At 72.1% G+C, this 112,835-nt stretch carries 112 protein-coding genes (2 of these 112 cut by a window edge); 84 read left to right on the top strand and 28 right to left on the bottom strand.

From position 1 onward, the window contains the following. Positions 1 to 1,020, top strand: partial view of an MFS transporter gene (locus tag ISU07_RS01135; protein ID WP_323742352.1) — the 3' portion only. Its footprint begins 288 nt before the window's first position; the window shows 1,020 of its 1,308 coding nt (coding positions 289-1,308); its start codon lies off the left edge, out of view; it ends in the stop codon at positions 1,018 to 1,020. A 6-nt stretch (positions 1,021 to 1,026) separates the two neighbouring features. Here ISU07_RS01135 and ISU07_RS01130 read toward each other — a convergent pair whose 3' ends face one another. The 3 genes from ISU07_RS01130 to ISU07_RS01120 all read right to left on the bottom strand — a co-directional run bounded on the left by ISU07_RS01130 (position 1,027) and on the right by ISU07_RS01120 (position 2,348). Then, the gene (locus ISU07_RS01130) at positions 1,027 to 1,176 is read right to left on the bottom strand and encodes a hypothetical protein (protein ID WP_194704914.1); all 150 of its coding nucleotides are present in this window, start codon (positions 1,174 to 1,176) and stop codon (positions 1,027 to 1,029) included. Positions 1,177 to 1,422: 246 nt separating this feature from the next. After that, complete coding sequence (locus tag ISU07_RS01125) at positions 1,423 to 2,010, bottom strand: hypothetical protein (protein ID WP_194704913.1); 588 nt, start codon at positions 2,008 to 2,010, stop codon at positions 1,423 to 1,425. Positions 2,011 to 2,018: 8 nt separating this feature from the next. Beyond that, the gene (locus ISU07_RS01120) at positions 2,019 to 2,348 is read right to left on the bottom strand and encodes a hypothetical protein (protein ID WP_194704912.1); all 330 of its coding nucleotides are present in this window, start codon (positions 2,346 to 2,348) and stop codon (positions 2,019 to 2,021) included. 187 nt (positions 2,349 to 2,535) lie between these two features. Between ISU07_RS01120 and ISU07_RS01115 the strand changes: the two genes are divergently transcribed. After that, positions 2,536 to 3,111: a hypothetical protein gene (locus ISU07_RS01115; protein WP_194704911.1), complete on the top strand. Its 576-nt coding sequence runs from the start codon at positions 2,536 to 2,538 to the stop codon at positions 3,109 to 3,111. An 85-nt stretch (positions 3,112 to 3,196) separates the two neighbouring features. Here the strand turns inward: ISU07_RS01115 and ISU07_RS01110 are convergent, their stop codons facing one another. The 3 genes from ISU07_RS01110 to ISU07_RS01100 all read right to left on the bottom strand — a co-directional run bounded on the left by ISU07_RS01110 (position 3,197) and on the right by ISU07_RS01100 (position 8,866). Continuing rightward, positions 3,197 to 4,057 (bottom strand): aldo/keto reductase, encoded by an 861-nt coding sequence (locus ISU07_RS01110; protein WP_194704910.1) that lies wholly within the window; start codon positions 4,055 to 4,057, stop codon positions 3,197 to 3,199. A gap of 242 nt (positions 4,058 to 4,299) precedes the next feature. Then, positions 4,300 to 5,745 carry a glucose-6-phosphate dehydrogenase gene (gene zwf, locus ISU07_RS01105; RefSeq protein WP_194704909.1) on the bottom strand — a complete coding sequence of 482 codons (1,446 nt, stop codon included), beginning with the start codon at positions 5,743 to 5,745 and terminating at the stop codon, positions 4,300 to 4,302. Between the two features lie 151 nt (positions 5,746 to 5,896). Further along, positions 5,897 to 8,866: an alpha-mannosidase gene (locus tag ISU07_RS01100; protein WP_194704908.1), complete on the bottom strand. Its 2,970-nt coding sequence runs from the start codon at positions 8,864 to 8,866 to the stop codon at positions 5,897 to 5,899. A 158-nt stretch (positions 8,867 to 9,024) separates the two neighbouring features. Here ISU07_RS01100 and ISU07_RS01095 point away from each other — a divergent pair, with 158 nt between their 5' ends. After that, positions 9,025 to 9,264: a hypothetical protein gene (locus tag ISU07_RS01095; RefSeq protein WP_194704907.1), complete on the top strand. Its 240-nt coding sequence runs from the start codon at positions 9,025 to 9,027 to the stop codon at positions 9,262 to 9,264. Between the two features lie 19 nt (positions 9,265 to 9,283). Here the strand turns inward: ISU07_RS01095 and ISU07_RS01090 are convergent, their stop codons facing one another. Next, positions 9,284 to 10,297 (bottom strand): NAD-dependent epimerase/dehydratase family protein, encoded by a 1,014-nt coding sequence (locus ISU07_RS01090; RefSeq protein WP_194704906.1) that lies wholly within the window; start codon positions 10,295 to 10,297, stop codon positions 9,284 to 9,286. A 121-nt stretch (positions 10,298 to 10,418) separates the two neighbouring features. On the opposite strand from ISU07_RS01090, the gene ISU07_RS01085 reads away from it, so the two are divergent. Next, on the top strand, positions 10,419 to 10,898 hold the full coding sequence (locus ISU07_RS01085; RefSeq protein WP_323742351.1) for a lamin tail domain-containing protein: 480 nt from the start codon (positions 10,419 to 10,421) through the stop codon (positions 10,896 to 10,898). Here ISU07_RS01085 and ISU07_RS01080 read toward each other — a convergent pair. Next, the gene (locus tag ISU07_RS01080) at positions 10,888 to 11,595 is read right to left on the bottom strand and encodes a glycerophosphodiester phosphodiesterase (RefSeq protein WP_194704905.1); all 708 of its coding nucleotides are present in this window, start codon (positions 11,593 to 11,595) and stop codon (positions 10,888 to 10,890) included. The genes ISU07_RS01085 and ISU07_RS01080 overlap by 11 nt on opposite strands. A gap of 274 nt (positions 11,596 to 11,869) precedes the next feature. On the opposite strand from ISU07_RS01080, the gene dnaK reads away from it, so the two are divergent. From dnaK to ISU07_RS01055, 5 genes are all read left to right on the top strand, one after another. Further along, a complete protein-coding gene (gene dnaK / locus ISU07_RS01075; protein ID WP_194704904.1) occupies positions 11,870 to 13,750 on the top strand; it encodes a molecular chaperone DnaK in 1,881 nt (626 codons plus the stop codon). Next, entirely contained in the window at positions 13,747 to 14,352 is a 606-nt protein-coding gene (gene grpE / locus ISU07_RS01070; RefSeq protein ID WP_323742350.1) for a nucleotide exchange factor GrpE, read from the top strand. Before dnaK ends, grpE begins: the two co-directional genes overlap by 4 nt. Positions 14,353 to 14,396: 44 nt before the next feature. After that, on the top strand, positions 14,397 to 15,584 hold the full coding sequence (gene dnaJ, locus ISU07_RS01065; protein ID WP_194704903.1) for a molecular chaperone DnaJ: 1,188 nt from the start codon (positions 14,397 to 14,399) through the stop codon (positions 15,582 to 15,584). Further along, the gene (locus ISU07_RS01060; RefSeq protein WP_194704902.1) at positions 15,581 to 16,015 is read left to right on the top strand and encodes a heat shock protein transcriptional repressor HspR; all 435 of its coding nucleotides are present in this window, start codon (positions 15,581 to 15,583) and stop codon (positions 16,013 to 16,015) included. Before dnaJ ends, ISU07_RS01060 begins: the two co-directional genes overlap by 4 nt. Positions 16,016 to 16,177: 162 nt before the next feature. Beyond that, positions 16,178 to 17,170 (top strand): CmcI family methyltransferase, encoded by a 993-nt coding sequence (locus tag ISU07_RS01055; RefSeq protein WP_323742349.1) that lies wholly within the window; start codon positions 16,178 to 16,180, stop codon positions 17,168 to 17,170. A 37-nt stretch (positions 17,171 to 17,207) separates the two neighbouring features. Here the strand turns inward: ISU07_RS01055 and ISU07_RS01050 are convergent, their stop codons facing one another. Beyond that, positions 17,208 to 17,924, bottom strand: a complete 717-nt coding sequence (locus ISU07_RS01050) for a hypothetical protein (RefSeq protein WP_194704901.1) — start codon at positions 17,922 to 17,924, stop codon at positions 17,208 to 17,210. A 129-nt stretch (positions 17,925 to 18,053) separates the two neighbouring features. Here ISU07_RS01050 and clpB point away from each other — a divergent pair, with 129 nt between their 5' ends. Genes clpB through ISU07_RS01035 form a run of 3 tightly spaced genes read left to right on the top strand, consistent with a single transcriptional unit; the run spans position 18,054 to position 22,511 of the window. Beyond that, positions 18,054 to 20,651 (top strand): ATP-dependent chaperone ClpB, encoded by a 2,598-nt coding sequence (gene clpB, locus ISU07_RS01045; RefSeq protein ID WP_194704900.1) that lies wholly within the window; start codon positions 18,054 to 18,056, stop codon positions 20,649 to 20,651. Positions 20,652 to 20,664: 13 nt separating this feature from the next. After that, positions 20,665 to 21,711, top strand: a complete 1,047-nt coding sequence (locus ISU07_RS01040) for a hypothetical protein (protein ID WP_194704899.1) — start codon at positions 20,665 to 20,667, stop codon at positions 21,709 to 21,711. 26 nt (positions 21,712 to 21,737) lie between these two features. Further along, positions 21,738 to 22,511 carry a hypothetical protein gene (locus ISU07_RS01035; RefSeq protein ID WP_194704898.1) on the top strand — a complete coding sequence of 258 codons (774 nt, stop codon included), beginning with the start codon at positions 21,738 to 21,740 and terminating at the stop codon, positions 22,509 to 22,511. A gap of 84 nt (positions 22,512 to 22,595) precedes the next feature. On the opposite strand, the gene ISU07_RS01030 is transcribed toward ISU07_RS01035, so the two are convergent. Then, on the bottom strand, positions 22,596 to 23,765 hold the full coding sequence (locus tag ISU07_RS01030; RefSeq protein ID WP_194704897.1) for a pyridoxal phosphate-dependent aminotransferase: 1,170 nt from the start codon (positions 23,763 to 23,765) through the stop codon (positions 22,596 to 22,598). Between the two features lie 36 nt (positions 23,766 to 23,801). Here ISU07_RS01030 and ISU07_RS01025 point away from each other — a divergent pair, with 36 nt between their 5' ends. Both ISU07_RS01025 and pyrE read left to right on the top strand, forming a co-directional pair. Further along, positions 23,802 to 24,863, top strand: coding sequence for an NAD(P)/FAD-dependent oxidoreductase (locus ISU07_RS01025; RefSeq protein ID WP_194704896.1), 1,062 nt, complete (start codon positions 23,802 to 23,804; stop codon positions 24,861 to 24,863). A gap of 4 nt (positions 24,864 to 24,867) precedes the next feature. After that, a complete protein-coding gene (pyrE, locus tag ISU07_RS01020; protein ID WP_194704895.1) occupies positions 24,868 to 25,413 on the top strand; it encodes an orotate phosphoribosyltransferase in 546 nt (181 codons plus the stop codon). On the opposite strand, the gene ISU07_RS01015 is transcribed toward pyrE, so the two are convergent. Next, positions 25,410 to 26,132 carry a DedA family protein gene (locus ISU07_RS01015; RefSeq protein WP_323742348.1) on the bottom strand — a complete coding sequence of 241 codons (723 nt, stop codon included), beginning with the start codon at positions 26,130 to 26,132 and terminating at the stop codon, positions 25,410 to 25,412. The two genes, pyrE and ISU07_RS01015, sit on opposite strands and share 4 nt — an antisense overlap. Before the next feature lie 89 nt (positions 26,133 to 26,221). Here ISU07_RS01015 and ISU07_RS01010 point away from each other — a divergent pair, with 89 nt between their 5' ends. From ISU07_RS01010 to ISU07_RS01000, 3 genes are read left to right on the top strand one after another with little or no spacing between them, the layout of a single operon-like run. After that, positions 26,222 to 26,863, top strand: a complete 642-nt coding sequence (locus tag ISU07_RS01010) for a TrmH family RNA methyltransferase (RefSeq protein WP_194705670.1) — start codon at positions 26,222 to 26,224, stop codon at positions 26,861 to 26,863. 24 nt (positions 26,864 to 26,887) lie between these two features. After that, the gene (locus ISU07_RS01005) at positions 26,888 to 28,135 is read left to right on the top strand and encodes an amidohydrolase family protein (protein ID WP_323742347.1); all 1,248 of its coding nucleotides are present in this window, start codon (positions 26,888 to 26,890) and stop codon (positions 28,133 to 28,135) included. A gap of 40 nt (positions 28,136 to 28,175) precedes the next feature. Beyond that, positions 28,176 to 29,855 (top strand): formate--tetrahydrofolate ligase, encoded by a 1,680-nt coding sequence (locus ISU07_RS01000; protein ID WP_194704894.1) that lies wholly within the window; start codon positions 28,176 to 28,178, stop codon positions 29,853 to 29,855. Here ISU07_RS01000 and ISU07_RS00995 read toward each other — a convergent pair. Together ISU07_RS00995 and ISU07_RS00990 are read right to left on the bottom strand one after the other, a co-directional pair. Beyond that, a complete protein-coding gene (locus ISU07_RS00995; RefSeq protein WP_194704893.1) occupies positions 29,848 to 30,729 on the bottom strand; it encodes a homocysteine S-methyltransferase family protein in 882 nt (293 codons plus the stop codon). The genes ISU07_RS01000 and ISU07_RS00995 overlap by 8 nt on opposite strands. Then, positions 30,726 to 31,025, bottom strand: coding sequence for a virulence factor (locus tag ISU07_RS00990; RefSeq protein WP_194704892.1), 300 nt, complete (start codon positions 31,023 to 31,025; stop codon positions 30,726 to 30,728). Before ISU07_RS00990 ends, ISU07_RS00995 begins: the two co-directional genes overlap by 4 nt. 195 nt (positions 31,026 to 31,220) lie before the next feature. Here ISU07_RS00990 and fbaA point away from each other — a divergent pair, with 195 nt between their 5' ends. Then, the gene (fbaA, locus tag ISU07_RS00985; protein WP_194704891.1) at positions 31,221 to 32,252 is read left to right on the top strand and encodes a class II fructose-bisphosphate aldolase; all 1,032 of its coding nucleotides are present in this window, start codon (positions 31,221 to 31,223) and stop codon (positions 32,250 to 32,252) included. A gap of 146 nt (positions 32,253 to 32,398) precedes the next feature. Beyond that, complete coding sequence (locus tag ISU07_RS00980; RefSeq protein ID WP_194704890.1) at positions 32,399 to 33,277, top strand: LLM class F420-dependent oxidoreductase; 879 nt, start codon at positions 32,399 to 32,401, stop codon at positions 33,275 to 33,277. 7 nt (positions 33,278 to 33,284) lie between these two features. Here ISU07_RS00980 and ISU07_RS00975 read toward each other — a convergent pair whose 3' ends face one another. Further along, the gene (locus tag ISU07_RS00975) at positions 33,285 to 34,826 is read right to left on the bottom strand and encodes a DHA2 family efflux MFS transporter permease subunit (RefSeq protein ID WP_194704889.1); all 1,542 of its coding nucleotides are present in this window, start codon (positions 34,824 to 34,826) and stop codon (positions 33,285 to 33,287) included. A gap of 56 nt (positions 34,827 to 34,882) precedes the next feature. Here ISU07_RS00975 and ISU07_RS00970 point away from each other — a divergent pair, with 56 nt between their 5' ends. Next, entirely contained in the window at positions 34,883 to 35,314 is a 432-nt protein-coding gene (locus tag ISU07_RS00970) for a DUF3151 domain-containing protein (protein ID WP_194704888.1), read from the top strand. Here the strand turns inward: ISU07_RS00970 and lysS are convergent, their stop codons facing one another. Further along, positions 35,315 to 36,973, bottom strand: coding sequence for a lysine--tRNA ligase (lysS, locus tag ISU07_RS00965; RefSeq protein ID WP_194704887.1), 1,659 nt, complete (start codon positions 36,971 to 36,973; stop codon positions 35,315 to 35,317). Positions 36,974 to 37,372: 399 nt separating this feature from the next. On the opposite strand from lysS, the gene ISU07_RS00960 reads away from it, so the two are divergent. Further along, positions 37,373 to 38,374 carry a helix-turn-helix domain-containing protein gene (locus tag ISU07_RS00960; protein ID WP_323742346.1) on the top strand — a complete coding sequence of 334 codons (1,002 nt, stop codon included), beginning with the start codon at positions 37,373 to 37,375 and terminating at the stop codon, positions 38,372 to 38,374. Here the strand turns inward: ISU07_RS00960 and ISU07_RS00955 are convergent. Further along, the gene (locus tag ISU07_RS00955) at positions 38,371 to 39,309 is read right to left on the bottom strand and encodes a diacylglycerol/lipid kinase family protein (RefSeq protein ID WP_194704885.1); all 939 of its coding nucleotides are present in this window, start codon (positions 39,307 to 39,309) and stop codon (positions 38,371 to 38,373) included. The two genes, ISU07_RS00960 and ISU07_RS00955, sit on opposite strands and share 4 nt — an antisense overlap. Positions 39,310 to 39,428: 119 nt before the next feature. Between ISU07_RS00955 and ISU07_RS00950 the strand changes: the two genes are divergently transcribed. The 12 genes from ISU07_RS00950 to purQ all read left to right on the top strand — a co-directional run bounded on the left by ISU07_RS00950 (position 39,429) and on the right by purQ (position 49,409). After that, positions 39,429 to 40,712 (top strand): adenylosuccinate synthase, encoded by a 1,284-nt coding sequence (locus tag ISU07_RS00950; RefSeq protein ID WP_194704884.1) that lies wholly within the window; start codon positions 39,429 to 39,431, stop codon positions 40,710 to 40,712. Positions 40,713 to 40,774: 62 nt separating this feature from the next. Next, positions 40,775 to 41,275, top strand: coding sequence for a hypothetical protein (locus ISU07_RS00945; RefSeq protein WP_194704883.1), 501 nt, complete (start codon positions 40,775 to 40,777; stop codon positions 41,273 to 41,275). A 40-nt stretch (positions 41,276 to 41,315) separates the two neighbouring features. Continuing rightward, on the top strand, positions 41,316 to 42,566 hold the full coding sequence (locus ISU07_RS00940; RefSeq protein ID WP_194704882.1) for an APC family permease: 1,251 nt from the start codon (positions 41,316 to 41,318) through the stop codon (positions 42,564 to 42,566). A 10-nt stretch (positions 42,567 to 42,576) separates the two neighbouring features. After that, a complete protein-coding gene (locus tag ISU07_RS00935; protein ID WP_194704881.1) occupies positions 42,577 to 43,467 on the top strand; it encodes a catalase in 891 nt (296 codons plus the stop codon). Between the two features lie 11 nt (positions 43,468 to 43,478). After that, entirely contained in the window at positions 43,479 to 44,717 is a 1,239-nt protein-coding gene (purD, locus tag ISU07_RS00930; protein ID WP_194704880.1) for a phosphoribosylamine--glycine ligase, read from the top strand. 119 nt (positions 44,718 to 44,836) lie between these two features. Further along, a complete protein-coding gene (gene purB / locus ISU07_RS00925) occupies positions 44,837 to 46,255 on the top strand; it encodes an adenylosuccinate lyase (protein ID WP_194704879.1) in 1,419 nt (472 codons plus the stop codon). Between the two features lie 270 nt (positions 46,256 to 46,525). Further along, on the top strand, positions 46,526 to 46,795 hold the full coding sequence (locus ISU07_RS00920; protein ID WP_194705668.1) for an acylphosphatase: 270 nt from the start codon (positions 46,526 to 46,528) through the stop codon (positions 46,793 to 46,795). 141 nt (positions 46,796 to 46,936) lie between these two features. Beyond that, positions 46,937 to 47,827 (top strand): phosphoribosylaminoimidazolesuccinocarboxamide synthase, encoded by an 891-nt coding sequence (locus tag ISU07_RS00915; RefSeq protein WP_194704878.1) that lies wholly within the window; start codon positions 46,937 to 46,939, stop codon positions 47,825 to 47,827. A gap of 14 nt (positions 47,828 to 47,841) precedes the next feature. After that, a complete protein-coding gene (locus ISU07_RS00910) occupies positions 47,842 to 48,267 on the top strand; it encodes an SRPBCC family protein (protein ID WP_194704877.1) in 426 nt (141 codons plus the stop codon). Further along, positions 48,264 to 48,452, top strand: a complete 189-nt coding sequence (locus tag ISU07_RS00905; protein ID WP_194704876.1) for a hypothetical protein — start codon at positions 48,264 to 48,266, stop codon at positions 48,450 to 48,452. Before ISU07_RS00910 ends, ISU07_RS00905 begins: the two co-directional genes overlap by 4 nt. 43 nt (positions 48,453 to 48,495) lie before the next feature. Further along, positions 48,496 to 48,744, top strand: a complete 249-nt coding sequence (gene purS, locus ISU07_RS00900) for a phosphoribosylformylglycinamidine synthase subunit PurS (protein ID WP_194704875.1) — start codon at positions 48,496 to 48,498, stop codon at positions 48,742 to 48,744. Next, positions 48,741 to 49,409 (top strand): phosphoribosylformylglycinamidine synthase subunit PurQ, encoded by a 669-nt coding sequence (gene purQ, locus ISU07_RS00895; RefSeq protein WP_194704874.1) that lies wholly within the window; start codon positions 48,741 to 48,743, stop codon positions 49,407 to 49,409. The genes purS and purQ overlap by 4 nt, the downstream gene beginning before the upstream one ends. On the opposite strand, the gene ISU07_RS00890 is transcribed toward purQ, so the two are convergent. Then, entirely contained in the window at positions 49,406 to 50,830 is a 1,425-nt protein-coding gene (locus tag ISU07_RS00890) for a glycoside hydrolase domain-containing protein (protein WP_194704873.1), read from the bottom strand. The two genes, purQ and ISU07_RS00890, sit on opposite strands and share 4 nt — an antisense overlap. A gap of 250 nt (positions 50,831 to 51,080) precedes the next feature. Here ISU07_RS00890 and purL point away from each other — a divergent pair, with 250 nt between their 5' ends. Genes purL through ISU07_RS00875 form a run of 3 tightly spaced genes read left to right on the top strand, consistent with a single transcriptional unit; the run spans position 51,081 to position 54,123 of the window. After that, positions 51,081 to 53,351 (top strand): phosphoribosylformylglycinamidine synthase subunit PurL, encoded by a 2,271-nt coding sequence (gene purL, locus ISU07_RS00885; RefSeq protein ID WP_194704872.1) that lies wholly within the window; start codon positions 51,081 to 51,083, stop codon positions 53,349 to 53,351. Next, positions 53,341 to 53,769 carry an alternative ribosome rescue aminoacyl-tRNA hydrolase ArfB gene (gene arfB / locus ISU07_RS00880; RefSeq protein ID WP_194704871.1) on the top strand — a complete coding sequence of 143 codons (429 nt, stop codon included), beginning with the start codon at positions 53,341 to 53,343 and terminating at the stop codon, positions 53,767 to 53,769. Before purL ends, arfB begins: the two co-directional genes overlap by 11 nt. 12 nt (positions 53,770 to 53,781) lie before the next feature. Then, positions 53,782 to 54,123 (top strand): YciI family protein, encoded by a 342-nt coding sequence (locus ISU07_RS00875; protein ID WP_194704870.1) that lies wholly within the window; start codon positions 53,782 to 53,784, stop codon positions 54,121 to 54,123. Between the two features lie 4 nt (positions 54,124 to 54,127). Here ISU07_RS00875 and ISU07_RS00870 read toward each other — a convergent pair whose 3' ends face one another. Further along, positions 54,128 to 54,763 carry a class I SAM-dependent DNA methyltransferase gene (locus ISU07_RS00870; protein ID WP_194704869.1) on the bottom strand — a complete coding sequence of 212 codons (636 nt, stop codon included), beginning with the start codon at positions 54,761 to 54,763 and terminating at the stop codon, positions 54,128 to 54,130. Further along, a complete protein-coding gene (locus ISU07_RS00865) occupies positions 54,760 to 55,398 on the bottom strand; it encodes a TetR/AcrR family transcriptional regulator (protein WP_194704868.1) in 639 nt (212 codons plus the stop codon). Before ISU07_RS00865 ends, ISU07_RS00870 begins: the two co-directional genes overlap by 4 nt. A 141-nt stretch (positions 55,399 to 55,539) precedes the next feature. Between ISU07_RS00865 and ISU07_RS00860 the strand changes: the two genes are divergently transcribed. Genes ISU07_RS00860 through ISU07_RS00850 form a run of 3 tightly spaced genes read left to right on the top strand, consistent with a single transcriptional unit; the run spans position 55,540 to position 59,043 of the window. Continuing rightward, positions 55,540 to 56,334, top strand: a complete 795-nt coding sequence (locus ISU07_RS00860; protein WP_194704867.1) for an SDR family NAD(P)-dependent oxidoreductase — start codon at positions 55,540 to 55,542, stop codon at positions 56,332 to 56,334. A gap of 7 nt (positions 56,335 to 56,341) precedes the next feature. Next, a complete protein-coding gene (locus ISU07_RS00855; RefSeq protein WP_194704866.1) occupies positions 56,342 to 57,469 on the top strand; it encodes a DUF5938 domain-containing protein in 1,128 nt (375 codons plus the stop codon). 11 nt (positions 57,470 to 57,480) lie between these two features. Next, entirely contained in the window at positions 57,481 to 59,043 is a 1,563-nt protein-coding gene (locus tag ISU07_RS00850; protein ID WP_194704865.1) for an AMP-binding protein, read from the top strand. Here the strand turns inward: ISU07_RS00850 and ISU07_RS00845 are convergent. Beyond that, entirely contained in the window at positions 59,026 to 60,291 is a 1,266-nt protein-coding gene (locus tag ISU07_RS00845; protein WP_194704864.1) for an MFS transporter, read from the bottom strand. The two genes, ISU07_RS00850 and ISU07_RS00845, sit on opposite strands and share 18 nt — an antisense overlap. Positions 60,292 to 60,372: 81 nt before the next feature. On the opposite strand from ISU07_RS00845, the gene ISU07_RS00840 reads away from it, so the two are divergent. Continuing rightward, positions 60,373 to 60,972 (top strand): winged helix-turn-helix domain-containing protein, encoded by a 600-nt coding sequence (locus tag ISU07_RS00840; RefSeq protein ID WP_194704863.1) that lies wholly within the window; start codon positions 60,373 to 60,375, stop codon positions 60,970 to 60,972. Between the two features lie 37 nt (positions 60,973 to 61,009). Here ISU07_RS00840 and ISU07_RS00835 read toward each other — a convergent pair whose 3' ends face one another. Both ISU07_RS00835 and ISU07_RS00830 read right to left on the bottom strand, forming a co-directional pair. Next, positions 61,010 to 62,491, bottom strand: a complete 1,482-nt coding sequence (locus ISU07_RS00835) for a TRAP transporter substrate-binding protein (RefSeq protein ID WP_194704862.1) — start codon at positions 62,489 to 62,491, stop codon at positions 61,010 to 61,012. Between the two features lie 71 nt (positions 62,492 to 62,562). Next, the gene (locus tag ISU07_RS00830; RefSeq protein WP_194704861.1) at positions 62,563 to 64,002 is read right to left on the bottom strand and encodes a TRAP transporter substrate-binding protein; all 1,440 of its coding nucleotides are present in this window, start codon (positions 64,000 to 64,002) and stop codon (positions 62,563 to 62,565) included. Positions 64,003 to 64,086: 84 nt separating this feature from the next. Here ISU07_RS00830 and ISU07_RS00825 point away from each other — a divergent pair, with 84 nt between their 5' ends. Genes ISU07_RS00825 through ISU07_RS00810 form a run of 5 tightly spaced genes read left to right on the top strand, consistent with a single transcriptional unit; the run spans position 64,087 to position 67,788 of the window. Beyond that, on the top strand, positions 64,087 to 65,847 hold the full coding sequence (locus ISU07_RS00825) for a sensor histidine kinase (RefSeq protein ID WP_194704860.1): 1,761 nt from the start codon (positions 64,087 to 64,089) through the stop codon (positions 65,845 to 65,847). Next, positions 65,844 to 66,512: a LuxR C-terminal-related transcriptional regulator gene (locus ISU07_RS00820; protein WP_194704859.1), complete on the top strand. Its 669-nt coding sequence runs from the start codon at positions 65,844 to 65,846 to the stop codon at positions 66,510 to 66,512. The genes ISU07_RS00825 and ISU07_RS00820 overlap by 4 nt, the downstream gene beginning before the upstream one ends. Before the next feature lie 9 nt (positions 66,513 to 66,521). After that, positions 66,522 to 66,881 carry a sterol carrier family protein gene (locus ISU07_RS00815; protein ID WP_194704858.1) on the top strand — a complete coding sequence of 120 codons (360 nt, stop codon included), beginning with the start codon at positions 66,522 to 66,524 and terminating at the stop codon, positions 66,879 to 66,881. Next, on the top strand, positions 66,878 to 67,177 hold the full coding sequence (locus ISU07_RS23715) for a Rossmann-fold NAD(P)-binding domain-containing protein (RefSeq protein WP_228521074.1): 300 nt from the start codon (positions 66,878 to 66,880) through the stop codon (positions 67,175 to 67,177). The genes ISU07_RS00815 and ISU07_RS23715 overlap by 4 nt, the downstream gene beginning before the upstream one ends. Continuing rightward, on the top strand, positions 67,120 to 67,788 hold the full coding sequence (locus tag ISU07_RS00810) for an NAD(P)-dependent oxidoreductase (protein WP_228521073.1): 669 nt from the start codon (positions 67,120 to 67,122) through the stop codon (positions 67,786 to 67,788). Before ISU07_RS23715 ends, ISU07_RS00810 begins: the two co-directional genes overlap by 58 nt. A gap of 69 nt (positions 67,789 to 67,857) precedes the next feature. Here the strand turns inward: ISU07_RS00810 and rocD are convergent, their stop codons facing one another. Further along, positions 67,858 to 69,087, bottom strand: a complete 1,230-nt coding sequence (gene rocD, locus ISU07_RS00805; protein WP_194704857.1) for an ornithine--oxo-acid transaminase — start codon at positions 69,085 to 69,087, stop codon at positions 67,858 to 67,860. A 78-nt stretch (positions 69,088 to 69,165) separates the two neighbouring features. Between rocD and ISU07_RS00800 the strand changes: the two genes are divergently transcribed. After that, positions 69,166 to 70,512, top strand: coding sequence for a dipeptidase (locus ISU07_RS00800; RefSeq protein WP_194704856.1), 1,347 nt, complete (start codon positions 69,166 to 69,168; stop codon positions 70,510 to 70,512). 3 nt (positions 70,513 to 70,515) lie between these two features. On the opposite strand, the gene ISU07_RS00795 is transcribed toward ISU07_RS00800, so the two are convergent. Next, positions 70,516 to 70,977, bottom strand: coding sequence for a DUF1203 domain-containing protein (locus tag ISU07_RS00795; protein WP_194704855.1), 462 nt, complete (start codon positions 70,975 to 70,977; stop codon positions 70,516 to 70,518). 135 nt (positions 70,978 to 71,112) lie between these two features. Between ISU07_RS00795 and ISU07_RS00790 the strand changes: the two genes are divergently transcribed. Next, positions 71,113 to 71,484: a cupin domain-containing protein gene (locus tag ISU07_RS00790; RefSeq protein WP_194704854.1), complete on the top strand. Its 372-nt coding sequence runs from the start codon at positions 71,113 to 71,115 to the stop codon at positions 71,482 to 71,484. A 4-nt stretch (positions 71,485 to 71,488) separates the two neighbouring features. After that, a complete protein-coding gene (locus ISU07_RS24610; RefSeq protein WP_194704853.1) occupies positions 71,489 to 71,947 on the top strand; it encodes a MarR family winged helix-turn-helix transcriptional regulator in 459 nt (152 codons plus the stop codon). Positions 71,948 to 72,449: 502 nt separating this feature from the next. Here ISU07_RS24610 and ISU07_RS00780 read toward each other — a convergent pair. Next, positions 72,450 to 73,301, bottom strand: a complete 852-nt coding sequence (locus ISU07_RS00780) for an acyl-CoA thioesterase (RefSeq protein ID WP_194704852.1) — start codon at positions 73,299 to 73,301, stop codon at positions 72,450 to 72,452. Between the two features lie 31 nt (positions 73,302 to 73,332). On the opposite strand from ISU07_RS00780, the gene ISU07_RS00775 reads away from it, so the two are divergent. The 4 genes from ISU07_RS00775 (at position 73,333) to ISU07_RS00760 (ending at position 76,961) form a co-directional block, all read left to right on the top strand. After that, positions 73,333 to 73,785 carry a VOC family protein gene (locus ISU07_RS00775; protein WP_194704851.1) on the top strand — a complete coding sequence of 151 codons (453 nt, stop codon included), beginning with the start codon at positions 73,333 to 73,335 and terminating at the stop codon, positions 73,783 to 73,785. 112 nt (positions 73,786 to 73,897) lie between these two features. Further along, entirely contained in the window at positions 73,898 to 75,433 is a 1,536-nt protein-coding gene (purF, locus tag ISU07_RS00770) for an amidophosphoribosyltransferase (protein WP_194704850.1), read from the top strand. 14 nt (positions 75,434 to 75,447) lie between these two features. Then, positions 75,448 to 76,518 carry a phosphoribosylformylglycinamidine cyclo-ligase gene (gene purM, locus ISU07_RS00765; protein ID WP_194704849.1) on the top strand — a complete coding sequence of 357 codons (1,071 nt, stop codon included), beginning with the start codon at positions 75,448 to 75,450 and terminating at the stop codon, positions 76,516 to 76,518. Positions 76,519 to 76,775: 257 nt separating this feature from the next. Next, positions 76,776 to 76,961 (top strand): DUF3073 domain-containing protein, encoded by a 186-nt coding sequence (locus ISU07_RS00760; RefSeq protein WP_194704848.1) that lies wholly within the window; start codon positions 76,776 to 76,778, stop codon positions 76,959 to 76,961. Between the two features lie 126 nt (positions 76,962 to 77,087). Here ISU07_RS00760 and ISU07_RS00755 read toward each other — a convergent pair whose 3' ends face one another. Both ISU07_RS00755 and ISU07_RS00750 read right to left on the bottom strand, forming a co-directional pair. After that, positions 77,088 to 78,158 carry a Glu/Leu/Phe/Val dehydrogenase dimerization domain-containing protein gene (locus ISU07_RS00755; protein ID WP_194704847.1) on the bottom strand — a complete coding sequence of 357 codons (1,071 nt, stop codon included), beginning with the start codon at positions 78,156 to 78,158 and terminating at the stop codon, positions 77,088 to 77,090. 110 nt (positions 78,159 to 78,268) lie between these two features. Beyond that, a complete protein-coding gene (locus ISU07_RS00750) occupies positions 78,269 to 79,237 on the bottom strand; it encodes a serine/threonine-protein kinase (protein WP_194704846.1) in 969 nt (322 codons plus the stop codon). Between the two features lie 62 nt (positions 79,238 to 79,299). Between ISU07_RS00750 and ISU07_RS00745 the strand changes: the two genes are divergently transcribed. Then, positions 79,300 to 79,866: an RNA polymerase sigma factor gene (locus ISU07_RS00745; protein ID WP_194704845.1), complete on the top strand. Its 567-nt coding sequence runs from the start codon at positions 79,300 to 79,302 to the stop codon at positions 79,864 to 79,866. Here the strand turns inward: ISU07_RS00745 and ISU07_RS00740 are convergent. Further along, a complete protein-coding gene (locus ISU07_RS00740) occupies positions 79,850 to 81,172 on the bottom strand; it encodes a hypothetical protein (RefSeq protein ID WP_228521070.1) in 1,323 nt (440 codons plus the stop codon). The two genes, ISU07_RS00745 and ISU07_RS00740, sit on opposite strands and share 17 nt — an antisense overlap. Before the next feature lie 33 nt (positions 81,173 to 81,205). Here ISU07_RS00740 and ISU07_RS00735 point away from each other — a divergent pair, with 33 nt between their 5' ends. The 31 genes from ISU07_RS00735 to rsfS form a co-directional block, all read left to right on the top strand. Further along, positions 81,206 to 81,709 (top strand): mycothiol transferase, encoded by a 504-nt coding sequence (locus ISU07_RS00735; protein ID WP_194704843.1) that lies wholly within the window; start codon positions 81,206 to 81,208, stop codon positions 81,707 to 81,709. Positions 81,710 to 81,769: 60 nt separating this feature from the next. Next, positions 81,770 to 83,086 carry an NAD-binding protein gene (locus tag ISU07_RS00730; protein WP_194704842.1) on the top strand — a complete coding sequence of 439 codons (1,317 nt, stop codon included), beginning with the start codon at positions 81,770 to 81,772 and terminating at the stop codon, positions 83,084 to 83,086. 92 nt (positions 83,087 to 83,178) lie between these two features. Beyond that, a complete protein-coding gene (locus ISU07_RS00725; RefSeq protein ID WP_323742345.1) occupies positions 83,179 to 84,387 on the top strand; it encodes an MFS transporter in 1,209 nt (402 codons plus the stop codon). Between the two features lie 11 nt (positions 84,388 to 84,398). Further along, positions 84,399 to 84,935, top strand: a complete 537-nt coding sequence (locus ISU07_RS00720; RefSeq protein ID WP_194704840.1) for a TetR/AcrR family transcriptional regulator — start codon at positions 84,399 to 84,401, stop codon at positions 84,933 to 84,935. A 96-nt stretch (positions 84,936 to 85,031) separates the two neighbouring features. Continuing rightward, positions 85,032 to 85,922, top strand: a complete 891-nt coding sequence (locus ISU07_RS00715) for a dihydrodipicolinate synthase family protein (RefSeq protein ID WP_194704839.1) — start codon at positions 85,032 to 85,034, stop codon at positions 85,920 to 85,922. Further along, entirely contained in the window at positions 85,919 to 87,529 is a 1,611-nt protein-coding gene (locus tag ISU07_RS00710; protein ID WP_194704838.1) for a GMC family oxidoreductase, read from the top strand. Before ISU07_RS00715 ends, ISU07_RS00710 begins: the two co-directional genes overlap by 4 nt. Then, entirely contained in the window at positions 87,526 to 87,972 is a 447-nt protein-coding gene (locus ISU07_RS00705) for a hypothetical protein (RefSeq protein ID WP_194704837.1), read from the top strand. Before ISU07_RS00710 ends, ISU07_RS00705 begins: the two co-directional genes overlap by 4 nt. Then, complete coding sequence (locus ISU07_RS00700) at positions 87,969 to 89,348, top strand: NAD(P)/FAD-dependent oxidoreductase (RefSeq protein ID WP_194704836.1); 1,380 nt, start codon at positions 87,969 to 87,971, stop codon at positions 89,346 to 89,348. The genes ISU07_RS00705 and ISU07_RS00700 overlap by 4 nt, the downstream gene beginning before the upstream one ends. Before the next feature lie 83 nt (positions 89,349 to 89,431). Continuing rightward, entirely contained in the window at positions 89,432 to 90,451 is a 1,020-nt protein-coding gene (locus ISU07_RS00695; protein ID WP_194704835.1) for an ABC transporter permease, read from the top strand. Beyond that, positions 90,448 to 91,371 (top strand): ABC transporter permease, encoded by a 924-nt coding sequence (locus ISU07_RS00690; RefSeq protein WP_194704834.1) that lies wholly within the window; start codon positions 90,448 to 90,450, stop codon positions 91,369 to 91,371. Before ISU07_RS00695 ends, ISU07_RS00690 begins: the two co-directional genes overlap by 4 nt. Next, positions 91,368 to 93,182, top strand: a complete 1,815-nt coding sequence (locus ISU07_RS00685) for an ABC transporter ATP-binding protein (protein ID WP_323742344.1) — start codon at positions 91,368 to 91,370, stop codon at positions 93,180 to 93,182. The genes ISU07_RS00690 and ISU07_RS00685 overlap by 4 nt, the downstream gene beginning before the upstream one ends. A gap of 103 nt (positions 93,183 to 93,285) precedes the next feature. Continuing rightward, positions 93,286 to 94,896 carry an ABC transporter substrate-binding protein gene (locus ISU07_RS00680; protein WP_194704833.1) on the top strand — a complete coding sequence of 537 codons (1,611 nt, stop codon included), beginning with the start codon at positions 93,286 to 93,288 and terminating at the stop codon, positions 94,894 to 94,896. Then, positions 94,893 to 96,287: an FAD-dependent oxidoreductase gene (locus tag ISU07_RS00675; RefSeq protein ID WP_194704832.1), complete on the top strand. Its 1,395-nt coding sequence runs from the start codon at positions 94,893 to 94,895 to the stop codon at positions 96,285 to 96,287. The genes ISU07_RS00680 and ISU07_RS00675 overlap by 4 nt, the downstream gene beginning before the upstream one ends. A 112-nt stretch (positions 96,288 to 96,399) precedes the next feature. After that, a complete protein-coding gene (locus tag ISU07_RS00670; protein WP_323742343.1) occupies positions 96,400 to 97,005 on the top strand; it encodes a GntR family transcriptional regulator in 606 nt (201 codons plus the stop codon). 83 nt (positions 97,006 to 97,088) lie between these two features. Then, positions 97,089 to 98,216 carry a mandelate racemase/muconate lactonizing enzyme family protein gene (locus ISU07_RS00665; RefSeq protein WP_194704830.1) on the top strand — a complete coding sequence of 376 codons (1,128 nt, stop codon included), beginning with the start codon at positions 97,089 to 97,091 and terminating at the stop codon, positions 98,214 to 98,216. A 29-nt stretch (positions 98,217 to 98,245) separates the two neighbouring features. Beyond that, positions 98,246 to 99,682, top strand: coding sequence for an aldehyde dehydrogenase family protein (locus tag ISU07_RS00660; protein ID WP_194704829.1), 1,437 nt, complete (start codon positions 98,246 to 98,248; stop codon positions 99,680 to 99,682). Positions 99,683 to 99,720: 38 nt separating this feature from the next. After that, positions 99,721 to 100,617 (top strand): dihydrodipicolinate synthase family protein, encoded by an 897-nt coding sequence (locus tag ISU07_RS00655; protein ID WP_194704828.1) that lies wholly within the window; start codon positions 99,721 to 99,723, stop codon positions 100,615 to 100,617. Positions 100,618 to 100,623: 6 nt separating this feature from the next. After that, positions 100,624 to 102,252, top strand: a complete 1,629-nt coding sequence (locus ISU07_RS00650) for a GMC family oxidoreductase (protein ID WP_194704827.1) — start codon at positions 100,624 to 100,626, stop codon at positions 102,250 to 102,252. Further along, the gene (locus tag ISU07_RS00645; protein WP_194704826.1) at positions 102,249 to 102,713 is read left to right on the top strand and encodes a hypothetical protein; all 465 of its coding nucleotides are present in this window, start codon (positions 102,249 to 102,251) and stop codon (positions 102,711 to 102,713) included. Before ISU07_RS00650 ends, ISU07_RS00645 begins: the two co-directional genes overlap by 4 nt. Further along, positions 102,701 to 103,855 carry a YgeY family selenium metabolism-linked hydrolase gene (locus tag ISU07_RS00640; protein WP_194704825.1) on the top strand — a complete coding sequence of 385 codons (1,155 nt, stop codon included), beginning with the start codon at positions 102,701 to 102,703 and terminating at the stop codon, positions 103,853 to 103,855. The genes ISU07_RS00645 and ISU07_RS00640 overlap by 13 nt, the downstream gene beginning before the upstream one ends. Continuing rightward, positions 103,852 to 104,958 (top strand): diaminopropionate ammonia-lyase, encoded by a 1,107-nt coding sequence (locus ISU07_RS00635; protein ID WP_194704824.1) that lies wholly within the window; start codon positions 103,852 to 103,854, stop codon positions 104,956 to 104,958. The genes ISU07_RS00640 and ISU07_RS00635 overlap by 4 nt, the downstream gene beginning before the upstream one ends. Next, a complete protein-coding gene (locus tag ISU07_RS00630; RefSeq protein ID WP_194704823.1) occupies positions 104,958 to 105,740 on the top strand; it encodes an oxidoreductase in 783 nt (260 codons plus the stop codon). Before ISU07_RS00635 ends, ISU07_RS00630 begins: the two co-directional genes overlap by 1 nt. A gap of 10 nt (positions 105,741 to 105,750) precedes the next feature. Next, positions 105,751 to 107,184, top strand: coding sequence for an aldehyde dehydrogenase family protein (locus tag ISU07_RS00625; protein ID WP_194704822.1), 1,434 nt, complete (start codon positions 105,751 to 105,753; stop codon positions 107,182 to 107,184). Between the two features lie 14 nt (positions 107,185 to 107,198). Continuing rightward, entirely contained in the window at positions 107,199 to 107,984 is a 786-nt protein-coding gene (locus ISU07_RS00620; protein ID WP_323742342.1) for an electron transfer flavoprotein subunit beta/FixA family protein, read from the top strand. A 25-nt stretch (positions 107,985 to 108,009) separates the two neighbouring features. Next, complete coding sequence (locus ISU07_RS00615) at positions 108,010 to 108,963, top strand: electron transfer flavoprotein subunit alpha/FixB family protein (RefSeq protein WP_194704820.1); 954 nt, start codon at positions 108,010 to 108,012, stop codon at positions 108,961 to 108,963. A gap of 49 nt (positions 108,964 to 109,012) precedes the next feature. After that, positions 109,013 to 109,597: a TetR/AcrR family transcriptional regulator gene (locus ISU07_RS00610; protein WP_194704819.1), complete on the top strand. Its 585-nt coding sequence runs from the start codon at positions 109,013 to 109,015 to the stop codon at positions 109,595 to 109,597. Positions 109,598 to 109,668: 71 nt separating this feature from the next. Next, a complete protein-coding gene (locus ISU07_RS00605) occupies positions 109,669 to 110,517 on the top strand; it encodes an alpha/beta fold hydrolase (protein WP_194704818.1) in 849 nt (282 codons plus the stop codon). Between the two features lie 18 nt (positions 110,518 to 110,535). Continuing rightward, positions 110,536 to 111,786 carry a glutamate-5-semialdehyde dehydrogenase gene (locus tag ISU07_RS00600; protein ID WP_194704817.1) on the top strand — a complete coding sequence of 417 codons (1,251 nt, stop codon included), beginning with the start codon at positions 110,536 to 110,538 and terminating at the stop codon, positions 111,784 to 111,786. 30 nt (positions 111,787 to 111,816) lie between these two features. Then, a complete protein-coding gene (locus ISU07_RS00595; RefSeq protein WP_194704816.1) occupies positions 111,817 to 111,963 on the top strand; it encodes a hypothetical protein in 147 nt (48 codons plus the stop codon). Between the two features lie 50 nt (positions 111,964 to 112,013). Next, positions 112,014 to 112,601: a nicotinate-nucleotide adenylyltransferase gene (nadD, locus tag ISU07_RS00590; protein ID WP_194704815.1), complete on the top strand. Its 588-nt coding sequence runs from the start codon at positions 112,014 to 112,016 to the stop codon at positions 112,599 to 112,601. Then, positions 112,598 to 112,835, top strand: the 5' portion of a protein-coding gene (rsfS, locus tag ISU07_RS00585) for a ribosome silencing factor (RefSeq protein ID WP_194704814.1). 140 nt of this gene lie beyond the right edge of the window; 238 of the gene's 378 nt are visible here — the first part of the coding sequence; it begins with the start codon at positions 112,598 to 112,600; its stop codon lies beyond the right edge, outside the window. The genes nadD and rsfS overlap by 4 nt, the downstream gene beginning before the upstream one ends.

Here is a 112,835-nt window from a genome sequence, read left to right as displayed (position 1 = left end):
GGCGTCGGGCAGCTCGCCCTGACCGCGGTGCTGGCGGTCAACGCCTTCCGTGACGACCCGAGCATCTGGGTGATCTTCGTGGTCGCCGGCCTGCTGACCGCGACGGGCGCGTTGCAGCGACCGAGCCGCGAGGCGCTGATGCCGCGAACCGTGCGCCACGACGAGATCCCGGCCGCCAACGCGCTGACCAGCTTCGGCATGCAGATCGGCGTGCTGATCGGCCCGGCGATCGGCGGCCTGCTCGTCGCCTACGTCGGCATCGGCTGGTGCTTCGTCGTCGACGTCCTCGGTCTGGCTCTCGCCTCCTCCCTCTACTTCTGGATGCGGCCGTACCCGCACCAGGTCGAGACCACCCCGCCCAGCCTGCGCGCGATCGGCGAGGGCTGGCGCTACGCGGTGCGCCGCAAGGACCTGCTCGGCACCTACCTCGTCGACATCGTGTGCATGCTGCTGGCCTTCCCGGTCGTGCTGTTCCCGGCGCTGGCCGCCGACATCTTCGAGCACCCGCAGCTGCTCGGCCTGCTGTACACCAGCGAGACCGTCGGCGCGATGCTCGCCACCGTGCTGTCCGGCTGGACCGGTCGGGTGCACCACCACGGGCGCGCGATCGTGCTCGCCGCGGCGGCGTACGGCCTCTTCATGGGCCTGGTCGGCCTGGCCCCGACGATCGGGGTGGCGCTCGGGTTCCTGGTGCTGGCGGGGGCCGCGGACATGATCTCCGGGGTGTTCCGCGGGACCGTGTGGAACCAGACCATCCCCGAGCACATGCGCGGCCGGCTGGCCGGCATCGAGATGCTGTCCTACTCCGTGGGCCCGATCGGCGGGCAGGTGCGCTCGGGCCTGGTCGCCGACCTGTGGTCGGTGCGCGGCTCGATCGCCAGCGGTGGCTTCGCCTGCGTCGCCGGTGTCGCGATCGCCGCGGTCGCGCTGCGGGAGTTCTGGTCCTACGACGCCAGGACCGACGAGCACGCCGTGGCCGAGCGGGAGCTGCGGGCGGCCCGCGGGGAGCAGCCGGCCTGATCGGGCTCATGCCGCCGGGTCGAACGTCTCGGCGACGGACTCGAACACGTCGCAGTACGCGGCGTACTCCTCCGCCGCGACCGTGCCGAGCAGCTGGTGGGCCACGCCGTCGACGACCCACAGCCACTGGTCGCTGAGCGCCCGGACACCGGCCACGGTGTGCCCGAACCGGCGGTAGGCGACCTCGTGGCCGCCCAGCTCGAACCCGTCCTCGTCCTCGAGGTCGAACCCGGAACGCGAGGCGTCGGCCTTGGCGACGAGGTCCTGCCAGGCGGCGAGGCTGCCAGGGGAAGGGCTCGGTGCGGTGCTCCAGGCGGGGGGCGAGGCCCGATCCGTGGCTGCCGGGGGCGACGTACCCGCCGCGCCCCCGCACCCACCTCACCGGCATGGTCACGGGGCAGCTCACGACTGCTCCGCCTCCGGTGGCAGCGGCGGTCGGACGGCGTCGTCGCCCTCGAAGTCGACGGGCCCGTCCGGCGCCGCTCGCTGGAGGCACTGCCACCAGGCCTGGACGGCGGAGTCCTCCAGGGCCCTGGCACGGCGCCACCAGTCGATGGCGGCATGCCAGGCCGCCCACGCCGCGGTGAGCTCGGCGTCGGCGGGGTCGGGCGGGCGGACGGGACTAAAGACCGCTTCGTGGGTGGTGCGGAGGTACGGCGAGGCCGCGGCGACCGACTCGCCCATCAGGCGGTGCACCTCGTCGAGGTCCCGGGCGTAGTCGCCCAGCCCGCCGGCCAGCCTCGCGCAGTTGGCCGCCAGCCGGTCGGCCAGCGCGGCGAGGTCGCGGGTGGACTGCCGGTAGACGATGCCGGACAGGCCGCCGAGCTCCTCCTCCCCGACCGCGGCTTGCTGCGCCAGCCGGGCACCGGCGATCCCGCACGCCTCGCCCAGGCGCGCCAGCTGGGTGGCCGTCGCCTGGCACGATGACGGGTCCACGTCCACGCGCACGTCCAGCAGGCGCCCGGCCGCGAGGACGGGCATGTCGCTCACGTGCTCACTCACAGGGCCAGCACCCCGCTCGTCAGCAGGTCCAGGTCCACCGCCACCTCACCGTCGGTGGCGTGCGCGGCGACCAGCCACCGGTCGAGGGCGTCGGCGAGCCCGGTCATCAGCTCGGCCAGCCGGTGGGCCCGCTCCTCGATCCTCTCGAGCTTGAGGTCGGTCACGGCCCGCACCGGGCCGGAGTCGGGCCGGTCGAGCACCGCCCGCCGCTCGATCTCCAGCGCGTCGCCGAGCAGGCACTCCCGGTGCCGCCCGACGACGTCGAGGTCCACGTAGATCGTCATGCGCAGCAGCGTGAGCCGCCGGCGTACCTCAGGGAATCCCACCCCGATCAACCTGTGGAGGGGAGCGTGGAACACGTGGTGTTTCGAGACGGCGGACTCCCCCGTCGCTCCGCGCCGCCGCGAGTCCGCCTCCTCGACCTCCTCGCTCTCGCCGCCCCGGCTCGCGCGCTCGCCAGAGCGGGCGCTCGGAATTTCGGGTCTGGTAGGCCCGCCCCGTAAGAATGGAGGCGTGCCCCCGCCCCCACCCGAGCCTGCGCCCGAGCGCAAGCAGCACCCGGTCGTCGCCGGTCTGATCGCCCTCGTCGGCGTCGGCCTGGCCATCGGTCTGCTGGCGGGTGGGGCCACGCTCGTCGCCACCCGCGTGATGGGTCTGGGCGCGGAGACAACGGCCACGGACTCGACGGCGCGGCAGAGCATGTACCTGCCGAAGCCCGAGGCCACGACCGCCAGCGCGGCCAGCTCGCTGCCCACGCTGCCGGCCGCGTCCGAGCCGACCGGCCCGGTCCTCACCACGCCGACCAAGGACACGGGCATCACGCTCACCGCCGCCCAGACCACTGTCGGCCAGATGGGCCGCATCGACCTGACGGGCACCTACCCGACGGGCGAGGGCGCGGTCCTCCAGGTGCAGCGGGCGAGCGGACCTGGTGACGACTCCTGGGTCGACTTCCCGGTCTCGGTGACGGTCAGCGGCGGCCAGTTCTCGACGTACGTGCAGACGGGCCGCACCGGGCCCAACCGCTTCCGCGTGATCGACACCGACTCCGACCAGGCGTCGAACGAGGTGACGATCACCGTGCAGTAGGGCTCGCTCCGCTCGCCTGTCCGCCCCGCTGCGCTCCCTCGCTCCTCCGTGCAGACCAAGGGGCGCGGCGAACGGGATGCTGGACTCAGTAGTCGGGAATCCAGTCCATCGTCTTCGGGTCCGCGCCGTGACGGCCGCTGTCGCCCTGGTCGAGCGCGGTGATCGCGGCCATCTGGTCGGCGTCCAGCTCGAAGTCGAACAGCCCGAAGTTCTCGCGCATCCGGTCCGGGTTCACCGACTTGGGGAACACGATGTCGCCGCGCTGCACGTGCCACCGCAGCGTCACCTGCGCCGGCGTCCGGCCGACCTTCTCGGCGACCGCGACGATGGCCGGGTCGTCCAGCACGTCGCCCTGGGCGATCGGCGACCAGGCCTCGGTGGCCACGTCGTAGGACGCGTTGGCGGCGCGGACGGCCTCGTTGCCGAAGTACGGGTGCACCTCGACCTGGTTGACGACCGGCACGCGCCCGGTCTCCTCGACGATCCGCTTCAGGTGGTCGGGCTCGAAGTTCGAGACGCCGACCGAGGTCGCGCGCTTGTCGCCCCACTGACCCGAGAACTCGGTCATGGTCTGCCAGGTGGTGACGTAGTCGCCGTCGTACCTCGTCGGCAGCGGCCAGTGGATGAGGAACAGGTCGACGTGGTCGAGCCCGAGCTTGGTCAGCGAGGTATCGAACGCGCGGCGCGCGTCGTCGGGCAGGTGGTACCCGTTGTTGAGCTTGGTGGTGACGTACAGCTCGTCGCGCGGGATGCCGCTGGCCGCGATCGCGCGGCCGACGCCCTCCTCGTTGCGGTACATCTGCGCGGTGTCGATGTGCCGGTAGCCCACCTCCAGCGCCTGCTCGACCACGCGCTGGGTGTCCTCGGGCTTCACCTGGAAGACGCCGAAGCCGAGCTGGGGGATGGTCGTGCCGTCGTTGAGCTTGATGTCCGGGATCTGGGTCATAGGAGGCATGACAAGCGCCGTACGCCGTGTATTCCGGGCCGTCCCAGGGCGTGGGCCGCACACCCCCGGAGGGGTGGGGGCGGCGTCAGCCGATCGCCGTACTGTCGATGGCCACACACGGAAAGAGGTTCGCCATGCTCTGGACCATCCTCATCATCCTGCTGATCATCGCGCTCGTGCTCTTCATCCTCAGCCGGGTCCGGGGCGGTCGCCGGGGCCTGTGAGGCCGGCACCCTGACGCGCTAGACGCCCGTCTCGTTGGGGTCGCGCCACTGCCGCTCGAACGGCAGCCGCCACGCGAACGGTGCCACCAGCTGGTGGATCTGGTTCGGACCCCACGAGCCGGCGTGGTACGGACGCACGACCGGAGGGTTCTCCAGCAGCGGCTGGGAGATCTCCCACAGGCGCTCGATGCCCTCGGCCGTCGTGAACAGCGTGCGGTCGCCGCGCGCGGCGTCGTAGATGAGGCGTTCGTAGGCCTCGAGCACGGCGCCGGCCCACGACGTGTCGCGCATCGCGAACTGCATGGACAGCTTCTGCAGCTGCATGCCCGGCCCGGGCTTCTTGCCGTAGAACGACAGAGACATCTTCGCCTGGTCCGCCAGGTCGAACGTCAGGTGGTCGGGCCCGTGGTCGCCGACGCCGGACCCCGGCGGGAACATCGACCGTGGCGGCTCGCGGAAGGCGATCGAGATGATCCGCGCACCCTCGGCCATCCGCTTGCCGGTGCGCAGGTAGAACGGAACGCCGGCCCAGCGCCAGTTGTCGACGTAGCACTTGAGCGCGACGAAGGTCTCGGTCTCGGACTCGGGGTGGACGCCATCGATGTCGCGGTACCCGACGTACTGGCCACGCACCACGTCGTGCGGCTCGATCGGCAGCATCGAGCGGAAGACCTTGTTCTTCTCCTCCGAGATCGCGAAGGGCTCCAGCGCGGTCGGCGGCTCCATCGCGGTGAACGCCAGCACCTGGAACAGGTGGGTCACGACCATGTCGCGGTAGGCGCCGGTCGCCTCGTAGAACGACGCGCGCTGCTCCAGGCCGAGCGACTCCGGCACGTCGATCTGGATGTGGTCGATGTGGTTGCGGTGCCAGATCGGCTCGAAGAGCCCGTTGGCGAACCGGAACGCCAGGATGTTCTGCGCCGCCTCCTTGCCGAGGAAGTGGTCGATCCGGAAGATCTGCTCCTCCTTGAACACCCGGTGCAGCTCCTTGTTGAGCGACTGGGAGGTGGCCAGGTCGGTGCCGAACGGCTTCTCCATGATGATCCGGCTGCGCGCGACCAGGTCGGCCTCCTTGAGGATCTGCACCACGTCGAGGGCGGCCTTCGGGGGCACGCTGAGGTAGTGCAGCCGGTCGCGCGGCTTGTCACTGTCCGCGGCCTCGTCGGCGTCGTCCACGGTCTTCTTGAGCCCGTCGGGCCCCAGCTCCCACGGTGCCCACCACAGCCGCTTCTCAAACTCCTTCCAGTCCTCCTCCTTCACGTCGTACCCCGCGAACTCGTCGATGGCCGCCCGGGCGAAGTCGACGAACGAGTCGCGGTCGTGCTGGTCGAGGGAGGTTCCGACGACCTGGAGGTCGCGCAGCAGCCCGGTCTGGAACAGGTGCAGCAGTCCCGGCAGCAGCTTGCGCTTGGACAGGTCGCCCGTGGCCCCGATGAGGACGACCGTGATGGGAGGCGTCGGCATGCGCTCAGGGTGACACCGCCCGTGCTGCACCGTCCACGTGCGTATCGCCGCGCGACCGGGGGCTGAGCGAGTAACGCACCCACAGCAGGACTTCTATCCCGATACATGAGGGGGGAAGCCCCGTCACGGGTGCGTTACTCGTCCCGACGGGTCAGCGCGCGAACCGCAGCGTCACGATCTGGAATGGCCGCATCGAGAGGACCGAGCCGTCCCAGGCGCCGGAGTCGTGGGGGCGCTCCAGGATGTCGACCTCGGTGACCGAGGAGTGCTCGAACGCCGCGGTCACCTGTGTCTCCGAGCGGGCGCCGAGCGGCTCGTACAGCCGCACCACCACGTCGCCGGACCCGTCGGCGGCGAGCTTGACCGCCTCGACGTACGCCGGCCCCTCGACGCGGACCAGCGGCTCGACGGCCGAGCCGGTACGACGCCGCAGCGGGAGGTTCAGCGCGTACCCGGCCTCGGCGGCGTCGGAGACCGACGCGCCGGGGACGAGGGCGTACCGCAGCACGTGCCGGCCCTGGTCGGTCTCGGGATCAGGGAAGAGCGGTGCGCGGAGCAGGCTGAGCCGGACGCGGGAGTACGTGCCGCCGCCGTCGCGCTGGTGACGGGTGACGTCGTGGCCGTACGTCGAGTCGTTGGCCAGCCCCACGCCGTACCCGCCGTCGGCGACCCTCACCCATCGGTGCGCGCACACCTCGAAGCGGGCCGCATCCCACGTGGTGTTCTCGTGGGTCGGCCGGACGACGTGCCCGAACTGGGTCTCGTACGCCGCGTGGTCGGTGTGCACGTCGACATCGAAGGCCGCCTTCAGCACCTTCTCGCGCTCGTGCCAGTCGATGTCGACCTCGCACATGAGGAGTCGCTGGTCGAGCCACATCCGCTGCACGGCCGTCGACCCCCCGAACGTGTGCCGCACCACGATCGCGTCGTCCTCGACGGTCACCTCGCCGGAGGTCAGGTCGGTGGCCGACGCGCGGTAGGAGCGGTCGAGGTCCCAGGCGTCCCACTTCACCGGGTGGTCCGGGTGCAGCTGGAGGAGGTTGGCCGCTCCGCCCGGCGGCAGCACCTCGCGGTCGTTCGCCTGGTCGAGCACGCGCCGGATGACGCCGCCGTCGTCCAGCTCGACGCGGAGGTGCTCGTTCTCGAGCACGCCCGCGCCCGGTGGTCTCGTGACAGGCCTTCGGCCTTCCTCGACCAGCGGGCCGGAGCCCAGCGCCGGCACACCTGCCCGTGCCGCCGGCCCGGCGTTGAAGACGACCTCGTCCGACCCGCCACCCGCCAACGCGTCGAGGGCGCGGTCGACCAGGACCTCCAGCCGAGCCGTCACGTCGGCGTACGTCGCCCGCGCCTCGCGGTGCACCCAGGCGATCGAGGAGCCCGGGAGGATGTCGTGGAACTGGTGCAGCAGCACGACCCGCCACAGCTCGTCGAGCTCCGCCGCCGGATAGGAGAGCAGACCGCGGACCGCGGCCGTCGCGGACCACAGCTCGGCCTCGCGCAGCAGGTGCTCGGAGCGCCGGTTGCCCTGCTTCATCGCGGCCTGCGAGGTGTAGGTGCCGCGGTGGATCTCCAGGTACAGCTCGCCGGTCCACACCGGGGCGTCGGGATACTCGGCGGAAGCCGCTTCGAAGAACGCCGTCGGCGACTCGAGCGTGACGACGGGGGAGCCGGCGAGGGAAGCCGTACGGCGCGCGCGGCCGAGCATCTCGCGCGTCGGACCGCCACCCCCGTCGCCGAACCCGAACGGCACCAGCGACCGGCTCGCCGCGCCCTTGTCGCGGAAGTTGCGCGCGGCGTGGGCGAGCTCGCGTCCGGTGAGCGACGCCTCGTAGGTGTCGACCGGCGGGAAGTGCGTGAACACCCGGGTGCCGTCGATGCCCTCCCACCAGAAGGTGTGGTGCGGGAAGACGTTGGTGGTGTTCCACGAGATCTTCTGCGTCAGGAACCAGCGCGCGCCGGCCAGGCTGACGATCTGGGGGAGCGCGGCGGTGTACCCGAACGAGTCCGGCAGCCACACCTCCTCGCACACGGTACCGAGGTGCTCCTCGAACCACCGCTGCCCCACGAGGAGCTGCCGCGCCATCGCCTCGCCGCCGACCATGTTGGTGTCGGACTCGACCCACATCCCGCCGGCGGGCACGAACCGTCCGGCCGCCGCATGCTTCTTCACGCGCTCGAACAGCTCGGGGTGCTCGGTGCGCACCCACTCCCACTGCTGCGCGCTCGACATCGCGTAGACGAGATCGGGGTCCTCGTCCAGGAGGGCGACCACGTTGGACACCGTGCGGGCCACCTTCCGCACCGTCTCGCGAACCGGCCAGAGCCAGGCCGAGTCGATGTGGGCGTGACCGACGGCCGAGAGGCGGTGGGCGCCGTCGTACGCCGGCCGGCTGAGCACGCCGGCGAGCTCGCCACGCACGGTGCTCGCGGTGCCGGCCACATCGGTGAGGTCGAGGCTGTCGAGCGCCTTCTCCAGCGCCAGCAGGACCTCGACCTGACGGGCGTCGTCCTCGTGGAGCTCGGCGGCCAGCTGGTCGAGCACCTCGATGTCGGCCAGCAGGTCACGTACCTCGGGGTCGACGTCGACCACGGCCGCGGTCACGAGCCGGTAGACCGGCTCGGGTCCGGAGGTGAGCCTGTCGCCGAGCGGAGTCGCGCTCCACCCGGTCAGGACGTGCGGGTTGGCCGCGGCCTCGACGTACAGCTCGACGTCCTCGTCCGCGGACGCGGGAGCCCAGTCGTTGAAGGGATTCAGGGCCTTGACGTGAGTGCCGTCCGGCCGGTGGACCAGGCCCTCGCACTGGAAGCCGGGCATGCCGCCCTGGAAGCCGAGGTCGACCACGAGCTCGGGGTGCGCGACGCCGGCGGGCACCGCCCCGGTCAGCCGGAACCACGTCGTCGCCCACGCCGGTCCCCACGGGTCGCCGATCGCGAACGCGGCGTACTCCTGGGCCTTCGCCTCCGCGAAGGGGACCGGCTCGCCGACCGACCCGTCGGCCGCGGGAGGTACGTGCCAGGCCTCGACCGTCAGGTCCACGACGTGCCGTCGCTCGGCGGGCCGCAGGCGCTGGTCGACGATGCGCCGCAGGCGTCCTCGGATCTCGCCGCGTCGGTCGTGCATGGCGCCGACGCTATCGACCGCTGGTCGAGGAGGTTGCGCTAGCAACCGTCACGAGACGAGCCGCTCCACTTCCAGCGGACGGTGCTGCCTTCCCGGATGGCCATCCCGACGACGCTCGAGCGGAGCGGCCGGCGAGCATCACCCGTCAGGATGGCCGGGTGCCCGGCGACCCCCACGACTTCGAGTACGTCGTGCGGCGCGGCGGCGACGTGGTCATCACCCACCACGGCAAGCGCGCCACCGTGCTGCGCGGCCCGCGGGCGCAGGAGTTCGTGGGCGAGGTCGAGGCCGCCAGTGATGAGGTGAGCGCGCAACAGGTGATGGCGCGGTGGACCGGCAACTACAAGCGCGGCAACGAGCGGGCGGCCAGGCAGCACCCGCGCAACCGCGGCCGATGACGCTGAGCAGAGAAGCGGGCTAGCGCGGGCGGTACCTCTCCGGCAGGTGCCCGGCGTCCACGGCCCACGCGATCTCGTCGCGCACCGACCGGTCGAACGGGACCGGCGTGATGCCGAGGTCGCGCCGCGCGGGCGTGTCGTCGAGGCGGGTGTCGCGGACGGCCATCTCGGCGCCCTCGCTGTCCGCCGGGTAGTGCACCCGGGCCGGCAACCGCGCCTGCACCGTGTCGACCAGCCTGCTGGACCAGAGCCCCAACCGAGCGGGGAGGTCGAGGTGGAACCGGCGCCGGCCGATCGCGCGGGAGACGGCGCCGTACAGGTCGTCGCCGGTCATGTGGATCCCGGGGACGACGTACCGCCGCGGGCCGCGTCCCTTCTCCATCACCGCCGCCACCACGTCGGCGGTGTCACGGACGTCGGTCGCGTGCACGCCGCCCTTCGACCACAGCGGGAACCACCCACGCACGACCCAGAGGAAGCGCTCGGTCTGCGAGCCCACGTACGGGTCGCCGGGGCCGTAGATGGCGCCGGGGTAGACGGTGACGACCGGCCTGCCGCCGTCCTGGTGCTTGCGGGCCTCGATCTCCGACAGCACCTTCGACCGGCTGTAGGCGTGCTCGATGTCGCCGAGCGGGAGATCCGGGCCGCTGCCCCCGTGCCGCATCAGCGCGACCGAGCTGGAGACGTGCACGGCGGGATCGCAGCCCCGGGCCAGCGCCTCGCCCAGCACGATCCGCGTCGCCGTCGCGTTGGTGTCGAGCATCGCCTGGGCCTTGCGGGGGTCGAGGCTGAAGATCGCGGCGGCGTGCACGACCGCGTCGCAGCCGTCGAGGGCCGCCCGGACCGAGTCGGCGTCGAGCACGTCGCCGGTGACGACGTCGTGGGGCCCGAACGTGAGGTCGTAGGGCGCGAACGTCTCGGCGACCTGCTCGGGGCGGCGTACGAGGAGCCGGACGGTGTGCCCCTCACGCACCAGGGCCACGACGATGTGGGACCCGACGTACCCGGTGCCGCCGGTGACGAGGACGCGCATGGGTGATCGTCGCACGGGGCCTAGCCCTTCCGGGCTATACGGGCGCCGCCGACCGGGCAATGATCGGGCTGTGTTGGGCAAACGAGGGACGCGCAGGGCTGGTCGCCCTAGCGTCGGTCGGGTGACATCGTCCGGAGTCCGTGGGTGGGCCATGCTCGTGGCCGCTGTCGGCCTGCTCGCGCCGTCGGCCGCGTACGCCGTCGGCCTCGGCCGCTCGGCAGACGCGTCCGCGCTGCCCCCGGTCCGGCTGAGCAAGATCCAGTACGACCCGCCCGGCGACGACGACGGCACCAACACCTCGCTGAACAAGGAGTGGGTGCAGATCCACAACTACGGCGCGAAGGCGTGGACGCTGACCGGCTGGTCGGTGCGTGACGTGACGGGGTACAAGTTCAGCTTCCCCGAGGGCTTCACCATCCAGCCCGGCACGACGGTGACCGTGCACACCGGCGCCGGCAAGAACCGCCTGCTGCACCTGTACTGGGGCCAGGGCAGCTACATCTGGAACAACACCGGCGACAAGGCGACGTTCAAGAACTCCGCCGGCAAGGTCGTCGACACCTGCGCCTACGACGGCGACGGGTCCTGGGTCAGCTGCTGATCCGCCGGCGCATGGCCAGCGCCGCCTCCGGGTGGTTGGTGGTGAGCATCCACACGCGCGGGTCCTTCAACGCCGCGGCGACGACACGGGGCGCGTCGGCGGTCCACACCAGCACGCGGACGCCGCGCCGCCGGGCCCAGCGCAGCAGCCGCAGCCGTGCGAGCACGTGGTGCGCGACGAGCACGCCGGCGCCGCTGTCGTGCCACTGACGGGTCGGGTACAGCTCACGGATCCGGGTCCGCACCGTGTCGCCGAGCCTGAGGTGTCGCGTGCTCGAGCCGACCGTGAGGCCGACCAGGGCCGGGCTGTCGTGCTCCTCGGTCCAGCGGGACAGTGCGGAGGCCGCCCGGGCGTGACCGGTCGTGTAGACGACCGGCGTCTCGTCGAGCACCTCGGCGCACTGCCGGGCCGCGTCGACGGCCCACGCGTCGACGTCCGGCCCCTTGAGGTCCACGTGCGCGCCGAGTCCCGACTCCGCGACCGCGGCGAGCACGTCGGCGAGCCGCGACGGGGCCTCCGCGGCGTGGGCGACCGGGTCGTGGCTGCACACCAGCGTGCCGTCACCCGCGCGGCGTACGTCGAACTCCACGTAGTCGGCCCCGATCGACGCCGCCCACCGCACCCCCGCCGGGCTGTTGTCGTACGCCGGGTCCGCCTTCCCCCCGCACCGGTGCGCGGAGATCAGGACCTGCGCCACGACGTTCACCGTACCGGCGGGATAGTCCGGTGCGTTCGGGTTGACGGAACCGCCCGAGGACGACCCGAACACACCGGACTATCCAGACCACCGCGGGCAGTCCGCCGAAAATCGGTGGGGCGATCCGGAACATCGGCCACCCTGGGTGCGTTGGGCCGGGTGATAAGACTTGAGTCGAACGTACTCAAGAATTTTGGCCACCGAACGATCAGCCGTCAGGATGGCCGGAAGCCCAGCAACCCCAAGCACACCCCAGCACCGGAGGTAACCCAACATGGCTCGTGCCGTCGGCATCGACCTCGGTACGACGAACAGCGTCGTCGCCGTCCTCGAAGGTGGAGAGCCCACCGTCATCGCCAACGCGGAAGGCGCCCGTACGACGCCCTCGGTCGTGGCCTTCGCCAAGTCCGGCGAGGTCCTGGTCGGCGAGGTCGCCAAGCGCCAGGCCGTCACCAACGTCGAGCGCACCATCCGGTCGGTCAAGCGCCACATGGGCACCGACTGGAGCGTGAAGATCGACGACAAGTCCTTCACGCCGCAGCAGATCAGCGCGTTCGTGCTCCAGAAGCTCAAGCGCGACGCCGAGGCCTACCTCGGCGAGCCGGTCACCGACGCGGTGATCACCGTGCCGGCGTACTTCTCCGACGCCCAGCGCCAGGCCACCAAGGAGGCCGGTGAGATCGCCGGCCTGACCGTGGCCCGCATCGTCAACGAGCCGACCGCGGCCGCGCTGGCCTACGGCCTCGACAAGGGCGACGACCAGACGATCCTCGTCTTCGACCTCGGCGGCGGCACGTTCGACGTGTCGCTGCTCGAGATCGGCGAGGGCGTAGTCGAGGTCAAGGCGACCTCGGGCGACAACCACCTCGGTGGCGACGACTGGGACTCCCGCGTCGTCGACTGGATGGTCACCAAGTTCAAGAACGCCCACGGCGTGGACCTGGCGGCGGACAAGATCGCCAAGCAGCGCCTCCAGGAGGCAGCCGAGAAGGCGAAGATCGAGCTGTCCAGCTCCAGCGAGACGACCGTGCACCTGCCGTACATCACGCACGGCGAGTCCGGCCCTCTCCACTTCGAGGAGAAGCTCACCCGCGCGGAGTTCCAGAAGATGACCTCCGACCTGCTCGACCGCACCAAGGCGCCGTTCCGCTCGGTGCTGAAGGACGGCGGCGTCGCGGTCGACAACATCGACCACGTCGTCCTCGTCGGCGGCTCGACCCGCATGCCCGCGGTGACCGACCTGGTCAAGGAGCTGCTCGGTGGCAAGGAGCCCAACAAGGGCGTCAACCCCGACGAGGTCGTGGCCATCGGTGCCGCGCTCCAGGCCGGCGTCCTCAAGGGCGAGGTCAAGGACGTCCTGCTCCTCGACGTCACCCCGTTGTCCCTCGGCATCGAGACCAAGGGCGGCGTGATGACCACGCTCATCGAGCGCAACACCACGATCCCGACCAAGCGGTCGGAGATCTTCACGACCGCCGACGACAACCAGCCGTCGGTCGAGATCAAGGTCGCCCAGGGCGAGCGCCAGATGTGGGCGCAGAACCAGCCGCTCGGCAACTTCGAGCTGACCGGTCTGCCCCCGGCCCCGCGCGGCATCCCGAAGATCGAGGTCACCTTCGACATCGACGCCAACGGCATCGTCCAGGTGTCCGCCAAGGACCAGGCCTCCGGGCGCGAGCAGTCCATGCGGATCACCGGCGGCTCGGCGCTGTCCAAGGACGAGATCGACCGGATGGTCAAGGAGGCCGAGCAGTACGCCGCGGAGGACGCCAAGCGCCGCGAGGCCGTCGAGACCCGCAACCAGGCCGACTCGCTGGTCTACCAGACCGAGAAGTTCCTGGAGGACAACGGCGACAAGATCCCGGCCGACGTGAAGTCCGAGGTCCAGGCGGACGTCGACGCGCTGAAGGCGACCCTCGAGAACGCCGACGCGTCGCCGGAGGAGATCCAGGCCGGCGTCACCAAGCTCGGCGAGACCAGCCAGAAGATGGGGGCGGCCATGTACGCCGCCGCCGAGGCCGACCAGTCGGCCGCGGGGGGCAGTGACGGCAGCACCGGCGAGTCCGACGACGACGTGGTCGACGCCGAGATCATCGACGAGGACGAGTCGACTGGTGGGTCCGGTCACGCCGGTTCCGAGGACGAGGCCAAGTGACCGACCGTCCCCAGGGCGTGACCGACGAGTCGGTCGAGGTCTCCGAGGAGGAGACCCCGGCCGGCTCGTTCGGGGACGCCGCCGCCGAGATGGCGAACGAATCCGAGGTCGAGGTCGAGCCCGACCAGGACTCCGTCTCCGAGGGCCCGTCGGTCGAGCGGCAGCTCGAGGAGCGCACGGCCGACCTCCAGCGTCTCCAGGCGGAGTACCTCAACTACAAGAGGCGCGTCGACCGGGACCGGGAGCTGGTGCGCGAGAACGCGACGTACCACGCACTCGCCCCGATCATCGACGTGCTCGACAACATCGACCGCGCCCGTGAGCACGGCCCCCTCGAGGACGGGTTCCGTGGCGTGGCCGAGCAGCTCGAGCGCGTGGTGGCGGCGCAGGGCCTCGTGAAGTTCGGCGAGCCGGGGGACGCCTTCGACCCGACGGTCCACGAGGCGCTCTCGCACATCGGCACCGACCCGGACGTCGAGGTGACGACGTGCAAGGTGATCGCCAAGGCGGGCTACCGGATCGGCGAGCGCGTCGTGCGCGCCGCCCAGGTCCTGGTGGTCGACCCCGGCGAGCGTGACGAGGCTCCGGCCAACGAGATGTGACGATCCACAACACGACGAGCGACCCGGGAGGGAGGTGAGGGTGGATGCCGGCGGAGATCCGCGCTGACTGGGCGACCAAGGACTTCTACCAGGTCCTGGGCGTGCCCAAGACGGCGACGCAGGCCGAGATCAAGAAGGCCTACCGCAAGCTGGCGCGCGAGAACCACCCCGACTCCAACCCGGGCGACTCGCGCAAGCACGACACCTTCAAGTCCGTCGCCGAGGCCTACGACGTCGTCGGCGACCCCGAGCGTCGCAAGGCCTACGACGACTACCGCACCCAGGTCGCGACCGGTCCGTTCCCGGGCGGCTTCGGGGGTGGCGGCGGTGGCTTCAGGCCGCCGGGAGGCTTCGACATCTCCGACGTCATCCGCGGGCACGCGGGCGGCTTCGGCGACGTGTTCGGCGACTTCTTCGGGGGTGCCGGGGCCGGCAGCCAGCGGCCGGGGCAGAGCGCCCGCGCGCGTCCGATCCGCGGCTCGGACGTCGAGACGTCGGCCACGATCGGGTTCACCGACTCCGTCGAGGGCGTGACGATCAGCCTGCGGCTCACCTCCGACTCGCCCTGCCCGGAGTGCAAGGGCACCGGCGGCAAGCCGGGCACCAAGCCGCACATCTGCACGACCTGCGAGGGCGCCGGGTTCGTCGTCTCGGGCGTGGGCGGGGCGTTCTCGCTCAACGAGACCTGCCCGACCTGCCACGGCCGCCAGCTGGTGTACGACGAGTCGTGCCCGGTCTGCCACGGCAGCGGCCGCGGTACGTCGGCGCGCTCGATCCAGGCCCGCATCCCGGCCGGCGTGCGCGACGGCCAGCGGATCCGGATCAAGGGCAAGGGTGGGGCCGGCGAGAACGGCGGTCCCGCCGGCGACCTCTTCGTCACCGTCAAGGTCGCCCCGCACCGGCTGTTCGGCCGCAAGGACGACAACCTCACCATCGACGTGCCGATCTCCTTCGACGAGGCCGCTCTCGGCGCCGATGTGAAGATCCCGACCCTCGGCGGCGCGCCGGTCACCCTGAAGATCCCCGCGGGCACGCCCAACGGCCGCACCTTCCGGGTCCGCGGTCGCGGCGCCAAGAAGAAGGACGGCACCAACGGTGACCTGCTCGCCACCGTGCAGGTCCAGGTGCCGGCGGTCCTCAACGAGCGGGCCCGTGAGGCCGTCGCGGCCTACCGCGCCGCCACCGAGGGCAGCACGCTCAGGTCCAACCTCTTCGAGCAGGCGTCGTCGTGAGTCCCCGGACGCCCGAGCCGGAGCAAGCCGTCTACGTCATCTCGGTCGCGGCCGAGCTCACCGGCCTGCACCCGCAGACCCTCCGCAGCTACGAGCGGATGGGACTCATCGCGCCGTCCCGCACGGGTGGCGGCGGGCGTCGGTACTCCGCGCGCGACGTCGAGCTGCTCCGCACGATCGCCGAGCTCACCTCGTCGGGCGCCGGCATCGAGGGCGTGCGCCGCATCCTCGAGCTCGAGCACCAGGTCGACGCGCTGCGGCAGCGCAACGAGGAGCTGGCGGCCGAGCTCGAGGCCACCCGCAACGCGCTGCGCGACGCGCTGCTCGAGGTGGGGCGCACCCGCCGCGGCGACACCCCGCCCAGCCGGCTCCCCGTGCTCCGTCAGCCCGACGCGGCCGGCCAGGTCGTGGTCTGGCGCCGCGGGCGCTAGTGACTGGACCTGACCGGTCTGGTTGCGGCCGCGAGGAGGCGCCCACGAGCTGCGGTGAGTGAGCGCCGGTTTGTGTACGCACGAGGAAGTCCGATCCACCCGGTCAGTAGAGTGGCCGCACCCCTGAGCCCACTGCCGCACCAGAAAGCCTTCATCCGCATCGTGACTGCCAAGGACAACCTGGTCGCGCGCGCCCGCTCGGCCCTGGTACGCCGGGTGGACCCGCTGGCCGCACGCCGCGCCGCGACCCTCGCCGAGCGCCGTACCGCCGGCATCGAGCAGTCGGCGGCGGTGGATGCCGCGCTCGACGCCACGTCGGCGGTCGCGGTCCGCGACCTCGCGCAGAAGATCAGGGACGGCGGCGCCGACCTGCACGACCAGGCTGCCCTGGCGCAGCTGGTCGAGGCGTACCTCACCCACCAGGACCCCGCGTCCATGCCGCACGGTGTGGCCCAGGCGGTCGCCGCGAGCTTCGAGGGGCTGTGGCAGCCGGTGGGGGAGCCGGTGCCCGAGCCGCCGCCGTTCATCCGGGACGTGATCCGCGACCAGTTCCACCGGCTCTACTACCACGTGTCGAAGCGGACCTGGAAGGACACCTGGTACCGCGGCGTGCGCACCTACAAGTGCCCCACGGACATGTGGGTCTACATGGAGCTGATCGACCAGCTCGAGCCCGGCCTGGTGATCGAGACCGGCACCTACCGCGGCGGGTCGGCGCTCTACATCGCCGACCGGCTGGAGACCATCGGGGCCGGCAACGTCGTGACCGTCGACGTCAACGAGCCGCCCAACCCGCCCGAGCACCCGCGCATCACGTACCTGACCGGGTCGTCCACCGATCCCGCGATCGTGGAGAAGATCGCCGGGATGATCCCCGAGGGATCGCCGGTGCTGGTGATCCTCGACTCCGACCACTCGCGCGACCACGTGGCGGGCGAGCTCGCGGCGTACGCCCCGCTCGTGCCGGTCGGGTCCTACCTGATCGTCGAGGACACCAACGTCAACGGGCACCCGGCCGCGCCGGACTTCGGCCCCGGGCCGATGGAAGCCCTGTGGGACTTCATGGCCACCGACCCGGGGTTCGAGGTCGACGCGCACTGCGAGCGGTACTTCCTGACGCAGAACCCGTCGGGGTACCTCAAGCGCGTGCGTTAGCCCGACCTGGCGTGCGTCTTCTGAACCAGCGCAGCCGTCAGCTGACCGACTTGGACAAGGTCGCCTGGCGGCCCAGCGGCGCGACGTAGAGGTCGGTGCCGTCGGTGCGCAGCAGGTTCACCAGCACCGGCTGGTACTGGGTGGTCGACCACTGCTGGTTGTTGCGGGTCATCGTGCAGTCCAGGGCCAGGGAGTCGCCGGCCACGATGGTCAGCGGGCTGGTGCCGTTGAGCGCGGGCGGTGTGCCCACCGACGTGACCTGCGTGTCGGCCAGCACGGCCTTGGTGAAGACGACCGTGCCCGAGAGCCCGCTCTGGATGATCCGGCAGTTGATGACGTTCGGGTTGCCCGGGTCGCCGGCGGCGCCGGTCATCTGGACGTTGAACGTGATCAGGTAGCTGCCCGGCTGCTGCGCCGGGATCGCCTGGGTGAAGCCACCGGTGTGCTGGGCGACGCTCCAGGCGTAGATCGTGTTGCGGTTCTTCTTGTACTCCGCCCCGGTGAGGCCGTCGAGCTTGTCGGCGTTCAGCTTGGCGATCCGCTTGCCGTTGCTGACCTTGAGCGCGGCTCCCTTGGACTTGAGGGTCAGCGCGGCTCCCGACCCGGTGTTCTTCAGTGTGGTGGTGTGGTCCGCCTGGTTCCACGCCCCGAGGATGAACGCACGACCCGTGGCGGCCGAGGCTGCCCAGTCGAGGGCGGTGAGGAGGACGATGCCGACCGTGAGGGCGACGAGTCCGGACTTGATCTTCTGCATGATGGTGCTGCCTCTCTGGCTCCCCCGAGAGCCGTGCAAACTATTCAGAGTTGAGTGGAACAGACTCAACTTCTGCACCGTTGTGCCTGTAGACCCAGAACCTACGAGAACAAAGGGCCAACAGTCGGTATGAGTCAGTTCGCTGCTGAGAAGTTCACGACCCGCAGCCGTGAGGCCATCGAGGTCGCCCAGGTCACCGCCACGACCGGTGGCAACAGTGCGACCGAGCCCGTGCACCTGCTCGCCGCCCTGCTGCGGCAGGAGGACGGCACGACGCGCAGCCTGGTCACCAAGGCCGGGGTGGACGTGGCGGCCCTGGCCGCGGCCGCCGAGGCCGGCGTCCGTGCGCTCCCCAGCGCGACCGGCGCCACCGTCCAGCGCCCCGCCGCGTCCCCAGCGCTGACGCGCGTGCTCGCGGCCGCGGTCGAGCTCGCGTCGGGCATGAAGGACGAGTACGTCGCCACCGACCACCTCCTCGTCGCGCTGGCCACCGTGGAGTCGAGCGCCAAGACCGTGCTCACCGACGCGGGCCTGACCGCCGACGGCCTGCGTGAGGGCATCTCTGCGGTCCGTGGCAGCCGCCGGGTGACCAGCGAGGGTGCCGAGTCCACGTACGAGTCGCTGGAGAAGTTCTCCGTCGACCTCACCCAGGCCGCCGAGGACGGCCGGCTGGACCCGGTCATCGGCCGGGACGCCGAGATCCGCCGCGTGATCCAGGTGCTCAGCCGGCGTACCAAGAACAACCCGGTCCTCATCGGCGAGCCCGGCGTCGGCAAGACCGCCGTCGTCGAGGGGCTCGCCCAGCGCGTCGTCGCCGGCGACGTGCCCGACTCGCTCAAGGGCCGGCGCGTGCTGAGCCTCGACCTGGCCGCGATGGTGGCCGGGGCGAAGTACCGCGGCGAGTTCGAGGAGCGGCTCAAGGCCGTCCTCGAGGAGATCAAGGACGCCGGCGGCCAGATCATCACGTTCATCGACGAGCTGCACACCGTCGTCGGTGCGGGCGCCGGCGGCGACTCCGCCATGGACGCCGGCAACATGCTCAAGCCGATGCTGGCGCGCGGCGAGCTGCACATGATCGGCGCGACGACGCTCGACGAGTACCGCGAGCGCATCGAGAAGGACCCGGCGCTGGAGCGCCGCTTCCAGCAGGTCTTCATCGGCGAGCCCTCGGTCGAGGACACCATCCAGATCCTGCGCGGGATCCAGGAGAAGTACCAGGCGCACCACGGCGTCCGGATCACCGACGCCGCCCTGGTCGCGGCCGCGACGCTCTCCGACCGCTACATCACCGGCCGCCAGCTGCCCGACAAGGCGATCGACCTCGTCGACGAGGCCGCGTCCCGGCTGCGGATGGAGATCGAGTCCTCCCCGGAGGAGATCGACCAGCTCCGGCGCCAGGTCGAGCGGCTGAAGATGGAGGAGTTCGCGCTGGCCAAGGAGTCCGACCCCGCGTCGGTCGAGCGGCTGGCCAAGCTGCGCGCCGACCTCGCGGACCACGAGGAGGAGCTGCGTGGCCTGGAGTCGCGCTGGGAGCGCGAGAAGGCCACGCTCGAGGGTGAGGGCGAGCTGCGTCGCGCGCTCGACCAGCTCCGCGTCGAGGCCGAGAAGCTGCTGCGCGAGGGCAACCTGGAGGGCGCGAGCAAGATCCGCTACGAGTCGATCCCCGAGCTGGAGCGCAAGATCGCGGCGGTCGAGGAGACCGAGAAGTCCGACGTGGAGCCGCTCGTCGGCGAGGAGGTCGGCGCCCAGCAGATCGCCGACGTCGTCGAGGCGTGGACCGGCATCCCGACCGGCAAGATGCTCCAGGGCGAGACCGCCAAGCTGCTCGAGATGGAGCAGGTCATCGGCCACCGGCTGATCGGCCAGGCCGACGCCGTGCGCGCGGTGAGCGACGCCGTACGCCGTTCGCGCGCGGGCATCTCCGACCCGAACCGGCCCACCGGCTCGTTCCTCTTCCTCGGCCCCACGGGCACCGGCAAGACCGAGCTCGCCAAGTCCTTGGCCGACTTCCTGTTCGACGACGAGCGGGCGATCGTGCGCATCGACATGAGCGAGTACGCCGAGAAGCACTCGGTCGCGCGGCTCGTCGGCGCGCCTCCCGGGTACGTCGGGTACGAGGAGGGCGGCCAGCTCACCGAGGCCGTCCGCCGCCGCCCGTACTCCGTCGTGCTCCTCGACGAGGTCGAGAAGGCGCACCCCGAGGTCTTCGACATCCTGCTCCAGGTGCTCGACGACGGCCGGCTGACCGACGGCCAGGGCCGCACCGTCGACTTCCGCAACACGCTGCTGGTCCTCACCAGCAACCTGGGCTCGATGTACCTCGTCGACCCGACGCTGGACCCGGAGAAGAAGCGCGAGTCGGTGCTGGCCATGGTGCGGGCGTCGTTCAAGCCGGAGTTCCTCAACCGGCTCGACGAGATCGTCATCTTCGACGCGCTGTCGAAGGACGACCTGGCCCACATCGTCGGCCTGCAGCTCGGCCTGCTCGAGAAGCGGCTGGCCGCCCGGCGCATCGACATCGAGGTCACCGACGCCGCGCGCCAGTGGCTCGCCGAGACGGGCTACGACCCGGCGTACGGCGCCCGTCCGCTGCGCCGCCTCATCCAGACCGCGATCGGCGACCCGTTGGCCCGGCTGCTGCTGAGCGGCGAGGTCGTCGACGGCAGCACCGTCCGGGTGGACCGCGGGGACGAGTCGTCCGGCGGACTCACCCTGACACCGGCCTGAGACACTGGAGCGCGTGACTCCCGACGCCCCGGCACCCCGCCCGCGTCAGGTGACGCTCGCCGCGTCCCTGGTGATGGCGGGCTCGCTGCTGCTGGTGGCGTCTGTGTTCGAACGGCTCGGTGACCTGCGGTCGGTGGAGAGCCGGTCGGCCATCCAGCGGTTCCTGGAGCAGCCGCCGGGGAGCGACCTGGGCCTGGGCCTGGAGTCGGTGCTGGACCTGCTCCGGGTCGTGGCGATGGTCGGCGCGGCGCTGGCGACGGCGGCCGCGATCCTCGGCTACCACGTGCTGAAGCGCAACCGTGCCGCCCGCATCGGGCTGGCCGTGCTCGCGGTCCCGCTGTTCCTCACCGGCACCACGACCGGCGGTTTCCTGGCGGCGCTGGTGGCCGGCAGCATCGGCATGCTGTGGCTCCAGCCGGCGCGTCTGTGGTTCTCCGGCCAGGCGCCGCCGGCCGAACGGCCGGCGCCGGCACCGCCGCCCGTGACTACGGCTCCGGGTCCGCGGCAGGACGTCTCCGCGGCCCCGCCGCCGTGGACCGGGTACGGCGAGTACGGCGGTGCCCTCCCCGCACCACCGCCCGTGGGTCCGGCCCGGTCCCAGCGGCCCTCGGCCGTCGTGGCGGCGTGCGTGATCACGTGGGTGTGCTGCTCCACCGCGCTGCTGTTCGGGCTGCTGCTCGTCGCCGTGCTGGTGGCGGACGCCGACGGGCTGCTCGAGGAGCTGCACCGCCAGAACCCCCAGCTCGCGCAGGACGCCTCCGACGCGACGATCCGGGCGACCGCCTGGTCGGTGGCCGTCGTCGTGGTGTTCTGGTCGACCCTGTCCGGGATCCTCGCGGTGCTGGCGTTCCGGCGCGTCCGCTGGTCGGCGTACGCCCTCGTCGCCTCGGCCGGGACGGTCGCCGTCGTGTGCCTGGCCGGGTCGCTCGCCTCGCCGGTCCTCGCCGTGCCCGGGGTGCTCGCCACCGCGGCCGGCGTGCTGCTGCTGCAGTCCAGCGCGCACCGTTGGTACGCCCGCCGGGAGGACCCGACGCCGCAGCCGTGGCGTCCCTCCCCCTGAACTGTCGCTCGTGATGTGATGGCGTCGTGAGCGAGAACCCCTACGGCCAGAACCCGCCGCAGCAGCCGCCGCAGCCTCCGCAGAACCCGTACGGCACGGGGTCGCCCGCCGGCGAGAACCCGTACGGCCAGCCGACGCCCCCGCCGTCCAGCCCGACTGCCAGCCCGCCGGCCAACCCGTCGGAGCCGTCCTCGGTCCCGCCCTCGAGCGATGCCCCGGCCCAGCCGCCGGCCGAGAACCCCTACGCCCAGAACCCCTACGGCTCGGCGCCGTACGGCCAGACGCCCTACCCCCAGCAGCCCGGCACCGGCGGGCCGCTCGGCGACGGGCTCGACATGTACGGCCGCCCGCTCGGCACCGACGAGCGCCCCGGCGGGGTCACCGCGGCGGCCTGGATCACCATCGTGCTGTCCGGCATCTCGTTCCTGCTCTACGGCTTCATCACCCTGGCGATGCTGATCGCCAAGGACGACGTGACCCGGGAGATCGACAAGGCGATCCGCGACAGCAACAGCAACAGCAACTTCAGCGCCGAGGACGCCTACGGCGTCGTGGTCGGCATCCTGCTGGTCGTCACCGTCTGGTGCCTGATCTCCTGCGTCCTCGCGGTGTTCGTGCTGCGCCGCTCGAACGCCGCCCGCATCCTGCTCGTCATCTCCGCCGTCGTGGCCGGCCTGCTCAGCCTGCTGGGCATCAAGTCCGTCGTCTCGGCCGTCCCGCTGCTCGGCGCCATCGCCGTCATCGTGCTGCTGTTCATCGGCGGCGCGAACGACTGGTTCGGTCGTCGGCGCAGGTACTGACGGGCCACCGATTCGTCTGCCGTTGGGCAGGAACGCCACTCTGAAAGCGCTTTCACGCGGCGTTTGGTCCCAAACGCCACGTCGTCAGCCGTACGACAAGTCCGCAGCACCGAGCCGGCTGACGGCCTCCTCGATCACCTCGCGACGCTTGCAGAAGGCCCAGCGGACCAGCTGACGACCGGCGTCGGGGTCGTCGTAGAAGACCTGGGTGGGGATGCCGACGACGCCGGCGCGCTCGGGGAGGGCGAGGCAGAACGCCATGGCGTCGGGCCAGCCGAGGTCGGTGATGTCGCTGGTGGCGAAGTACGTGCCCTCGGGCGGGCGGCCGCGCAGGCCGATCTTCTCCAGGCCGTCGCAGAGCAGGTCCCGCTTCTCCCGTAGCTCGGCCGCCAGCGTCGTGGGGAAGTCGGGGTGCTCGTCGAGGGCGGCGGCCACGGCGGGCTGGAGCGGCGCCCCCGAGGTGAACGTCAGCCACTGCTTGGCGGCCAGGACGGCGCCCACGAGCGAGGCCGGCCCGGTCGCCCAGCCGACCTTCCAGCCGGTGAACGAGTAGCTCTTGCCCGCGCTCGACAGCGTGAGCGTGCGTTCGGCCATGCCGGGCAGCGTCGCCATCGGCACGTGGTCGGTGCCGAAGGTCAGGTGCTCGTACACCTCGTCGGTGATCACGACCAGGTCCCGATCGACCGCGAGCTCGGCCACCGCCTCCAGCTCCGCGCGGGTGAGCACGGTGCCGGTCGGGTTGTGCGGGCTGTTCAGCAGCACGAAGCGGGTCCGGGACGTGACCGCGGCCCGCAGCTCGTCGAGGTCCAGCCGGAAGTCCGGGGCGCGGAGGGTGACCGGGCGCCGTACGCCGCCGGCCATCTGGATCATCGCGACGTAGCTGTCGTAGTAGGGCTCGAGGACCACCACCTCGTCGCCGGGGTCCACCAGGCCGAGCAGCGCGGACGCGATGCCCTCGGTGCAGCCCGTGGTCACCACGACCTGGCTGTCCGGGTCCAGCTGCAGGCCGTAGTGCCGCTGCTGGTGCCGGGCGACGGCCTGACGCAGGGCCGGCGTGCCGATCCCCGGCGCGTACTGGTTGGCGCCGGACTGCAGCGCCCGCACGGCCGCCGCGATGACCTCCGGAGGGCCGTCCTCGTCCGGGAAGCCCTGGCCGAGGTTCACCGCGCCGGTGCGCACGGCGAGCGCCGACATGGTCGAGAAGATCGTCGGCGGGATGCCGTCGAGACGGGCGGCGGTGCGCGGCGTCGTCATGGCGCGAGGCTAGCCGTGCGGCTCTATCCTGCGCGGGTGACCTCGGCTCCCGTGGATGTGGTCGTGGTCGGCGGCCGCGTGGCCGGCGCGCTGACCGCGCTGCGTCTGCGGGCCCGCGGGGCGGCCGTGCGGCTGCTCGAGGCTCGGCACTTCCCCTCGGACACGTTGTCGACCCACTTCTTCCGCGGGGACGGGCTGGTCCGCTCGCTGGCCGAGGTCGGCGTGCTCGACGAGGTCCTGGCGGCCGGTGCCCCGCGCCTCGGCTGCGAGTACTTCGCCCTCGACGACGGTCCGGCCGAGCAGGGTCCGCCCCAGGATCCGGGCGAGGCCGGCTTCTGTCTCTCGGTACGGCGCGTGACGCTCGACGCGATCCTGGTGGGCGCCTGCGAGCGCGCGGGCGTCGACGTGCGCACCGACACCAAGGTCACCGACGTCGTCGCGGAGGGAGAGCGCATCGTGGGCGTCGTCGACGAGGCCGGCGAGCGGCACGTGGCCCGGGCCGTGGTGGGTGCCGACGGGCGACGCTCCCGGGTCGCGGCGCTGGTGGGTGCGCCGGAGGACGAACGGCACCCCGCCGCTCGCGCGATGTACTACCGCTACGGAAGGGGCTGGGAGAGCCCGCCGGACGTCGGGCCGGAGTTCTCGCTGGTCGGCGACGAGTTCGCGTACGTGTTCCCCAGTGACGGGGGACTGGCCTGCCTCGCGGTCAGCGTGCCCCTGGCCGCCCACGACGAGCGCGACGAGGACCACGCGGCCGATCTCGAGCGCCGCCTCCAGCGACACGCCACGCTCGCGGACCGGGTCCGTGGGCTGACGTGGCAGGGCGGCGTCTTCACCGGCCTGCCGGCCGACAGCGTGCTGCGTCGTGCGTCCGGGCCGGGCTGGGCGCTCGTCGGCGACGCCGGCACCGGGCAGGACCCGTGGGCGGGCCTGGGCATGGACACCGCAGCGCGGCAGGCGGAGGTGTTCGCGGAGGTGTTCGCCGAGGACCCCTCGGACTTCGAGGCGGCGTACGCCTCACGCCGCCGCGAGCAGACGTTGGCGGGGTACGACTTCGCCACCCGGTTCGCACCCGACATCCGGGCGATGCTGGGATGAGCCCATGACCTCCGACCCGGACCTCGCCCGCGACGTCGACGCCCGCTGCCGGCTGAGCGGGGAGTTCACCCTCCGGTCGGGGCAGGTGTCGCACGAGTACTTCGACAAGTACCTCTTCGAGACCGACCCGGCGCTGCTCGCCCGCGTGGCCGCCCAGATGCAGGGCCTGCTGCCGAGCGACGTCGATCTCCTCGGCGGCCTGGAGATGGGCGGCATCCCGATCGTCACCGCGCTCAGCGCCCGGACCGGGCTGCCCGCGCTGTTCGTGCGCAAGAAGGCCAAGGAGTACGGCACCTGCAAGCTGGCCGAGGGGCCCGACGTGGCCGGCCGCCGGGTGACGCTGGTCGAGGACGTCATCACCACCGGCGGGGCCGTCCGCGACGCGACCAACGCGCTGCGCGAGGCGGGCGCGACGGTCGACCTGGTCGTCTGCGCGATCGACCGGTCGCCGGCGGGGGAGAACCCGCTCTCGGACGTCGGGCTCGAGGTGCGCGCTGTCCTGACGAAGGCCGACCTGGACGCCGTACGCGCCGCGTCCTCGGGGCCCTAGGAGCTCGTGCTCTCGCTCTTCGCGCTGCTGGAGGACTCCTCGTCCTCGTCCTCGTCGTCGTCGTCGTGGTGCCGCCACCACTCGATGACGATCGGGACCACCGACAGGGCCAGCAGGCCGAGGATCAGGTAGTCGACGTTGGTGGCCAGCCACGGGACGCTGGCGCCTACGAAGTACCCGAGCAGCATGATGCTCGCGACCCACGTGATCGCGCCGACCAGGCTCCACACGATGAACTTGCGGCGGTCCATCCGGGTCGCTCCCGCGACCACCGTGATGTAGGTGCGGACGAAGGGCACGAACCGGCCGATGACCAGCGCCTTGCGGCCGTGCTTCTCGAAGAACGCCTCGGTCTTCTTGAAGTACTCGCGCTTGAGGATCCGGCCGTCGTGCTGGTAGAGCGGTGGACCGATCTTGCGGCCGATCTCGTAGCCGGCGACGTTGCCGGCCAGGGCGCCCGCGACCATCACCACCAGCCCGAAGGCCAGGTTGACCATCGGACCGCCGCCGATGATCGAGATGTCCTCGTTGGCGATGAAGATGCCCATGGCCACGAGGAGGGTGTCCCCGGGCAGGAACGGGAAGAACAGCCCGCACTCCACGAAGATGATGACCAGGCTCACCCAGAAGAACGCCGTCCCGAACTGGTCGAGCAGCCAGTTCGGGTCCATCCAGGTGATGCCGAACAGCAGCGGCGCCAGCAGGCCGGTCACTCTCACCGCCTCACCGTACCTGCCGCGGCCTGACCGGGACGTGAACACGTCGTTACGGTCGGCGGGTGGACGAGAGCCGAGCACCGTACGACCCGATGCCGCACGGGCCTGCCGAGGTCGGCGTCGGGCCGTGGGTCGGCCCGTGGCCGGACGGGGAGCAGTACGACGCCCGGCTCCTGGCGGAGGGCGACCGGCGCAACGTCGTCGACCGCTACCGGTACTGGTCGATGGAGGCGATCGTGGCCGACCTGGATTCCCGCCGGCACGGCTTCCACGTCGCGATCGAGAACTGGCAGCACGACTTCAACATCGGCACGATCGTCCGCTCCGCCAACGCCTTCCTCGCCGCCGAGGTGCACATCGTCGGCAACCGCCGGTGGAACCGCCGCGGCGCGATGGTCACCGACCGCTACCAGCACCTCCGGCACCACGCGTCGGTCGACGAGCTGGCGGCGTACGTCCACGAGCGGGACATCGCCCTGCTGGGCATCGACAACCTGCCCGGCTCGGACCACCTGGAGACGATGACGATCCCGCGCTCGGTGTGCTTCCTGTTCGGCCAGGAGGGACCGGGCCTGTCGGAGGCCGCGTGGCGCGCGTGCGACGGCACCTTCTCCATCGCCCAGTTCGGCTCCACCCGCTCGATCAACGCCTCGGCCGCCGCCGCGATCGCCATGCACGCGTGGATCCGCACGTACGCCGACCTGTCGCCGGAGGGTGATGCCTGGCGCGGCTGACATCGGCGTTCCTACGATCGGGCGGTGGATGTCGTCGTGCGCAACGCCCGCCTCCTCGACGGGCGGGTGGTGGACCTCGGGATCGCCGACGGGCTGTACGTCGGCGTCGGCGAGGGCGACGTGCACGTCGAGCCCGGGCTGGCCCTGGACGCCGAGGGCGGGCTGGTCACGCCGTCGTTCGTCAACGGGCACATGCACCTCGACAAGGTCTACACGCTGCCGATGGCCGGCGACGGCGCGCTCGCGGCGTACACCTCCGGCGAGATGGGCGCGGCGATGCGCTCGATCGTGCGGGACGCCAACGCCGTGAAGAAGGCCTACGACCGAACATGGATCGTGCCGAACGTACGCCGCGCGCTGGACCTCGCGGTCGTCAACGGCGTGCTGCACGTGCAGGCCTTCGTCGACGTGGACACCACCGCCGGCCTGGAGGGGATGGCGGCCGTGCTCGAGGTGCGGGAGGAGTACCGCGACCTGGTCGACCTCCAGGTCGTGGCGTTCCCGCAGGACGGGCTGCTGCGCGACCCGGGCGCCGCGGAGCTGTGCGAGGAGGCCGTCCGGCTCGGCGCCGACGTCGTCGGCGGGATCCCGTGGATCGAGCTGACCGACCGCGACGCTGCCGAGCACGTCCGGTGGGCGTGCCGGGTGGCTGCCGCGAACGGCACGAGGGTGGCGATGCTGGTGGACGACGCCGGCGACCCCTCGCTGCGGACCACGGCGATGCTGGCCGAGGCGATGATCGAGCACGGGCTCCAGGGCCGTGGCGTCGCCTGCCACGCCCGCGCGCTCGCGACGTACCCGACCCCCTCGGTCGTCCGGCTGGTCGAGCTGGCGCGGGCCGCCGGGCTGGGCTTCGTCTCGGACCCGCACACCGGGCCGCTGCACCTGCCGGTGCGGGAGTTCCTCGACGAGGACCTCGCCGTCGCGCTCGGGCAGGACGACATCGAGGATGCCTACTACCCGTTCGGCCGCCACAACATGCTCGAGGTCGCGTTCCTCGCCGCGCACCTTCTCGGCTTCCTGTCCGGGCCCGACCAGCTGCGCCTGGTCGACCTCGTGACGACACGGGCGGCGCGGGTGCTCGGGCTGGACGAGCACACGATCGCGGTCGGCCGTCGCGCCGACCTCTGCGTGCACCGTGCCGAGCGCGTGGTCGACCTGCTGCGCGAGCACGCGAAGCCGCGGTGGGTGCTGCGCGGCGGACGCGTCGTGGCGGAGTCGGAGGAGCGCTCGCAGATCCACCGCCGGACGGCTAGCGTGCCCCCGGGGTGACCGGGAGTGACCTGGGTCACGCGACGGAGGGGGACTGGCTTTGCTGTCGGACATCGAGATCGCGAACGCCGCCGAGCTGCGGCCGATCCGCGACGTGGCCGCGGAGACGCTCGGCATCGACGAGCAGCACCTCGTGCCGTACGGCCGCTACAAGGCGAAGGTCGACCTCGGGTACCTGAGCTCGCTGGCGGACCGGCCGCTGGGGCGTCTCGTGCTGATGACCGCGATCTCCCCGACCCCGCCCGGCGAGGGCAAGACCACCACGACGGTCGGGCTCACCGACGCCCTGCACGGGCTCGGCCACCGGGCGATGGCCTGCCTGCGCGAGCCGTCGATGGGCCCGGTGTTCGGCATGAAGGGCGGCGCGGCCGGCGGCGGCTACAGCCAGGTCGTGCCGATGACCGACATCAACCTGCACTTCACCGGTGACTTCGCCGCGATCGCCGCGGCCAACAACCTGCTCGCGGCGCTCATCGACAACCACATCCACCACGGCAACGAGCTCGACATCGACGTGCGCAGCGTGACCTGGAAGCGCGTGGTCGACATGAACGACCGGGCACTGCGCGAGGTGAACGTCGCGCTCGGCGGCCGCGCCAACGGCTTCCCGCGCGAGGACGGCTTCGACATCGTCGTGGCCTCCGAGCTGATGGCGATCTTCTGCCTGACCGAGTCGTGGGCGGACCTCAAGAAGCGGATCGGCGACATCGTCGTCGGCTACACCCGCGCGATGGCGCCGGTGACCGCCCGCGAGCTCAAGGCCGACGGCGCGATGGCGGTGCTGCTCCGCGACGCCCTGGCGCCGAACCTCGTGCAGACGCTGGAAGGGGCGCCGGCCTTCGTGCACGGAGGCCCGTTCGCCAACATCGCCCACGGGTGCAGCTCGGTGACCGCCACCCGCGCGGGCCTCCGGCTGGCCGACTACGTCGTCACCGAGGCGGGCTTCGGCGCGGACCTCGGTGCCGAGAAGTTCGTGGACATCAAGTGCCGCAAGTCCGGCCTCCGCCCCGACGTCGCCGTCGTGGTGGCCACCGTGCGCGCGCTGAAGTACCACGGCGGCGTCGCCCTCGCCGACCTCGGCACCGAGGACCTCGGCGCGCTCGAGGCCGGCATGGCCAACCTGCGCCGGCACCTGAACAACATCCGCCACGTGTACGGCGTTCCCTGCGTCGTCGCGGTCAACCGCTTCCCGACCGACACCGAGGCCGAGGTCGAGAAGGTCGTCGAGCTGGTCGCGGCCGAGGGCGTCCGGGCGTACCCCGCGACGCACTTCGCCGACGGCGGCACCGGTGCCCACGACCTCGCGAAGGGTGTGCTCCAGGCGATCGACGAGCCCTCGCCGTACGAGTTCTCCTACACCTATCCCGACGACCTTCCGCTCGCCGAGAAGGTCGAGGCGATCGCGACCCGCCTGTACGGCGCGGGCCACGTCACCTGGGACGCGAAGGCGCGCCGGCGGCTCCAGCGCATCGAGCGGGACGGCTTCGGCGAGCTGCCCGTGTGCATCGCGAAGACGCAGTACTCGTTCTCGACCGACCCCGGGCTCGTGGGTGCCCCGAGCGGCCACGAGCTGCACGTGCGCGAGGTGCGGCTGTCGGCCGGCGCCGGGTTCGTCGTGGTCGTGTGCGGCGACATGATGACGATGCCCGGGCTGCCCCGGGACCCGTCGGCGGCGCGGATCGACCTCGCCGACGACGGGACGATCCTGGGCCTCAGCTGAGGACGGCCTGCCTCATCGCCGCGATGTGGGCGGGAGTCGACCCGCAGCAGGCGCCGATCAGGTCGACGCCCAGGGCCTGGAGGGCGACGGCGTGCTCGGCAAGGCGCTCCGGCGGTACGTCGTAGGCGAACCGGTCGCCGACGAGCTGCGGCAGCCCGGCGTTGGACTGCGCGACGATCAGCAGCCCCTCCAGACGTGCCTGCGTGAGCTGCTCGGCGATCGCCTCCATCTCCTCGGGGCCGCGACCGCAGTTGGCGCCGACCGCGTCCACCCCGAGCCCGGCCAGCGCCGTCACGGCGTCGGCGGGACGGACGCCCATCATCGTGCGCAGGTTGGTGTCGAAGCTCAGCGTCGCGATGACCGGTGCGTCCGGGACGACCTCGCGAGCCGCCTCGATCGCGGCCTCGACCTCGCCGAGGTCGCTCATCGTCTCGATGAGGACGAGGTCGATCCCGCCCTCGGCCAGCCCCGCCAGCTGCTCGGCGAAGAGCAGTCGCGCGTCGTCGGGCTCCAGGGTGCCGAGCGGGCTGAGCAGCTCACCGGTCGGACCGAGGCCGCCGGCGACCAGCACGCCGTGCCGGCGGGCCACCTCGGTCGCGATCGCCGCCCCGGCCCGGTTGAGCTCGTGGACGCGGTCCTCCAGGCCGTGCATGGCCAGCCGTGGGCGGGTGCCGCCGAAGGTGTTGGTGGTCAGGATGGTGGCCCCGGCCTCGGCGTACGCCGCGTGGATCCCGGAGATCACGTCGCTGCGCTCGACGTTCCAGAGCTCGCCGGACCCGCCGTCGTCCAGGCCGCTCTCCTGCAGCAGGGTTCCCATGCCGCCGTCGAGGAGGACGGTCTCGTCGGTGCCCAGGAGGTCGCGGAGCCGGTTCACTGCGCGGGGCCCAGTCCGTCGAGGTACGCCGTCAGCTTCTCGGCGTCCCACTGCTCCTCGAGCTCTGCCACCACGCGGTCGCAGACCTCGGCCGGGCTGCCGTCGGCGGCGGTCCACTCGCCGCGGGTCCAGCCGTCGAGGTACGCGTCGCTGTCGACGGCCCCCAGCCGCATCGCGGCCTCGTCGATGGCCTCCTGGAACCGGGTCGCCAGCGGGCCCTTGGTCACGGCCTCGCCCTCGCGCGCGACCACCAGCGACGGCAGGTCGCGCCAGTAGGTCACCTGGTACTCGCTCACGCGCCGAGGCTAGTCGCCCGTCGTGCGCGCCTGCGCTTTCTCGAGCGCCGTGAGACCGCGCGGGCCGAAGCCGCTGTCGAACGCTTCTCGGTGGTCGACGTCCATGTCCACCAGACGGAACCACCAGCCCTCCCGGTGGTCACGTCCGCCACTAGGGTGAACGTGCTCGCACGCCCCGTCCCGAGGAGCCTCGTCATGCCCATCGCCACGCCGGAGAAGTACGCCGAGATGCTGGACACCGCGAAGTCCCAGGGCTTCGCCTTCCCGGCCATCAACGTGTCGTCGTCGCAGACGCTGAACGCCGCCCTCAAGGGGTTCGCGGACGCCGGCTCCGACGGCATCGTCCAGGTCTCGACGGGCGGGGCGGAGTACCTGTCCGGCCCGTCGGTCAAGAACATGGTCACCGGGTCGGTCGCCTTCGCGGCGTACGCCGCCGAGGTCGCCAAGTCCTACCCCGTGAACATCGCCCTGCACACCGACCACTGCCCGAAGGACAAGCTCGACGGGTTCGTGCGGCCGCTGCTCGACATCTCCGCTGAACGGGTCGCGCGGGGCGAGGCGCCGCTGTTCCAGTCGCACATGTGGGACGGGTCCGCCGTACCGCTCGACGAGAACCTCCTGATCGCCGAGGAGCTGCTCGCCCGGTGCGCCGCGGCGCAGATCATCCTCGAGATCGAGGTGGGCGTCGTCGGTGGCGAGGAGGACGGCGTCGAGGGCGCGATCGACGAGAAGCTCTACTCGACGCCCGAGGACGCCCTCGCGACCGTCCGCGCGCTGGGTGTCGGCGAGAAGGGTAGGTACCTCACCGCGCTGACGTTCGGCAACGTGCACGGCGTCTACAAGCCCGGCAACGTCAAGCTCCGCCCCGAGGTGCTCCAGAAGGCCCAGGAGGCCGTGGTGGCCGAGCTCGGACTCGCCTCGGGCGACCGCCCCTTCGACCTGGTCTTCCACGGCGGCTCCGGCTCCACCGAGGAGGAGATCTCCGCCGCCGTGGACTTCGGCGTGGTGAAGATGAACGTCGACACCGACACCCAGTACGCCTTCACGCGTCCCGTCGTCGGCCACATGTTCAGCAACTACGACGGCGTCCTCAAGATCGACGGCGAGGTCGGCAACAAGAAGACCTACGACCCCCGCGCCTGGGGCAAGGCGGCCGAGGAGGGCATGGCCGCCCGCGTCCTCGAGGCCTGCGAGAACCTCCGCGCCACCGGCCACTCCATCGGCTGAGGATCATCTCGGGACTCGCGGTTGCTGCGAGTAACCACCCCTTCGCGTGACTACCCACCCGTCATACCGGGTGGCTAGTCCCCACCCGGGGTGGTTACTCAGACCCCCATCCGGAGAGTTTGTCCGGTTGTGCTTGGCTCGGGGGCGTGAAGCTCGGCATCCACTGCGCGAACCTGACGTGGCCGGGAGGACCGGCAGCCCTGGCGACGACGTTGGCCCAGGTGGCAGAAGCCGCGGACCAGGGTGGCGTGACGACCCTGACCGTGATGGACCACTACTTCCAGATGGAGCACCTCGGCGGGCCGGCTGAGCCGATGCTCGAGGGGTACACCACCCTCGGGTACCTCGCCGGCCGCACCGAGCGCCTCGAGCTGGGCGTGCTGGTGACGGGCGTGACCTACCGTCATCCGGGGCTCCTGGCCAAGATCGTGACCACCCTCGACGTGCTCAGCCAGGGCCGGGCGATGCTGGGGCTCGGCGCCGCCTGGTACGAGCGGGAGCACCGTGCGCTCGGCGTGCCCTACCCGAGCACCAAGGAACGTTTCGAGCGGCTGGAGGAGACGATCCTGGTCCTGCGCCAGATGTTCGGGGAGGACGACGGTGCCTTCGACGGCAAGCACTACCGGCTGGCGGAGACCGTCAACAACCCGCAGACGGTCCGGCCCGGCGGGCCGCGGCTGGTCATCGGCGGCGGCGGCGAGCGCAAGACGCTGCGGCTCGTGGCCCAGTACGGCGACGCCACCAACCTCTTCCCGGCGCCGCTCGACGACCTGCGCCACAAGCTGGACGTCTTGAGGAGGCACTGTGACGACCTCGGCCGCGACTACGACGCGATCAGCAAGACCGTCACGGGCACGCTCGTGCGTCCGTTCGACGACCTGGACGCCTGGCTGGGGCTGATGGACCAGTACGCCGCGCTCGGGATCGACCAGATGTGGGTCGGTCCCGACCGTGACGACCCGGTCGGGTGGACCGAGCGGATGTGCGACCAGGTCGTCCCGCGCCTGAGCGCGATCGGCGGCTGAGGGCGCCTCAGGACGTCGGGGCCGGCTCCGGCTCGGCGCCGGCCTGGGTGGGACTCCCGGGTCGCACCATGTGGCGCATCTGCTCGAAACCGAGGCACGCCAGGAAGCCGAGCGCCAGCACGGCGACCGGGAGCAGCAGCGACTGGGACATCGCGGTGCTGAAGGGCTCGAAGACCTGGGCCGGCAGGGCGCCGCCCGCACCCGCGGCCTCGGCGGAGCCACCACCGGAGGCCAGGCCCTCGGCGGCCAGCCGCGAGTCGATCAGCACGGCGATGCCGGCCGCGCCGAGCACGGCGCCCACCTGGCGGGTGGCGTTGTAGACACCCGAGCCCGCGCCCGCGAACTGCGGCGGGAGGTTGCGGGTGGCGGTGGCCGCCAGCGGCGCCCAGACCCCGGCCATGCCGAAGCCCAGCAGCGCCATCGGGGCGAGGATCTGCCACAGCGCGCTGTCGGGGCGCACCTCCAGGGAGACCCACCACACGGCCAGCGCGGTGAACGCGAAGCCGGCACCGGTCAGCAGGCGGGGGTGCACCCGGTCGGTGTAGCGACCCACGATCGGCGCCATCACGATCGAGACGACCGCCATCGGCACGAACGTCAGCGCCGCCGCGGTCGGCGACATGCCGCGGACCAGCTGGAGGTAGAGCATCAGCGGGAAGCCCATGGCGGTCGCGGTGAACGACATGGTGGAGATCGCGAAGTTGGAGACGGAGAAGTTGCGGTCCTTGAACAGGCCGAGCGGGACCAGGGGCTCGCTGCGGTTGCGGGCCTGCCAGAGCACGAAGACCGCGAAGATGACCAGCCCCGCGATGATCAGGCCCCACACGGAGATCGGGCCGGAGATCGTGCCCCAGTCGTACTGGTGGCCCTCCTGGATCCCGAACACCAGCGCGAACATGCCGAGCCCGCTCAGCGCCACGCCCAGCCAGTCGAACTTGTGGGCGTGCGTCGGCAGGTCGGGCACCAGCCGGAAGGCGAGCACCAGACCCACCAGGCCGACCGGGATGTTGATGAAGAAGATCCACTCCCAGCCGAGGGCGTCGACGAGCACCCCGCCCAGGATCGGGCCGACGAGCGTGGCCACGCCGGCCGTCGCGCCCCACAGGGCCATCGCCTTGCCGCGCTCGGTCGCCGGGAAGATCCGGGTGATGACGGCCATCGTCTGCGGCGTCATCAGCGAGGCGCCGACACCCTGCACCACGCGCGCCACGATCAGCATCTCGACCGTCGAGGTCAGGCCGCACCACAGCGACGCCAGCGTGAAGATCGTCAGGCCGACCATGTAGATCTTCTTCGGTCCGACGCGGTCGCCGAGCCGGCCCGTGATGAGCACGGGGACGGCGTACGCCAGCAGGTAGGCGCTGGTGACCCAGACGACCTCGTTCACGTCGGCGTGCAGGTCCTCGATGATCGACGGCGTCGCGACGGTGACGATGGTGGTGTCCACCAGGATCATGAAGAACCCGAGGCACAGGGCGAACAGCGCCGGCCAGGGGCGCACGTCCTCGGGAACCTGGGAGGTGGGCTGCTGGGGCGCGGTCTGGGCCATGACCGGAGTCAACACCCGCCCGCCGACGGCGATTCCCGCGACCTAGGCTTCAGCGCATGAGCTTCCAGGACCTGATGGCCGGACCACCGCCGACCGAGCTGCCCGTCGACCCGGCCGACGCCGAGCTCGCCGGCGGTGCCTCGCCGGGTGAGGTCGTACGCCGCCACCCGGCGTCGCCGGCCGCGTGGGCGGCCCTGGCGCTGGCTGCCAAGGAGGCCCACGACGCCGATGCCGGCAGCGCTGATGGCGACCTGACGGTGTACGCCTACGCGCGCGTCGGGTACCACCGCAGCTTGGACATGCTGCGCCGCAACGGCTGGAAGGGGCACGGCCCGGTGCCGTGGGAGCACGAGCCGAACCGTGGCTTCCTCAGGTCACTCGCCCTGCTCGCCCTGGCCGCGCGCGCCATCGGCGAGCAGGAGGAGTGGGAGCGGTGCTCGACGTTCCTGCGCGACTCCAGCCCGGCGGCGGCCGACGAGCTGCTGTAGTCAGCCGCCCAGCAGCGACCGCACCCGATCGGCGCCGAGCGCCATCACCAGCGTGGGCAGGCGCGGGCCGCGCTCGGCGTCGACGAGCAGCCGGTAGAGCAGCCCGAAGAACTGCTTCTGGTCGGCCTTCACCTCGTCGGTCGGCTTGTCGTCGAGCGCCATGCCGCGCGCGAGCTTGGGCACGCCGTACACCAGCGACGTCACGTGGTCGAGGCTGAGCGGCTCGGTGAGCCCGTCACGCAGCAGCCGCAGCCACTCGCGCTCCTCCTCCGACAGCGAGGCCAGCGTCGCCGCGTCGGGCGTCTCCCGGACGTTCGTGCGGTCCTCGGGTGCGACGTACTCCAGCGTCCACGCCATCGCCCGGTCCAGCCGAGGCTGGATGTCCTCCACGGACTCCCCGACGATCCGGCTGATCTGCTCGGCGGACCCGGCGGTCACGTCCGCGACCGAGGACAGGAGGCGGAAGGGTACGACGACGCGCGGCGCGGGCAGCGGCCCGGCGGCGGTCGCCGCGGCGCGCTCCCAGGCGAGCACCTGGACGTCGCGCTTCCCGGGATCGGCGGCCTTGCGGGACAGGGAGTCCCACTCGTCGTAGAGCCGCACGACCTCGGGTCCGAAGTCGATGTCGAAGGTCTGCTTGGGGTTCCGGCGGACGTAGAGCCAGCGCAGGATCGGCGCCTCGAGCACGCGCAGCGCGTCCTGGGCGGTGGGGGCGCCACCGGCCGACGACGACATCTTCTGCACGCCGGCGAAGCCGACGAAGCCGTAGCCGAACCAGGCGGGGCGCGGCATCCCGAAGACCTTCTCGACCAGCTCGTGGCCGACCGTGAACGACGAACCGGGCGTCGCGTGGTCCATGCCGGCGGGCTCGAAGTCGACGTGCTCGAAGGCCCAGCGCATCGGCCAGTCGACCTTCCAGGCGAGCTTGCCCTCGTCCTGGGTGGCCAGGTTGATCGTGTGCGCGTGACCGCGGTCGCAGGTGTAGGACAGGTCGGTGCTCGCGTCGTCGTACGCCGTCACGGTGGTCGCGTCGCGCAGGCAGGTGAGGCAGTACGGCTTGTAGGGGAAGCGCTCGAGCTCGGTGGTCCCCTCGACGTCGTCGTCGGCGGCGACGGAGTCCTCCAGCGCCTCGGCCTCCTGCTTGCTGACGGGCTCGGCGACGACCTTCTTGGTGCGGTAGCGCGCGAGCACGCTCTCGATCTCGCCCCGGTGCTGCACGGCCAGCAGCACCTGCTCGCGGTAGACGCCTGCCTGGTAGCGCTCGGTCTGCGAGACCTCCTCCATGTCGCAGCCCATCGCGTGCAGCGACTCCCGCAGCGGCTCCTTGAAGTGCTCCGCCCACGACGGGTGGCACTCCCACGGGTCAGGTACGGCGCTCAGCGGCCGCCCGATGTACTCGGCGTACGACGGGTCGACCTCCCTGGGCACCTTGCGGAACCGGTCGTAGTCGTCCCACACGTGCAGGTGCCGGACGGGCACGCCACGACGCCGCAGCTCGTCGGCCACGAAGTGCACCGTGAGGAACTCCCGCAGGTTCCCCAGGTGCACCGGCCCCGACGGCGAGATCCCCGACGACACCGTCACCGGCTTCCCCTCGCCGGCGTGCCCGATGGCGTCGTCGGCGGCTCGGGTGACCCAGTCGGTCGGGGTGGTGGACATGGGCCGAAACGCTACCCGTTCAACGAGGCAGGACTCGCACGTGATGCGGACGTGGGCAGCCCGAACCGCCACCGCAACCCGAAGCAACGTCGCCGAGCGCCCCCCGTCCTGCACGACGAGCGAAGCGAGCGCCAGCGAGCGAGCCGAGGAGGAAGGACGGGGGTCATAGCGAGGCGACATGCCCGAGCGAAGCGAAGGCGAAAATGACAGAGCGCCGGAGTTGTCCCCTGAGTCCACTCCGGCGCTCGTCGACGCCGCCGACCCATCCCCCGCAGTTGAGTGGGCGTCCGGTACCGAACCCCCGAGAGGGGTCAGGTGCCTGATGTCGCGGCTTCATCGTTGCACTGTCCTGTCCGTGCCACCTGGCTAAGGAATGCCTGTGGCACTAACATGCCAGCCGTGCCTCGCGCCGCCCGCCGGACCGTCACCTCGGTGCTCACCGCCCTCGGGCTGGGAGCCGACGACGAACGTCGCTACCAGCAGCTGCTGCCCCTCTCGGGCGGACCGGTCGGTGACGTCGCCACGGTCCTGGGCACCTCGCCGGACCGGCTCCCCGAGCTCCTCGGCGTGCTGCTGGACCGCGGCATCGCGCACCTGCGCGACGGGCGGCTGACGGTGCTGCCGCTCCCCGCGCTGGTCGCGCACCTGATCGACGAGCAGGCCGAGACCGCCGCGCGGACGCGGGAGCGGCTGCACGACCTGGCGCAGGCGATCCCGTACCTCGTCGCCTCGTCGTTCCAGCCCGGTCCGGGCCAGATGGAGCAGCTCGGCGGCCTCGACGGCGAGCTGAGCGCCGGCGGGAACGCGCTGGCGCTGCTGACCGAGCTGATCGAGACCAGCCAGGGCGACCTCCTCTGGTGGCGGCCGGACGCCTGGCGGATGCCCCGTGAGTCGGCGATCTCGGTGGTCGTCGGCCGCGCCGTCGCGTCCGGACGTCGCTCGCTGGCGATCTACCCGATGCGAGCGCTGCACGAGGCACCGGAGGTGCTGCAGGCCCGGGCGCGGCAGGGCGAGCAGGTGCGGGTCATCGACGAGATGCCGACACGGATGCTGGTGATCCGCGGCACCCACGCCGTGCTGCCCGAGCCCCTGGGGTTCGCCGACGAGCCTCGGCTGCTGGTGCGCCAGCCGGCGCTGGTCGGGGCGCTGGCGCTGCTGTTCGAGAGCTACTGGGACCAGGCGGTCGCGTTGCCCGACCTGGACACCCGGCGCCCGCGGGTGGACATCCGGGGCAACCTGCTGCGCCAGCTCGCGGCCGGCGCGAAGGACGAGCAGATCGCGCGGACCCTCGGGCTCAGCCTGCGGACGGTGCGCCGCCGTGTCGCCGGGCTGCTGATCGAGCTCGGCGTCGACACGCGTTTCCAGGCCGGGGTCGAGGCCGTGCGCCGAGGATGGCTCTAGTCGAAGACGGCCTGCTCGGCAGACGGCAGGACGAACCGGTACGCCGCCGCCTCGACGTGCCACGAACGCTGGCGCTCCGGCCCGTAGATCTCGCCGTCGGCCGAGCAGTAGAACGCCTCGCCGGACACCGACACGGTCGTGCCGCGGTGGTAGTCGACGTCCGGGTGCTCGAGGTGCGAGCCCTGGCGCGCCATCTTCATCGTGTACGAGAGCTTGGCCAGCGGGGAGACAGCCCGCGACACCATCACGTCGACCGACCCGCTCTCGGGGTCGGCGTAGGGCGTCACGCCGGTGCCGCCGCCGATGTTGGCCCCGTTGCCGACAGCGACCATCAGGACCGGACGGTCCAGGTCGTTGACGACCTTGCCGTCGACCTCGACCCGCAGGTGCAGCTCGGCGTGGTTGAACGCCGACTGGAGCGCGCCGATCGGGTACCCGAGCTTGCCCAGGTTGACCTTGCCGATCCCGATCGAGCCGAGCCGGGTCTTCCAGGTGTGACCCTTGCGGCTGGCCTCCGCGCCCGCGCCGACGTGCACGTTGTTGACGACGATCTCGCCGACCTCGTCGACGATCAGGTCCGTCTCGCGCACCTCGCCCTCGAGCACGATCCGCGCGGCGTCCTCGATGTCCAGCGGGATGCCGACGCCGCGGGCGAAGTCGTTGCCGGTCCCGAGCGGGAGCAGCGCGACGACGGCGTCGCCCAGCTGGTTGCGACGGTGCAGGGCCGCCATCACGGCGTGCAGGCTGCCGTCCCCGCCGGCCACCACGATGCGGCGCGAGCCGGCGCGCTGGAGCACGCCGTCGAGCTCGCCGGGGTCCGAGGTCGCGGCCACCTCCACCGACGTCCGCTCGCGCAGGACCCCCAGCGCGACGTCGAGGGTCTCCTGGTCCGCCGTACCGGCGTCCTTGTTGGTGATGACGATGAGCGGGTCCATTGCGGCGGACACTAGCCCCTCCCCCCGCGGCGGCCTTGCAGTAGCCTCAGGCCCGCCCTTCGAGGCTCGCACGCTCGCACCTCAGGAACCACCTCGAACCGCGACCAGCAGGAGACGACATGCCGGCGATCGTCGTCCTCGGTGCCCAGTGGGGCGACGAGGGCAAGGGCAAGGCCACCGACCTCCTGGCCACCAGCGAGACCATCGACTACGTCGTCCGCACCAGCGGCGGCCACAACGCCGGGCACACGATCGTGGTCAACGGCGAGAAGTTCGCCACCCACCTGCTGCCCAGCGGCATCCTCACGCCCGCATCGACGTGCGTGATCGCCAACGGCGTCGTGGTCTCGCCCGAGGCGCTGTTCCGCGAGCTCGACGCGCTCGAGGCCCGCGGCGTCGAGCTCGCCCCGCTGGTCGTGAGCGCCAACGCGCACGTGCTGGCGTCGTACCACGCCACCATCGACAAGGTGACCGAGCGGTTCCTGGGCAACGCCAAGCTCGGCACGACCGGCCGCGGCATCGGGCCGACGTACGCCGACAAGATCAACCGCATCGGCATCCGCGTGGCCGACCTCTTCGACGAGGAGCTGCTGCGGCAGAAGGTCGAGGCCTCCCTCGACCTGAAGAACCAGGTGCTGGCGAAGGTCTACAACCGCCGCGCCATCGCCGTCGACGCCGTGGTCGAGGAGCTCCTCTCGTACGTCGAGCGGCTGCGGCCGATGGTTGCGGACACCTCGCTGCTGCTGAACAAGGCCCTGGACGCCGGGCAGACGGTGCTCTTCGAGGGCGCGCAGGCGACCATGCTGGACGTCGACCACGGGACCTACCCGTACGTCACGTCGTCCAACCCGATCGCCGGCGGCGTCTGCACCGGAGCGGGCATCGGGCCGACCCGCATCGACCGGGTGATCGGCGTGATCAAGGCCTACACCACCCGTGTCGGCTCCGGCCCGTTCCCGACCGAGCTGTTCGACGCGGACGGCGAGAAGCTCTGGAAGGTGGGCGGCGAGGTCGGCGTCTCGACCGGCCGGAACCGTCGCTGCGGCTGGTACGACGCGGTCGTCGCCCGCTACTCCTCGCGCGTCAACGGCCTCACCGACCTCTTCCTCACCAAGCTCGACGTGCTGTCGTCCTGGGAGCGGGTCCCGGTCTGCGTGGCCTACGACGTCGACGGCGAACGGCACGACGAGATGCCGATGACGCAGTCGGAGTTCGCGCGCGCGACACCCGTCTACGAGCTCCTCCCCGGCTGGTGGGAGGACATCTCCGGCTGCCGCACCTTCGACTCCCTTCCCGTGAACGCCCAGGCGTACGTCCGCGCGCTGGAGGAGATGTCCGGCACCCGCATCTGGGGCGTCGGCGTCGGCCCCGGCCGCGAGCAGACCCTCGAGGTGCCGACCTGATCGACCAGCGGTGGGCAACCTCGATCAAGCACGTACCGCCCCCGGTCGCCGAACGTGGAGCCATGACACTCCCGTACCTCGAACCACTGACGCTCAAGGAGCCCGCAGGGCTGACCATCCCCGAACCGCCGCGGCGCGGCGAGGAGGGCGGAGAGCCGTGCTTCCCCTGCGCCCCCGATGCCCGTGACCACGCGATCTGGGCCGACGACCTCTGGAGCCTCCACAACCCCGGCCAGACCGGGCTCGCGGGCTCGGTGTGGCTGACCAGCAGGGCGCACTTCGACTCCTTCGCCGACATGCCGGAGGAGTACGCCGCGACCCTCGGCGCCGTCGCCGGCAAGGTCGAGCGCGCGGTGTCCAGCCTGGGTGACGTCGGCCGCGTCCACGTGTACCGCTGGGGCGAGGGCGGGGCGCACTTCCACCTCTGGTTCGTCCCGCGGCCGCTGGGCCGGCTGGACATGGCCGGCCCGTTCCTCCCCGTCTGGGAGGACGCCCAGCCACTGGTCGCGAAGGACGAGATCGAGGCGGTCGGTCAGAAGATCGCCGCCGCGATGGACGCCTGACCTTCACCCGAGAAAGGCCGGAGGTGCTGGGATGACGAGTGTGAGCACACAGCCGGCCCTGGCGCGCCGTCTGGGGCTGGGCGACGCGACCGTCATCGGGCTCGGCTCGATGATCGGCGCCGGGGTGTTCGCCGCGTTCGCGCCGGCCGCCCGCGCGGCCGGCTCCTGGTTCCTGCTCGGCCTCGCGATCGCGGCCGTGGTCGCGTACTGCAACGCGACGGCCAGCGCGCAGCTCGCGGCGGCGTACCCCCGCGCCGGCGGCACCTACCTCTACGGCCGCGAGGTGCTGGGCGACTGGTGGGGCTTCCTGGCCGGCTGGGGCTTCGTGGTCGGCAAGACGGCCAGCTGTGCCGCGATGGCGATGACGTTCGCGGCGTACGCCGTCCCCGACGGCTGGCAGAAGCCCGTGGCCGCGGCGGTGGTCATCGTGCTCGCCCTCGTCAACTGCGCCGGCATCACGCGGACAGCGGGACTCACCCGGGTCATCGTCACCCTCGTCCTGCTCGCGCTCGCCGCCGCCGTGGCGGCCTGCGCCACGAGCGGCCACGCGCGAGCCATCGATGACTGGGACCTCCCGCACGGTCCCTACGGGCTGCTCCAGTCGGCCGGGCTGCTGTTCTTCGCGTTCGCCGGGTACGCCCGGATCGCGACCCTCGGCGAGGAGGTGCGCGACCCCGCCCGGGTCATCCCTCGGGCGATCGTGGGCGCCCTCGCCGGGGCCGTGGTCGTGTACAGCGTCGTCGGCGTGTCCGTCCTCGCCGTGCTCGGCCCCGGCGCGACCGGTGCCTCGACGGAGCCGCTCGCCGACGCGGTCGCTGCCACCGGGTGGGACTGGGCCGGGCCGGTCGTCCGCGTCGGCGCCGCCCTCGCCGCGGCCGGTGCCCTGCTCGCGCTGGTCGCCGGTCTGGGCCGCACCAGCCTGGCGATGGCCCGCGAGGGCGACCTGCCGCGGTGGCTGGACGCCGTGCACCCGACGTACCAGGTGCCGCACCGCGCCGAGCTCAGCGTCGCCGCGGTGGTCGTCGTCATCGTCCTGCTGGTCGACCTGCGTGGGGCGATCGGGTTCTCGTCGTTCGGCGTGCTGCTCTACTACTTCGTCGCCAACGCCGCCGCGCGGGCCCAGGGGGACGACCAGCGCCGGTACCCGCGCGGGCTGCAGGTCCTCGGCATGGCCGGCTGCCTGGTCCTCGTCGCCACGCTGCCCTGGCAGTCGGTGGTGGCGGGGCTGGTCGTGTTCGCGATCGGAGTCTGTTACCGGACATTCCTGTCAACGCGGCACCGAGGGGCCTAGCCTCGGAGTCATGCTCGACCCGGCTGAGGCGATCGACCGCATCACCGCCGCCCAGAACGCGCCCCCCGGGCATCGCGCCCTGCACGCCAAGGGCCACTTCTACTCGGGCACGTTCAACGCGAGCCCCGAGGCGACCGCGATCTGTCGCGCGGGCCACCTCCAGGGCGAGACGGTGCCGGTCCTGGTCCGGTGGTCGAACGGCAGCGGGCGTCCCGACGCGAACGACGACCGCCCGATGGTCCGCGGCATGGCGGTGTCGTTCGTGCTCCCGGACGGCACGTCGACCGACCTGCTCGGCCAGACCGTGCCGCGCTTCCCGGTCCGCACGCCGGAGGACTTCGTGCGGCTCACCGAGATCACCCGCGACCGGCGCGAGCTGGCCAAGTTCGTGGCCACCCGGCCGAAGACCGCGCTGGCCCTCGCGGCCAACGCCCGCGCCAAGGCCCTGGCGCCGCCGTTCAGCTACGCCGAGGCGACGTACTACCCGATCCACGCCTATCGCTGGCTCACGCTCTCCGGGCACGGCACCTGGGTGCGGTACCGGTTCGTGCCCCGGCAGGGCCCCCGGCCGCCCGGCCGCTTCTCCGGGCGTGACCGGCTGCGCGACGAGATCCTCGCCCGCCTCGCCCAGGGCCCGGTCGCCTACGACATGGTCGTCACCGTCGCCGGCCCCCGGGACGACCCGCACAACCCGATGTCGGTGTGGCGGGGGAGCCGGGAGTTCGTGGCGGGGTGGTTCGAGATCACCACGCCCGAGGACGACCACGAGGCCGAGGGCGACGTCGTGGTCTTCGACCCCACGCGGATCGTGGACGGCATCGAGCTGAGCGACGACCCGATCCTGCGGTACCGGCCGTCCGCCTACGGCGTCTCCATCGAGCGGCGGTCGCACCCCCACTAGGGTCCTTCCTCGTGAAGGCGCTCGTCATCGGGACCGGCGGGCGCGAGCACGCCCTCGTCCTCGCCCTGTCCCGCGACCCAGGTGTCGACGAGGTGCACGCGGCTCCCGGCAACCCGGGCATGGATACGACGGCCACCCTGCACGACGTCGACCCGATGTCCGGCGACGCCGTCGCCGCGCTGGCCCGGGAGATCGGGGCGGACCTGGTCGTCGTCGGCCCGGAGGCCCCGCTCGTGGCCGGCGTCGCCGACGCGGTGAGCGCGGCCGGCATCGCCTGCTTCGGGCCGTCGCGCGAGGCGGCGCGACTCGAGGGGTCCAAGGCCTTCGCCAAGGACGTGATGAACGCCGCCGGCGTGCCGACCGCGCAGGCCCGGCTCTGCAGCACCCCCGACGAGGTCGCGGCCGCCCTGGACGCGTTCGGGCCGCCGTACGTCGTCAAGGACGACGGCCTGGCGGCCGGCAAGGGCGTCGTGGTGACGACGGACCGCGACGCGGCCCTGGCCCACGCGGCCTCCTGCGGGGAGGTGGTCGTCGAGGAGTACCTCGACGGTCCGGAGGTCTCCCTCTTCGCGCTCTGCGACGGCACGACGGCCGTGCCGATGCGCCCGGCCCAGGACTTCAAGCGCATCTTCGACGGCGACCAAGGCCCGAACACCGGCGGCATGGGTGCCTACACGCCCCTGCCCTGGGCGCCGGCCGACCTGGTCGACGACGTGACGCGCACCGTCCTCCAGCCGACCGTCGACGAGATGGCGCGGCGCGGCACGCCGTTCCGCGGGCTCCTGTACGCCGGCCTCGCGCTCACCTCGCGCGGCATCCGGGTCGTGGAGTTCAACGCCCGCTTCGGGGACCCGGAGACCCAGCCCCTGCTGGCTCTTCTCGACTCGCCGCTCTCGCCCCTCCTGCTGGCCTGCGCCACCGGCAGCCTCGCCGACGTACCTCCGCCGGCCTGGCGCGACGCCGGCGCGGTGGCGGTGGTGATGGCCTCGAAGGGGTACCCGGAGTCGTCCTCCTCGGGCGACGTCATCGTCGGCACCGAGACCCTCGACCGCGAGCCGGACGTGGACGTGTTCCACGCCGGCACGGCTCGCGACGCTGACGGACGGCTGGTCACGGCCGGGGGCCGGGTGCTCGCCGTCGTCGCGGTCGGCACCGACGTCGCGGACGCGCGGGCCAAGGCCTACGAGGGCGTCGCCTCGATCTCCTTCCCCGGCGCCCAGTACCGCCACGACATCGCGGCCGGCATCTAGCCGCGTGCCCGTGAGGATGGCGTTGGTCCCCAACGCCATCGAAACGGGCTCCCAGGGTGGCGTTCGTGCCCCATGGTGTCGGCTGGGGAGACGTGCGGCCGCATGGGAGACTTCGGTACGTGACGGTCCCCAACGTCCTCGCCACCCGGTACGCCGGGGACGACCTCGCCGCGATCTGGTCGCCGGAGCACAAGATCGTGCTCGAGCGGCGGCTCTGGATCGCCGTGCTGGAGGCCCAGCGGGACCTCGGGGTCGACGTGCCCGACGGGGTCGTCGAGGCCTACCGCGACGTCGTCGACAAGGTGGACCTCGAGTCGATCGCGGCCCGGGAGCGGGTGACACGCCACGACGTGAAGGCCCGGATCGAGGAGTTCGCCGCGCTCGCGGGGCACGAGCACATCCACAAGGGCATGACGTCCCGCGACCTGACGGAGAACGTCGAGCAGCTCCAGGTACGTCAGTCGCTGGAGATCCTGCGCCGTCGTACCGTCGCCACCCTCGCCCGCCTCGCGCGCCTGGCCACCGAGCACGAGACGACCGTGATGGCCGGCCGCTCGCACAACGTCGCCGCGCAGGCCACGACGCTGGGCAAGCGGTTCGCGACCATCGCCGACGAGATGCTGGTCGCCCTCGACCGGCTCGACGACCTGCTCGCCCGGTACCCGCTGCGCGGGATCAAGGGCCCGATGGGCACCGGCCAGGACATGCTCGACCTGCTCGGCGGCGACGCCGCGAAGCTCGACGACCTCGAGCAGCGCGTCGCCCACCACCTGGGCTTCCAGCGGGTGCTGACCAGCGTCGGCCAGGTCTACCCGCGCTCGCTCGACTTCGACGTCCTCTCCGCACTGGTCCAGCTCGCCGCCGGGCCCTCGAACCTGGCCACCACCATCCGGCTGATGGCCGGGCACGAGCTGGTCACCGAGGGCTTCGCCGAGGGCCAGGTCGGCTCCAGCGCCATGCCGCACAAGATGAACACCCGCTCCTGCGAGCGGGTCAACGGCCTGGCGGTCGTGCTGCGCGGCTACCTCTCGATGGTGGGTGAGCTGGCCGGCGACCAGTGGAACGAGGGGGACGTCTCGTGCTCGGTCGTCCGCCGTGTCGCCCTGCCGGACGCGTTCTTCGCCGCCGACGGGCTGTTCCGGACGTTCCTCACCGTGCTCGACGAGTTCGGCGCCTTCCCCGCGGTGATCCAGCGCGAGCTCGACCGGTACCTCCCGTTCCTGGCCACCACCAAGGTGCTGATGGCCGCCGTACGCCGGGGCGTCGGTCGCGAGGTAGCCCACGAGGCCATCAAGGAGGCGGCCGTCGGCGCCGCGCTGGACCTGCGCAAGGGCGCCGTGGAGAACGACGTCGTCGACCGGCTGGCCGCCGACCCGGCCCTCAGGCTCTCCAAGCCCGACATCTGGGCGCTGATGGCCGACCCGATCGAGTTCACCGGCGCCGCCGTCGCGCAGACGCAGGCCGTCGTACGCCGGGTGGCCGAGGTGGTGGCCGCCGACCCGGACGCCGCGGCGTACGCACCCGGCGGGATCCTCTAGCTGGGGCCTGACCCTCAGGCGCGCGACGGCCGACGACCTGCCGGCGCTCGCCGTCGTGATGAACGCCGCGATCGAGGAGCTCCAGCGCGGCGTCATCACGCCCGGGTCAGATTCGGGCCATCCGGGCGATCATGGGCATCGACACCCAGCTCGTCGAGGACGGCACGTACTCCGTGGTGGGCCCGTCTGGTTCTGCACGGCGCACGACGGCCGAGTCGAACCGCCACGAGGGCCAACTCGACGAGGGTCGGCGATGATGGAGCCGTGAGCATGACCGCCGTCCAGGTCCGGGTGACCGGGCGCGTCCAGGGGGTCGCGTTCCGGTGGGACGCCCAGCACGAGGCGCGGCGGATCGGCGTCACCGGCTGGGTGCGCAACGAGCCGGACGGCAGCGTGCTCGCCCACGTGGAGGGGGAGCCGGACCTGGTCAACGACATGGTCGTCTGGCTTCGTCATGGGCCGGCGGCGGCGCGGGTGAGCAACGCGGCGGTGCGCGAGGCGGCCGTCAGCGGGGCGAGTACGTTCGAGATCACCGGCTGAACGTCGTACTCCGGCGTCGTTCCTGCCGCTTTGGCGTCGTTGCAACGACGCCGAACGTCAGGGATACCCGCTCGAGCGGGTATCCCGTCCGGTCCCCGCGCTTCGCCACCTCCGTGCCCCCACCCTGGATAGGGTCGGGGCGTGGCGAGCGGCGACCTGAACATTCCCGAGGCCCCCGCGATCGAGGGCGCCCAGCACCTGAACAGCGGCAAGGTCCGCGACCTCTACGAGCTGCCCGACGGCCACCTGCTGATGGTCGCCAGTGACCGGATCTCGGCGTTTGACTACGTCCTCGACACCCCGATCCCCGACAAGGGCGTGATCCTGACGCGGATGTCGCTGTGGTGGTTCGACCAGCTCGCCGGGCTGGTGCAGAACCACGTCGTCTCCACCGACGTCCCGGACGCCGTCCGCGGGCGTGCGGTCATCTGCGAGAAGCTCGAGATGTACCCGATCGAGTGCGTCGCCCGCGGGTACCTCACGGGCACCGGCCTCAACGACTACCGGACGTACGGCGAGGTGTGCGGCATCGCGCTGCCCGCCGGCCTCCAGGACGGCAGCCGGCTGCCCGAGCCGATCTTCACGCCGGCCGCCAAGGCCGCGCTGGGGGACCACGACGAGAACGTCGACTTCGAGACGGTGGCCGAGAAGGTCGGCGACGACGCGGCGGCGGAGCTGCGCATGCTCACGCTCGCCGTCTACGCCAAGGCCGAGGAGATCGCCAGGAAGCGCGGGATCATCCTGGCCGACACCAAGCTCGAGTTCGGCCGGCGGGCGGACTGGACGACGGTGCTCGCCGACGAGGTGCTGACGCCCGACTCGTCGCGGTTCTGGCCGGCGGACCAGTGGCAGCCGGGCCGTGCGCAGCCGTCGTACGACAAGCAGTACGTGCGCGACTGGCTGCTCTCGCCCGCCTCCGGGTGGGACCGCGCCGCCGGTGGTCCGCCGCCCCCGCTGCCGGACGAGGTCGTCGACCGCACCCGGGCGAAGTACGTGGAGGCGTACGAACGCCTCACCGGCGAGTCGTGGTGAGGCGCGGCTACGACATGGGTTCGTTCTCGATCACGCTCGACCTGCCGCACGAGCCGGCGACGCTGTTCCGCTACCTCGCGGAGCCGCGCAACCGGCCGGAGTGGCAGTCCAGCCTGCGCGCCGTGGCCGACGTGGACGAGGGTGAGCCGCACGCCGGCATGCAGTGGCGCGACATCACCAAGGTCGGCATCAAGCCGCACATGCAGCTGACCGAGCTGACGCCCTTCCGCACGATCGCCGAGCTCGGCACCTGGCACGGCGTCGACGGGCTGTTGACGCTCCGGTTCCTCAAGACCGGTGAGGGCACCCGCCTGACGGCCGAGGGCCGGGTGATCGGGCGTGGTCCGTTCGCCGTCGCGGCGGCGGTCGCCGGCCGCCTGGCGCCGGCCACGATCGAGGCCGACCTCCGGCGGGCCTCGGACGCCCTGGCGTCGCGATGAGCAAGGTGACCTGGACGATCTTCGGGATCGCGCTCGTCGTGGTCGGCGGGCTGTGGACGTTCCAGGGGCTCGGGTACGTCGGCGGCAGTGCCATGTCCGGCCAGGAGGAGTGGGCCATCATCGGCCCGGCCGTCGCGGGCATCGGCGTGGCCATGGTCATCGTGGCGACGCGTCCGCGGCGGTAGCGGTGCTGAGGGTCGTCGCGCGTCGAGACCCTAGGATCGTCGCGTGGCCCGGTATGTCGTCGACGTGATGCCCAAGCCAGAGATCCTCGACCCGCAGGGCAAGGCCGTGCTCGGCGCGCTGCCGCGGCTCGGGTTCGACGGGGTCCTCGACGTGCGCCAGGGCAAGCGGTTCGAGGTCGAGGTCGACGGGGACGCGTCCGAGGAGACGTTGGCCGAGGTACGGAAGATGGCCGAGACGCTGCTGTCCAACCCGGTGATCGAGGACTACTCGGTGTCGGAGCACCAGCCGTGAGGGTCGGCGTCGTCACCTTCCCCGGGTCGCTCGACGACGAGGACGCCCGCCGCGCCGTCCGCATCGGCGGCCACGAGGCGGTCGCCCTGTGGCACGGCGACCACGACCTCCAGGGGGTCGACGCGGTGATCCTGCCGGGCGGGTTCTCCTATGGCGACTACCTGCGGTGCGGCGCCATCTCGCGGTTCGCACCGGTGATGACCGAGGTCGTCGCGGCGGCCGGTCGCGGCATGCCCGTGCTGGGCATCTGCAACGGCTTCCAGATCCTCTGCGAGTCCCACCTGCTGCCCGGCGCGCTGATCCGCAACGACCACCGCAAGTTCGTCTGCAAGGACCAGAAGCTGCGCATCGAGAACACCCGGACGCCATGGACCTCGGCGTACGACGAAGGTGCCGAGGTCACGATCGTGCTCAAGAACGGCGAAGGCGGGTACGTCGCCGACGCCGACACCCTCGACCGCCTCGAGGGCGAGGGCCGGGTGCTGGCCCGGTACCTCGACGGCAACCCCAACGGCTCGATGCGCGACATCGCCGGCATCACCAACGAGCGCGGCAACGTCGTGGGCCTGATGCCCCACCCCGAGCACGCCGTCGAGGCGCTGACGGGCGCGGGCACGGACGGGCTCGGCTTCTTCCAGTCCTTTGGCGCGGCGATCGCGGGTTAGCGCAGCCCCTGCCAGAGCTTCTTCCACGTACCCGGCGCGGCGACGCCGGTGACGGGGAGGCCGACCGCCTCCTGCCAGGCGCCGAGGGCCGCCGCCGTGGTGCTGTCGAAGACGCCGGTGGCGGTCAGGTGCAGCTGCGGGCTGGCGGCGGCGAGGGCGCGCTGCAGGCGGCGTACGTCGGGGCCGGCCGAGCCGACCTTGACCACCGGCTTGGCGCCGAGGCTGAGCAACGCGACCCAGTGCCGCGGCGCGAACTTGGCCTGCACCGGGAAGCCCTGGGTCGCCATCCATCCGTTGGCCGCGGCGAGCGTCGCGTCGTCGTACGTGCCGGTCAGCGGGCCGTCGTAGAGGCCCTTCTCCTTCAGCAGGCACTGGAGGGCGGTGACCTGCTTGGCGGTCGAACCGGGCTGGAGCGCGGGGTAGCGCCAGTAGCTGAGGCGCGCGCCGCCACAGTGGGTCTCCCGGTCGGCGTGAGATCCGAGGCCGAGGTCGAGCCAGTTGCGGTCGATGTTGATGCGGACGCCGCCCCAGGTCTCGTCGTGGCCGCCCTGGTACTGCTTCATCCGGCCGCCCGGCACCCAGCCGTCGTCGCGGATGTACTGCGTCGAGGTGTTGGCCAGGCCGTCCCAGCGGGCGATCCAGATCTGGTCGGGGAGGCTGAACTGGCCGGGCCGCTCGACCCGCGCGTCGTCCAGCATCTCGATCCCGGAGCCGGCGGAGGAGTAGACGCCGGACACGTAGCCGAGCGCGTGGATCTGGTCGGTCCACGCGGACAGGAAGGCCAGCGCGGACTCGCGGCAGTCGGTGATCTCGTCGTTGAAGCCCTCGAGGTCGTACCAGAGCGTGCTGCCCGGCGCGATGCCCAGGCCCTGCGCGACGCCCACGGTCTTGGCCGCCTCGGCGGTTCCTTGGTCGCGGGCCCAGCGGTAGAGCCCGTCGGTGCCGCGCTTCGGGTTGATCTTCGGGTCGTCGTCGTACCTCGGGAACCGCGGCTGGCACGACGCCTGCGGGCCGAGCGTGATCGGGAGGAGCCGCCAGCCCTTGGCCAGCTGGTTGCTGATCCAGCTCGGGGTGAGGTTCGGCTGGTCGCGGCAGGCGCGGGAGTTGCCGGAGATGTAGATGCCGGCGGCCAGGAACGGCGAGTGCGTGAGCCAGCGGTTCATGGAGCGCTGGTCGGGCGCATGGCACTGGTCGAAGCCGTAGCCGGTGAAGTCGCCGGGGGTGACGACGTTGCCGTCCAGCAGCGCCTGGGTGGGGAGGGCCGCCGCTGGCGCCACGCCGGCTGATGCCGGCGCGGCGCCCAGCGACATCCCGACCGTGCTTCCCAGCAGACCGGCGACCAGCAGCAGGACCGTCGCGGCGACCGTCGCCGGGGGGCGACGTCGGCGGCCGCAGAACGGGCCGGAGGGGGCGCTGAGCATTGCTGGACTCCCGGGGGAAGACGGGCGGGCCGAGTCACCATAACCTCACTGATCACACGAGTCACAGGAGTTCGCGGTAACTACAAGTCTGTAATTCGTGAGCGGGGGTGCCAGTAATCGCGCGATCGCGCCCGTACAGCAGGTTTGCAGCCCCGAAATCTGCCGTAACCGCGCGATCGCGCCATTCTCCGGCACCGACGCAGCGCGGTCAGGACTCGGGCGTCGGCGCGGCGGTGGATAGCCTGAACCCGTGCTGGACACCGTCGGCCTGGCCGAGAAGGACCCCGACCGCGAGCAGCCGTGGGCGGAGCTGGGGCTGAAGGCCGACGAGTACGCCCGGATCAAGGAGATCCTCGGCCGCCGGCCGACGAGCAGCGAGCTCGCGATGTACTCGGTCATGTGGAGCGAGCACTGCTCCTACAAGTCGTCCAAGGTGCACCTCAAGCAGTTCGCCGAGATCCCGCAGGAGACCCCGCTCGCCAACGCCGACGGGACGGCGGGCGTCGGCAAGATGCTGGCCGGCATCGGCGAGAACGCCGGCGTGGTCGACATCGGCCAGGGGTACGCCGTCACGTTCAAGATCGAGAGCCACAACCACCCGTCGTACGTCGAGCCGTACCAGGGCGCCGCGACCGGCGTCGGCGGCATCGTCCGCGACATCCTGGCCATGGGCGCCCGGCCCGTCGCCGTGATGGACCCGTTGAGATTCGGACCCCTGTCGGAGCCCGACACCCACCGCGTGCTGCCGGGGATCGTGGCCGGCGTGGGCGGCTACGGCAACTGCCTCGGCCTCCCGAACATCGGCGGCGAGGCCGTCTTCGACGCCAGCTACCTCGGCAACCCGCTCGTCAACGCCTTGTGCGTCGGCGTGCTGCGGCACGAGGACCTCCACCTCGCCAAGGCCACCGGGTCCGGCAACCAGGTCGTCCTGTACGGCGCCCGCACCGGCGGCGACGGCATCGGCGGCGTCAGCGTCCTCGCCAGTGAGACCTTCGACGAGACGGGTCCGGCCAAGCGGCCCAGCGTCCAGGTCGGCGACCCCTTCATGGAGAAGCTGCTCATCGAGTGCACGCTCGAGCTCTTCGCGGCCGGCATCGTCACCGGCATCCAGGACCTCGGCGGCGCCGGCCTCTCCTGCGCGACCTCCGAGCTCGCCAGCGCCGGCGACGGCGGCATGCACGTCGAGCTCGACCGCGTCCCGCTCCGCGACTCCTCGCTCGCCCCCGAGGAGATCCTGATGAGCGAGTCGCAGGAGCGGATGATGGCCGTCGTCGAGCCCGAGGACGTCGACGCCCTCATGGCGATCTGCGCCAAGTGGGACGTCGAGGCGGTCGTGGTCGGTGAGGTCACCGACACCGGCCGGCTGGAGATCGACTGGCACGGCGAGCGCGTGGTCGACGTACCTCCGCGTTCCGTGGCGCACGACGGCCCGACGTACCACCGTCCCTTCGAGCGCCCCGACTGGCAGGACGCCCTCCAGGCCGACACCGCCGCCGGCCTCCAGCGCCCCACCAACGGCGACGAGCTGCGCGACACCGTGCTCCGCCTGGTGGCCAGCGAGAACCTCTGCGACAAGTCGTGGATCACCGACCAGTACGACCGGTACGTCCGCGGCGACACCGTCCTCGCCCAGCCCAGCGACAGCGGCATGATCCGCGTCGACGAGGAGACCGGTCTCGGCGTCTCCGTCGCGACCGACTGCAACGGACGGTTCGCCAAGCTCGACCCGTACGCCGGCGCGCAGCTGGCGCTCGCCGAGGCCTACCGCAACGTCGCGACGGGTGGCGCGAGCCCGCTGGCCGTCTCCGACTGCCTCAACTTCGGCTCGCCGGAGGACCCGGCCGTGATGTGGCAGTTCGCCGAGGCCTGCCGCGGTCTCAAGGACGGCTGCCTCGAGCTCGGCATCCCGGTCACCGGCGGCAACGTCTCGCTCTACAACCAGACCGGCGCGACCGCGATCCTGCCGACGCCGGTGGTGGCGGTGCTCGGCGTGGTCGAGGACGTACGCCGCCGCACCCCGAGCGCGTTCGGCGCCGAGGGCGAGGCGGTCTACCAGCTGGGCGACACCCGGGACGAGCTGGACGGCTCGGAGTGGGTGCACGTCGTGCACGGCCACCTCGGGGGCCTGCCGCCGCGCGTCGACCTGATGGCCGAGCGGGCCCTCGCGACCCTCCTGCACGACGGCGTCGGGCTGCTCACCTCCGCCCACGACCTGTCCGAGGGCGGGCTCGCCCAGGCGCTGGCCGAGTCCGCGCTGCGGCACGGTGTCGGCGTGACGGTCGGCCCGTCCGACGACTCCTTCGTCCAGCTGTTCTCCGAGTCCGCTGCGCGCTGCCTGGTGACGGTCCGGCCCGGCGAGGAGGGCGCCCTCGAGGCGATGGCCGGCGCCCTCGGCGTGTCGGCCCGCCGCATCGGCACCACCGGCGGCGACGCGTTCACCGTCGAGGGCGCGTTCTCGATCCCGCTCGACGAGCTGCGCGCGGCCTGGACCTCGACGCTGCCGAACGCCCTTGGCGCTTGACGATCTCGTCGTCTCGCGCTCGCTGACCGTCAAGGACAGCGAGCTGAAAGAACGCTTCTCCCGGTCGAGCGGCCCGGGCGGCCAGGGCGTGAACACCGCCGACAGCCGGGTCGAGCTGTCCTACGACGTGGCGAACGCCTCCGGCGTGGGCCCGACGATCCGCGCCCGGCTCCTCGACCGGCTCGCCGGCCGCCTGGTCGACGGCGTGCTCACCATCGCCGCGAGCGAGCACCGCACCCAGCTCGCCAACCGCCGGGCCGCGCGCGAGCGGCTGGTCGAGGTGCTGCGCGAGGCGGCCGCTCCGCCGCCGAGGAAGCGGCGGCCGACCAGGCCGACCAAGGGCAGCCAGGAGAGGCGGATCGCCGAGAAGAAGCGGCGCGGGCAGACCAAGCAGGGTCGCCAGGGACGCTGGGACTGACAGGATCCGCAGATGCCGCGCTACCTGATCTCGTTCGACGACGGCTCGATGGACCACATCGCGGAGGCGGACCTGCCGGCCGTGAGCGCGGATTCGCGCGCCGTGGTCGGCGACGCCAAGGCGGCCGGCGTGTGGATCTGGGGCGGTGGGATCCTCCGCCAGCGCGCGAGCATCGTGGGGACCGACGGCTCGGTCGCCGACGGGCCGGACCCGGAGACGAAGCGTGCCCTCGGCGGCTTCGCGATCCTCGAGGTGGCCTCGCACGAGGAGGCGCTGGAGTGGGCGGCCAGGATCGCCGTCGCGTGCCGGTGCGCCCAGGAGGTCCGGGAGATCGGGTACGACCCCGAGTCGTGACCCGTCAGGCGACGACGGCCGTCAGGTAGTAGCAGGCGACGGCATCGCCACCGCCGTACCCGTCCGGCAGGTACGGCGCGGGGCCGACGACGTCCGACGACGCGAGCCGGCCCTCGGCCCGGAGCCGGTCGAGGATCGCCTGGCAGTCCCGCTCCGCCCAGAGGTCCTCGCGCTGCGTCGCGACCAGGACGCCGGACGGCCGCGCCACGCGGGCGAACTCGCGCCAGGTCGCCTCGACGTCGGGGAGGTAGGTCATCACGCCGACGCAGACGACGGCGTCGACGCTGTCGTCCTCGAGGGTGAGCGGCTGCTGGAGGTCGGCGCGCTCGAGGACGTCGTACGCCCCCGACTCCTGCGCGACCTCGAGGGAGGCCGCCGACAGGTCGAGCCCGATGACGCGACCGCCGAAGCCGCGGGCGCGCAGCTCGCGACCCACCAGCCCGGTGCCGCACCCGACGTCGAGCACGGTGCCGGTGGCGGGGAGCCGCGAGAGGACCGCCCCGGCCACGACCGCCGGGGCCTGGTAGGACCACGAGGCGAGGTCGGCGTCGTAGCTGGTGGCCCACTCGTCGTACCGCGCGGAGACCTCACCGGGCTCGCTCGAGCTCTGGTTCAGCCAGTCACCGATCGACGGCGTCATCCCAGGAGGCGCGGGAGCAGGTCGAGGACACGGGCGCGCAGCCGAGCGCCGGCGTCCTCGTCGCCGGTCAGGTGCCCCAGCAGCGCCTTCTCGAAGACGCCGTCGAGCAGGGCGTAGATCGTCGGGACATCCATGACCAGCGGCCGGCCGGCCAGCTCGGCATACCTCAGCACGACGCGGCCGATCATGTCCTCCAAGGTCACGTCGATCATCAGCACGTCGGGGCGGAACTGCTCCTCGAACATCGACTGGGTGCGCAGGTCGTACCAGAGGCGGTGCATCGGCGCCTCGGTCGTCAGCGTCTCGACCAGCTTGTCGCCGAACCGGGTCAGCAGCTCCTCGGCCGTCGTCGACTCCGCGACCAGCCCGTCGTACCTGGTGACGCACTGCGCCTTGTAGTAGCGCACGCAGTGGGTGATCAGCTCGAACTTGTCGGCGAAGTAGTAGTGCACGACGCCGTGCGAGAACTCGGAGTTCTGGGCGATCTCGCGCAGCGACGTGCGCGCGTAGCCGAGCTCGCCGAGGGTGGCCAGGGCCGAGATCGCGAGCTGGGTGCGGCGCTCGTCGTACTTGTCGGCGGGCGTACGGCGGCCACCGCGGACCGGGGGTCCGTCGACGGCGGCGGTCGAGCTCACAGCCGCATCCTAGGCCACGCGGGTGCGATCTTGACACGCGTCAAGAAAATTCTTGACAACCGTCAAGACATGGGTCGAAGGTGGTGACTGCCGTCACACCCGACCGGCCCGTCAGATAGGCCCACCCCGAGGAGCCGCCTCATGAGCGTGTTCGAACTGTCCGGCCGCAAGGCACTCGTCACCGGAGGGGCCCAGGGGCTCGGGGAGGGGATGGCGCAGGCACTCGCCGACGCCGGCGCGACCGTCGTGGTCGCCGACCTCCAGGAGGAGCTGGGCCACAAGGTCGCGGAGAGCCTGGGCGAGGGCCATGCCTTCGTGAAGCTCGACGTCACCAGCGACGAGGGCTGGGAGGCGGCGATCGGCGAAGCGGTCGGGCACCTCGGCGGCCTCGACATCCTGGTCAACAACGCCGGCATCGAGATCACCAGCCTGTTCACCGAGATCCAGGCCGACCAGGTCAAGAAGATGCTCGACGTCAACGTCCTCGGGACGGCGCTCGGCATCAAGCACGGCCTGCGCGCCATGCGGCCGGACGGGCCCGCCGGCAAGGGCGGCAGCATCATCAACATCGCGTCGGTCGCCGCGACCATCGCGTTCCCCGGCATCGGGATCTACTCCGGCACCAAGTCGGCCGTCGAGCGGATGACCAAGGTGGCGGCGATGGAGGCCGGCAAGCTCGGGTACGGCGTCCGCGTCAACTGCATCTTCCCCGGGCTCGTCCCCACCGCGATGGGTGCGGGGCTGGCCAACGACGTCGCCGAGCTCGGCCTGTTCGCCTCCCCCGAGGCTGCGGTCGGCGCGGTCGTGGAGCTGACCCCCGCGGGCCGGCTCGGCGCCGTCGACGACATGGCGGACGCGGTGGTCTTCCTGGCCTCCGACGCGTCCCGCTTCATCACCGGCGCGGGTCTGCCGGTCGACGGCGGCATGGGGATGTGAGGACGACATGACCGACAAGCCCGTCGTCGTCTACGGCGCGTCCGGCTACACCGGACGGCTCATCTGCGAGTACCTCCGCGAGTACAACCTCCCGTTCGTGGCCGCCGGCCGCAGCGAGGAGAAGCTCACCTCCTCGATGACCACCAACGTGGCCGGCATCGAGACGGCCGACTACGAGGTCGTCGCCGTCGAGCACGACGTCGCGACCCTGACCGACCTGTTCAAGGGTGCGTCGGTCGTCCTCAACACCGTCGGCCCGTTCGCCACCCACGGTCCGGAGGTCGTCGAGGCCTGCCTGGCGGCCGGCGCGCACTACCTCGACACGACCGGCGAGCAGGACTGGCTGATCACCTGCGACGAGAAGTACGGCGCCGACTTCGAGTCCGCGGGCCTGCTGCTGGCCCCGGGCGTCGCGCAGATGTACACCACCGGCGAGATCGCCGCCCAGCTCTGCCTGGAGAAGCCGGGGCTCGACACCCTCGACATCGCGGTGTTCTGGGGCGGCAGCCCGACGATCGCCTCGACGCTGACGATCCTGGTCAACGCCGCGCTGTCGAAGGCCTACTACCTGCAGCAGAACCAGTACGAGGAGTGGGACCCCGAGGCCGGGCTCTACCAGCTCGTCATCCCCGGCCAGCACGAGCTCGCCCTCGCGCTGCCCTGGGGAGGTACGTCGCATCCCGTCTGGTTCAAGCGCGACCCCCGCGTCGCCACCTGCAAGGTCCTCGGTGGCGTGTTCAACCGGCCGCTGATGCTCGGCGTGCCCCAGATCGTCGCCGCCGCCATCGACGCGACCAAGGACATGGACCCCGACGACCGGTACGCCGCGCTCACGGCCACCGCCGCCCAGGTCATGAACCAGATGCCGCCGCGTGAGAACCCCCGCATCAACAAGTCCCTGGACTCCGTGCACGCGTCCGGCCCGCTCGGCCGCGCACACTGCGTGATCCACGGCAACAGCAACTACAAGCAGACGGGGCTGCTCCAGGCGTACGCCGCGTACTCGCTGCTCCAGCAGAAACCGCTCAAGGCCGGCTTCGCCAGCGGCTGCCAGGCCTTCGGGCACCGCGAGCTGCTCGGCGCCCTGCGCAGCTTCGGCCTGGTGATGGAGCCGATCATCACGGTCGAGCGCTGACGGGTTCGCCGATGCGACTGGTCGACTACCTCGACAAGGGGGCCTCGCTCGGGTCCGAGGCCCCCTGTCTGACGACCGACGGCGACACACGCACCTACGCCGAGGTGCAGGCCGACTCGCACCGCATCGCCGACGCCCTGACCCGGCACGGCGTGGCGTCGGGTCAGTCGGTCGCGATCCTGTCGGCCAACGACCCGACGGCGTTCACCAGCGTCTTCGGCATCTCCCGCGCGGGCGCCGTCTGGTGCCCGATCAACCCCCGCAACGAGGCGGCCGAGAACCGCGAGCTGCTCGACCTCTTCGACTGCACTGCCCTGCTGTTCCAGGCGTCGTTCGCGCCGCTCGTGCTCTCGATCATCGACGACCTGCCGAAGGTGACGCTCCTGGTCTGCCTGGACGGCGACGTCGAGGGCGCGCTCTCGTGGGAGGAGTTCCTCGACGCGTCGGTCGCGCCGATCGAGACCAGGGGACCCAACCCCGTGGCCGAGTCCGGCGTGGCCGACCTGGCCATGATCGTCGGCACCGGCGGCACGACCGGCACGCCCAAGGGCGTGATGCTGACCAACGCCAACCTCGAGACGATGACGGCGCTCACGCTGATGGGGTACCCGTTCGCCGGCCGCCCGACGTACCTCGCCCTCGCGCCCCTCACCCACGCGGCCGGCGTGCTGTGCTTCCCGGTGCTGGCCCTGGGCGGCGAGATCGTCATCATGCGGGCGCCGGACGTCGGCGGCTTCCTGAAGCTGGTGGAGAGACACCGGGTGACCCACACGTTCCTGCCGCCGACGCTGATCTACATGGTGCTCGGGCACGAGGATCTCGACGCGACGGACCTGAGCTCGCTGCAGTGCTTCTGGTACGGCGCCGCCCCGATGTCCGTGGCCCGTCTCGAGGAGGCCCTGAACCGGATCGGCCCGGTGATGGCCCAGCTGTTCGGCCAGACCGAGGCGCCGATGATGATCTCGATGATGCGGCCCGAGGACCACCTCGGACCCCACGGCATGCCGAACCGCAACCGGCTCGCGTCGGCGGGGCGGCCGGCGCCGCTCGTCCAGGTCGCGATCCTCGACGAGGAGGGCCACGAGCAGGACGGCAGCCAGCGGGGCGAGATCTGCGTGCGCAGCTCGCTGGTCATGGCCGGCTACTACAAGAACCCCGAGGCGACGGCCGAGGCCGGCAAGCACGGCTGGCACCACACCGGCGACATCGGCTTCATCGACCGCGAGGGCTTCCTGCACATCGTCGACCGGGCCAAGGACATGATCATCAGCGGCGGCTTCAACGTGTACTCCACGGAGGTCGAGCAGGCCCTCCTCGCCCACCCCGACGTCCAGGACGCCGCGGTGATCGGCGTCCCGGACGAGAAGTGGGGCGAGAAGGTCGTCGCGGTCGTGCAGCCGTACGCCGGTGGGTCGGCCGATGCCGAGGCCGTCCGACTCTTCGTGCGCGAGCGGATCGGCGGGGTCAAGGCGCCCAAGGAGGTGCTGGTCTGGGGCGACCTGCCGCGGTCCAAGGTCGGCAAGGTGCTGAAGACCGAGATCCGGACCTCCGTGCTCTCAGGCGGCGACCAGTAGCTCGGCGTCGCGGGCGTCCAGCTCGGCCTGCCAGACGGCGGGCTTGGGGACCGTGCGGATCGCGCCGGACAGGGTCGGGATCAGCGCGGCCAGCGCGGTGAGGGCGCCGATGACGAGCACGGCGTCGCGACCGCCGATGTGCTCGAGGAGCACGCCGCCCAGGAGCGGGGCCAGCCAGATGACGGACGTGCCGAGGAACTGGCCGGCCGACTGCGCGCGACCCTGCAGGTGCGCCGGGGTGTGCGCGATGCGGTAGTTGCTGCCGCTGGCGTTGCCGGCCGGGTTGAGCAGCATGATGAACCCGAGAGCGCCGGCCACGACGGCCGGGCTGTCCCAGAAGGCCATCGGGATGGCGAAGGGCACGAAGCTCCACGCCGTCACCACGACGAGCAGGCCGGTGGGCATCCGCTCGATGATCCACGGTGCGGCGAGAGCGCCCAGGATGCCGGCCACGCCCGCGGCCGTCGACACCAGGCCGATGGCCCTCGGGTCGACGCCGTCCTGCACCATCCGCAGGATCGCCACGAAGAACATCGCGTTCACGAGCAGGTTGACCGAGGCGCTGAAGACGGCGATCGCCCGGAAGTAGGGCCAGGACAGGATGAAGCGGATGCCCTCGACCACGTCCTGGGCCGGTTTCCGCGGCGGGCCCACCCGCTCCGGCGCGGACAGGTCGGTCCGCATCCAGCCCAGCGCGAACCACGAGGCCGCGAACGAGACGGCGTCGAACGCGAACGGCATCCAGCGCGCGACGCCGTACAGGATGCCGCCGAGCGGACCACCGAGCAGCGAGGCCACGTGCTGGCGGGCCTGGCTCTGGCTCAGGGCGGTGGGCAGCTGCTCGCGGGAGACGACCGACCGCAGGGAGGACATCTCCGCCGGACCGGAGATCCCGGTGGCCACGCCGGTGAGCAGGGCGACGGCGGCCAGGTGCGCGATGGTCAGCGAGCCGGCGTACGCCGCGACCGCGAGCGAGGCGTAGAGCAGTGCGCCGCCCCCGCTCGCCGCCCGCATGATGAGCCGGCGGTGCACGCGGTCCGCGAGCACGCCGGCCGGGAGCAGGGCACCGCACAGCCCGACGAGGAACGCCGCCTCGATGACCGCGGCCCAGACGGCCGATCCGGTCAGTGCGTAGGTGACGAGCGGGAAGACGAACATGCTCACCTGGCTGCCCAGGTCGCTGATCGTCTGGCCCGTCCACAGGATCGTGAAGTCCCGGTTCTTGGCGAGGTCGCGGTAGCCGTTCATATGCGCAACAGTACGTGCGCAACTAGATATGCGCAAGAGTGTGTGCGCAATAAGTCGTGCGGGACTGGCTAGGATGGACGCATGGCACCGCCGCGGGAGATCCCCAAGCTCACCGACGTCCGGATGCTGCGCGGGATCGCGCACCCGATGCGCAACCGGATCCTGGAGGAGATGAGCGCGGGCGGACCGATGCGCGCCGCCGACGTGGCCGAGCGGCTGGGGATCCCGGCCAACCAGGCGTCGTTCCACCTGCGTCAGCTGGCGAAGTACGGGCTGGTCGAGGAGGCCCCCGAGCTCGCTCGTGACGGCCGCGACCGCGTCTGGCGGGTGATCCACGAGAGCGGGCTGAGCGTCAACCTGGAGGACCTCGCGCAGCAGGAGGGCGGCAAGGCCGCGATCACGGTCTTCCGCCGACAGTGGACCGCCGAGGCGCACGCGGCGATCGACCGGGCGGACCGACCGGAGCAGAACAAGGACGCGACGGTCGCGGTGAGCATCCACGCCTTGCGGTTGACCAAGGCCGAGGCCAAGGCGCTCGCGGGCGAGATCAACGACCTGGTCGACGGCTGGCGGGAGAAGAAGAAGGCCAGGTCGGGCCGTACCTACGAGGTGCTGTGGGTGCTCCAGCCGGCGCCGGAGGTGGAGACCTCGCCGGGTCGTGTGCCTGAGGACGCGCCATGACGCGTCGTGAGGCACACGACCCGGGGGGATCGAGGGGCTAGTCGACCCGGTGCCAGCGGCTGAAGTGGACGGTGGCCATCGTGGCCCAGTCCCCGCCCTCGGCACTGACGACGTCGCGGAACTCCAGCGAACCATCGGGCAGCACGGTGACCCGTGCCTGGACGTTCTGGCCCGGCTCGTGGCTCCAGTACCACGTGAACAGGTCGCCCTCGACGGTGTAGTCGCCCAGACCGCTGTCCTCGGTGCCCTTGCTCGGTCCCTCCGTGTAGACCTGGTCGAGCGTCCAGGTGCCGTCCCTCAGGTGGGCGGTGTAGTGGCCGCTGCCGTTGTCGAGCACGTCCTGGTCGGTCACCCCCACCTTGCGGCCGGCGTCAGCGGTGACGGTGAACGTGTAGTCGCCGTTCAGTGCGGCCAGCGCCTCGGCGTCGGTCGGGTCGCCGCAGTCGGACAGCGACGTCGTCGCCCCGCTGCCCGCCACGGCCTGGGTGATCTCGTCGAGGATCGGTCCCTGCACGGCGTCGGCCGCCATCGCGTCGCGGACGGGCTGGGTGGCCTCGACCATGGCCTCGACCTGTGCCCGGCTGGCCGCTTGGATCTTCCCGCCCTGGTCGCAGAAGGTCCGGGCGGCCTCGTCGTCGGTCGGCATGGTGCCCAGGACCCACGCGCGGGTGTCGTCGGCCGCCTGCGTGAGCGCGTCGCGCTGCTCGTCGGTGAGGCTTGCGTCGACGGCGGCGTTCGCGACCAGGACGTTGATCTTGGGGAAGAACACGATGTTGGCGGTCGCCGCACCCGCCGGTGCCGAGCTGTACTGCGACTCCGCTCCCACCTGGGTGCTGGGGTCCGGGGTGCCGTTGGTCGTCCGAGCGCCCAGAGACCTGAACATGTCCTTGGTGGCCCGGGAGTACGGCGCCCGGACCAGGCCACCTGCGTAGTCACCCGGCTCGTTGAGCGGCGCGGCGAACCCGAACGGGTGCCGCAGACCCTCCGGCCACAGGGACAGTCCCACGACCCCGACGTCCGTGAGGCCGGTCAGCACGTCGCTCCGGATGGGGTCGGCCACGACGCGCGCCATCGCCTGGTCGCTCGTCACCACGAAGGGCGCCTGGAGCGGCGCGAGCGTGCGGACTCCGACGCTGTCCCAGGCGCGGGCGGCCACGACCGCGAGGTCGAGGTCCCCGTGGATGGCCTGCTGCACCATCACGGGCTCGAACCGAGCGACGTGGCCGGCGGCCAGGTACACCGGCTTGATGGTGATCGCGCCGTCGGTCAGCTGCGTCACGCGGTGGGCGAACCAGCGGATCTGGCCGGCCGAGGGGGCGTCCTTCGCATCGCCCGTGCCGAGCGTGAGCTGCACCGGGTCGACGGCGGGACCGGCGTCCGCGGCCGGGCTCGCCGCACCGCTGGACGAGGGGGTGCCCTGCTGGTCGGCTGACGAGCTGTCAGGGTCCGCGGAGCACGCGGTCAGGGTGGCCGCCACGAGTGCGAGGAGGCCCAGGTTGCGCTGCCAGGTTGGGTTCATGGCCGAGAACGTAGGGAGCGCGCGGTTGCGGCGAATCGGTGAGAGGACGCGTTGCTGCCTGCGTGATTTCCCTAGTCGGGGAGGTCGCTGACCCGACGCCACGGCTGTCCGAAGAAGCCCTCGGTGGCCTTCTGCAACGAGGGCAGGTTGTCGTGCAGGTCGGTGAACCGGATGGTGCCGTTGCGCGCGATCACCAGCCGGGCCGTGATCACCTCGTCGCTGCCCCAGTACAGCGTGAACAGGTCGTCCTCGTAGGTGTAGGTCCCGAACTCGTCGGGGTCGAGGAGCTCCGCGTCGGCCTCCTGGTGGTAGCTCCACAAGCCGTTGTCCAGGGTCCAGGTGAACTGCCCGACGTTGTCGCGAAGCTGGTCCGGATCGGTGATGCCGACGCTCGTCATGTCCTTGCGCGTCACCCTGGCCAGGTAGACCCCGTCGAGCGCGTGCGTGCCGCCGGCATCGCCGGAGGTGGCACCGTCGGGGCACGCGGTGATCGGGTCGGACGGCGGCACGGTCGAGACCGCTGCCTCGATGGCGTCGACCAGCCCCGCCGTGTCCGGATCCCGTTCCAGGTCTGCCCTGACCACGCGGCCGACCTCCTCGAAGGCCGCCACGTCGTCCGGCCCGGCCGCGACGATCTCCCCTCCTTTGCGGCAGAACGCCTGCGCGCCCTCCTCGTCGTCGAGGAACGCCGAGGGCGGATGGCGACGGACGGCGGCGGCCGCGTCGGCGAGGACCTCCCACTGGCCCGGGTCCAGGCGCGCTCGCAGACCGTCGGTGGCCACGAGGGTCTCGATCCTCGGGAAGAGGACGACGTTGCCCGTCGCGATGACGCGGTAGCCGGCGCTGGCGACGGCCGCGAACGAGGACTCCAACCCCCGCAGCGTGCCCTCCTCCAGATCGGGTGTCTCGACGGCGGTTCCGCCCAGCGACTCGAGCAGCTCGCCGACGGTCCGGGACCGAGGACTCCGGATCATCGCCCCGTCCAGGTCGGCGGGTCGCAGGACGGGCTCGCCGATCCCGAAGATCCGCCGGAGCTGTCCTGGCCACAGGTCGAGACCGGTGACCCCGGCGGCCGAGAGCCCGGCCAGCAGGTCGTCGCGCACGTCGGAGGCCAGGGTCGCGCGCATGGCCGCGTCGCTGGTGATGAGGAACGGCGTGTTGATCGCGCGGAGGGTGCTGACTCCGAGGAGGTCCCAGGCGCGCGAGGGAACGACCCCGAGGTCGTAGCTGCCGTCGGCCACCATCCGGGCGAGCACCTGGTCCGACCCCGCCGGCTCCGGGTTGGTGAGGTCCCACGCCACGTCGACGCGGATCTTGCCGGCGGAGCGGACGTCCACCTCGTGCGCGAACATCAGGATCTCCGGCGCGTTCGGCTCCTGCTGGGTCTCCGACGTCGCCAGGGTCAGCACCAGGCTCGGTCCGTCGACAGGGCTCGCGCAGCTGGTGACCGCGGGGGACAGAGCGAGGACCAGGCAGGCGAGCGTCGCTGTCGTCCGACGCGCGTGCGTCATGTCGAGAAGGTACGACCGTCGCGGCGCGCCGGCATCGGTCTTTTACCGAAGCGGAGCAGGTCACCGCTGGTCCATCATGGCGGCGTGGGCCTCAGCGGGACGCGGGTCGGCGCGTTGGCCGCGCCGGGCCTGTCGGCGGCGGCGCTGGTGGCGGGCGTGACCGGCGGGTTCGTGCTCGACGCCGCGGCACCGTACCTGGCCCCCTGGGACGTCTGGCCGCTACCGCTCGTCGCGACGGCGTACGCCGCGGTGGCGGCGTACGTCGCCACCGCGCGGCCGAGGCTGGCACATGTCGCGGCACTGCTGCTGGTGTCGGTGAGCGTGGCCGCGCCGGCCCTGTCGTTCGGTCTCGCCCAGCGCTCCTGGTCGTGGGTCGGGATCGGAGCCCTGGCGGCCTTGGCGGCCCCGTCCGTCGGCTGGGTCTGCGGTGCCACCCTGCGGGGCGAGGCGATGGGCACGGTCCCGCGACGGCTGCTGACGGTGGCAGTGGCGCTGGCGGCGTCGCAGGTGGTCGTCCGTGCCCTCGTCGACGACCCGGCGGCCTGGGGCTGGTGCCGGTGCGCGGGCAACCCGCTCGCGCTGACGTCCGGGTCCGGCCCGTTCGAACGGCTCGAGCCCTGGCTGGCGGTGGCGGACCTGGCGGTCGTGGGCCTCGTGGTGCTCGCGGTCGGGACGGCGTTCTGGGAGCGACCCGGCAGACGCGGCGTGCCGGAGCTCGCTCTGGTCGGCGGGCTGCTGGTCGCCGCCGGGGCGTGGGCGGTCGCGGACCTGGCCGTGTTGGCGGGTCGGCCCACGTCCGACGCGGGTCCCGCCCTGGCCGTGGGGCTCCTCGTCGTGCTGGCGGTGCACCTCGCCGGGCTGCGCCGCGGGCGGCCCAGCCGGGCGCACGTCGCCGACCTGTTGCTGGCGGCGCGGGAGCGCAGTGACCCGGCACGACTGCGCGAGCTGGTGGCCAGGGCCGTCGGGGACCCTGGCGCCGCGGTGTACTGGTGGGACCGCGAGTCGGGGTCGTACGTCGACCACCTGGGCCGGCCGGCGACCCTGGCCGCCGATCGACCGTCGACCCACGTCCTGGAGGTGGAGTCCGAAGGGCGGCCGATCGCCCGCGTCGTGACCGAGCGTCCCCTCGTGGTCGACCCGGGGATCCGCGGTCCGGTGGCCGAGGCGTTGCGGCTGTCGACCGAGAACCGGCTGCTCCAGGAGGAGCTCGCGGCCAGCCTCGTCCAGGTGCGCGAGTCCAGGTCCCGGATCGTCCAGGCCTCCGACGAGGCACGGCGGCGGATCGAGCGCGACCTCCACGACGGGGCGCAGCAGCTGCTCATCTCCACCGGCGCCAAGCTCAACCTGGCCAGCACGCAGGTCGATGCGGCCCGGGACCCCGCGCTCGCCGACGCCCTCGCCGAGGCGTCCGACGAGCTCGGGCGCGCCCTGAGCGAGCTGCGGTCGCTCGCGCGCGGGATCACGCCCACGGCGCTGGTGCACGGGTCGTTGACCGACGCCCTGGAGGATCTCGCCCTGCGCAGCCCGGTGCCGACGACATTGCACGTGACGGGCACGGAGGTCGTGCCCGCGGAGGTCCAGGCGACGGCGTACTTCGTGGTCGCGGAGTGTCTCGCCAACGTGGCCCGGCACGCCCACGCGACGACCGTGCGGGTCCAGGTGGAGCTGGGTCGTGGGTTGCGCGTCGAGGTTGCCGACGACGGGCGCGGCGGCGCCGAACCGTCGGCGGGGTCGGGACTGAAGGGCCTGCGTGATCGCGTCGAGGCGCTCGACGGGGACCTGACGATCACCAGCTCGGCCTCGGGCACGGCGGTCGTCGCCCTCCTCCCGAACGACGCGCCATGAGCCTCGCCCGGCCGAGGGTGCTCGTGGCCGACGACGCGGTCCTGGTCCGGGAAGGCGTCGTCCAGCTGCTGCGGGCAGGAGGGTGCGAGGTGCTCGCAGCGCTCGAGGACGCGGACGGCGTACGGAGCGCCCTGGCCTCGACCGGCGACGTCGACGCCCTCGTGCTGGACATCCGGATGCCGCCGACCCACACCGACGAGGGGCTGGCGCTGCTCGAACGGCTTCGGGCGGACGGGGTGCGCACGGGGGTGCTCCTGCTGTCGATGTACGCCAGTCCGACGCTGGCGCTGCGGGCCCTGTCCGCGGGCGGCGCGACGGGGTACCTGCTCAAGGACCGTGTCCGCGACGGTGGCGCCCTCGTCGACGCCGTCCGGACGGTGGCGCGCGGCGGCACGGTGGTCGACCCGGAGGTGGTGGCCCTGATGCTGCGGGCCTCGACGGGCGCCTCGAGGCTCGACGCGCTCAGCGAGCGCGAGCGCGAGGTGCTCGGGTTGATGGCCGAAGGTCGGTCCAACCAGGGCATCGCCAAGGAGCTGCACCTGGCCGTGAAGACCGTCGACAGCCACGTCGAGCACCTGCTGACGAAGATGGGTCTCGAGGCCAGCGTCGACGAGCACCGCCGGGTGCTGGCCGTGCTCGAGGTGCTTCGCGCCCTGGATGCCTAGGCTGGCCGGGTGCCTGCTCGACTCCGTCCCGCTCCGGCAGCGGAGGTGGCCTCGGCGCTCGCGGCCTCGCCGCGGTCCGAGGAGCAGACGCGGCTGCTGGTGAAGCACTTCCTGGCCGTCCTCGGCACGCGCGCGCCGGGCAGGTCCGTGGAGGTGCGCGTGCCGCCGTACGCCGCGGTGCAGGCGATCGAGGGAGTGCGGCACACGCGGGGTACGCCGCCGGCGGTCGTCGAGACCGACGCCGCGACGTGGATCGGGTTGGCCACGGGTGCCTTGGCCTGGGCCGTCGCCGAGGCGGAGGGGCTGGTGCGCGCGAGCGGCGAGCGGGCCGACCTCACGGCGTACCTGCCGCTGGTGGACGCGCCGTGATCGCCTCGGTCCCGTTCGCCGCGCTGGCGGCTGCTGCCGGCGAGGTCGACGGGGTGGAGTACGTCGTGTGGGACGGTGCCGAGCCGCCGCCGCGCGCCGACATCGAGCTGGTGGTGCTCGACTACCGCAACGCGCGGCTGACGCTGGACCGGCTCCCGTCGCTGCGGTCCTTGGCGGTGGTGCAGACCCAGACCGCCGGCGTCGACGGGATCGTCGAGCACCTGCCCGAGGGGGTGTCTTGTGCAACGCCCGCGGCGTGCACGACGACGCGACGGCCGAGCTGGCGCTGGGGCTGACGCTCGCCTCGCTGCGCGGCATCGACACGGCGGTGCGGTCGCACGGGCACTGGCCCGGTTGGCGAGAGAGGGGGCCGGAGCAGCGGTCGTTGGCGGACTCGCGCGTTGCCGTGCTGGGGTACGGGTCGATCGGCCGTGCGATCGCCGCCCGCCTGCTGGCCTGCCGGGCTCGGGTGACAGCCGTGGCCTCCTCCCCGCGGTCCGACGACCTGGTCGGGTCCGTGGTCACCGCCGCCGACGTCGACTGGGCCGCGCAGCACGTCGTGATCGTGGTGCTGCCGCTGACCCCGTCGACCCGGCACGTCGTGGACGCCGCCTTCCTGGCCGGGCTGTCCGACGGATGTCTCGTCGTGAACGTCGGCCGCGGCCCGCTGCTCGACTCCGACGCCGTGATCGCCGAGGCCGGCCGGCTGCGCTTCGCCCTCGACGTCACCGACCCCGAGCCGCTGCCCGACGGCCACCCACTGTGGTCCGCCCCCTCGGTGCTCGTCACCCCGCACGTGGCAGGAGGTACGACGGCGATGCTGCCGCGCATGGCCGCCCTGCTGCGGTCCCAGCTGACGGCGTACGTCTCCGGCCAACCGCTGCGCAACGTCGTGATTGCGGGGTAGTCCCTGACGTTTGGGCCCCATTCAGCGCCGAAGGGGGGCCCAAACGTCAGGGACTATCCCCGCGATCGCTCAGCCGCTGAACGACCCCATCACGGCCACGAAGGCGGCCACGAGGGTGTCGATGTCCTCCTCGGAGGCGACGAGCGGGGGAGCGAGACGGACGGTCTGGCCGTGCGCCTCCTTGGCGAGCACGCCGAGGCCTAGGAGGGCCTCGGTGACCTGGCGGCCGGTGGCCACCCCGTCGGTGATGTCGATGCCGCACCACAGGCCCCGGATCCGGACGGCGTCGAAGCCGTTGCCGATGAGCGGCGCGAGGCCGGCCTCCAGGCGGGCGCCGAGCTCGACCGCGCGAGCCTGGAACTCGCCGGTCTCCAGCATCGCGACGACCTCGGCGCCGATGGCCGCGGCCAGCGGGTTGCCGCCGAACGTCGAGCCGTGGCTGCCGGGCGTGATGACGTCGAGGACGCGGTGGTCGGCGGCGATCGCGGAGACGGGGTACAGCCCGCCGCCGAGCGCCTTGCCCAGGATGTAGACGTCCGGGACGACGCCCTCGTGGTCGCACGCGAACGTCGTGCCGCTGCGCCCGAGGCCGGACTGGATCTCGTCGGCCACCATGAGCACGTCGTGCTCGTCGCAGAGCGCGCGTACCTCCCGCAGGAAGCCCTCCGGCGGGATGATCACGCCACCCTCACCCTGGATCGGCTCGAGCAGCACCGCGACGGTGCTGTCGTCCAGGGCGGCGCGGATCGCGGCGATGTCGCCGTACGGCACCATCCGGAAGCCGGGCGTGTACGGCGCGTAGCCGGTCGTCGCGTCGGAGTCGTTGCTGAAGCTGACGATCGTGGTCGTGCGGCCGTGGAAGTTGCCCTCCATGACGATGATCGAGGCCTGCGCCTCCTCGACGCCCTTCACCTCGTAGCCCCACCGGCGGCTGACCTTGATGGCCGTCTCGACGGCCTCGGCGCCGGAGTTCATCGGCAGGATGAGGTCCTTGCCGGTCAGGCCGGCGAGCGCCTTCGCGAACGGCCCGAGCTGGTCGTTGTAGAACGCCCGGCTGGTCAGCGTGAGCCGGTCGATCTGCTCGTGCATGCGGGCCAGCAGGCGCGGGTGGCCGTGGCCGAAGTTGAGGGCGGAGTAGCCCGCGAGGCAGTCCAGGTACCGCTTGCCGTCGACGTCGGTGACCCACGCGCCCTCGCCGGTGGCGAGCACCACGGGCAGCGGGTGGTAGTTGTGCGCGGCGTAGGTCTCGGTGAGCTCGATGTGCTCCTGGGTGCGGCTGCCGGTCGTCGTGCTCGTCATGGCTGCATCCTCGCTCACCGACGGCCCGGTTGCCAAAACATTGTCTGACAATTTTTCGTGTCGCTAGGGTCCGGAACCATGGCGACGACACCAACGACCGACGAGCTCCGCGCGAAGGTGGCCGAGGTGCTTCCCGGCGTACGGCGCGACCTCGAGGACCTGGTCCGCATCGAGTCGGTGAGCGCCGACCCGGAGCGGGCGGGGGAGGTACGGCGGTCGGCCGAGGCGGTGGCCGCGCTGCTGGAGGCCGAGGGGTGCACGGCGCGCATCACCAGCGCCGACGGCGGCGGCCCGGCGGTGATCGCCCACAAGAAGGGGCCGGAGGGTGCGCCGACCGTGCTCCTCTACGCGCACCACGACGTCCAGCCCGAGAACGACCACGCCGACTGGGACTCCCCGCCGTACGAGCCGACCGAGCGCGGCGACCGCCTCTACGGCCGCGGCGCGGCCGACGACAAGGCCGGCATCGCGACGCACCTGGCGGCGCTGCGGATCTTCGGCGACGAGCTGCCGGTGAACCTGGTGTTCTTCATCGAGGGCGAGGAGGAGGTCGGCTCGGAGACGCTGCCCGCGCTGCTCCACGAGAACCTCGAGGAGCTGCGCGCCGACGTCATCGTCATCGCCGACTCCGGCAACTGGGACATCGGCGAGCCGGCCCTGACCACGTCGCTCAGGGGGCTGGTCCGGATGGACGTCGAGGTCCGCACCCTCACCCACGCCGTGCACTCCGGGATGTGGGGCGGGCTCGTCCCCGACTCCCTGATGACGCTGGCCCGGCTGATCTCGACCCTGCACGACGACCGCGGCAACGTCGCCGTGGACGGGCTGCACTCGGGGCCGGCCGCGGACGTCGAGTACCCCGAGGCGCGGCTGCGCGCCGAGTCCGGCGCGGTCCCGGGCATCGACTGGATCGGCGACGGATCCACGGTCGAGCGGCTCTGGACCAAGCCCGCTCTGAGCATCACCGGCCTCGACGCCCCCAAGGTCGCCGGCGCCTCCAACACCTTGGTGCCGGCCGCGCGCTGCCGCATCTCGATGCGCATCGCGCCGGGTGACACCACGGAGAACGCCGAGGCCCGCCTGCGTGAGCACCTCGAGAAGCACGTGGCCTGGGGAGCCGAGCTGGGCATGACCACCGTCGACACCGGGGAGCCGACCCAGATCGACGCGACGGGACCTGCGTACGACGCCGCCCGCGGTGCCTTCACCGAGGCCTGGGACGGCACCGCGCCGGTCGACATGGGCGTGGGTGGGTCGATCCCGTTCATCGCCGAGTTCCTCGAGGCGTTCCCGGAGGCGTCGGTGCTGGTGACCGGCGTCGAGGACCCCGACACCCGCGCCCACGGCGCCAACGAGGGCCTGCACCTGCCGGAGTTCGAGAAGGTGCTGCTCGCCGAGGCGTTGCTGCTGCGCAACCTGGGGTGAGGCCTACGCGGTCACCGCGTAGAGGAAGCACTGGGGCAGCACCGTGCGCACGTGCACGGCGCCGACGTCCGGCAGCGCCAGCAGCTTGTCGAGCAGCGGCTCGAGGTCCTGGTCGTCGTCGGCCAGCGTGTTGTGGGCGTAGTTCATGGTGCCGTCGGGCCGGTACGTCCGCAGGACCCGCGGTCCGCGCCGCAGCTCGTCGGGGAGCCCGTCCGACCGCCACCCGGCGCACGTCTCGGCATGCACGTACACCGGGCCGACCTCGCGCCACACCGACGGACCGGGCAGCGGCGCGTAGGAGATGAGGCCGATGGCCTCGCCGGCCCGCGCGTACCTCAGGCAGCAGCGCAGCGGCTCGCCGTCGCCGCTGGCCGGGAACGGCCTGAGGGCGTTGCCATGCCCGTCGTCACCCGCTGCGCGTACGGCGTCGAGGTGGGCCGGGTCGATCGCGTGCACCGTGGTCATGGGCCCAGCGTGCCCCGAGTGGAGGCGCGCTTCTGGCGGGAATCGGACGCGGGTTTCCGTCAACCGCGTTGACGGTTGGGTTCCCACGCACTAGTCTCATATCGTCAACCCCATTGACGAAAGGACAGAGGCTCGATGACCGTCATCACCGCACCCGACCAACCCACGCACGACCTGGGTGGCACCCGGTTCACCTCGCTCGCCACCCCGAGCCGAGGCTCCGCGGAGACCTCGGTCTGGGTCGTGGAGATCGACCCGGGCGTGCCCGCCACCCCGCACTCGCTGACGCGCGAGGAGGTGTTCGTGGTGCTCGACGGCGTGGCCGACGCAAGCGTGGACGGTCGCACGGCGACCGGACGCCGCGGGGACGCGATCGTCGTACCTCCCGGCGTGCCCTTCGAGATCGCCAACGGGGGCGACGAGCCGCTGCGGCTCCTGTGCTGCCTGCCCGTGGGCGGCCAGGCCGTCACCGGCGACGGACCGTTCACGCCGCCCTGGGCCGAGTGAGCACGTGAGCGAGCCCGTCCCGCTCGCACGGCTGCTTGCCGTGGCCTACCGCCAGCTCATCGACGGCCTGCACCACAGGCTCGCCGAGCTGGGCTGGGACGACGTGCGGCCGTCGTACGGCTTCGTCCTCCTCACCCTGCGCGACCGCCAGGCGTCCGTGTCCGAGCTCGCGGCCCTCCTGGGCGTGAGCAAGCAGGCGACGTCGAAGCTGCTCGACCAGATGGCGGAAGGGGCGTACGTCACGCGGGAGGTGTCGACGTCCGACGCGCGGCAGCTCGCGGTGGCGCTCGCGCCGCGCGGCCGGGAGCTGCTCGCCGTGGTCGAGAGGATCTACGCCGAGCTCGAGTCCGAGTGGGCCTCGGTGGTCGGCGCCGCGAAGGTGGAGCGGCTGCGCGGCACCCTGACCCAGGTGGTGCTGGCCGGCAACGAGGGCCGCTTCCCGGAGGTGCGCCCGACGGCCTGAGGCGTGCCCAGCACCACCAGCGCCGCGCGCTCCCACGGACGGTCGGCGGCGAGGTTCGGCTCCTCCTCGGTCATCCAGTGGTCCCAGAACTCCTCGGCCTCGGCGACCGTCCGGGTGCCGTACGACGCGTCGCGGGCGATCCCGCGGGTGCGGGCCGACGCGCGGTCGGACTGGACCCACACCACGAGATCGGCCAGCGGCGCCAGCGAGGCGCGACCCGCGCCGACCCCCTCGACGACCAGCCGTTCGCCCTTCCGCGGACCGAGGACGGTGTCGACGAGCTTCTTGTCCCACCCGAACCTCGAGAAGTCCCGTGCCACGTCGTCGGTGTGCACGACGGCGCTGCCCAGCAGGTGGGCGAGGTGCCCGGCGAACGTCGTTTTCCCGCCGGCCGAGCGCCCGTCGACCAGCACCAGCCGCGGCGAGCCGACCAGGGCGACGAGCGCGTCGTCGGAGACCTGCTCGAACGGCTCGAACGACGGCTCCTCGGGATGCAGGTCCATCAGCCGATCCTCGAGACGAACAGCTCGTGGTGCTTCTCGTGCCACGGCGCCGGCCGGCCTTCGGGGTCGACGTTCACCTCGACCACCCGGGACCGCGCCATCAGCCGGTCGCCGTCCAGGGGGTCGTGGATCTCCGAGTCCAGCGTCACCGAGGTCTGCCCGACGGCGGAGACGCGTGACCACACGTCGTACGCCTCCGGCCGCAGGTTCATCTGGGCGACGTGGTCCATCTCGCTGCGCGCCACGACCGTCTCGACCGTGCCCGAGACCCGGGCCTCCTGGAACACGTCCATCAGCACCTCGAGGTTCGCCTCGTGCACGTAGTCGAAGTACCTCACGTTGTTGACGTGGCCGAGCAGGTCGACGTCGGAGAACCGGACGCGGATCGGCCGGCGGTGCACGGTCCCGGTCTCCCAGGTCGCGGCCGGGGTGCGGACGTCCTCGAACGGCGGGTCGTCGCGGTTGGTCTCCAGGCGAGCCCGCTCCTCGGGCGTCAGCCGCCGCGGGCGCTCGGAGGCGAACACGTACGCCGCCAGCCTCGTCGTCGCCCGTGCGTGCACGCCGGCGGAGGTGCTCAGCTCGTAGCCGAGCGTGAACGACGCGGCGCGGAGGTCGCTGACCCACGTGCCCACGGTCAACGGCGCGTCGTCGTACCGGATCGGCTGCAGGTACTCGACCACGGTGCGCACCACGACCAGCCCCTCGCCCGGGTTCGGGGTCGGTGAGGTGTCGTGGTGGCGGAGCAGGTCGAGCCGCGCCTCCTGGAGGTAGTCGACGTGGAAGACGTTGCCGACCGTGCCGTCACCGTGCAGGTCGGCCCACCGGACCTGGCAGGCGTAAAGGTGTCGCACCCGACCAGACAAGCAGACGAGGCTGGGGGCCATGGGACTGCGCATGCAAGCCGTGATCGTCAACTGCCAGGACCCCGAGCCGCTGGCCGAGTTCTGGGCCGCCGCGCTGGGGTGGCGCATCACCGTCCGCGGCGACCCGGAGTGGGGCATCGAGCCGCCCGAGGGCAGCCGCGAGGACTGCGTGGTCGCGGACATGCTCTTCATCCGCGTGCCGGACGAGAAGCAGGTCGTCAACCGCCTCCACGTCGACCTGCGCCCCGAGGGTCCCGACGGCGACCAGGCCGCCGAGGTCGCCCGCCTCGAGGCCCTCGGCGCCACCCGCGCCGACGTCGGCCAGGGCGACGACGTGTCCTGGGTGGTGATGGCCGACCCCGAGGGCAACGAGCTCTGCGTCCTCGCGCCGTACCCAGCCGACGTCCAACCCCGCTGGCAGGCCCAGTACGACGCGTACCGACCGGCCGGCCAACCGGCGCCGCCGGGATAGTCCGGTGCGAATCTGCCGTCTGGACCCGGTGACGCACCGCCCGAACGCACCGGGCCATCCCGAACGACGCGGCGAATCGGGCCAGAGCAGCGGAGCCGCCTAGACTGCAGGCGTGCATCCGCAGGGCCGACCGGTCACTCGACGGGGGGGCGACGGACGTCTGACGCTGGCACTCGACCCGCAGGACCAGGGACCCCAGGACGCCTGCGGGGTGTTCGGGATCTGGGCGCCCGGCGAGGACGTCGCGAAGATGACGTACTTCGCCCTCTACGCGCTCCAGCACCGCGGCCAGGAGTCGGCCGGGATCGCGGTCAGCAACGGGCGGCAGATCCTGGTGTACAAGGACATGGGCCTGGTCTCGCAGGTCTTCGACGAGTCGACGCTGAGCAGCCTGGTCGGGCGCATCGCCATCGGCCACTGCCGGTACTCCACCACCGGCGCCAGCACCTGGAAGAACGCCCAGCCGACCTTCCGCCCCACGCACGACGGCTCGCTGGCCCTCGGTCACAACGGCAACCTGATCAACACCCACGAGCTCAAGCAGCTCGTCGAGGACCTCCCCACCGAGCAGGCCGAGCTCGACCTGCACCTCCGCGAGGTCGAGGCGTCCACCAACGACACCGGCCTGGTGACGGCACTCCTCGCGCACCACCCCGACACCACCCTGGAGCAGCGCGCGATCGAGGTGCTGCCGCAGCTCAAGGGCGCGTTCTCGTTCGTCTGGATGAACGAGGACACCCTGTACGCCGCCCGCGACCCGCAGGGCATCCGCCCCCTCGTGCTGGGGCGGCTCGCACGCGGGTGGGTCGTCGCCAGCGAGGACGCCGCCCTGGCGACCATCGGTGCCAGCGTCGTCCGCGAGGTCGAGCCCGGCGAGCTGATCGTCATCGACGAGAACGGCCTGCGCTCCCACAGGTTCGCCGAGCCGGAGCCCAAGGGCTGCGTGTTCGAGTACGTCTACCTCGCCCGCCCCGACGCCACCATCGCCGGCCGCAACGTCCACGAGGCGCGCGTCGCGATGGGCCGCCGGCTCGCCGAGGAGCACCCGGTCGACGCCGACCTGGTCATCCCGGTGCCCGAGTCCGGCACGCCCGCCGCCGTCGGGTTCGCGGAGCAGTCCGGCATCCCGTTCGGCCAGGGCTTCGTCAAGAACGCGTACGTCGGCCGCACGTTCATCCAGCCCAGCCAGACGCTGCGCCAGCTCGGCATCCGCCTCAAGCTCAACGCCCTGGAGCACATGATCCGCGGCAAGCGGATCATCGTCGTCGACGACTCGATCGTCCGCGGCAACACCCAGCGCGCGCAGGTGCGGATGCTCCGCGAGGCCGGCGCCCTGGAGGTGCACGTGCGTATCTCCAGCCCGCCGGTGAAGTGGCCGTGCTTCTACGGCATCGACTTCGCCACCCGCGCCGAGCTGATCGCCAACGGCCTCGACGTCGCCGAGATCGCCGCCAGCGTCGGCGCCGACTCCCTCGGGTACATCTCGCTCGACGGGATGATCGAGGCCACGAAGCAGCCGGCCGACCGGCTGTGCTCGGCCTGCTTCACCGGCCAGTACCCCATCGAGCTCCCCGACGAGCGGCTCCTCGGCAAGCACCTGCTCGAGCCGACGTTCGCTGCTGCCCTGCCCGTGCTGAACAACCCCTGACCGACAGGACCGCGATGACCGACGCGTACGCCGCCGCCGGCGTCTCCATCGAGGCCGGCGACAAGGCCGTCGAGCTGATGCGCACCTGGGTCGAGAAGGCCCGCCGGCCCGAGGTGATCGGTGGCATCGGCGGCTTCGCCGGGCTGTTCGACGCGTCGGCGCTGAAGGCCTACGACCAGCCGCTGCTCGCCACCTCCGCCGACGGCGTGGGCACCAAGGTGGCCATCGCGCAGGCGATGGACAAGCACGACACCATCGGGTTCGACCTGGTCGGGATGCTCGTCGACGACCTGGTGGTGTGCGGGGCGGAGCCGCTCTTCCTCACCGACTACATCGCCACCGGCCGGGTGGTCCCCGAGCGGATCGCGGCGATCGTCAAGGGCATCGCCGAGGCCTGCGTCGAGGCCGGCTGCGCGCTCATCGGCGGCGAGACCGCCGAGCACCCCGGGCTGCTGGAGCCGGACGAGTACGACGTGGCCGGCTCCACCACGGGCGTGGTCGAGGCGTCCCGGCTGCTCGGCCCCGGCCGCGTGCGTCCCGGCGACGCGGTCGTCGCGATGGAGTCCAGCGGGCTGCACTCCAACGGCTACTCCCTGGTGCGCCACGTGCTCCTCACCACGGCCGGCTGGCGGCTGGACCGGGACGTGCCCGAGCTGGGCCGCACCCTCGGCGAGGAGCTCCTCGAGCCCACCCGGATCTACGCCAAGGCCTGCCTCGACCTGGCCGACCGGCTGGCGGACACGTCCGGGGTGCACGCCATGTCCCACGTGACGGGCGGGGGCCTCGCGGCCAACCTCGCCCGCGTGCTCCCGGTGGAGGTCGCGGTCACCATCGACCGCTCGACCTGGACGCCCGCGCCGGTGTTCGACCTGGTCAGGACGGTCGGGCAGGTCGACCAGGCCGACCTGGAGCAGACCCTCAACTGCGGCGTCGGCATGGTCGCGGTGGTCGCGCCTGACGACGCCGACCGCGCGGTGGCTGCGCTCGCGAGCCACGACGTACGGGCGTGGGTGGCCGGCGAGGTGACCCGTGCCGAGGGCCCGGGTGGCACCGTCGACCTGGTCGGGCAGCACCCCGGCTGGTGAGCCCCGGCTCCGCTCGCAGCAGATTTCGAGACGGTTCGGCGATCCCGTCGCTGCGCTCCGGTGTCGCCGGACCTCCTCAATCTCCTCGCTCATCTAGCCCCCCGCTCGCACGCTCGCGGGGACTTGGCTCGGATTTCCGGACGTCGTGTGCAGGAACAGCCCGGCACCAGGTAGCGTTGCGCCTACGACAGAGACCGATCAGACCGGTGAGCCCGCTCGACGCGTGAGCCCCGGCCAAGTGCGAGGGGGTCGACCCTATGGGGCGCGGCCGAGCCAAGGCGAAGCAGACGAAGGTCGCCCGCGACCTGAAGTACCGCACACACGAGACGGACTTCGGGGCGCTCGCGAAGGAGCTCCACGGCGACGAGCCGGACTCCGAGGAGCAGGACGACGGTCCGGACCTCGACCAGTGGTCCGACTACGCCGAGCCGCGCCGGGACTGAGCTGTCGGTTCTGAACCAGGCACGTCACCGGGTCTCGACGCGCTCGCGCGACCCCGTTCCTCGGTCGTGTCGCTTGCTCGACCTGGCTGAGCCCACGCCGAGCGCTCGTTGCTCGTGCTCAGCTGCTCATCCCAGGTAGACGCCCCGCAGGCGTCCCACCTCGCGGATGCGACGCTCGGCCAGCCGGTCCGCGGCGATCGCCGGGGGCACGCCGTCGGACTTGGCCAGCGCGAAGACCCGGCGCGTCGTCTCGAAGATGCCGCTGGCCCGCTGCTGGGCGCGCTCGAAGGAGAAGCCCTCGAGCTCGTCGGCGACCTGGATCACGCCTCCGGAGTTCACGCAGTAGTCGGGCGCGTAGAGGATGCCGCGCTCCTCGAGCCGCTTCTCGACGCCGGTGTGCGCGAGCTGGTTGTTGGCGCCGCCGCAGACGATGCGGGCCGTCAGCGTCTCCACCACGTCGTCGGTGAGCGCACCTCCCAGCGCGTTGGGGGAGTACACGTCGAGCTGCTCGGCCAGCAGGGCGTCGGTCGACGCGACCACCTTCACGGCCGGGAACTCCTCGCGGACCCGCAGCACGGCGTCGGCGTTCACGTCGGTGACCACGACGGTCGCGCCGTCCTCGGTCAGGTGCCGCACCAGGTGCCGGCCGACCTTGCCGACGCCCGCGATGCCGACGATCCGGCCGGCGAGCGTGGGCTCGCCCCAGATGGTCTCGGCCGAGGCGCGCATGCCCTGGAACACGCCGTACGCCGTGAGCACCGACGAGTCGCCGGCGCCGCCGTGGGCCGTGGTGCGACCGGTGACGAAGCGGCTCTCGCGGGCCACGACGTCCATGTCCTCGGAGTAGGTGCCGACGTCGCACGCCGTGTAGTAGCGGCCGTTCAGCGACTGCACGAACCGTCCGTAGGCCCGCAGCAGCTGCTCGGTCTTGCCGGTCGCCGGGTCGCCGATGATGACGGCCTTGCCGCCGCCGAGGTCGAGGCCGGCGAGTGCGTTCTTGTAGGTCATGCCACGGGAGAGGTTGAGCACGTCGCGCAGGGCGTCGTCCGTGCTGGCGTACGGGTAGAAGCGGGTGCCGCCCAGACCGGGACCGAGTGCCGTGCTGTGGAGCGCGATGATCGCGCGGAGGCCGGAGGCGGCGTCGTGGCAGAAGACGACCTGCTCGTGCTCGGCGCTGGCTTCGAAGACGTCGGTCATGGGCGACCACTTTCTCGTGCGAGCCGCGAGGGTGGGCGGCGAGGATGAGGTGGCTCGCGCCGCGGCCTGGATCGCAGGCGTGGAGCGCGACCTCCAGCGTAGGCCCCCGGCTACTCGAGCATCGACACAACGGCGTACGAGGCCCCGAACATCGCCAGCGCCACCACCAGGCACAGCACGGCCAGGAGGACCGCCGGGAGCTCGCTGCTGGGACGCCGGCGCGGCCCGGCCGGCGGCTGCGGGCGCAGGCCGAGGACCGTGGTGGTCGGCACTGCCTCGGGCGCGGCCGCGGTGAGTGCCTCCACGAAGGAGGCGATGTCGGGCCAGCGGTCGTCGCGGTCCGGCTCCAGCCCGCGCAGGATCGCCTCGTCGACGTCGGGCGAGACCTCCACGAACGCCGAGGGCGGAGGCGGCAGCTTGGCCGTCGTCAGGTCGCGGACGCCGCCGCTGCGGGCGACGTGACCGGTGAGCAGGTGGTAGGCCACGGCCGCCAGCCCGTGCACGTCGGCGCGCTCGTCGATCCCGCCGCCGATGGCCTGCTCGGGGGCCATGTACGCCGGGGTGCCGACCACCTGGGTCAGCCCGCTGGCATGGATGAGGGCCTTGGCGACGCCCAGGTCGGCGACCATCACCCGCTCGCGGCCCAGCCCGTCGCTGGCGAGCAGGAGGTTCTGCGGCTTGATGTCGCGGTGCACGACGCCCCTGGCGTGCAGCACCGCGAGACCGTCGCCGGCCTGCATGACGATGGGGACCACGCGCTCCAGCGGGAGCCGACCCTCGGTGAGCAGGTCGGCGACCGTGCCGCGGTCGGCGTACGTCATCACGAAGTACGGCGTGCCGTCGGCCTCGCCGATGTCGTACACGCGCACGACGTGGTCGCTGTCCGACGCGCGGAGGATCCGGGCCTCCTCCAGGAACCGTTCACGGATGTCCTCGCGCTGCGACCAGTTGTCCGCGAGCGCCTTCACCGCGACGTCCGATCGCAGCTCGTCGTCCCGGAACAGCCAGACCGAGGAGAAGCCGCCGACGCCGAGACGGTCGACGCGATGCAGCCGACCAAGGCGTTCGGGGAGGGACACGCTCGGTATTGTGCCCTCACCCGACCGGGTCCACCCGGTTGGCTGACCCTCGGGGGAGTCGCGTGGTGCAGGAGCAGGACCCCAACCAGGACGTCGACATCGACGCGCTCGCGTTGCGAGCCGCCGATGGGGACAAGGACGCCCTGGACCAGCTGCTCGCGCTCATCCAGCCGCGGGTGCGCCGGATCTGCGGCCGGATGCTCCTCTACCCGCAGGATGCCGAGGAGGCGTGCCAGGACGCCCTGATGCTCGTCGCGACCCGGATCCACACGTTCGCGGGGCGCTCGAAGTTCACGACCTGGCTGCACGCGGTGGCGGCCAACAGCGCCCGCTCGACGTACCGCTCGCTCAAGCGCCGCTCCTCCGAGCTGCCCAGCGACGAGCTGCCGGTGAGCGCGGACCCGCGCACCACGAGCGTCATCGCCGGCAGCCGGCTCGACCTCCTCGACGCCCTCGAGGTCCTCGGCGCGACCCACCCGCTGCTGGTCGAGGCCCTGGTGCTGCGCGACATCCAGGAGCTCGACTACAACGAGATCGCGCTGCTGATGGACCTGCCGCTCGGCACGGTCAAGTCCCGCATCCACCAGGCGCGCAAGACCGTGCAGCCGCTGCTCATCGTGAAGCTGTAGCGACGACGACGTCGCCGTGGGTGCCGTAGCCCACGAGGTCGCCGCCGGCGCGGGTGCCGTCGAACGTCACGAGCGCCCACCCGCTGTCGGTCTCGACGATGGTCGGCCACGGCAGGTTGGTGGGGTACGGCGCATCGAGGGTCCCGACCTGCTCCAGGGCGAGGTCGAAGACGGGAAAGGTCATCCGCCGCTCGCGCGGTCCGTCGCGGCCGTCGCTGGCGAGCAGCCGCCACTCGCCGTCGAGCTTCGCGAGTGTCGGTCCCTCGGTCGCGGTCCGGCTCGGGTCGGCGGCCACCAGCTCGAGGCTGTCGAGGTCGGGCCCGGCCGCCAGTGCGGGGTGGAAGCGGAAGAACCTCGACGCCGTGACGAACGCGACCAGCCAGGAGTCGCCCGAGCGGACCAGGTGCGGGTCCCAGGTGCCGACCGAGCGCAGGCCCGTGGTCGGCAGCCGCAGGGCCCGGGTGTCGAGGACGTGGCGGCCGCGCGTCAGGTCGGCGTCCGACCGGGCGATCGTGGTGGTGACCGCGGCGTCCTTGTCCGCCCGGCTGAAGTCGCCCCAGGTGCTGGTGGCGACCAGCCACCCGGCCCCGTCCGACGCCCCGTCGCGCACCAGGTGCGTCGCGTTGTCGCCGTACACCCCGGGCTTCTCGGGCCGCCGGAAGAACAGGTCGGCACGGTGCTCGAGCCGCCACTCGTCGGGGTCCAGGCTCCAGACGCCGGTGTGCGCGGTGTCGAAGAAGCCCGGGCCCGCGTGCGTCGCGGTGAGCAGGAGGCGTGGTCCGTCGCGAACCGGTGTGCCGTCGACCTCGGTGACCAGGCGTACGTCGCGCAGGCCCAGCTGGCCGAACGCTCCGGCCTCGACGGCACCACCGCCGGTCGTCGACACGTGCAGGTCCGCACAGAACGCCTCGTCGCGGACGTCCAGCCGTTCCCTCAGGTCGTACCTGGCGCTGGCCACCCAGCGCCCGGCCTCGCGCGCGAAGGCCGTGAGCCAGGTGCCGGTGACGGTGATCCCGAGCTCCTCGGGGGCGTGCGGCAGCCGGCCGAACCGGCGGCTGCGGTGCCGGGTCGTCCGGCCGGCCGTCGTGACGCGCAGGCTGATCACGTCGCCGGCCAGCTCGACCGCGAGCTCCGCGTCGCCCGCGCCCAGGACGACCTCGCCGGCCCCGACGGCCGTCGCGGCGACGTACGGCGCCGGCTGCGGCACTGCCCACGTCCCCGGCCCTTCCGCGTGCACCTGGACGAACCCCGGCGCGACGAGACGGACCGGCCGGCGGCGCGCGACGATCTCGAAGCGGCCCGGCACGCGCCTCATCCTGGCAGGGCTACCGTGCACGACATGACCCCGGCTGACCTACTGACCGACGCCTTCGGACGCATCCGCGGCCTCGCCTACCGGGTGCTCGACGGTCTCGACGACGACGCCCTCGCCCACCGACCCGGGCCGGACGCCAACCCGATCGGCTGGCTGGTCTGGCACTCGTTCCGCGTCCAGGACGACCACGTCGCCGACGTGGCGGGCACCGAGCAGGTCTGGACGGCCCAGGGCTTCGCAGGACGGTTCGCGCTTGCCTACGACGACGCGGCGACCGGCTATGCCCAGTCCTCGGCCGACGTCGGCGCCTTCGCCGCGACCGCCGAGCTGCTGGCCGGCTACGCCGACGCCGTGACCGAGGCGACCCTCGGGTACGTGAAGGGCCTCGCCCCCGACGACCTGGACCGCGTCGTCGACACCTCGTGGGACCCGCCGGTCACGCTCGGCGTCCGGCTGGTCAGCGTGGTGGGCGACGACTTCCAGCACCTCGGCCAGGCGGCGTACGTGAAGGGCCTGCCCAGCGCCTGACGCCCTCCCACCCCGTGGACAGCCCCGCCGGCTGGGGCACCGTGTCCGGGACGATGGGCCATGCGTCGCGCCGGTTACCTGGTCATCGGCGACACCGTGCTGTCACGGCGCATCTGCCACGAGCTCGGTACGGCGGCGGAGCCGGTCGACCACCTCGTCGAGCCGGCCGACGACTGTCTGGCCGAGGCGGTCCTGAACCGACCGGCCGCCGTGGCCGTCGTGGTCCACGACGACGTGCTCGCCGTCCGCTACGCGCTCGCGATCGCGCACCTCGACCCCGACGTCCGGACGGTCGTGACGATCTTCGACCGCACGATCGCCGACCACGTGTCGTCGCTGCTGCCGCAGGCCGTCGTCACGTCCCCGGCGGCGATCGCCGCGCCCCTGCTGGCCGGGCCCTGCCTGGGCCGCGACGTGGTCGCGGCCTGGGAGGCCAACGGCGTCGAGCACCAGGTGGTCGACTCGGGGGGTCGGCGCCGGCTCCGCACCGTCCCCCGCCGGTCGCAGGGCGGGGTCGTCTCGGGCATGCGCCGGTCCCTGGGTCAGCTCGTCCTGCGGCTCGGCGTCCAGGACCTCAGCGCGCACCTGATGCTGGGCGGGCTGTTCGGCCTGCTGACCGTGCTGGTCGTCGACTTCGCCTGGCTGATGGTCGACGGGCGCCACAGCGCCAGCGCCGCCTTCCTCGAGGCCGCGCGGGTGGTGGCCACCGTCGGGCCGGGTCCCACCGAGGCGTCCACGGCGTACGCCATCTTCTCCGCGGTCGCCATGCTGATGTGCGTCGGCTTCACCGCGCTGTTCACGGCCGGGTTGGTGGACCGGCTGCTCGAGCCCGGTCTGATCGCCCTCCTGGGCTCTCGCAGCGCCCCGCGGCGCGACCACGTGATCGTGGTGGGCATGGGGCAGGTCGGCATCCGGCTCTGCACCGAGCTGCGTGGCCTCGGCGTCCCGGTGGTCGGCGTCGAGCGCGACCCCGCCGCGCCGCAGCTGCACGTCGCCCGTGCGCTCCGCCTCCCGGTCGTGTCCGGCCACGGTGGCGACCGCGGAGTGCTGGAGCGCGTGGGTCTGCGTCGCGCCCTGGCGCTGGCGGCGGTCGGCTCCGACGAGAACGACAACATCGCGGTCGCCATCGCGGCCAACGCGGTCGCGCCCGGCACCCGCGTCGTGCTGCGCGCCGGCGAGCAGGAGGCGATCGCCGAGACGCGTTCGCTGCTGCCGCTGGGCGTCACGCTGGACGTGTGGAGCATCGCGGCTGTGCACATCGTCGGGGTGCTCCGCGACGGCGGCGCCGTGGACCCGGTGGCGCGCCTGGTCGCCGGGGGTGACGGGCGCACCCCTGCGCAGGAGCGCCGGTCCTGCGGGCACGCCACGATCAGCTGAGACGGCAGAGGCGCGACCTCAGGGTTGGATGTACGTTTGTACATATGAATGCCTGCGGAGCCTCTCGGGGGCTGAGGCGGCGACGGCGAGCCGTGTGCGCGCTCTTCGGTCTGCCCGGGCTGGCCATCTCGTCCTGGGTCGCGCGCACGCCGGACATCCGCGACCTGGTCCGGGCGTCGACCGAGCAGATGGGCTTCGTGCTGTTCGGCGTCTCGGTCGGCTCGATGGCCGGCATCCTGGCCTCGGCCGCGCTGCTGCGCCGCTTCGGTGCCCGCGGCGTGACCACCGCCGGCATGGGCTGCATCGTCGTCAGCATGCCGGTGGTCGGGATGGGCGCCGAGCTCGGTGCGGGCGTCGTCGTGGCCGTCGGCCTGGGTCTCTTCGGCCTGGGCATGGGCGGCAGCGAGATCGCCATCAACGCCGAGGGTGCTGCCATCGAGAGGGCCGCAGGTACGTCGGTGCTGCCGGCCATGCACGGCTGCTTCAGCCTGGGGACCGTCGTGGGTGCCCTCGCCGGGGTGGCGTGCAACGTCGGGGACGTCCCGGTGGTCGCGCACCTGGTCGTGGTCGGTGTGGTGGGGGCGCCGGTCCTGCTGTCCCAGGCGCGACACCTGTCCCCGGACACCGGCCGCAGCGCGCGAGGCACCGGTCGGGTCGGGTCGCTGCGGCCGGGAGCGCGGCCCTGGCGGGACCGCCGGGTCGTCATGATCGGCGTCGTCGTCCTGGCGATGGCCCTCGCGGAGGGCGCGGCCACCGACTGGCTGCCGCTGGTCATGGTGGACGGCCACGGCATGAGCGCGGCCCTGGGCTCCTTCGTCTTCGCCGCCTTCGCCATGGCCATGACCGTCGGGCGGTTCGGCGGCGGGTGGTTCCTGGACCGGTACGGGCGGGCGTCGGTGCTCCGGTCCAGTGCGTGCGCCGCCGTGGTGGGCATCGGCTGCATCGCCCTCGTCGACGACCGCCTGGTGGCCTCGGCGGGCGTCCTGCTGTGGGGCCTCGGGCTGTCCCTCGGCTTCCCCGTCGCGGTGTCGGCGGCGGGCGACACGAGTGAGGGCGCGGCGGCCCGGGTGTCGTTCGTGACCACGATGGGCTACCTCGCCTTCCTGGTCGGCCCGCCGGCGTTGGGCGTCATCGGGGAGGACTTCGGCCTGCGCGTCGCGCTGCTCGTGCCCCTGGGTCTGGTGCTCGTGGCCGCCTTCCTGGCGCCGGCGCTGGCGCCCGAGCCCGGCCTCGACCCCGTCCTCGACCCCGTCCTCGACCCGGTCCTCGACCCGGGCCGTGCCTCCGGGTCGTCGCTGTAGGGTCTGTGCTCGTGCCGAAGGGGACGGTGGACCCGGACCGGCCGCTCCGCATCGCCCTGGCCGCGCTCGAGGTGGTGGCCGAGAGAGGCGTCGAGGGACTCACGCACCGACGCGTCGCCGCCGTGGCCGGGATCCCGCTCGGCTCCACGACCTACCACTACGCGACCCTCGACGACCTGCTCGCCGCCGCCATCGTGGAGGCCAAGCGGGCCACCGACGTCGAGCTCGAGGCCTGGGCCCGGACCCTCGGCCCGGACACCGACCTCGTCCGCGCCGTCGCCGACTACGTGATGCAGGCGCTCACGCACCACTGGGGCCGGACGGTCGTCGAGCACGAGCTCTACCTGGCTGCGCTGCGCCGGCCGCAGCTCAGCTCGTTGAGCCAGCAGTGGGACGACGCCTTCCCGGCCGTGCTCTCCCAGCACGTCGACCCGGTCGTCGCCCTGGCCGTGGCCCTGGTGGTCGACGGCATGTTCGTGCGGGCCTTCATCCATGGCATGCCCACCCGGGCCGACGTCGAGGACGTCCTGCGGCGCCTCCTCGGCTGACGGTCCCGAGCTTGTCGTCGGTCGACCGTTGACGTCTCCGCACCCATGAATGTACGTTTGTACATACCGCGTCGATCCCGTACCCGAGGAGCACCGATGAGTCGACACGCCTGGCCCCGGGGGCTGGTCACCGCGCTGGTGACCCCGATGAAGGACGAGGGCATCGACGTCGACGCCACCCGGGCGCTCGTGGAGCGCCAGGTCGGGGCGGGCGTCGCCGGCGTGCTCGTGGCCGGAGGCACCGGCGAGCACGGCGTCCTGACGTACGACGAGCGGTCGCTGCTGGTGCACACCGTCGCCGACGTCCTGGACGGTCGGCTGCCGTTCGTCGTGCAGACCGGAGCGCTCGCCACCCGGGACGCCGTACGCCTCAGCCAGGACGCCGAGAAGATCGGCGCGACCGGGGTGCTGCTCCCGGCGCCGTTCGGCGAGGCGGTCAACTGGCGCGAGAAGCGGGCGTTCTACGAGGAGGTGGACGCCGCGGTCTCCGTGCCGATCATGCTCTACAACACGCACGCGGCCGGTGTGATGGACCTGGGACAGGTCCAGCAGCTGGCCGAGCTGCCCAACGTCAGCGCGATCAAGCACAGCTCGAGCGACGCCACCCTCCTCGGCGACCTGGTCGCGTGGTCGCGCACGGCCGACTTCGCCGTCTACACCGGGTGGGACGACCAGCTGGCGCCGGCCGTGCTCGCCGGTGCGCACGGCGCCGTGCTCGGTGCCGGCAACGTGGTGCCCGAGCTGATCGTCGAAGTGCTCGACCTCTGCTACCGCCGCGACGTCGGCGACGACCTCGACGCGGCCTGGGGGCGGCTGCGTCCGTTCCTGCGCTTCATCGGCGAGTCCGAGAACTACGTCGCCGCGGTGAAGCTGGCCACGCGGCTGCGCGGCGTGGACGTCGGCGACGTGCGGGCGCCGTACCTGATGCCGACCGACGAGGAGCGTACGGCGCTCGCCGAGGCGCTGGAGAGGCTGGACGGCCGATGAACGAGTTGTCGACGAGCCGCCTGGACGTCCTCGTCGTGGGCGCCGGCCCCGGCGGCGCCGTCGCGTCGCACACCCTGGCCTCGCGCGGCTTCTCGGTCGTCTGCCTCGAGCAGGGCGACTGGGTGAACCCGGGGGACATGCCCGGCACCAAACCGGAGTTCGAGCTACTGACGCGCGGCCAGTGGTCGGTGTGGCCGAACGAGCGCCAAGGCCGCGCCGACTACCCGTTGAACGTCGACGACGCCGACGCCGACCCGATCATGTTCAACGGCGTGGGCGGCGGCTCGGTCTTCTACGGCGCGCACTGGATGCGGCTGCTGCCGAGCGACTTCCGGGTGCGCAGCGTCGACGGGATCTGCGACGACTGGCCGATCGGCTACGAGGACCTGGCGCCGTACTACGACCAGGTCGACCGGTTCATCGGCGTCTCCGGTCTGGGCGGCGACCCGGCGTACCCCGAGCACGACTACCCGCTGCCCCCGCACCCGATCGGGCCGGGCGGCATCCAGATGGCGCAGGGCATGAACAAGCTCGGCTGGCACTGGTGGCCGGGCGCGAACGCCATCCCGTCGACGGCCTTCAAGAACATGGGGCAGTGCGTCCGCTGGGGACTGTGCGAGCGCGGGTGCCCGGTCGGCGCGAAGGCGTCGTTCGACCTCGCCTACTGGCCGCACGCCACCGCCGCCGGGGCCAAGCTGGTCACCGGCGCCCGCGTCGCCCGCATCACCGTCGACCGCCAGGGCCTGGCCAACGGCGCCGTCTGGATCGACGTCGAGGGCCGCGAGCGCCGGATCGAGGCGAACGCCGTCGTGCTGGCCGGCAACGGCATCGGGACGCCGCGGATCCTGCTGATGTCCGACGACCAGCATCCCGACGGGCTCGCCAACTCCAGCGGCCTGGTCGGCAAGAACCTGATGCTGCACCCGGTCAACAGCGTGCTGGGCACGTACGAGGAGGAGCTGGCGGCCTGGTACGGGCCGGCCGGACAGCTCATCTACTCCCTGGAGTTCGCCGACACCGACGCCTCGCGGGGCTTCCTCCGAGGCGCCAAGTGGGCGCTGATGCCGCCGCTGGGCGTGCTGCACGTCCTCGACCACCTGCAGGAGCACTCCTTCGACGCGAGGTGGGGCAGGCACGTCCACGAGCTCGCGAGCTACACGGGCCGGTCGATGATCTGGTCCGGCGTCATCGACGACCTGCCGGCCGAGTCCAACACCGTCAGCCTCGACCGCGCGGCGACCGACAGCAGTGGTCTGCCGGGCGCGAAGCTGGACTACCGGCGCGACGAGAACGCCGACCGGATGGTCGACTTCATGAACGCGCGCATGGTCGAGGCGCACGAAGCCGCAGGGGCGACCCGCACGCTGACCGCTCCGCTGACCGAGTCCGGCCACCTGCTCGGCACGGCGCGGATGGGCGACGACCCCGCCACCTCCGTCGTCGACGCGTGGGGCCGGGCGCACGACGTACCGAACCTCTTCATCGTGGACGGGAGCGTGATGGTGACCGGAGGCTCGGTGAACCCCACCGCGACCATCGCCGCCATGTCGCTGCGCACGGCGACCCACGTGGCCGAGACCGCGCGCGACCAGCGGGTGCCCGCATGACGCGCCCCAGCACGCTCACGCGGGAGCAGGTCGCCCGGATCCGGGCGGCCGCCGCCGTGCTGCTCCCCGGCCACGCCGAGTCGCCCGCGGCCGACGTGCTTCCCGACTACGACGAGCTGGTTCAGGTGGCGGCCGCCGCCGTGGGCGAGGGCCGGGCCCTGCCCGCGGCGATCGAGGCGCTGCCGGACGAGCCGACCTGGGAGAGCCTGTCGACCCTCGCGGACGCCGACCCCGCGTCGTTCGAGCAGGTCTCGCTCGTCGCCGTCGGCGCGTACTTCATGTCGCCGGCCGTCCTGGCCTCGCTCGGGCTCCCGACGGGGGAGCGGCGGCCGGCCGACCGCGAGCAGGTGGTGGACGAGCTGAGCACGGGCATCCTCGACGCCGTGTACGAGCGCGGCTGCCCGGTCCGCACCCTCGACGACGTGAACGGGGCCACGCGATGAGCGACGGTCGGCGCGACGTGGTGGTCGTCGGCGGCGGCGCCGCCGGCATGGCCGCGGCCTGGCAGCTGCGCGACCGGGACGTGCTGCTGCTGGAGGAGAACGACGTACTCGGCGGCCGACTCAAGTCCCACGCCCGCGGCGACTACTGGCTGAACCTCGGCGGGCACATGTTCCCCGCCGAAGGCGCGCGAGTACGCCGCCTGATCGAGGAGCTGGGCCTCGAGACGGTCGCGATCCCCGGCTCGAAGACCGCGCTGAGCCTGGACGGCAAGGTCTACGACGCCCGTCGGATCGAGAGCTACCCGTTCACGCTCCCCCTCTCGGTGCGCGAGCGGGCCGCCCTGGTGCGAGCCGGGCTGACGGTGCGCTGGAAGGTCATGCAGTACCTCGCCGAGTCACGCCCGAAGCCGGGAGAGTCCGAGACGCAGCGCCGCGCGCGCGTCTCGCGCTTCGAGCGCGACCGCACGTTCCGTGAGCTCCTGGGCCGGCTTCCCGGCAAGGTCGACGCGATCTTCACGACGGCCGCCCGCCGGGCTCCCGGCGAGATGGACGAGCTGAGCGCGGCCGCGGGCCTCCAGCTCTTCGCGGCCAACTGGGCCGCCAAGTCGGGCAGTGGTCCCGTCAACCTGCTGGGCGGGTCGGGTCGGCTCGGCGAGGCTGTACGCCGCCGGCTCGGCGACCGCGTCGTGGTCGGTGCCCGGGTCACCTCGGTCGAGCCGGACGGCGACGGCGCGGTCGTCCACTACGAGACCGCCGACGGGCCTACCAAGGTCGCGGCCCGGCGCGTCGTCGTGGCGACCCCCGCGCCCGTCGCCCGCACCCTCGTCCGGGGCCTGCCGCGCGAGGTCGACCGGTCCCTGGCGTCGGTGAGCTACGGGTCGTTCGTGTCGATGGCCGTGCTGACCACGGAGCAGGGCCCGATGCCGTGGGACGACCTCTACGCGCTGCTCACGCCGGGCCGGTCGTTCAACATGCTCTTCAACCACGCGAACCCCTTGCGGGGCCAGGCCGCGCGCACGAACGGCGGCAGCCTGATGTGCTACGCGGGCGGCGGCCCCGCCGCCGAGCTGCTGCCCCTCGCCGACGCCGAGATCGCGCAGCGCTTCACCCAGGACCTCCTGCGCGTGTACCCGCAGCTCCAGGGCCGCGTCGCAGAGACCGTCGTGCAGCGGTGGCGGTACGGGAACTGCTGGCACGCGCCGCACGGCGACTTCGACGCAGTGCTGCGGCACAACGCTGACCGCGCGAACCCCGTCCAGCTCGCCGGTGACTACTTCGCCGAGGTCAGCGGCACGATCGAGGACGCGACGCGTTCCGGCGCGGAGGCGGCGACTGCCGTCGCGCTGGGCCTGGACCCCGACCTGCAACCGCAGTAGCGACCGACCCGCGGCCCTTGACAGGTGACGCGGGTCACGGAAAGATGATTGTCGACAATCGACCTTGACGGGAGATGCGTGCCGTGACTGCTCAGCTCGAGAGCCCCGCCGCGCCGACGACCGGGGAGCCCGAGCGGATCAGGGCAGCGCACCCGATCCTGTCCCTGCTGCTGAACCGTGCCGGCTGGGGCGTGTTCTCGGTGCTGGTCGTCTCGGTGATCGTCTACGCCTCGACCCTCGTCCTGCCCGGTGACGCCGCCCAGGCGATCCTCGGCCAGCAGGCCACGCCGGAGCGGCTCGAGGTCCTCCGCGAGCAGCTCGGGCTGGACCAGTCGGCGTGGGCCGGGTTCGTCCACTGGTTCACCGGCATCTTCCGCGGCGACTTCGGCACCTCCCTCTCGACCCGGCAGCCGGTGACCGAGCTGCTGGGCCCGAAGCTGCTGAACTCGGCCGCGCTCGTCCTGGTCGCCGCCGTGGTCTCGACGGCGCTCGGTGTCGCGCTCGGCGCCCTCACCGCGTCACGACGCGACGGAGTCCTCGACCACGTCCTCGGCATCGTCGCCCTCGTGGCCAGCGCCATGCCGGAGTACATCGTCGGCGTCTTCGTCGTGCTCTTCCTCGCGGTCGACCTGCACGCGTTCCCCGCGATCTCGGTGCTGGCTCCCGGCCAGCACATCTGGGACGAGCCGTCGAAGATGGTGCTGCCCGTGCTGACGCTCACGATCGTCGTGGTGCCGTACATCCTCCGGATGTGTCGCGGCTCGGTCATCGAGGCCCTCGACAGCGACTACGCCGAGGTCGCCCGGCTCAAGGGCGTCGGCGGCCGGCGGCTGCTCTACCGCCACGCACTGCCCAACGCGCTGGCGCCGACCGTCCAGGTCATCGGGCTCTCCCTCATCTACCTGGCCGGCGGCATCGTCCTGGTCGAGACCGTCTTCCAGTTCCCCGGCCTCGGACTGGCCCTGGTGGACGCGATCACGGCCCGCGACGTGCCGGTCATCCAGGCCCTCGTCCTGCTGTTGTCCACCTGCTACGTGGTGCTCAACATCCTGGCCGACGTCGCCGTCCTGCTGGTCACGCCCCGAAGGAGGCTCCCCCGATGACGACCGAGGCGGTCGACGCCGGGCGCAGGGGCAATCGTCGCGAGCGCGGCGCCATCCGCCGCGCGCTGCGCGGAGCGCTCCGGTCGTGGCGCGGCCGCATCGGGCTGGTCATGGCGCTCGCCGTGCTGGCGCTCGCCTTCCTCGGACCGCTCGTGGCCCCGCACGCGGCCACGGACTTCGTGGCGCTCCCGTCCAGCCCGCGCGGCCCAGGCTACCCGCTCGGCTCCGACGGCCTGGGGCAGGACGTCCTCTCACGGGTGCTGCTCGGGGGCCGGAAGCTGCTGCTCCTCGCGGTCCTCTCGACCGGCCTCGCCCTCGTCCTCGGCACGCTCATCGGCGTCACCGCCGCCTACCGGCGCGGCTGGGCCGAGACGGCGCTGATGCGCGGCGTCGACGTGCTGCTCGCCTTCCCGCAGCTGGTGTTCGTGCTCCTCGTGGTCAGCGTGCTCGGCACGCCGACCTGGCTGCTCGTCCTCACGGTGGCCATTGCCCAGGCACCCCAGATCGCCCGGGTCGTGCACGCCGGCGCCCAGGACATCTGCGAGCGCGACTTCGTCCAGGCCGTCGCGCTGTGGGGCGTGCCCCCGCGCCAGGTCATCGCCCGCCACGTGCTGCCCAGCCTGAGCACCCCGCTGGCCGTGGAGGCCGGCCTGCGGCTGGGCTTCTCCATCGTCATCATCTCGGGCCTGAACTTCCTGGGCTTCGGCGTCCAGCCCGGCACCCCGTCCTGGGGCGTGATGATCAACGAGAACCGGCTCGGCATGGCGAGCAACCCCTGGGGCGTGGTGGCCCCGGCACTGGTGCTGGCGATCCTGGCCATCGGCACCAACCTCTTCACCGACGCCTTCGCCCGGGCGGCCTTCGGCGAGGACCGCGCGGACGACACCGTCATCGGCTCCGGCATGGGAGCCACCCCGTGAGCACGCTCGGCGCGGTCGCCCCGGCGACGACGGGACTGCGGGTCAGCGGCCTGACCGTGGTCGGCAAGTCGCGTCGTACGCCGATCGTCGAGGACGTCGCCTTCGAGCTGCGTCCCGGCCAGGTGCTGGGCATGGTCGGCGAGTCCGGCTCCGGGAAGTCGACCGTCGCGGTCGCCCTGCTCGGTCTGGCCCGGCGAGGTCTGCAGATCGCCGCCGGTGAGGTGCGGATCGACGAGCGCGACGTCCTGGCGCTCCCGCCCGGGCAGCTGCGGGAGGCCCGGGGCTCGCTGATCAGCTACGTGCCCCAGGACCCCGGTGCCGGCCTGAACCCCGGTCACCGGGTCGGGTGGCAGCTGCGCGAGGCCCTCACCGTGCACCGGGGCGTCCTGCCGGCCGGACAGTCGGTCGACGACCGCGTGCTCGAGGTGCTCGCCGAGGTCGGTCTGCCGGCCGACCCCGAGCTCCTGGGGCGCTACCCGCACCAGCTGTCGGGCGGGCAGCAGCAGCGGGTCGCGATCGCGATGGCCTTCGCCGCCCGCCCGCGCGTCATCGTGCTCGACGAACCCACCACCGGGCTCGACGTCACGACCCAGCGCCGGGTGCTCGACACGGTGCGCGAGCTGACCGCGCGCCACCAGGTGATGTCGGTCTACATCAGCCACGACCTGGCCGTGGTCGCCCAGATCGCCGACCGCGTCGCCGTCATGTACGCCGGCCGGCTCGCCGAGATCGGCCCCGCCGCGCAGCTGTTCGCCGACCCGCGGCACCCCTACACCGCGGGCCTGATCGCCGCGGCCCCGTCCGCCGTCCGGGCCACCACCCTCGAGGGCATCGAGGGCCGGCCGCCGCGCCCCGGCGCCTGGCCCGCCGGGTGCGGCTTCGCCGACCGGTGCCACCGCGTGCAGCCCGACTGCCGCGCGACGCTCCCCGAGCTGGTGACGGTCGGCGCCGGCCAGGAGGCGCGCTGCTTCCACCCGGTCGAGCGGGGCACGTTCAAGATCGCGGACCGCCCGGCCGCGCCGCAGGTACCGGACCGCGGGACGGTGCTCGAAGTCAGGAACCTGGTCGCGCACTACGGCGCGCGCGAGGTCCTGCACGAGGTCGACATCGACCTGCGGGCCGGGCGCTGCACCGCCGTGGTCGGCGAGTCCGGCTCAGGGAAGACCACCCTGGCCCGGTGCCTGGTCGGACTCCACGACCGGTGGCACGGATCCGTCACCTTCGAGGACGTCGCCATCGGCCCCAGGCCCAAGGACCGGTCCACCGAGCTGCGGCGCCAGATCCAGTACGTCTTCCAGAACCCCTACGCCTCCCTGAACCCGCGCATGTCGGTCGGCCAGAACATCGAGGAGCCCCTGCGGCACTTCACCAGGCTCGACCGTCGGGCCCGCCGCGACCGCGTCGAGAGCGTCCTCTCCGAGGTGGCCCTGAGTACGGCGTACGCCGACCGGATGCCGGACCAGCTCTCGGGTGGTGAGCGTCAGCGCGTGGCCGTCGGCCGGGCGCTGACGGTCGAGCCGGAGGTCCTGGTGTGCGACGAGATCACCTCGGCCCTGGACGTCTCGGTGCAGGCCCTGCTCGTCGAGCAGCTGCGCCGGCTGCAGCACGAGCGCGGCCTGTCCCTGCTGTTCATCACCCACAACCTCGCCGTCGTGCGCAGCCTCGCCCAGGACGTCGTCGTGCTCGAGGGCGGCCGGGTCGTCGAGCACGGGCCGGTCGAGACCGTCCTGAGCGACCCCTCGCACAGCTACACCCAGAAGCTCCTCGCCGACCTGCCCGATCTCGGACGCACCGAAGCCGTCGCCAGCTAGCCGCCCCGCCCGAACCACCCGCACCTGTTGCCAGCACCATCCCGCCCGCGCGGCTCGGCGTCCGGGAGACCGCCCTCAACCCGCTGAAGAACACGAGGACACCATGAAGATCGCACCACCGAACCCGTTGAACATGGCTGGAGCCGTCGACCTGAACCGTCGCAAGTTCCTCCAGATCACCTCTCTCGGCCTCGCAGTGGTGACGACCGGAGGCCTGCTGACGGCCTGTGGCTCCGACGGCAGCTCCTCCTCCCCGAGCTCGGGCGGCGCTTCGGGGGCGCCGAAGAAGGGAGGCACGCTCCGCGTCGGCAGCACCGGCGGCGGCACCACCGACACCCTCGACCCGCAGGCGTGGGCGACCCTGCCGGACCAGCTGCGGGTCCAGCAGCTCTACGACCCGCTGGTGTGGATGGCCGCCGACGGCACGCCGACCATGGTGCTCGCCAAGGAGATCACCCCGAACGCCGACGGCACCGAGTGGACGATCACCATCCAGTCCGGGGTGACCACCCACAACGGCAAGCCCTTCACGGCCGAGGACGTTCTCTTCAGCTTCCAGCGGATCCTCGACAACAAGTACCCCGGAGCCTTCCTCCTGGGACCGATCGACATGAAGGCCTCGAAGGCCGTCGACGACACGACGGCCAAGGTCGTGTTCAGCAAGCCCTTCGGCATCTTGATGAACAACCTGTCGTTCCCGTACTTCTACATGGTCCCGCGCGGCTTCGACCCCGCGAAGCCGGACGGCACCGGACCCTTCAAGTTCAAGAGCTTCACGGCCGGCGAGGAGAGCACCTTCGTCCGCAACGAGAACTACTGGCAGTCCGGGCTCCCGTACCTCGACGAGATCGTGATCCAGAACATCACCGACGAGTCGAGCCAGCTCAGTGCCTTCCAGTCCGGCCAGGTCGACATCGTCAACGCGCTGTCCGCCGGCTCGGTCGCCGCCCTCAAGAGCGGCGGCTACAACGTGAAGATCAACGAGTCCGGCAACTGGGTGCCGTTCACCATGAACTGCCAGGCGGAGCCGTTCTCCGACGTCCGGGTCCGGCAGGCGTTCCGTCTCATCCCGAACCGCCAGCAGATGCTCGACCAGGTCTTCGGCGGCTACGGGAAGGTCGGCAACGACGTCTTCAGCCCGTACGACGCCGGATTCCCCAGCGACCTGCCGCAGCGCGAGCAGGACCTCGACCAGGCCAAGTCGCTGCTCAAGGCCGCGGGGTACTCCGACCTCAGCATCAAGCTGACCACGGCGCCGGCGGCCGCCGGCGAGGTCAACATGGCGCAGGTCTTCGCGACCGCGGCCAAGGGCGCCGGCATCAACGTCCAGGTCGACGAGCACGACGTGGGCACCTTCTACAGCAACTACTACCTGAAGGTCCCGTTCGGCACCGACTACGGCACCAACCAGAGCTTCCTGGCCAACGCCTCGCAGCTGATGATCGGCGACAACTCCTTCTACAACGCCAACCACTTCGACGACCCCGAGTACACCCAGCTCTACGACCAGGCGGTCACGAGCGTCGACGACACCGAGCGCAACCGCATCATCGGGGAGATGGCGCACATCGACTACGAGCGCGGCGGGTACATCGTGCCGGTGTTCTCGCCGACCATCGAGGCCTACACGCCCAAGGTCGGCGGCATCTCCGACTACATCACCGGGGTCAGCCCCAACAACGCCGACTTCAAGAACATGTGGCTGGCCTCTTGAACCTGACCGGCACCCGCCAGGTGGACGTCGTCGTGGTCGGTGGGGGACCGACCGGCCTCGCGGCGGCGTCCGCTCTGGCCGACGTACCCGGGCTCGACCTCCTCCTGCTCGAGGAGCGGGGGCGTCTCGGCGGTCGTCTGCACTCCGCCGACCGGGGCGAGGTGTGGCTGAACTTCGGCGCGCACGTCTTCCCGGGAGGCTGCACGGCCCTGTCGCGGCTGGCCTCCGACGTGGGCCTCGAGATGGTCGCGGTCCCGGGGGTGAGGTCCGCGCTGTGGTTCGACGGGACCCTGCACCGGCCGCGACGCGTCGAGGCCTACCCCTTCGTCCTCCCGCTGTCGGCGCGCGAGCGCCTCGACCTGGTGCGCCTCGGGCTCAGGACCCGGCTCGGCGTCGAGCGGCAACGTCGCTCCCGTCGGCGCGCGCGGTCGCGCCGTACCTTCCGCGACTCGCTGGGCCAGGCGGCGCCGCGCGTCGTCCAGATCTTCGAGACCGCGGCGCGCCGGTCGGCCGGCGAGGCCGGGCGGCTGACCGAGGACGGAGCGCTGGCCATGTTCGGCGCGCTCTGGGCCTCGGGCGGCAGGTCCGGTGCCAACCTCGCCGGCGGCTCCGGCCGCCTCGGCGAGGCCTACCTGCGCCGTCTCGGCGACCACGCGGTGACGGGAGCGGAGGTCATCGCCGTCACCGAGCACGACGACCACGTGCTCGTCGGCTACCGCACGGGCGACGGCGACACGCACGAGGTTCGCGCCGGTCACGTCGTGATGGCGATCCCGGCGCCGCGCGTCACGACGGTCGTCACGGGACTGCCGGCCGACGTCGGCGCCGACCTGGCGAGCGTCGAGTACGGCGCGTTCGTGTGTCTGTCGATCCTCACCACGAGTCTCCCGCCGCAGCCCTGGGACGACGTCTACGCCATCGCCGCCCCGGGCGCGGCGTTCGACATGCTCTTCCACCACTCCAACCCGGTCGTCCAGGGCGCCGGCCGGCAGCCCGCTCCACGCAGCCTGATGTGCTACGTCGGGGGAGACCGCGCCGCCGCACTGCTGGACGTCGACGACCAGGAGATCGAGCGCCAGCTCCTCGACGAGGTCGTCGCCGTGCTGCCGGAGGTCGGCGAGGCCATCGCGGAGACCCACGTCCACAAGTGGCGCGAGGGCAACTGCTACCCGACCGCCACGACGTCGGTCGCGCACCTGGAACAGTGGAACGAGCGGTCCGGCGGCCGGGTGGTCCTCGCGGGCGACTACCTGGCGCCGTACGGCGGCTCGGCCGAGGCGGCAGCGCAGTCCGGGGACGCCGCGGCTCGATTGCTTCGCCTCGCAGGTCCGCAGCATCATCTGGCAGGCAGCCGGCCTGGCAGCGACGAACGGGTGGGAGACCATGACTGACACCGAAGCGGTCGGCACCTCTCGGGCAGACCAGGCCCGTGACCAATCCCGTGACCAATCCCGTGAGCAGTCCCGACTCGGGCCCCTGGACCAACGCACGACGCCCGACGGCGTGCATCGCGTCCTGCGCGAGGCCATCCTCAACGGCACGTTCGCCCCCGGCTCCCAGCTGCGTGAGGCCCACATCGCCGCCGACCTCGGCATCAGCCGGGCGCCCCTGCGCGAGGCCTTCTCCCGGCTGGAGGAGGAGGGTCTGGTCGAGCGGGTGGCCTTCCGCGGCGCGTTCGTGTCCCAGGTCAGCCCGCGCACGATCGAGGAGATCGCGGTGCTGCGCTACCTCGTGGAGCCGTACGCCGCGGAGCAGACCGCGGCCGGTCTCGGTGACCGGCTGCCCCGACTGGTGCAGGAGCGGGTGCAGGCACTGCGCAAGGCCGCCAACCGCGGCGACATGGCGGCCTCGATCGACGCCCACCTGGCCTTCCACCGGTTCTTCTACGAGCACTCCGGCAACGCACTGCTCGCGGAGCAGTGGCAGGGCTGGGAGACGCGCTTGCGGCTGTTCCTCTCGGTGGACCACCGCTCCTACGACGACCTCGAGGAGCTGGCGGCCGCGCACGAGCACCTGGCCAGCCTCATCGAGGAGGGCCACATGGAGCGCTTCCGCAGCGAGCTGGCCCACCACGTCCACAAGGCGCCCGGCGCCGCCCTCGAGGACTGAGCCGCCGTGGCGCTCACCGGGCGGACCAACCTCTTGCCAAATAGTCGATTGTCGACAATCATGGCCGGTATGGGAGGAACACCGTGAAGGTCCGCGAGCTGACCTGCTTCGCCGTCGACATCCCGACGCAGCACGACACCTACGTGATGTCGCACGACCGTGTCCTCACGGCCTTCCCCACCACGATCGTCAAGGTGACCGCCGAGGACGGCACGGTCGGCTGGGGCGAGGCGTGCACCCTGGGCAGCAACTACCTCGACGGCTTCCCGGCCTCGGCCCAGGCCACCGTCAAGCTGCTCGCGGATTGGGTCCTCGCGTGCGACGTCTTCGAGGCCAACGTCCTGGTCGACGGCATGGACGACCGCGTCATCGGCAACCTGACCGGCAAGGCTGCCATCGACATCGCGCTCTGGGACCTGCGCGGCAAGCTCCTCGGCCGGCCCGTCGCCCAGCTCCTCGGCGGCGTGAAGTCGCGCAGCATGCCGGGCTTCAAGGCCATCAGCCTGGGCTCGGCAGACGAGATGGTCGCCGAGGTCGAGGAGGCCAGCGAGCGCGGCTACCGCGCCTGGCAGCTCAAGCTGGGCGACGACCCGGTCGCCGACGCGGCGCGCGTGCGAGCGGTCGCGGCCGCGATCCCGGCCGACTCGACGTTCATGACCAGTGACGCCAACAAGGGCTGGACCGTCGCGCAGACCCTGCGCTTCGCGGCCGGGATCGACGGGGTCGACACCTACCTCGAGCAGCCGGTCCCCACGATCGCCGAGCTGCGCCGCATCCGCTCGGTGCTGGCTCGTCCGTTGATGGCCGACGAGTCGCTGCGCACGGAGGCCGACTGCCTCGAGCTCATTGGCGCGGGGTGCGCCGATGCCATCAACCTCAAGGTGGCCCGCGTCGGCGGTCTCACCAAGGCGGCGCGCATCCGCGACCTCGCCCACGCCGCGGGCTGGATGGTGCTGGCCGACGAGCCGCAGGGAGCGGACCTCGCCACCGCGGCCCTCACGCAGTTCGCCGCCACGGTCGACCCGAACCACCTGCTCGCCACCGCCTACTTCATGGGCGAGGACATGAAGATCTCCTACCGGCCGGAGGGTGACACCAGCGGCCCTCGGCTGGTCGAGGGACGCGTCGAGTACGTCGAAGCGCCCGGCCTCGGCATCGAGATCGACGAAGCGGCCCTCGGCGACCCGCTCTTCACCATCGCTCGCCCCTGAGCACCCCCTTCGACCCCGAGGAACGCCCCATGGAACTGCTCGAGAACTTCATCGACGGCAAAGCCGTCGCGCCGCTCAGCGGCGACTACACCGACATCGTCGACCCGTCGACGGGCCGGGCCTACGTGAAGGCGCCGCTGTCCGGTCAGGCGGACGTGGACGCCGCCTTCGACGCCGCCGCCCGCGCCTTCGCGGTCTGGCGCCGCACCACGCCGGGCGAGCGCAGCCTGCTGCTGTTCCGGGTGGCCGACGCGTTGGCCGCGCGTGCGGAGGAGTTCGTGGAGGCGGAGTGCCGCAACACCGGCAAGCCGGTCGCCTTCGTCCGCGACGCCGAGTTCCCCGGCACGGTCGAGTACCTCAGGTTCTACGCGGCCGCGGCCCGCGACCTGCGCGGCCTGGCCGGCGGCTCGTACCTGGCCGGCTTCGAGTCGACGGTGCGCCGCGAGCCCGTGGGCGTGTGCGGCCTGGTGTCGCCGTGGAACTACCCGCTCGCCATGGCGGTCTGGAAGCTCGGCCCGGCCATCGCGGCCGGCAACACCGTGGTCCTCAAGCCCTCGGACACGACCCCCGTGACGTCGCTGCTCGCGGCCCAGGTCATCGGCGAGGTCCTGCCGCCCGGCGTCCTCAACGTCATCGCCGGCACCCGCGAGACCGGGCGGCTGATGGTGGCGCACCCGACGCCGCAGCTGATCTCGGTGACCGGCAGCGAGCGGGCCGGCATCGAGGTCTCCGCGTCCGCGGCCGACGACCTCAAGCGGGTCAGCCTCGAGCTCGGCGGCAAGGCGCCCGTCCTCGTGTTCGGGGACGTCGACGTCGAGGCGACGGCGGCCAGCATCGCCGGCGCGGGCTTCCTCAACGCCGGCCAGGACTGCGAGGCGGCGTGCCGGGTGCTGGTGGCCGCGGAGATCCACGACGAGTTCGTCGAGGCGCTGGTCCGCGCGGCCGAGGCCACGTCGTACGGCCCGCCGAGCGACACCGACGCGACGTACGGCCCGCTCAACAGTGCCGAGCACCTTGCGAAGGTGGAGAGCTTCTTCGCCGACCTCCCCGAGCACGCCACCGTGCGCACGGGCGGTCGGGCCGACCGGGCCGGGGGCGGCTACTTCTTCCAACCCACGGTCGTCACAGGTGTGCGGCAGCGCGACCGGATCGTGCAGGAGGAGGTCTTCGGGCCGGTCATCACCGTCCAGCCGTTCGGCAGCGAGGAGGAGGCCGTCGCCCTCGCGAACGACGTGCGCTTCGGGCTGGCCGCGGGGCTCTGGACCAGCAACCACGACCGCGTGCTCCGGGTCAGTGCCGACCTGGACTTCGGGAAGGTCTGGGTGAACTGCCACCTCGAGGTCGCGGTCGAGATGCCCAACACCGGCTACAAGCACTCCGGCCACGGCAACGACCTCTCGGTGCTCGCCATCGAGGAGTACACGCGGGTCAAGCATGTGATGAGTGCCGTCAGCCCCGCGTCCTGAACAGCGTCCTGAACCCGTCCGAGAACCTTGGAGACCCCATGCCGCACCACACCGCGTTCGCCGGCGTCCTCGCCGCCGTCGCCACCCCCTTCGACACGGCCGGCGAGATCGACCAGCCCCGGCTGCGCACGCTGGTCGACGACCTGGTCGCCGACGGCGTCACCGGCCTGGTGCCGGTCGGCTCCACCGGCGAGTTCGCCTCGCTCACCCACGACGAGCGACGCCTGGTCGTCGAGGTCGTCGTCGACCAGGCAGCGGACCGCGTGCCCGTCGTGGCGCACACCGGGGCGATGACCGCCAAGGAGGCGGCCGCGCTCTCCCAGCACGCGGAGCAGGTCGGCGCGTCCGGACTCCTGCTCCTGCCGCCGTACAAGGACCGCCTCACGATCGAGGAGACCACGACCTACTACCGGTCGGTCGCCGACCAGACCGAGCTCCCGGTCGTGGTCTACAACCTCCCGCTCGCCACCGGCGTGAACCTCACGCCCGAGGACGTCGTCGCGATGGCCGAGGGCAGCCCCACCATCTGCTACGTCAAGGACACCAGCGGGGACTGGCACCAGCTGACCCGCTCCATCCACGACTACGCGGACGTCTACGGCACGCTCGTCGGCTGGGACTCCATGTACCTCGCCGCCCTCGTCGAGGGTGCGGTCGGCTGCATCCTCGGCGTCACCAACGTGACCGCGAAGCCGTTCGTCGCCGTGCACGATGCGGTCCGCGCCGGGGACATCGCCACGGCCCGCGCGGCGTGGGACCGCATCTACCCCGTGGTCCGCTTCTTGATGAGCGGCGGGTACGTCGGCGGCCTGAAGGGCGCCATGGACGCGTTCGGCAAGTCCGTCGGCGACCCGCGCTCGCCCCTCGCCCCGCTCAGCCCCGAGCGACGCTCCGAGATCGACTCGATCGTCAAGGAGCTCGCCGCCGCCGGCTGACCAGTCATGGATACCCCCACCCAGACCCCCGACGTCGCGGACGTCCTGGTCATCGGAGCCGGCCCCTCGGGCGGCATGGTCGCCCAGGTCCTGAGCCAGGGCGGCCTCGACGTCGTGTGCCTCGAGCAGGGCGACTGGGTGACGTCCTCGGACTTCCCGACCGGCCGGCCCGAGTGGGAGCTGCTGGTCCAGAAGCGCTGGGCCCACCACCCCAGCGAGCGCGACGTCCCGGCCGACTACCCGGTCGAGGTGTCCGAGTCCGACATCTCGCCGGTGATGTACAACGCGGTCGGCGGCTCCAGCCTCTTCTTCGGCGCCCAGTGGCCGCGGCTGCTGCCGTCCGACCTGAAGGTGCGCTCGGTCGACGGCGTCGCGGCGGACTGGCCGCTGTCGTACCCCGAGCTCACCCACCACTACGACGCCGCGGACCGGCTGGTCGGCGTCGCGGGGCTCGGCGGCAACCCGGCGTACCCCGACGGCCTCGACTACCCGCTGCCGCCGCACCCGCTCGGGCCGCTGGGCCTGACGGCGGCCCGAGGACTCAACTCGCTGGGCTGGCACTGGTGGCCCGGCACCGTCGCCATCCCGAGCGCGCGGTTCGGCGAGCTCGCGCAGTGCGAGCGCTGGGGCACCTGCGAGTGGGGCTGTCCGCGGGGGTCGAAGGCGTCGGCCGACCTGGCGTTCTGGGTGCACAACCTGAGGTCCGGCGTCCGCCTGGTCACCGGCGCCCGCGTGCGGGAGGTCGTCGTCGACGCGCAGGGCCGGGCCCGTGGTGCCGCGTGGGTCGACCGCGACGGTGTCGAGCACGAGCAGCGCGCCCGCGCCGTCGTCGTGTGCTGCAACGGCGTGGGTACGGCGCGGCTGCTGCTCGCCTCCACGTCGCCGTTGTTCCCCGACGGCCTGGCCAACTCCTCGGGCCTGGTGGGCAAGAACCTGATGCTGCACCCGAACGCGGCCGTCCTCGGGGTCTACGACGACGAGATGGGCAGCCACCGCGGCCCGCTCGGCGAGGCGCTGGTGTCGTTGGAGTTCTACGAGACCCGGGCCGAGCACGACTTCGTCCGCGGCATGAAGTTCGGCGCCCATCCCTTCCCCGGGGTGCTGAACCAGGTGGAGTTCCACCGCAGCCTGCCGTTCGAGCAGCTGTGGGGTCCGGCGATCCACGACGTGGTGGCCGCGCACTCGCGCAGCTTCTTCTACTCCGGCCAGGTCGACGACCTGCCGGAGGAGTCCAACCAGGTCACCCTGGACCCCGGGCTGACCGACTCCGACGGCATCGCGGCACCCAAGGTCCGCTACCGGGTCAGCGAGAACAGCAGGAAGCAGCTGGCCTTCCTCGTCGACCGCCTCGACGAGGCCCACCGCGCCGCGGGCGCGGTCCGCACCGTGCGCCTGCCGCTCGCGACCGACCAGCCCGGGCACCTGCTCGGCACGGCGCGGATGGGGACCGACCCCGCGACCTCCGTGGTGAACGCCGACGGCCGCGCGCACGACGTACCGAACCTGTACGTCGCGGACGGCAGCGTCTTCGTCACCGGGGGAGCCGTGAACCCCACTGCCACCATCGTCGCGCTCGCCCACCGTCTCGGCGAGCACCTGCTGGCGACCGCCCGGCACCAGGAGGCGGTGGCGTGAACGTCTCCCTGCCGGCTGCGGCGAGAGCCCCCCGTGAGCTCACCGATCGCGAGCGCGCCGTGGCCGCTCGTGTCGCCGATGTGCTCGTCCCGGCTCGCGACACAGCGCCTGCCGCCAGCGCCGAGCCCGGCTTCTGGGACGCGCTGACCGTGGCGCTCGACGCGCGGTCCGACGCCTTCGACGACATCGCGACCGCGCTCGGCGAGCTGTCGGAGCCCGGCGCCGACCAGCTGTGGGACCACCTCCGCTCGCTCGACGAGGCCCGGCCGGCCACCTTCCAGGCCCTCAGCACGGTGATCACCGGCGCCTGGCTGCTCACCCCCGGGGTCCGCGACCGCATCGGCTATCACGGGCAGCAGTCCGACCGGGCGGGTCTCGAGGAGGCCGCCGACGAGATCACCTCGGGGATCCTCGACCCCGTCCTCGCACGCGCGGAGAAGGAGCAGAAGTGGATCCGCTGACCCAGCTGGCCCTCCGGCTGATCGCCACGCCCAGCCTCTCGACCGAGGAGGGCGACTGCGCGGCGCTGGTCGCCGAGGAGCTGCGGCGCCTCGGTCTCACCGTCGACGTCGACGAGATGGGCAACGTGGTCGGCCGGCTCGAGCTCGGGCCAGGTCCGACGGTGATGGTCGACTGCCACCTCGACACCGTGCCGGTCGTCGACGCGAGCGAGTGGACCAGGGCGCCGTACGGCGAGGTCGTCGACGGTCGCCTCTACGGACGCGGCGCCGTCGACATGAAGGGTCCGATGGCCGCGGTGCTCGAGGCGATCGACGCCATCCGCACCACCGACCGCGGCACCCTCGTCTTCGCCGGCACGCTCGCCGAGGAGCTGGTCGAGGGTCCCGCTACCATCGCGGTCGCGGGAGCGGTCCAGCCCGACTACGTCGTCATCTGCGAGCCGTCGCAGCGACGCGTTGCGCGCGGACAGCGGGGTCGCGCCGAGGTCGCCGTCGAGATCCACGGCCTCTCCTCGCACTCCGCGTACCCGAGCGAGGGCGTCAACGCCGCCGAGGTGATGACCGACGTGATCACCGGGCTCCGCGCGCTCCGGCCCATCGTGGACAGCACCCTCGGCGAGGGGATCCTGGTGCTCATCGACCTCAAGTCCGAGCCGTACCCGAGCCTCTCGACGGTGCCCGAACGCTGCCGGGCCACGTTCGACCGCCGCACCCTGGTCGGCGAGTCGCAGGACGACGTCCTCGGGCCGATCCGCGAGGTGGTCGACCGGGTCACCGCTGCGTGGGGCGCCACCGGGACCGTCGAGGTCGTCGCGCACCGGCACACGAACTACTCCGGCACCGTCGTGGAGACCACGAAGTTCGCTCCTGCCTGGCTGTTCTCGCACGACGACCCGGTCGTCGCGCGCGCCGTCGCCGGACTCGGCGAGGCGGGCCTCGACGCCGTCGTCACTCACTACCGCTTCTGCACCAACGGCTCGGCGACCGCCGGCCGCCTCGGCATCCCGACCATCGGCTACGGCCCTGGTCACGAGGACCAGGCGCACAAGGTCGACGAGCACATCGACCTCGACGACCTGCGCCTCGGGGCGCGCGGGTACGTCGCCATCCTGACCGCGCTGCTCGCCGGAGAGGCCCCATGACCACCGAATCGATCGTGTTCGCCAACCCCCACGCGGACCCGGCCCTGGTGCGACCGGGGGCTGCCGACGGCATCCGCGCCTTCCACCGCTCGCTGCCCGACTACGAGCCGACTCCGCTCGTCGACGCGCCCGCACTAGCCCGGCGGCTCGGCGTCGCCTCCGTGCACGTCAAGGACGAGAGCTCGCGGCTGGGGATGCCCTCGTTCAAGATCCTGGGCGCCTCGTGGGCGACGTACCGCACCCTCGTCGACCGGCTGGGGCTCGACGTGGACGACGTGAAGGGCCTGCCTGCCCTCGCCGAGCTGCTCGACGACCACACACTGACCCTGGTGGCCGCCACCGACGGCAACCACGGCCGCGCGGTGGCCCGGATGGCCCGCCTGCTCGGTCAGTCGGCCCACATCCTCGTGCCGCAGGACATGGTCGCCGAACGGATCGAGGCGATCCGCGGAGAGGGCGCGTCGGTCACGGTCGTCGACGGCACCTACGACGAGGCCGTCGCGGCCTCGGCGGCGCTGGCCGACGAGTCGTCGGGGGACCACGTGGTCATCTCCGACACCTCGTGGGAAGGGTACGTCGCCGTGCCCGGCTGGGTGATCGACGGCTACCACACCATCGTCGAGGAGGTCCTCGAGCAGCTCGCGGAGCCGCCCACGGTCGTGGTCACCCAGATGGGCGTGGGCGCCTTCGCCGCCGCGATGATCCGTGGCTTCGTCCCCACCGGCGCACGCATCATCGGGTCCGAGCCGACCAAGGCCGCGTGCGTCCTGGAGAGCATCCGCGCCGGAGAGTGCGTGCAGGTCGACGGCGCCCTCGACTCGATCATGGCGGGGCTCAACTGCGGCACGCCGTCCCCGCTCGCCTGGCCCGACCTCCTCGCCGGACTGGGGCACGTGGCCGCCGTCACCGACGACGACGCCGAGGACGCGATGCGGGCACTGGCGGACGTCGGCGTGGTCTCCGGCGAGAGCGGCGCGGCCGGCCTCGCCGCCCTGCTGGCGCACGGGTCGCAGCTCGGCCTGACCGGCACCGACCGGGTGCTGGTCGTCTCGACAGAGGGTGCGACCGACCGCGCCGCGTATGACCGGATCGTCGGCCGCTGATGGCGCGCGCCCCGCAGCACGACATCCTGTTCGAGCCCGTGCGGCTCGGACCGAAGGTGCTGCGCAACCGCTTCTGGCAGACGCCGCACAGCATCGCCGCGGGCTCCGACCATCCGGGCTTCCAGGCGGCGTACCGGGGTGTGAAGGCGGAGGGCGGCTGGGGAGCGGTGTTCGTCGAGGCGACCGCGGTGTCCGTCGACGCCGACGTAGACCCCCTGACGATCGTGCGGCTCTGGGACGAGGGCGACGTCCGCAACCTCCGACTGACGACCGACGCCATCCACGAGCACGGCTCGCTGGCGGGACTGGAGCTGTTCTACGGCGGTGCTCCCGTCAACAGCGGTGAGGCGCGGCACCCCTACCTCGGCCCGACCCAGACGATCACCGACGCCAACTACCTCAGCTCGGTCGCCGAGATGGGGCGCGACGACGTCGCCGACGTGCAGCAGCTGTACGTCGCCGCCGCGTGCCGCGCCCGGGACGCCGGCTTCGACCTGGTGACCGTCGGCGTCAACCACGCCATCGGCGTGATCGCGAGGTCGCCCAGCCGGAGCGGCTCGCGGCGGTCGGCATCGTCGGCGTGCACCGCATCGGCGACTGCTACGCCCCGAGCTTCATCGCCGAGGCCGTCTACTCCGGGCACCGGCTGGCCCGGGAGATCGACAGCCCCGACCCCAGCCGGCCCCTGCCGTACATCCGTGAGCGCCGGCTGCTCGACAGCACCGAGGCCGACTACGAGCTCGGCAGCCCGACCCTCTCCTACGACTGGCCCATTCCTGTGAGGAGCATCCGATGACGACGTACACCGTCAGCAACCTGATCCACGGCGACCTGAGTCCCGGCGACGGCGACGCCGAGCTCGAGGTGCTGAACCCCTCGCTCGGCGAGACCATCGCGTCGTTCAAGGAGGCGACCGGCGCCCAGGTCGACGACGCCGTGCGGTCGGCCCGCGAGGCGGCCGCCTCGTGGTCCCGGGCCACGCCCGGCGCCCGCGCCGACGCCCTGCACGCTGTCGCCCAGCTCGCCGCCGAGCACTTCGACGAGCTGGCCGAGCTGGAGAGCGTCGACGCCGGCAAGCCGATCACCGCGGTCCGCGACATCGAGCTGCCCGGCATCATCGGCGGCCTTCGGTTCTTCGCCGGTGCCGGACGCTCGAGCACGGCGCTGTCGGCCGGCGAGTACGTCGCCGACAACACGGTCATGGTCCGGCGCGAGCCCGTCGGAGTGGTCGGCGCCATCACGCCCTGGAACTTCCCGCTCCAGCAGGCGGTGTGGAAGATCGGCCCGGCGCTCGCCACCGGCAACACGGTGGTGATCAAGCCGGCCGAGATGACGCCCCTGTCGACCGCTCGCTTCGTCGAGCTCGCCAACGAGGTGCTCCCGCCCGGCGTCCTCAACATCGTGCACGGTCGCGGGCCGAGCGTCGGCGCCGCGTTGGCCGGGCACGCCGGCATCGACCTCGTCTCGTTCACCGGCTCGACCCGAGCCGGCAAGGCGATCGCCGCGAAGGCCGGCGAGGACCTCAAGAGGGTCGTGCTGGAGCTGGGTGGGAACGCCCCGGTGATCGTCTTCGACGACGCCGACCTCGACGTCCTCATCCCGAAGCTCGTGGTCGCGACCCTCTTCAACGCCGGCCAGGAGTGCATGTCCGGCAACCGGATCCTCGTCGACCCCCGACTCCACGACGAGCTCGTCGACCGGCTCGCGAAGGGGATGGCGGAGTGGGTGCCCGGCGACGCCGCCGACCCGGCCACGCAGCTCGGCCCGCTCATCAGCGAGGCCCATCGCGCGCAGGTACAGGCGGCCGTCGACGGCCGCCGCGACGGCACCGAGGTCGTGATCGGTGGCGATGCGCCCGACCGACCCGGCTACTACTTCAACCCGACGCTGCTGACGGGAGTCGCACAGGACGACGACCTGGTACAGCGCGAGGTGTTCGGGCCCGTCGCGACCGTGCAGACCTTCTCCTCGGAGGAGGAGGCGTTCGCGATGGCCAACGACACGGCGTACGGCCTGGCCGGGTCGGCGTGGACCCAGGACAGCGGTCGCGCCATGCGCGCGGGACGTGCCTTGAACTTCGGCAGCGTCTGGATCAACGACTACTTCGTCCTCGGCCCCGAGGTCCCGCAAGGCGGCTTCGGCGCCTCGGGCCATGGCAAGGAGGGCGGCTTGCCCGGGCTGGACGAGCTCACCCGCCTCAAGCAGGTCTCGGTGAGCCTGCGATGAGGATCGTGGTGTGTGTGAAGCATGTGCCGGATGCGACCGCGGACCGGCATTTCGAGTCCGACTACACCGTGGATCGGGTGGGTGTGGACGGGTTGTTGTCGGAGCTGGACGAGTACGCCGTGGAGCAGGCGTTGCGGTTGAAGGAGAAGGCCGAGAGTCCCGAGGACGTGACGGTGACTGCGGTGACCGTGGGTCCGGAGAAGGCTGCGGATGCGGTGCGCAAGGCGTTGCAGATGGGTGCGGATGCGGGCGTGCATGTCTCGGACGAGGCGATCGCGGGTAGTGATGCGATCGCGACGTCGTTGGTGTTGGCCGCGGCGGTGAGGAAGGCCGCTGGTGGTGGGGTGCCGGACCTGGTGATGTGTGGGATGGCCTCGACCGACGGGTCGATGGGGGTGTTGCCGGCGATGTTGGCCGAGCGGTTGGGGGTGCCGCAGGTGACGTTGGCGTCGCAGGTGGAGACCCAGGGTGACCAGGTGCGCATCAAGCGCGACGGGGACACCGCGACGGAGGTGATCGGGGCGCGGATGCCGTTGGTGTTGTCGGTGACCGACCAGTCCGGGGAGGCCCGGTACCCGTCGTTCAAGGGGATCATGGCGGCGAAGAAGAAGCCGATGCAGACCTACTCGCTGGTTGACCTCGACGTGTCTGCGGACCAGGTGGGCCTGAGTGTGGCGTGGTCGGTGGTCGAGGGCACCGAGGCCCGTCCGCCGCGCACGGCCGGGGAGATCGTCAGGGACGAGGACGGGTCGGGCGCGACCGCGCTGACCGAGTTCCTCGCCGCCAAGAAGTTCATCTGAGCCGGGTTGTTGGAGGAGCTGAGTGATGTCTGAGGTTCTCGTGCTGGTCGACCACGCCGAGGGTGTGGTCAAGAAGCCGACCTATGAGCTGTTGACCCTGGCCCGGCGGCTGGGGGAGCCGTCGGCGGTGTTCATCGGCACCGCCGACGCCGCCGGGGCGGTGAAGGACAACCTGGCCAGGTACGGCGCGGAGAAGGTCTACGTGGTCGACGACGCCGACATCAAGGGGTTCCTGGTGGCCCCGAAGGCCGAGGCGTTGGCCCAGCTGGTCGAGAAGACCAGCCCGGCCGCCGTGCTCCTCACGTCCTCCCCCGAGGGCAAGGAGGTCGCGGCCCGGCTGGCCATCAAGACGTCCTCGGGGCTGATCACCGACGCCGTCGACATCGCCGAAGGTGGGATCACGACGCAGTCGGTGTTCGCCGGGAACTACACGGTGACCGCGAAGGTCACCCAGGGCACCCCGGTCATCACCGTCAAGCCGAACGCCGCGACCCCGCAGGAGCACACCGGCGCCGGTGTGGTGGAGGAGTTCGCCGCGACGATCTCCGAGGCGGCGAGGACCGCGCAGATCGTGGCCTCCCAGCCGCGGGAGAAGTCCGGGCGTCCCGAGCTGACCGAGGCCGCCATCGTGGTCTCCGGCGGCCGCGGGACCGGCGGGGAGTTCGCCCCCATCGAGGCCCTGGCCGACGCCCTGGGTGCCGCGGTGGGTGCCTCCCGGGCCGCGGTGGACTCCGGCTGGGTGCCGCACTCCTACCAGGTCGGGCAGACCGGCAAGACCGTCTCCCCCCAGCTGTACGTGGCCGCCGGCATCTCCGGCGCCATCCAGCACCGCGCGGGCATGCAGACCTCCAAGACCATCGTCGCGATCAACAAGGACGACGAGGCCCCCATCTTCGAGCTCGTCGACCTCGGCGTCGTCGGCGACCTCCACACCGTCCTGCCCGCCGCCACCGAGGCCATCCACCACCGCAAGGGCTGATCCTCGCGCCACCCTGGCGCAAATAGCACGACCGTACTATTCTGGCTGCGTGAGCAAGGGCCAGGAGACGAAGGCGTCGATCCTCGACGCCTCGCTGCAGATCGCGTCGCGCGTCGGCTTCGACGCGCTGACGATCGGCCAGCTCGCCGATCGGACCGACATGAGCAAGAGCGGGCTGTTCGCCCACTTCCGCTCCAAGGAGCAGCTCCAGCTCCAGACGCTGGAGTGGGCTCGTGAGCGGTTCACCGACGTCGTGGTCCGGCCGACACTGGCGGCGCCCCGTGGGGAGCCGCGCGTCCGTGCGCTGTTCGAGCGGTGGCTGGACTGGGAGCAGGACGGCCTGTCCGGCGGCTGCGTGTTCGTGGCGGCCTCGATCGAGTACGACGACCAGCCGGGGCCGATGCAGGACGAGCTCGTGCGGCACCAGCGCGACTGGACCGAGTTCATCGCCACGGTCGCCGGCACGGCGGTCTCCGAGGGGCACTTCCGGGCCGACCTCGACACCGAGCAGCTCGCCTTCGCGCTGCAGGGGCTGATGCTCGGCTACCACCACGCGCACCGGCTGCTCCGCGACCCCCGCGCCCTCGAGCGCACCCGCGCCGGGTTCGAGCAGCTCCTCGAGTCCGCGCGCTAGATCCCACCCCACCTCATCCCGAAGGAAGCGTCATGTCAGGTCCGCAGAAAAGCACGATCGTTCGTATCCAGGTGACTGCCCGTCGCAGCCTCTTCCGCCTCGCCGATGTGGTGGCCCCGAGCCTGGCCGGCCGGTTCGCCCGCGACCTCTGGTTCGCCGTACCTCCCCGCATGGCGCCGCTGCCCGTCCCGCCGGGCGGCGAGCCGTTCGAGGTCGTCTCGCTCGGCGCGACCGTCCGCGGCCTGGTGTGGGGCCAGGGCCCTGTCGTCTACCTGGTGCACGGGTGGGGCGGGCGCGGCTCCCAGCTGGCGGCGTACGTCGAGCCGCTGGTCGCCCGCGGGTACCGCGTCGTGATGTTCGACGGTCCCTCGCACGGCGACTCCGACCCGGGGCCCTCCGGCCCGCGCCGTACCCACGGGGTCGAGCTCGGCAAGGCGCTGGACGCGGTCTTCGCGCGGTTCGGGCCGGCCGAGGCCGTCATCGCCCACTCGCTGGGTGCCATCTCGACGTACCTCACCCTCCGCCTCGGCTGGCTCGGCACCCGCCGCCTGGTCCTGATCTCACCGATGGCTGCAGCCGCGCCCCTGTTCGACCAGTTCCAGCGCGCTCTCGGCTTCGGCGAGCGCACCCGGCGCGCGTTCGACCGCGAGGTCGAGCAGTTCGTCGGGGTCCCGCTGGAGGCGTTCGACGCGGTCGTCCAGGCGGCTCACGTCGACCCGGTGCCCACCCTCGTCGTCCACGACCGCGGCGACCGGCAGACCCCCTGGGAGGGCTCGGGCCGGCTGGTGGACTCCCTGGCGGACGGCCGCCTGGTCACGACCGAGGGCCTCGGTCACCGCCGGATCCTCAAGGACCCGAGTGTCGTCCGGCACGTGCTGGACTTCCTCGCGGACGTGGACGCCGGGGAGAGCGCCGCGTAGCCCACCTACCCTGGACCCATGAGCATCCAGCAGGACGTGGCCGAGGCGGCGGGTCGCGCCCGGGCGGCGTCCCGGGTGCTGGCGCTGGCGACCCGCGCCGAGAAGGACGCAGCGCTGACGGCGATCGCGGATGCGCTCACCACCCACGAGTCGGTGATCCTGGCCGCGAACGCCGAGGACGTCGAGCGCGCGGAGGCCGACGGCACCAAGTCCGGGGTCATCGACCGGCTGCGCCTCGACGGCGCGCGGATCCAGGCCATGGCCGACGGGCTCCGCCAGCTGGTCGCGCTGCCCGATCCCGTCGGCGAGGTGGTCCGTGGCGACACGCTGGCCAACGGGCTGGAGCTGCGGCAGCTGCGGGTGCCGTTCGGCGTCGTCGGGATGATCTACGAAGCGCGCCCCAACGTCACCGTCGACGCGGCCGGCATCTGCCTGAAGTCCGGCAACGCCGTGCTGCTGCGCGGCTCGTCCAGCGCCCGCAGCAGCAACACGGCGCTGGTCAACGTCATCCGCGACGCGGTCCTGGTCTTTGGCCTGCCGGCCGACGTCGTGCAACTCGCGCCCGGCGACAGCCACGAGGGCGTGAAGGCCCTGATGCGCGCTCGCGGCCTGGTCGACGTGCTCATCCCGCGCGGGGGAGCGGGGCTGATCCGCTCGGTCGTCGAGGAGTCGACGGTGCCCGTCATCGAGACCGGAGTGGGCAACTGCCACGTCTACGTCGACGCGTCGGCCGACCTGGAGAAGGCGCTGGCCATCGTGCTCAACTCCAAGACCGACCGGACCAGCGTGTGCAACGCCGCGGAGTCGCTGCTCGTGCACGCCGACGTGGCCGACGAGTTCGTGCCGACCGTCGTGGCGGCGCTGCAGGACGCCGGGGTGACGATCCACGGCGACGCCGCGTTCACGGCGTACGACGGCGTGGTGCCCGCCACCGACGAGGACTGGGCGACGGAGTACCTCGACCTCGAGATCAGCGCCGCCGTCGTGCCCGACCTCGACGCCGCCATCGAGCACGTGAGCCGCTGGTCCAGCGGCCACACCGAGGCCATCGTGACCAGCGACCTCGGGTCGGCGCGGAGGTTCGCGGCCGAGGTCGACGCCGCGGCCGTCCTGGTCAACGCGAGCACGCGGTTCACCGACGGCGGCGAGTTCGGGTTCGGCGCGGAGATCGGCATCAGCACCCAGAAGCTGCACGCCCGCGGCCCGATGGGGCTGACCGAGATGACCACGACGAAGTACGTCGTGACCGGCGACGGCCACGTGCGCTGAGCACTCCCGCCTCCCGCTAGAGTTCGGTCCATGATGCTGCGGCAGGCCCCGATGATCACGGTCCAGGAGACCTGGGGCGGGGTGAACCACTGGGTCGTGGGCGCCGGCACGTTGCTGCTGCTCCTGATCGCGGTCGGCATCCTGATCGCCTTCGGCGGCGGGCGAGAGCACAGCTGAGCACGCTCGCCCCGTCCGGCTCCCGGACCCCGACCGGCCGGGTCGGGGTGATGGGAGGCACGTTCGACCCCATCCACCACGGTCACCTCGTCGCCGCCTCCGAGGTGCAGGCCTGGTTCGACCTCGACGAGGTCGTCTTCGTGCCGACCGGTGCCCCCTGGCAGAAGTCCGAGAGGCAGGTGTCGGAGGCCGAGGACCGCTACCTCATGACGGTCATCGCCACCGCCGCGAACCCGCGGTTCTGGGTCTCGCGGGTCGACATCGACCGCGACGGGCCGACGTACACGATCGACACCCTCCGCGACCTGCACGCGCAGATGCCCGCCGTCGAGCTGTACTTCATCACCGGCGCCGACGCGTTGGCCGACATCTTCACCTGGCGCGACGCCGAGGAGCTGTTCGACCTGGCGAACTTCGTGGGTTGTACCCGCCCCGGATACTCGATGGACCCGGCGACGTTGAGTGCGATTCCCTCGGACCGTGTGACGATGGTCGAGATCCCCGCGCTCGCCATCAGCTCCACCGACTGCCGTGAGCGCAAGCGCCGGGGCGAGCCGGTCTGGTACCTCGTGCCGGACGGCGTCGTCCAGTACATCGCCAAGCACGACCTCTACTCAGCAAAGGTTGATCCGCAGTGACCGCCACCGACCGGGCCGTCGAGCTCGTCGTGACCGCCGCCCGCGCGGCCTCCGACAAGCTCGCCAGCCAGATCGTCGCCTTCGACGTCAGCGACCAGCTCGCCATCACCGATGCGTTCCTCATCGCCAGCGGCTCCAACGACCGGCAGGTCAAGGCCATCGTCGACGAGGTCGAGGAGAAGCTGCGCGAGGTCGGTGCCAAGCCGCTGCGCCGCGAGGGCGAGCGGGACGGCC

Origin of the sequence: Nocardioides islandensis (genome assembly GCF_015352455.1) — a bacterium.
Classification (GTDB): domain Bacteria; phylum Actinomycetota; class Actinomycetes; order Propionibacteriales; family Nocardioidaceae; genus Nocardioides; species Nocardioides islandensis.
The sequence above is the reverse complement of the archived record's forward strand: the minus strand, read 5'-3'. Positions and strand labels throughout refer to the sequence as shown.

Excerpts from the sequence above, each read along its gene's own strand:
- ISU07_RS01110 (WP_194704910.1), bottom strand. The coding sequence starts at position 4,057 with ATGACCCAGATCCCGGACATCAAGCTCAACGACGGCACGACCATCCCC.
- zwf (WP_194704909.1), bottom strand. The coding sequence starts at position 5,745 with ATGCCGACGCCTCCCATCACGGTCGTCCTCATCGGGGCCACGGGCGAC.
- ISU07_RS01100 (WP_194704908.1), bottom strand. The coding sequence starts at position 8,866 with ATGCACGACCGACGCGGCGAGATCCGAGGACGCCTGCGGCGCATCGTC.
- ISU07_RS01090 (WP_194704906.1), bottom strand. The coding sequence starts at position 10,297 with ATGCGCGTCCTCGTCACCGGCGGCACCGGGTACGTCGGGTCCCACATC.
- dnaK (WP_194704904.1), top strand. The coding sequence starts at position 11,870 with ATGGCTCGTGCCGTCGGCATCGACCTCGGTACGACGAACAGCGTCGTC.
- dnaJ (WP_194704903.1), top strand. The coding sequence starts at position 14,397 with ATGCCGGCGGAGATCCGCGCTGACTGGGCGACCAAGGACTTCTACCAG.
- ISU07_RS01050 (WP_194704901.1), bottom strand. The coding sequence starts at position 17,924 with ATGCAGAAGATCAAGTCCGGACTCGTCGCCCTCACGGTCGGCATCGTC.
- clpB (WP_194704900.1), top strand. The coding sequence starts at position 18,054 with ATGAGTCAGTTCGCTGCTGAGAAGTTCACGACCCGCAGCCGTGAGGCC.
- ISU07_RS01030 (WP_194704897.1), bottom strand. The coding sequence starts at position 23,765 with ATGACGACGCCGCGCACCGCCGCCCGTCTCGACGGCATCCCGCCGACG.
- pyrE (WP_194704895.1), top strand. The coding sequence starts at position 24,868 with ATGACCTCCGACCCGGACCTCGCCCGCGACGTCGACGCCCGCTGCCGG.
- ISU07_RS01010 (WP_194705670.1), top strand. The coding sequence starts at position 26,222 with ATGCCGCACGGGCCTGCCGAGGTCGGCGTCGGGCCGTGGGTCGGCCCG.
- fbaA (WP_194704891.1), top strand. The coding sequence starts at position 31,221 with ATGCCCATCGCCACGCCGGAGAAGTACGCCGAGATGCTGGACACCGCG.
- ISU07_RS00975 (WP_194704889.1), bottom strand. The coding sequence starts at position 34,826 with ATGGCCCAGACCGCGCCCCAGCAGCCCACCTCCCAGGTTCCCGAGGAC.
- ISU07_RS00970 (WP_194704888.1), top strand. The coding sequence starts at position 34,883 with ATGAGCTTCCAGGACCTGATGGCCGGACCACCGCCGACCGAGCTGCCC.
- lysS (WP_194704887.1), bottom strand. The coding sequence starts at position 36,973 with ATGTCCACCACCCCGACCGACTGGGTCACCCGAGCCGCCGACGACGCC.
- ISU07_RS00955 (WP_194704885.1), bottom strand. The coding sequence starts at position 39,309 with ATGGACCCGCTCATCGTCATCACCAACAAGGACGCCGGTACGGCGGAC.
- ISU07_RS00950 (WP_194704884.1), top strand. The coding sequence starts at position 39,429 with ATGCCGGCGATCGTCGTCCTCGGTGCCCAGTGGGGCGACGAGGGCAAG.
- ISU07_RS00945 (WP_194704883.1), top strand. The coding sequence starts at position 40,775 with ATGACACTCCCGTACCTCGAACCACTGACGCTCAAGGAGCCCGCAGGG.
- ISU07_RS00935 (WP_194704881.1), top strand. The coding sequence starts at position 42,577 with ATGCTCGACCCGGCTGAGGCGATCGACCGCATCACCGCCGCCCAGAAC.
- ISU07_RS00920 (WP_194705668.1), top strand. The coding sequence starts at position 46,526 with ATGACCGCCGTCCAGGTCCGGGTGACCGGGCGCGTCCAGGGGGTCGCG.
- ISU07_RS00910 (WP_194704877.1), top strand. The coding sequence starts at position 47,842 with ATGGGTTCGTTCTCGATCACGCTCGACCTGCCGCACGAGCCGGCGACG.
- ISU07_RS00905 (WP_194704876.1), top strand. The coding sequence starts at position 48,264 with ATGAGCAAGGTGACCTGGACGATCTTCGGGATCGCGCTCGTCGTGGTC.
- ISU07_RS00890 (WP_194704873.1), bottom strand. The coding sequence starts at position 50,830 with ATGCTCAGCGCCCCCTCCGGCCCGTTCTGCGGCCGCCGACGTCGCCCC.
- ISU07_RS00875 (WP_194704870.1), top strand. The coding sequence starts at position 53,782 with ATGCCGCGCTACCTGATCTCGTTCGACGACGGCTCGATGGACCACATC.
- ISU07_RS00870 (WP_194704869.1), bottom strand. The coding sequence starts at position 54,763 with ATGACGCCGTCGATCGGTGACTGGCTGAACCAGAGCTCGAGCGAGCCC.
- ISU07_RS00860 (WP_194704867.1), top strand. The coding sequence starts at position 55,540 with ATGAGCGTGTTCGAACTGTCCGGCCGCAAGGCACTCGTCACCGGAGGG.
- ISU07_RS00855 (WP_194704866.1), top strand. The coding sequence starts at position 56,342 with ATGACCGACAAGCCCGTCGTCGTCTACGGCGCGTCCGGCTACACCGGA.
- ISU07_RS00850 (WP_194704865.1), top strand. The coding sequence starts at position 57,481 with ATGCGACTGGTCGACTACCTCGACAAGGGGGCCTCGCTCGGGTCCGAG.
- ISU07_RS00845 (WP_194704864.1), bottom strand. The coding sequence starts at position 60,291 with ATGAACGGCTACCGCGACCTCGCCAAGAACCGGGACTTCACGATCCTG.
- ISU07_RS00840 (WP_194704863.1), top strand. The coding sequence starts at position 60,373 with ATGGCACCGCCGCGGGAGATCCCCAAGCTCACCGACGTCCGGATGCTG.
- ISU07_RS00835 (WP_194704862.1), bottom strand. The coding sequence starts at position 62,491 with ATGAACCCAACCTGGCAGCGCAACCTGGGCCTCCTCGCACTCGTGGCG.
- ISU07_RS00830 (WP_194704861.1), bottom strand. The coding sequence starts at position 64,002 with ATGACGCACGCGCGTCGGACGACAGCGACGCTCGCCTGCCTGGTCCTC.
- ISU07_RS00820 (WP_194704859.1), top strand. The coding sequence starts at position 65,844 with ATGAGCCTCGCCCGGCCGAGGGTGCTCGTGGCCGACGACGCGGTCCTG.
- rocD (WP_194704857.1), bottom strand. The coding sequence starts at position 69,087 with ATGACGAGCACGACGACCGGCAGCCGCACCCAGGAGCACATCGAGCTC.
- ISU07_RS00800 (WP_194704856.1), top strand. The coding sequence starts at position 69,166 with ATGGCGACGACACCAACGACCGACGAGCTCCGCGCGAAGGTGGCCGAG.
- ISU07_RS00795 (WP_194704855.1), bottom strand. The coding sequence starts at position 70,977 with ATGACCACGGTGCACGCGATCGACCCGGCCCACCTCGACGCCGTACGC.
- ISU07_RS00790 (WP_194704854.1), top strand. The coding sequence starts at position 71,113 with ATGACCGTCATCACCGCACCCGACCAACCCACGCACGACCTGGGTGGC.
- ISU07_RS00775 (WP_194704851.1), top strand. The coding sequence starts at position 73,333 with ATGGGACTGCGCATGCAAGCCGTGATCGTCAACTGCCAGGACCCCGAG.
- purM (WP_194704849.1), top strand. The coding sequence starts at position 75,448 with ATGACCGACGCGTACGCCGCCGCCGGCGTCTCCATCGAGGCCGGCGAC.
- ISU07_RS00760 (WP_194704848.1), top strand. The coding sequence starts at position 76,776 with ATGGGGCGCGGCCGAGCCAAGGCGAAGCAGACGAAGGTCGCCCGCGAC.
- ISU07_RS00755 (WP_194704847.1), bottom strand. The coding sequence starts at position 78,158 with ATGACCGACGTCTTCGAAGCCAGCGCCGAGCACGAGCAGGTCGTCTTC.
- ISU07_RS00735 (WP_194704843.1), top strand. The coding sequence starts at position 81,206 with ATGACCCCGGCTGACCTACTGACCGACGCCTTCGGACGCATCCGCGGC.
- ISU07_RS00730 (WP_194704842.1), top strand. The coding sequence starts at position 81,770 with ATGCGTCGCGCCGGTTACCTGGTCATCGGCGACACCGTGCTGTCACGG.
- ISU07_RS00715 (WP_194704839.1), top strand. The coding sequence starts at position 85,032 with ATGAGTCGACACGCCTGGCCCCGGGGGCTGGTCACCGCGCTGGTGACC.
- ISU07_RS00710 (WP_194704838.1), top strand. The coding sequence starts at position 85,919 with ATGAACGAGTTGTCGACGAGCCGCCTGGACGTCCTCGTCGTGGGCGCC.
- ISU07_RS00705 (WP_194704837.1), top strand. The coding sequence starts at position 87,526 with ATGACGCGCCCCAGCACGCTCACGCGGGAGCAGGTCGCCCGGATCCGG.
- ISU07_RS00700 (WP_194704836.1), top strand. The coding sequence starts at position 87,969 with ATGAGCGACGGTCGGCGCGACGTGGTGGTCGTCGGCGGCGGCGCCGCC.
- ISU07_RS00690 (WP_194704834.1), top strand. The coding sequence starts at position 90,448 with ATGACGACCGAGGCGGTCGACGCCGGGCGCAGGGGCAATCGTCGCGAG.
- ISU07_RS00680 (WP_194704833.1), top strand. The coding sequence starts at position 93,286 with ATGAAGATCGCACCACCGAACCCGTTGAACATGGCTGGAGCCGTCGAC.
- ISU07_RS00660 (WP_194704829.1), top strand. The coding sequence starts at position 98,246 with ATGGAACTGCTCGAGAACTTCATCGACGGCAAAGCCGTCGCGCCGCTC.
- ISU07_RS00655 (WP_194704828.1), top strand. The coding sequence starts at position 99,721 with ATGCCGCACCACACCGCGTTCGCCGGCGTCCTCGCCGCCGTCGCCACC.
- ISU07_RS00650 (WP_194704827.1), top strand. The coding sequence starts at position 100,624 with ATGGATACCCCCACCCAGACCCCCGACGTCGCGGACGTCCTGGTCATC.
- ISU07_RS00635 (WP_194704824.1), top strand. The coding sequence starts at position 103,852 with ATGACCACCGAATCGATCGTGTTCGCCAACCCCCACGCGGACCCGGCC.
- ISU07_RS00630 (WP_194704823.1), top strand. The coding sequence starts at position 104,958 with ATGGCGCGCGCCCCGCAGCACGACATCCTGTTCGAGCCCGTGCGGCTC.
- ISU07_RS00625 (WP_194704822.1), top strand. The coding sequence starts at position 105,751 with ATGACGACGTACACCGTCAGCAACCTGATCCACGGCGACCTGAGTCCC.
- ISU07_RS00615 (WP_194704820.1), top strand. The coding sequence starts at position 108,010 with ATGTCTGAGGTTCTCGTGCTGGTCGACCACGCCGAGGGTGTGGTCAAG.
- ISU07_RS00600 (WP_194704817.1), top strand. The coding sequence starts at position 110,536 with ATGAGCATCCAGCAGGACGTGGCCGAGGCGGCGGGTCGCGCCCGGGCG.
- ISU07_RS00595 (WP_194704816.1), top strand. The coding sequence starts at position 111,817 with ATGATGCTGCGGCAGGCCCCGATGATCACGGTCCAGGAGACCTGGGGC.
- nadD (WP_194704815.1), top strand. The coding sequence starts at position 112,014 with ATGGGAGGCACGTTCGACCCCATCCACCACGGTCACCTCGTCGCCGCC.